Origin of the sequence: Mycolicibacterium phocaicum (assembly GCF_010731115.1) — a bacterium.
Lineage (GTDB): Bacteria > Actinomycetota > Actinomycetes > Mycobacteriales > Mycobacteriaceae > Mycobacterium > Mycobacterium phocaicum.
Window position 1 is genome coordinate 286,043 of the sequence record NZ_AP022616.1, and the last position, 115,343, is coordinate 401,385.

Genomic DNA, 115,343 nt, shown 5'->3' on the forward strand with positions numbered 1-115,343 from the left:
CATGGTTGCCACGCTACTTCTGGGAGGATTGCCCCGTGAAGACGACCTCACGCGAGGAATTCCAGGCGCTGGCCGCCGAGCACCGTGTCGTGCCGGTGACGCGCAAGGTGCTCGCCGACAGCGAGACGCCGTTGTCGGCCTACCGCAAGCTGGCGGCCAACCGTCCCGGCACGTTTCTGCTGGAATCGGCGGAGAACGGGCGATCCTGGTCGCGCTGGTCGTTCATCGGTGCGGGCGCCCCGTCGGCACTGACGGTCAAGGACGGCGAGGCGGTCTGGCTCGGCAGCACGCCGCAGGACGCACCCAGTGGCGGCGATCCGCTGCAGGCGGTGCGTGACACCCTGGCGCTGCTGCAGACGGCGCCGGTGCCGGGGCTGCCGCCGTTGTCGAGCGGGCTGGTGGGGTACTTCGCCTACGACATGGTGCGGCGCTTGGAACGGCTCCCTGAACTGGCGAAAGACGACCTCAAGCTGCCCGACATGGTGCTGCTGCTGGCCACCGATATGGCCGCCGTCGACCACCACGAGGGCACCATCACGCTCATCGCCAACGCGGTCAACTGGAACGGCACCGACGAGCGCGTCGACTGGGCCTACGACGATGCCGTCGCCCGCCTCGACGTCATGACCCGGGCGCTGGGGGAGCCGCTGTCGTCGAGCATCGCGACCTTCGACCGCCCGCAGCCGCAGCCCCGCCAGCAGCGCACGGTCGAGGAGTACACGGCCATCGTCGAGAAGCTGGTCGGCGACATCGAGGCCGGCGAGGCGTTCCAGGTCGTGCCCTCGCAGCGCTTCGAATTGGATACCCCAGCCGATCCTCTTGATGTCTACCGGGTGCTGCGGGTCACCAACCCCAGCCCGTACATGTACCTGCTCAATGTGCCCAATGCCGAAGGCGGCCTTGACTTCTCGGTCGTCGGATCCAGCCCGGAGGCGCTCGTCACGGTGAAGGACGGGGTGGCGACGACGCATCCGATCGCCGGCACCAGGTGGCGCGGCGCCACCGAAGAGGACGACATCCTCCTCGAAAAGGAACTCCTCGCCGACGACAAGGAGCGTTCCGAGCACCTCATGCTTGTCGACCTCGGGCGTAACGACCTGGGCCGTGTCTGCAAGCCCGGGACCGTGCGCGTCGAGGACTACAGCCATATCGAGCGCTACAGCCACGTCATGCACCTGGTCTCCACCGTCACCGGCCACCTCGCCGACGACAAGACCGCGCTGGACGCCGTCACCGCCTGCTTCCCGGCCGGGACGCTGTCCGGTGCGCCGAAGGTCCGGGCCATGGAGCTCATCGAAGAGGTCGAGCTGACGCGTCGTGGCCTGTACGGCGGCGTGCTCGGGTACCTCGACTTCGCCGGCAACGCCGATTTCGCCATCGCTATCCGCACCGCGCTGATGCGCGGCGGCACCGCCTACGTGCAGGCCGGTGGCGGCGTCGTGGCCGACTCCAACGGGCCGTACGAATACAACGAGTCGTCCAACAAGGCCAAGGCCGTCCTGGCGGCCATCGCGGCCGCCGAGACGCTGAGCGAGCCGTGAGGACCACGCGCACCGCTCAGGTGCTGCTGCTCGTCGCTGCCCTGATGCTGTGGGGCGCCTCCCGGCTGCCGTGGGTGGACGTGTCGTCGTTCGACGGGCTGGGCCAGCCGAAGACGACGACGCTGTCCGGAGCGGCCTGGTCGACGGCCCTCATCCCGCTGGCGTTGCTGGCCGGCGCTGCCGCGGTGGCGGCGCTGGCTGTGCGCGGCTGGGCGTTGCGGCTGCTGGCGCTGCTGGTCGCCGTCGCCAGTGCCGGGATGGGATATCTGGCCATCAGCCTCTGGGCGGTCACCGACGTCTCGGTCCGTGCGGCGGATATGGCGCAGATCGCGGTCATGTTTCTGGTGGGGACGCAGCGGCACTACTGGGGCGCCGGCGTGACGCTGGGGGCGGCGGTGTTGACGCTGGTCGGAGCCGTTTTGCTGATGCGTTCGGCCCGCCGCGGAGCCGCTGGGCCGGCCACCACCAAATACGCCGCGCCGGGTGCGCGTCGCGAGGCGGCACAGGACGAGACTGCCGACGGCATGTCCGAACGGATGATCTGGGATGCCATCGACGAAGGTCGCGATCCGACGCAGGTCGAGGGTCGTGACCCCACCCAGAACGACGGCGGGACCAAATGAGCGTGGCCCGGTGGCAGTCTGTGCCGCCTCGGCGACTACCCTTCGAGATGATCATCTGGCTTGCCGAACCGGCACGGAAGGACGACGACGCGTTATGACTTCGGGGACCGTGCTCGACTCCATCATCGAGGGAGTTCGCGCTGACGTTGCCGCCCGCGAAGCCGCGCTGAGTCTGACCGAGGTCAAGGAGCGGGCCAAGAAGGCGCCGACGGCCAAGGATGCACTCGCCGCGCTGCGTGAGCCGGGCATCGGCGTCATCGCCGAGGTCAAGCGGGCCAGCCCCAGCAAGGGTGCGTTGGCGCAGATCGACGATCCCGCCAAGCTGGCCAAGGCCTACGAGTCCGGCGGTGCCCGGGTGATCAGCGTGCTGACCGAGGAGCGTCGCTTCAACGGTTCGCTGGCCGACCTGGATGCCGTGCGTGCCGCGGTGTCGATTCCGGTGCTGCGCAAGGACTTCATCGTCACCCCGTACCAGATTCACGAGGCCCGGGCCCACGGCGCAGACATGCTACTGCTGATCGTCGCCGCGCTCGAGCAGTCCGTGCTCACCTCGATGATCGATCGGACCGAGTCGCTCGGGATGACCCCACTGGTCGAGGTGCACACCGAGGAAGAAGCGGACCGGGCCATCCAGGCCGGGGCCAAGGTCATCGGCGTCAACGCCCGCGACCTCAAGACCCTCGAGGTCGACCGCGACTGCTTCGGCCGCATCGCGCCCGGCCTGCCGAGCAACATCATCCGGATCGCCGAGTCGGGGGTGCGTGGCACCGCCGACCTGCTGGCCTACGCCGGTGCCGGCGCCGACGCCGTCCTGGTCGGCGAGGGCCTGGTGACAAGTGGCGATCCGCGGAGCGCCGTCGCCGACCTGGTAACTGCCGGCACGCACCCGTCCTGCCCGAAACCAGCCCGCTGAATTGCGGGCTCCTGCGCGAAGAAGCAGCCCGAGTTCTTATGTCTGATCGCACTGGTACCGAATTGCCGCGGATGAGCGCGGCGGTCGCCGAAGCCACAAGCCACGACCCCGACGCCAAGGGGCACTTCGGTGCCTACGGCGGCCGGCTGGTGCCCGAGGCTCTGATGGCCGTCATCGAGGAAGTCACCGCGGCCTACGACAAGGTCCGCACCGACCAGACGTTCCTCGACGAGCTCGACCGGCTGCAGCAGCACTACACCGGCCGGCCGTCGCCGCTGTACGAAGCGACGCGACTGTCCGAACATGCCGGCGGCGCGCGGCTGTTCCTCAAACGAGAAGACCTGAACCACACCGGTTCTCACAAGATCAACAACGTGCTCGGGCAGGCGCTGCTGGCCAAGCGCATGGGCAAGACCCGCGTCATCGCCGAGACCGGCGCCGGCCAGCACGGCGTCGCGACCGCGACGGCCTGCGCGCTGCTCGGCCTGGAGTGCGTCGTCTACATGGGTGCGGTCGACACCGCCCGGCAGGCGCTGAACGTGGCCCGGATGCGGCTGCTCGGTGGCACCGTGGTGTCGGTCGAGGCCGGTTCGGCGACCCTCAAGGACGCCATCAACGAAGCCTTCCGCGACTGGGTCACCAACGCGGACGACACCTACTACTGCTTCGGCACCGCGGCCGGACCGCACCCGTTCCCCGTCATGGTGCGCGACTTCCAGCGCGTCATCGGTTTGGAAGCGCGGGTCCAGATACAGCAGCAGGCCGGCCGGCTGCCCGACGCGGTCACGGCATGCGTCGGCGGCGGATCGAACGCCATCGGCGTCTTCCACGCCTTCATCGACGATCCGGGTGTGCGCCTGGTCGGTTTCGAAGCGGCCGGCGACGGTGTCGAAACCGGAAGGCACGCAGCGACTTTCACCGGAGGATCACCGGGTGCGTTCCAGGGCTCGTTCTCGTACCTGCTGCAGGACGAGGACGGCCAGACCATCGAATCGCATTCCATCTCAGCCGGTTTGGACTACCCGGGCGTCGGTCCGGAACATGCCTACCTCAAGGACGTCGGCCGCGCCGAGTACCGGCCGGTGACCGATACCGAGGCCATGGAAGCGTTCGGCCTGCTGTGCCGCACCGAGGGCATCATCCCGGCGATCGAATCGGCGCACGCCGTCGCGGGCGCGCTGAAACTCGGCAGCGAACTGGGGCCGGGTTCGGTGATCGTGGTGAACCTGTCCGGCCGCGGCGACAAGGACGTCGAGACCGCCGCGAAATGGTTCGGTCTACTGGACGGTGAGACTGGGGAAGCGTCATGAGCCGACTGGCTGGATTGTTCGAATCGTGCCGGGCCGAAGGGCGTTCGGCGCTGATCGGGTACCTGCCGACCGGCTACCCGGACGTGCAGACCTCGATCGACGCGATGGTCGCGATGACCGAATCCGGTTGCGACATCATCGAAGTCGGCGTTGCCTACTCCGATCCCGGAATGGACGGGCCGGTCATCGCGGCCGCCACCAACACCGCCCTGCAGGGCGGCGTGCGGGTCCGCGATGCGCTGCGGGCCGTCGAGGCGATCAGCAACGCGGGCGGCCACGCCGTCGTCATGACCTACTGGAACCCGGTGCTGCGCTGGGGCGTTGACGCTTTCGCGCGCGATCTGGCCGCGGCAGGCGGGCTCGGGCTCATCACCCCCGACCTGATCCCGGACGAAGCCGACGAGTGGTTCACCGTCTCCGACGCCCACAACCTCGATCGCATCTTCCTGGTGGCGCCGTCGTCCACTCCGGAGCGGCTGGCAACCACGGTGCAGGCGTCGCGCGGATTCGTCTATGCCGCATCGACCATGGGTGTGACGGGTGCGCGGGACGCGGTGTCGAACATGGCACCCGAGCTGGTGTCCCGGGTGCGGGCCGTGTCGGACATCCCGGTGGGTGTCGGCCTCGGCGTGCGCTCGCGCGAGCAGGCCGCTGAGATCGCGTCGTACGCCGACGGTGTCATCGTCGGCTCGGCGCTGGTATCCGCGCTCGGCGACGGGGGCATCCCCGCGGTACGAGCTTTGTCCGAAGAACTGGCCCACGGAGTGCGACAGAAAGTTTCCGCGTGACCACATCGTTGCTGGCATACATCCCGAGTCCGGCCCAGGGCGTCTGGCATTTGGGGCCAGTACCGATCCGGGCGTACGCGCTCTGCATCATCACCGGCATCATCGCCGCGCTGATCATCGGCGACCGGCGCTGGGTCGCGCGTGGTGGTGAGCCGGGCGTCATCTACGACATCGCGCTGTGGACGGTGCCGTTCGGTCTCATCGGTGGTCGCCTGTACCACCTGATGACCGACTGGCGCACCTACTTCGCCGAGGGGGGCGCCGGTATCGCCGGTGCCGTCCGCATCTGGGACGGCGGCCTGGGCATCTGGGGTGCGGTGGCACTCGGCGCGGTCGGCGCCTGGATCGGCTGCCGCCGGCACGGAATTCCCTTGCCCGCGTTCGGTGATGCCGTCGCGCCCGGGGTGATCCTGGCCCAGGCCATCGGCCGCCTCGGCAACTACTTCAACCAGGAGCTGTACGGCCGCCCCACCGATCTGCCGTGGGGCCTGCAGATCTTCCAGCGCAGCGACGGTTCCGGCGTGGTGAACCCGCACCTGCTCAACGGGGTTTCGACCGGGCAGGTCTACGAGGTCGTGCACCCGACGTTCCTCTACGAATTGCTGTGGAACCTCCTGGTTTTCTTCCTGCTGCTGTGGGCCGACCGTCGCTTCAGGCTGGGCCACGGCCGGCTGTTCGCGCTGTACGTCGCCGCCTACTGCGTCGGTCGCTTCGGCGTCGAGCTGATGCGCAGCGACACCGCGACGCTGATCGCCGGTATCCGGGTCAACTCGTTCACCTCGACCTTCGTCTTCATCGGCGCGGTGGTCTACATGATGGTGGCGCCGCGGGGCCGCGAAGATCCGGCGACGCTCGGTGGCCGGCAGGTCGACGACGCCGGCGACGTCCTCGATTTCGACACCGGAGTTGCCGTGAAGGTGCCCGCGGTCGTCGCCGCCGGTGCTGCTGCCACTGCCGCATCGGGCGGGGATGCCGACGTCGCCGACGAGGCCGACGCCGTCGAGACCCAATCCGACGAACCCGTGGCGCTGGCCGAACAGGCCGCCGATGCCGAGACGGCTGCCGACGAATCCGGCGGCGAGTCAGTCGATTCCGACGAGGTCGAGGAAGCAGACGAGTCCGACGCCGAAGCCGCAGACCTGGATGCCGACGAGGCCGAAGCCGTCGAGGTGGCCGAGGAGTCCGAGGGCACAACTGAGTCCGACGAAGCCGCTGAGGAGGCTGCCGCCGAGACGGACGTTGCCGACGGCGACGACAGCGCTGACGTCGAGGACGCCGCGGAGGCCGAAGAGTCTGCGGAGGCCGAAGAGTCTGCGGAGGCCGTGGATTCTGCGGAAGCGGCTGAAGAAGCTGCCGTCGAGACGGACGTCGCGGACGCCGACGACAGCGCTGACGTTGAGGACGCCGCGGAGGACGAGGAGTCCGCCGAGGCCGTGGATTCTGCGGAAGCCGCTGACGAGGCAGAAGAGGCCGAAGGGACAACGGAATCCGACGCTGACGAGGCCGCCGTCGAGACGGAGGTTGCGGACGCCGACGACAGCGCTGACGTTGAGGACGCCGTGGAGGACGAGGAGTCCGAGGCCGCCGAGGAACCCGAAGCCGAGGAGGCCGCGGAGGTCGAGGCTGTCGACGAGTCCGAAGAGGCAACGGATTCCGAGTCTGCGGAGGCTGAGTCCGAAGACGCCGAGGCCGAAGAGGCTGAGGCCGAGAACGCTGAGGCCGAAGACGCTGACGCCGAAGCCGCAGAAGACGATGCCGACGCTGAACCGGCTGAAGCACCCGCGCCGAAGGGCGACGCCACCGAAAGGGTTGAGCCCGTTGGGGTTCCCGTTTGGGAGCCGCCCGCCCCGCGTCGTCGTTGGTGGCGCCGACAGGGCTGAGTCTGGCCTACGAGGCCGCGAATGTGCGGGCAGACCACGGATCCCGCAAGGAGCACGCACTGCGCGCACGCTCGGCGGCCCTTGTCGTTGAGCCTGAATCCTGGGCGCTGAAGTGTGAGTGGCGCAGGCCGTGGTTGCAGGGTGAACGCGGTCGAGCGGGCCCTTGTCGTTGAGCCTGAATCCTGGGCGCAGAAGTGTGAGTGGCGCAGGCCGTGGTTGCAGCGTCGATGCATAGCGGGAAGCCCTCGTCGCTGACCCTGCACTGAGGGCGTGACACCAGGACCGTAGGCGCAGGGCCACCGCGGCCTCAGATTCCGCCCGCGGCAAAAGTGCGCACAAGCTGCACTTTCATGCGAACGGTGTGTTCCTCACTCGCCGGTCCTGATCGGTTGTGCGGTGGTTGGATGTCTCCTGTGGATGACATAGCCGACGGAGTGCAGTTGCAGCAGTCTCGGCAGGACCGCATCCTCAATGCGGCGCTGAACGTGTTTGCGCAGCGGGGCACGTCCGATGCGACGTTGCAGATGGTGGCCGATACCGCGGGTGTTTCAGTCGGGTTGGTGCAGCACCATTTCGGCACCAAGGACGGTTTGATCAAGGCCGTCGACGATGTGGCGATGAAACTCATCAGCTCGACCATGTTCGCCGCGCTGGAAAGTCCGGGGCCCGACTCCGTTGCCGCGATCGGCCGGGCGGTGCACGGCCTGCTCACCGACCACCTGGTGGTGATGGACTATCTGGGCCGGGCGGTGGCTTCTGAAACCCCAAGCGGTATCGCAATATTCGACGCTATGGCGCGGATCGGCATCGACCGGTGGCAACGCATGATCGACACCGGGGACGCCGCCGAGGGGCTCGACGCGGTCTGGGCCGGGCTGAATCCGTTGGTGCTGACTCTGGGCTCGGTCATCTTGCGCCGGCACCTCGACCGGCACCTGCCGGCGTCGTTCACCTCTGACCCCGAGTTGGCCAGGTGGGAAGAGTCCGTCAACGAGCTGATCCGGCACGGTCAGTTGCGCCAATAACTCCCGCTGCGTTTGCCCGAACCGTTACAATACGGCAATATTGTCGCTGATTCGCGGCGAACGTCGGTGTCGAGGGGTCACCGACGTTCGTGCGCCATCAGAGCCTCTTGAGCCGTCGGACGATCTGGTTGAACGGCTGGACCGAGGCAAGGCCTTTCCGCAGGTTGCGCCTCAAGAAGCTGAGGTTGGCCAGCACCACGTATCGGACGCCGCAGTCCCGCCATTCAGCCACCTGTTCGACGATTTCGTCCGGTGTGCCGTTCAGGCAGATGTCCCGCATCAGCGACGGCGGGACCGCGTCGATGAGAGAAAGCGCCGTTTCTTCGTCGATGCTGTGCGGCAGGAAGTCCTGCGCACCGGAGAAACCCGGCCCCAGGGGATGTTCGGCACCGTGGCGGCCGAACATCTCGTCGCTGGCGTTGAGGGCGAACGATTTGAGCACCTCTGTATCCAGTGCCGCGTCGACGTCGTCCCTGCTGCGGCCAGTCACCACGAACAGCATTACCGCAGGGAGGACGGCCTTGGGGTCGCGTCCGGCGTCGGACGCGGCGGTGCGAACGACTTCCAGCCGCTGGGCATAGTCTTTCGGCTGGTGCGGGAATGCCGGAAAGTAGGCGTCGCCGTAGCGCCCTGCGGCACGCAGCATGCGTGGACCGTGGGCCGCGATCCAGATCTCGGGCCACTTGCCTCGGTAGGGCGGCAGTTCGAAGACCGCGTTGCGCAACGGGAAGAAGGGCGAGTCGCGGTTGACCAGTTCGCCGCCCGAATCCCAGAGCGCGCGGATGGTGGCCATGGCCTCCTCGAAGCGCGCGACCGGTTTGGACCAGTCCACCCCGTAGGGCTCATTGCCTTCCCGTTCTCCGGGTCCGATGCCCAGGATTGCCCGCCCGCGGGTGAGCAGATGCAGCGTCGCCGCGGCCTGCGCGGTGACGGCAGGGTTCCGCCGACCGGTGTCGGTCACTGCCACACCGAGCCGCAGTCGGCCGACCCGATTGCGAGCGGCGATGTGCCCCAACATGGTCCACGGCTCCAAGCTGGCGTCGATCGTCGGGATCACCTTGGTGGCGCCGCAGTATTTCGGCTGCCACAACGAGCGCGGAAAGAGTTGGTTGAGGTGGTCGGGTACCCAGAACGAGTCGACGCCGGTGGCGACCGCGCCGAGGTAGTCGGCTCGGGTCAGGGCATCGACGGTCGGTCGGGCCGCCAGGAGGACGTCCGAAGTGCCGACGCGGAATCCGGTGTTGCGTGCCATGTGCTGCCCCTCGGAGTCGGTCCTTTCCACTGTCCGGTGCGAGGTCTCCCTGAGCATCAGCCGAACGGCGTAAATCGGCGATCGGCGTCGTCGCCGGGCATCATGGACGCATGACGTCAGCCGCCAGGGTCGCGCGTGTGGCGGGAGTAGCCGGCACCGGGGCCGTGGCGGTGGCGACTCTGACGTATATCGGCGTCGCCGACCCGCATCGCCCCGGATTCGGGTTTCCGCCGTGTCCGTTCAAGGCCCTCACCGGCTGGAACTGTCCACTGTGCGGCGGGCTGCGGATGACCCACGACGTCTTGCACGGTGACTTGTCAGCAGCCGTCGTCGACAACGTCTTCGCGCTCGTGGGGTTGCCGCTGCTGACCGTCTGGCTCGTGGTGTGCTGGAGACGGCGGCTGTCGGTGGCGCCGCCGTTGGTGACCGCACTGGTGGCGATGGTGTTGTGGACGGTGGTCCGCAATCTGCCGGGATTTCCGTTGGTGCCGACGTTCACGCAGTCCTAGCGCCGCTGAGCTGGGGACACCACGAGGCAACTCGCTGTTCGGCTGATGTTGAGATGCCGACAGCGCTCCCGGCAAGCCGTTATCTGAATCGATCCACTATGCTCATGCACCGTGAATAGGCGCGGAAAAATCGTCTGTACGCTCGGCCCGGCTACGTCTACCGACGCAACCGTGCTGGCGCTGGTCGAAGCTGGAATGGATGTGGCGCGGCTGAACTTCAGCCATGGTGCGCACGCCGATCATGAGACGGCGTACAAGCGCGTGCGAGCGGCGTCCGATGCCGCCGGCCGCGCGGTCGGCATTCTCGCCGACCTGCAGGGCCCCAAGATCCGGCTCGGTCGCTTCGCCGACGGCCCCACCGAGTGGCGCACCGGCGAAACGGTGCGGATCACCGTCGACGACTGCGACGGCAGCCACGACCGCGTGTCGACCACCTACAAGCAGCTGGCCGAAGACGCCCGCGCCGGTGACCGGCTGCTCGTCGACGACGGCAAGGTCGGCCTCGTGGTCGACAAGATCGACGGCAACGATGTCGTCTGCACCGTCACCGAGGGCGGCCCGGTCAGCAACAACAAGGGCCTGTCCCTGCCGGGGATGAACGTGTCCGTTCCGGCGTTGTCCGAGAAGGACATCGACGATCTGAAGTTCGCGCTGAAGCTCGGCGTAGACCTGATCGCGCTGTCGTTCGTCCGGTCACCGGCCGACATCGAACTCGTGCATGAGGTGATGGACGAGGTGGGCCGCCGGGTGCCGGTGATCGCCAAGCTGGAGAAGCCCGAAGCCGTCGACAACCTCGAGGCCATCGTGCTGGCCTTCGACGCGATCATGGTCGCCCGTGGTGACCTGGGCGTCGAGCTGCCGCTCGAGGAAGTGCCGCTGGTGCAGAAGCGCGCCATCCAGATGGCCAGGGAGAACGCCAAACCGGTCATCGTCGCCACCCAGATGCTGGAGTCGATGATCGAGAACTCCCGGCCCACCCGGGCCGAGGCCTCGGACGTCGCCAACGCGATTCTCGACGGCGCCGACGCCGTGATGCTCTCCGGTGAGACCTCGGTCGGCAAGTACGCGCTCGAGGCCGTGCGGACCATGGCTCGGATCGTGAAAGCTGTCGAGGCGAATTCCACCGACGCACCTCCGCTGACCCATGTGCCGCGCACCAAGCGTGGCGTCATCTCCTACGCGGCCCGTGACATCGGTGAGCGCCTGGATGCCAAGGCGCTGGTCGCCTTCACCCAGTCGGGCGACACTGTGCGCCGGCTGTCCCGCCTGCACACACCGCTGCCGCTGCTGGCGTTCACCGACCTGCCGGAGGTGCGCAGCCAGCTGGCGCTGACCTGGGGGACCGAGACGTTCATCGTCCCGCAGATGGACAGCACCGACGGCATGATCCAGGAGGTCGACAAGGCGCTGCTGGAGCTCGACCGCTACAAGCGCGGTGACCTGGTGGTCATCGTCGCGGGCGCGCCGCCGGGCACAGTAGGCTCGACCAACCTGATCCACGTGCACCGGATCGGGGAGGAAGACCACTGAGCCGGGGGTAGCGCGTGACGACTGCGGATTTCGAGGAACTGCTCAAGGTTCTCGACGTCACCCAGGTCGACGACGACACCTTCACCGGTGGTCATCCGAGCCGGAACCCGGTTCGCACCTTCGGTGGTCAGATGATGGCGCAGGCGTTCGTCGCCGCCAGCCGTACCGTGCCGCCCAAGCTGCCGCCGACGACGCTGTCGACGCACTTCATCGCCGGTGGCGACCCGGAGCGCGACCTCGAGTTCAAGGTGGTCCGGCTGCGCGACGAACGTCGCTTCGCGAACCGCCGCGTCGACGTCATGCAGGGCGACACGCTGTTGGCGACGGCGCTGGTGTCCCATCTGGCGGGTGGCCGCAGCCTCGAGCACTCGGTCAAGGCGCCGGTGGTGCCGGATCCGTTGTCGCTGCCCACGATCGACGACCTGCTGAAGGGCTACGAGGAGACCGTTCCGCTGTTCGTCGAGGCGCTCAAGCCCATCGAATGGCGCTACACCAATGACCCGGCCTGGGTGATGCGGGACAAGGGCGGCAAGCTCGACCACAACCGCGTGTGGCTCAAGACCATGGGCGCCATGCCCGACGACCCGGTGCTGCACGCCGCGGCGCTGGTCTACTCGTCGGACACGACGCTGCTGGACTCGATCATCACCACCCACGGGCTGTCATGGGGGCACGACCGGATTTTCGCGGTGACGATGAACCACACCGTGTGGTTTCACCGGCCCATCAAATTCGACGAGTGGGTGCTGTATTCGACGACGTCGCCGGTGGCCGCGGACTCCCGGGGTCTGGCATCCGGCCATTTCTTCGATCGCGCCGGTCAGGTGCTGGCGACGGTAACCCAGGAAGGCATCGTCAAACACTTTCCGGGCTAACGGTTTTGGGGTCGGCTCAGTCGACCTTTACGCCGAATTCCTTCTCGATACGGCCGCGGAAGTCCTGGACACAGGTGCTCTGTGCGTTCTGGTCCTGCCCGGCGCGCGTCATGCAGTCGGTGTAGTCGCTGAAACCGACCTGGCGGTAGAAGCCGATCACGACGAACACGAACACCACCGCGAGCACGGTCGCCAGCGCGCCGAGCACGATGCCCGCGCCGGCCACCACGCCGTTGTCGGCGAGTCCCTGCTTGACCCGGCCGCGGCCGAGGATGCCGCACGCGACGGCACCCAGCCCGAACAGCAGCCCCCCGATCACCGACCACGAGGTCAGCAGTCCCACGATGCCCAGAACCAGCGCGGCGGTCCCCATACCGTTGCGCGGAGTCGACGTGTACGCCCCGTACCCCTGGTCGGCGTACGGCGGTGGTGGCGGCGGCGGATACCCGCCACCGGGATACATGCTCATGACTGCGCAGGGTACCCGTCGTTGCTGGAATCGAGGTTCAGCACCGTGCAGGGCACGTCCGGTGGCAGCTGGTGCGTGGCCACGACCACCGCGCGGTCGGCGCCGAACATCGCGCCCGGAGTGAGGAGTTCGGCGAGCAAGCGGTGACTGTCCGCCGCGTCGAGGTGCTCGGTGGGTTCGTCGAGGAGCACGACGGGGAAGTCGGTCAGCAGCGCGCGAGCAAGCAGCAGTCGGCGCCGCTGGCCGGCGGAGACGGCGGCGGCCCCACCGGAGAGCAGGGTGGACAACCCGTCCGGCAGCGTCCCCAGCCAGGGGGCCAGGCCGACCCGTGTCAGGGCGGCGGTGAGTTCGCCGTCGGTGGCGTCGCCGCGGGCCACCAGCAGGTTGTCGCGCAGCGTGGTGTCGAACAGATGCGCATCCTCGGCGAAAAACCCTGCCGGTGAATCGGTTTCGTTGAAGCGGTCGGCGGTGGACAGCAGCAGGGTCGTCTTGCCCCGGCCACTGGCGCCCAGCACGGCGACCCGGTCTCCGGGTGCGACCTGTAGCGGCGGGACGGCCATCAGCGCCCGGTCGTCGGGGTGCTCGGCCAGCATTGCGGTGAGCCGCGCGATGGCGATGCGGGCCCGGGTCAACTGCACCGCCGCGCCCGGCAGCGCGCCGGTGGCCTCGAACGCCGACAGCGGCAGCAGCATGAGGATCGCCAATGTCGTGGGAGCGACGGTCGACGTGAGCGAGATGGCGGCGACGATCGCGGCGATGGCGCTCGCGCCGGTGGCCAGGATCGGCACCGCACCGGCCAGGGCAGCGGGCCGCGCGGCACGGTCGGCGGCGTCGCCCCAGCGGCGGTGGTCCGCGGTGGCCTGAGCGATGACACCGCCGAGGCGGCCGGCCACGGCCAGTTCGGCAGCATGGTCGAGCGCCAGCATGACGGCGGCGTCCCGGTCCGAATGGTGTACTGCCGCCAGGTTTTCGGTGGCTTCCGCGGCGCGCGCGGCCTGCCACGGCGCCCAGACTCCGGCGACCACCAGTCCGGCGGCAAGGGCGAGTGCGGCGGCGGGCGAGATGACGGCGATGACGATCACCGTGGCGGTCGACAGCACCGTCGCGACGGCGACGGGCAGCACCGACCGCACCAGGGTGTCGGCCAGGTCGTCGACGGAAGCGCCTGCGCGCGAGACCAATTCACCGCTGCTCAGCCGCAGCACCGTCGCCGGTGGCGCCGCGGACAGCCGCCGGTACAGCTCGGTGCGGGCCCGGCCGGCGGCGCGCAGCGCGACGTCGTGCGATGCCAGGCGCTCGCAATAGCCCAGCACCCCACGGGAGATGCCGAACAGCCGCACCGCCACCACCGCGACCGACAGCTCCAGGATCGGCGGTTGCTGCCAGGCCCGGGTGATCAGCCACGCCGACACCCCGGCCAGGGCGAGGGCGCTGCCGAGTGCCGCGGAACCGAGGAAGACGGCCAGCGCCAGGCGGGGGAGCCGGGGCCGGAGCAGGTCGATCGCGAATCTAACTGTGGACACGGGAAGCACCTCCCGCCCGGACGATCTCATCACCGATGGCCAGCACGGCGTCACGGTGTCCGACGACGATGACGGTCGCGCCGGCCGCGGCGCGGGCCCGGATCGCCTGGAGAACCCGGATCTCCAGCTCGGCATTCAGATGTGAGGTCGGTTCGTCGAGCAGCAGCACCGGGCTGGGCCGGCCGAGTACCCGCGCCAGTGCCAGGCGCTGCCGCTGGCCCAGCGACAGCCCGGAGCCGCCGCGCCCCAGCACGGTGTCGAGTCCGGCGGGCAGGGTGGCCAGCACCTCGTCGAATCCCGATGCGCGGCAGGCGCTGTCGAGGTCGGGGAGGGCGCCGAGCAATTCCAGGTTTTCCCGCACCGTCCCCGGGACGAGGACGGGCCGTTGCGGCAGCCAGCCGATCTGGTGCCACCAGTGCTGCCGGTCCAGCGCGTCGACGTCGCAGCGCTGTTCGTCGTCGCCGACCCGGACGCGGCCGGCATCGGGCGTCGTCAGCCCCAGAATCGCTTGCAGCGCGGTGCTTTTCCCGCTGCCGTTGGGGCCGGTCAGGACCGTCACCGAGCCGGGCGTGGCCCGCAGCGTCAGATTGTGCGGCGCCGGTCCGTCCCGGCCGTCGATGCTGATGTGCTCCAGGTCGATGGTCGGCCGCGCCCCGATCCGTGCGGTGCCTGGTTCCGGTTGCCCGGCGTCTTCCAGCAGCCGGTAGGCCTGCCCGAAGGCGACCTTGCCATCCTGCGCCGCATGGAATTCCACGCCGACACGGCGCAGTGGCCAGAACACCTCGGGCGCCAGCAGCAGCACCGTCAGCGCGACCGGCAGGGTGACCCCGCCGCTGACCAGTCGCAGACCGACGCCGACGGCGACCAGCGCCACCCCGAGCGTCGCCAGCAGTTCGAGGACGAGCGCCGACAGGAACGCGATGCGCAACGTGGCCAGGGCCGAATGCCGGTGTGCGTCAGACAGTTCGGTGATGCGCGGCGCGGCGCCCTCGGCGCGGCCCAGGGCCCGCAGCGTGGGGATACCCGCGATCAGGTCGAGCAGGCGCGACTGCAGCGTGGCCATGGCGGCCAGCGCGGCCGCGGACCGCTCGGTCGTCATGACACCGATCAGCACCATGAACAGTGGGATGAGCGGCAGCGCGATCAGCACGACGAGCGCGGATTTCACGTCGTACCAAGCGATCACGATGACGGCGGCCGGGGTCAGCAGCACGGACATCACGACGGCCGGCAGATATCGGGTGAAGTACGGTCGCAGCCCGTCGATTCCGCGGGTCAGCAGGATCGCGGCCTCGTCGTGCACCGCCTGCCGACGATGCGGCGGCAGCGCGGTGACGGCGGACAGCACCTGCGCGTCGAGGTCGGCGATCGTGGCGGTGGCGCCGTGCTGGCCGAGCCTGGCCTGCCACCACTGGGCGCCGGCGCGCAGCGACCAGAGTGCGGCAAGCGCCAACAGCTGAGGTATCCAGTGCGACAACGGCGCACGGGTCGTGATGAACCCGGCCACGACATGCGCGGTGAGCACCGCCGCGGCGAGCGTCGCGGCGGCGATGACGACGCCACTGCCGACCGTGGCCGCCAGGTGCCGCCGCAGACCGGCGGTCATGCGGGGGTTGGTCGACGATCGGGTCAGTGCGATCCGCCGTTTCGGGACAACCCGATGGAAGCCGGGATGTGTGCGGCCGAAATCCGTTGCCGGAAAACCCAGTACGTCCACCCCTGGTAGCAGATCACCAGCGGGGTGAGCAGCAGCGCGGCCCAGGTCATCACCTTGAGCGTGTACGGCGTCGACGACGCGTTGTGGATGGTCAGGCTCCACGCCGGATCGAGGGTCGAGGGAACGAGATTCGGGTACAGGCAGCTGAACAGGAGTGTGACCACGGCGGCGACGACGATGGCCGTCGCGGCGAACGCCCACCCGTCGGCGCGGCGCGTCCACACCAGCCGGACCGCCGAGAACTGGGCCACCACGGCGACGCCGAGTGCTGTCCAGGTGACGTCGTTGCCGTACGCCACCTGTGTCCAGATACCGAACACGGCGACGATCACGGTCACCGGAACGGTCAGGCGGGTGGCGAAGCGGCGCGCGGTGTCGTGCACGGCCCCTTCGGTTTTGAGGGTGACGAACACCGCACCGTGGAACGCGAAGAGACCGGCCGTGGCGATACCGCCGAGGAGGGAGTACGGGTTCAGCACGTCGCCGAACGACAGCTGAATCTGGTGGCGGGCGTCGACGGGGAGGCCGCGCAGGATGGAGGCGAAGGCCACGCCCCACAGCACGGCCGGCAGCCAGGAACCCATGGCGATGCCGATGTCGGCCCACCGGCGCCACTGCGGGTCGTCGATCTTGCCGCGCCATTCGATGGCGCAGACCCGCACGATCATGCCGACCAGGATCGCGAGCAGCGGCAGATAGAGGCCGGAGAACACCGTGGCGTACATCCCGGGGAACGCCGCGAACATCGCCGCGCCCGCGGTGATGATCCAGACCTCGTTGCCGTCCCACACCGGTCCGATGGTGTTGAGCGCGGCGCGGCGGTACTGCTCCGCGTCGCCCTCGTCACCGTCGGCGGCGCGGCCGAAGAACCCCATGAGCATGCCGACGCCGAAGTCGAACCCCTCCAGGACGAAGAAGCCCAGGAACAGCGCGGCCAGGATGACGAACCAGAGATGCTGAAGTGTCATGGCTGCCCCTTCCTAATACGCGAACGACAGTGGGGCGACGTCGTCGCTGCCGGGTGGGGTGGGCGGCGCCGGTTCGGCATCGTGTTCGAGCGGCCCTTCCAGCGTGTAGCGGCGGATCAACCAGAACCAGATGACCGCGAGCAGCGCATAGAGCGCGGTGAAGGTGATCAGCGAGATCCAGACCGTGCCCGCGCTGTGCGCCGACACGCCCTGCCGGATGGTCAGGTGCAGGTTCGGGTCGCCGGTCGGGTTGGTGGCGACCACCCAGGGCTGCCGGCCCATCTCGGTGAAGACCCAGCCCGCGCTGTTGGCGAGGAACGGCATGGGCAGTGTCACCAGGGCGAAGATGCTCAACCAGCGTTGCGTGGGGATGCGGCCCTTGCGGGTCAACCACAGCGTGGTGAGCGCGAAAAGCCCTGGGAATGCGAGCAATCCGATCATCATGCGGAACGACCAGTAGGTCACGAACAGGTTGGGCCGGTAGTCACCCGGACCGTACTTGGCTTCGTACGCCTTCTGCAGGTCCTGCACGCCCTCGAGCCGAACACCCTCGAACTTGCTCTCGGCGAGGAACGGCAGCACGTACGGCACCTCGATGACGTGCATGACGCTGTCGCAGTTGTTGTGGGTGCCGATGGTCAGCACCGAGAAATCCGGGTCGGTTTCGGTGTGGCACAACGATTCTGCCGACGCCATCTTCATGGGCTGCTGGACGAACATCAGCTTGCCCTGGGCGTCCCCGGTGAGCGTGAGCGAGGCGGCCGCGACCAAGGCGACGGAACAGCCCAGCAGGGCCGCGGGGCGGAACATGGTGCGCGATTCCTCGGTGTTGCCGCTGCGCACCATCCACCACGCGCTGATCGCCGCGACGAAGGTGGAGGCCGTCAGGATGGCGCCGCCGACCGTGTGCGTGAACGCCGCGATGCCGGTGTTGTTGGTCAGCAGCTCCCAGATGCTCGTCAGCTCAGCCCGGCCGGTCTCCGGGTTGTAGTGCGCGCCAACGGGATGCTGCATGAACGAGTTGGCCGAGATGATGAAGAACGCCGACGCGTTCACGCCGAACGCGACGATCCAGATACACGCCAGGTGCACCAGGCGGGGCAGCTTGGTCCAGCCGAAGATCCACAGCCCGATGAAGGTGGATTCGAAGAAGAACGCCGCGAGGCCCTCCAGGGCCAGCGGTGCGCCGAAGACGTCGCCGACGAATCGTGAGTACTCACTCCAGTTCATCCCGAACTGGAATTCCTGCACGATGCCCGTGGCCACGCCGAGAGCGAAGTTGATGAGGAACAGCTTGCCGAAGAACTTGGTCAGCCGGTACCAGGCCGGATTGCCCGTCACCACCCAGACGGTCTGCATGACGGCCAGCAGCGGCGCCAGGCCGATGGTCAGCGGGACCAGGATGAAGTGGTAGACGGTGGTGATCCCGAACTGCCACCTCGATACGTCCAGTGCGTCCATTGGGTGGGCCTTCCCCGAGCCGGAGGGATTCGTCTACGACTTACTGTAGTAGTTCATGTGGGCGACGGTCCACACCGAATTGTGTGGCCAGGCGCACACGTGCGCCCGGCCACACAGTTCAGCCTGCCGGCGTACTCAGACGTTGGTCGCCGCCCCGTTGATGGCCTTGTCAACGGCCTTGGCGCCCTTACGGATTCCGAACGCGGTGATCACTTCGGCGACACCGGTGACCACGAGCCAGATGCCCGTCACCAGCGCCAGCGTGCCGATCGACTCGATCGGCGAACCCAGCACCACGAAGCCGGCGATCAGACTGATGATGCCGAGGAAGATGTTCCAGCCGCGGCCGGGCAGGCCGGGATCGCTGATCGCCGACACCGTGGTGGCCACGCCGCGGAAGATGAAGCCGATGCCGATCCAGATGGCCAGCAGCAGTACGGCATCACCGATGTGGCGAAACGCGAGCACCGCGAGCACCAGGGACGCCGCGCCGCTGATGAAGGCCAGCACCCGACCACCGGCCGCGACGTGCAGGCTGAACGCGAATACCACTTGGCCGATGCCGGTGACGAGCAGATACGCACCGAAGAAGATGGCCGCCACCGCGACCGAGATACCGGGCTGAGCCAGCACGGCGGCGCCCAGGACCACGGAGATCAGGCCCGCGATGAGCTCGGCTTTCCACAGGTGCTGCAACAGACTTGGCGGAGTTGGGGTCGTCATTGACGCAGTCTCACATATTTGACGGAGGCTGCGCAGAATTCGGACAACCCGGTTTTTCGATGGTTCCAGATGTGGACAACGGGCGATTGGGCTGCTTGGGGACCAGCGTGCCGATAAGGTGCTCTCCAACGCAGCACGCTCACCGATGCGCGCTGACGGTGTGTCATGGCAGCTGTGGTCGGGGCAGAGTTGAGCACGAAGGAAGAGGCAACGTGTCAGATGTGAGTCAGGGCCGTCGGGGCACGGCGTGGCGCATCGCGGTGGTGGTGGCGGTAAGCAGCGCGTTGGCGCTGTCGGGTTGCACCAAGAACACCGAATCCAGTTCGCCCGCATCGAGTTCGTCGGCGGCTCCGGCCGCCAAGGTCGAGTCCATCGCGAACACGGTGCCGGAGGCCATCAAGTCCAGCGGCAAGCTGATCGTCGGCGTGAACATCCCGTACGCGCCCAACGAATACAAGGACCCCAGCGGCAAGGTTGTCGGATTCGACGTCGACCTGATGAACGCCATCGCCCAGACGCTCGGTCTGACCGTCGACTACCGCGAAGAGTCGGACTTCTCCAAGATCATCCCGGCGATCCAGGCCGGCACCTACAACGTCGGGATGTCGTCCTTCACCGACAGCAAGCAGCGTGAGCAGCAGGTCGATTTCGTCACCTACTTCTCGGCAGGCAGCCTGTGGGCGCAGCGTGCCGGTGACCATGTCGATCCCGCCAACGCCTGCGGCAAGAAGGTTGCTGTCGAGTCGACCACGGTGCAGGACACCGAGGAACTGCCCGCGAAGACCAAGGCGTGCACCGACGCCGGCAAGCCGCCCATCGACGTGGTGAAGTTCGACAACCAGGACCAGGCCGCCAACGCCGTCGTCGTCGGCCAGGCCGACGCCATGTCCGCGGACTCGCCCGTGACGCTGTGGGCGATCAAGCAGGCGGGCGGCAAGCTGGTGCAGGCGGGCGAGGTGTTCGATTCGGCGCCCTACGGCTGGCCGGTGAAAAAGGGCTCACCGCTGGCGCAGTCGCTGCTGCAGGCGCTGCAGCACCTGATCGACAACGGCACGTACAAGCAGATCGCCACCAACTGGGGCGTGCAGGCCGGAATGATCGACAAGCCGGTCGTCAATGGGGCCACCAGCTGACGTGACGAAAGCTGAGTCGGCGGCAGACCCGCACGGTCCAGCTGCCATCCACGCGGTACCGCTGCGGCATCCCTGGCGGTGGGTCGGAGCCATCGCGATCATCGTTGTTGCCGGGCTGTTCCTTTACGGCGCCGCGACCAATCCCGCCTACGGCTGGGACACCTATCTCAAGTACCTGCTCGACGAGCGGGTGGCCGAGGCAGCGTGGAACACCGTGCAGCTCACCATCTATGCGATGGCGATCGGCTTGGTGCTGGGCGTGGTCCTGGCCGTGATGCGGCTGTCACCGAACCCGGTGTTCCGTGCCGTCGCGTGGGGCTATCTGTGGATTTTCCGCGGTACTCCGGTGTACGTGCAGCTGGTGTTCTGGGGCCTGTTCCCGTCGATCTACCAGAACATCCAGATCGGGGTGCCGTTCGGTCCGTCGCTGTTCCACATCCAGCTGCAGGGTCTGTCTCTCGCGTTCGAGATGGCATTCATCGGCCTGGGCCTCAACGAAGCCGCCTATATGGCCGAGATCATCCGTGCCGGAATCATTTCCGTCCCCGAGGGGCAGACCGAAGCGTCGGTCGCCCTGGGCATGTCGTGGTGGATGACCATGCGGCGCACCGTTCTTCCGCAGGCGATGCGGGTCATCGTGCCACCCACCGGCAACGAGCTGATCAGCATGCTGAAAACCACGTCGCTGGTCACGGCCGTGCCGTACACGCTCGAGCTCTACACCCGCACCCGCGACATCTCGGCCGTGATCTTCCAGCCCATCCCGCTGCTGCTGGTCGCCGCCACCTGGTACCTCGTCATCACCAGCGTGCTGATGGTCGGCCAGTTCTACCTGGAGCGGTACTTCTCCCGGGGCGCGTCGCGCAAGCTGACGACCAAACAGCTCGAGGCCCTCGCCCTGGCGCAGATGGGCGACCACGGGGGTGTGCCCGCATGACCCCGATGGTGCGCGCCGAGCAGGTGTGCAAGAGCTTCGGTGCCCTTAACGTACTCAAGGGCGTCTCGCTGGAAGTCCAGCGGGGACAGGTCCTCGTGCTGGTCGGGCCCTCTGGGTCCGGCAAGTCGACGTTCCTGCGGTGCATCAACCACCTGGAGCAGGTCAGTGCCGGGCGGCTGTACGTCGATGAGGAGTTGGTCGGTTACCGCGAACGCGGCGGCAAGCTGCACGAACTCCCGCCCAAGGAGGCCGCCCGCCAGCGCCGCGACGTCGGCATGGTCTTTCAGCATTTCAATCTGTTCCCGCACCGGACCGCGCTGGAGAACATCGTCGAGGCGCCGGTGCACGTCAAGGGCGTCAAGCGTGATGCGGCGGTCAAGCGTGCGCGGGATCTGCTCGACCAGGTTGGGCTGTCCAGCAAAGCCGATGCGTATCCGGCCCAGCTGTCCGGAGGCCAGCAGCAGCGCGTGGCGATCGCCCGCGCGCTGGCGATGGAACCCAAACTGATGCTGTTCGACGAACCGACCTCGGCTCTGGACCCGGAACTGGTCGGCGACGTCCTCGCGGTCATGAAAAAGCTTGCCCAGCAGGGCATGACGATGATCGTGGTCACCCACGAGATGGGCTTCGCGCGCGAGGTGGCCGACGAGCTGGTGTTCATGGACGGCGGCGTGGTGGTCGAGCGCGGCGCCCCGCGTGAGGTGATGGCCGACCCGAAACATGAACGCACGAAGGCTTTTCTGTCCAAAGTGATGTAGTGGCTGTTCACCCCGCTTCGAAGCCGGAATCAGAACCGGACCCGGCCGCCCCGCTGTGGCGGGCGGCGCAGGGTTTCCGGCTGCTCAGCTGCCTGTACGCCTTGGGTTTTCAGCTCGCGGTCAATGACGATCTGCTGCACCCGGCCGTCACCTGGGCGCTGTTCGGGCTCCTCATCGCCTGGAGCGTGGTGTGTGCGGTGGCGTACCTGAAGGGCTTCGGACGGCGGCGCGCCTGGGTGCTGGCAGAGGTGCTCGCCGTCGTCCTGCTGGTGTTGTCGACCGATCTGGTGGCTTCTCCGGCGTGGATCGCCGGCAACCAGTCGTGGCCGACCACGTTGTGGGCCACCAACGCGACGTTGTCGGCGGCCATCCAGCTGGGTCCGCTGGCCGGCATGGGCGTCGGGCTGCTCGTGACGGCGACCGGCGCGGTGCTCAAGGGCTACTTCGACCCCAACCTCGGCAGACAGGCGACACTGGTCATCGAGTTGGCGGTGGGACTCGCCGTCGGGATGGCCGCGCAGACCGCCCGCCGTGCCCACGCGGAGTTGCAGCGCGCCATCCGGTTGGCGGCGGCGACCGCGGAGCGTGAGCGGCTGTCGCGGCAGGTGCACGACGGCGCCATCCAGGTGCTGGCGCTGGTGGCCCGGAAGGGCCGGGAAATCGGCGGTGAGACAACGGCACTCGCGCAGCTGGCGGGCGAGCAGGAACGAGCGCTGCGGCGGCTGGTCAGTTCCGGTCTGGACGAGGCGCCGGGTGGTCTGGTCGACATCGGGGAGATGCTCCGGGCCCGCGCGGGTGAGCGCGTCGCGGTCAGTGTGCCGCCGGACCCGGTGCTGCTCGACGCCGCCGTGGCGGGCGAACTCGATGCCGCGGTGGCCAATGTGCTGGGTAACACCGCCGCCCACGCGGGACAGGAGGCCCGGGCTTACGTCCTCGTCGAAGACCTCGGCGAGCAGGTCGTGGTGAGCGTCCGCGACGATGGGGTGGGCATTGCCGACGGACGGTTGGCGCAGGCGGCTGCGGAGGGGCATATGGGCGTGACGAAATCCATTGTGGGACGGCTGGAATCACTGGGCGGTGCGGCGGAGCTGACGACGTCGCCGGGCGCGGGCACCGAGTGGGAGCTGACGGTACCCCGGAAGGCAACCGGTGTCTGAGCCACAGCTGACGGTCATGGTGGTCGACGACCACCCGATCTGGCGGGACGCCGTCGCCCGTGACCTCGAGGACTCCGGCTTCACCGTGGTGGCCACCGCCGACGGCGTCGCCGCCGCGGGACGCCGGGCCGCGGTGGTGAAGCCGCAGGTGGTCGTGATGGACATGCGGCTGTCCGACGGCAGCGGTGTCGAGGCGACCACACAGGTGCTGGCGGTCTCGCCGGCGAGCCGGGTGCTGGTGTTGTCGGCGTCCGACGAGCGCGACGACGTGCTGGAGGCCGTAAAGGCCGGTGCCACCGGGTATCTGGTGAAGAGCGCGTCCAAGGCCGAGCTGGCCGACGCGGTGCGGGCGACGGGCGAGGGGCGTGCGGTGTTCACCCCGGGTCTGGCCGGGCTGGTGCTGGGGGAGCACCGGCGCATGGCCAAGACGCCGGGCGCGGACCCGGCCGCGGGCTTGACGGAGCGGGAGACGGAGATCCTCCGTTACGTGGCAAAAGGCCTGACCGCCAAGCAGATCGCCGAACGGCTGACCCTGAGTCACCGCACCGTGGAGAACCACGTGCAGGCGACGTTCCGCAAGCTGGAGGTGGCCAATCGGGTGGAAGCGGCGCGCTATGCCATCGAGCACGGGCTGGACTGAGCGCCGTCGGCGCGCGACGCGCCTGAGGTCCGCCCGACCAGGTACCAGGTGCGCATCAGGCCCTTGCCCTTGACGTCGATCTCGCCGCGCTCCTCGAATTGGTAGGCGTGCTGCAGGCGCTCATACACGTTGTGCGGCACCTGGATTCGCCCGGCCACGTCGGTGCTCTCCATTCGGGACGCGACGTTCACCGCGTCGCCCCAGACGTCGTAGAAGAACTTGCGTGACCCCACCACGCCGGCCACCACGGGGCCCGCGGCGATCCCGATGCGCACCGGCACTGGGCGACCCTTCGGATCGGTCAGTTCGCGGACTTCGTCGGCGAAGTCCAGGGCCAGGCAGGCCAGTGCCTCGAGATGATCGGCGCGGCCGTGCGGTATACCGCTGACGACCATGTAGGAGTCCCCGCTCGTCTTGACCTTCTCCAGGCCGTGCCGGTCGACGAGCGCGTCCAGGCCGGTGTAGAGCGTGTCCAGGAACTGGACCAGGTCGGCGGGCGTGGTGTCGCTGGCGCGTTGGGTGTAGCCGGCGATGTCGGCGAAAAGGATTGAGGCGTCGTCGAATTTGTCGGCGATCACCGTGTGCGCGGGATCCTTGAGGCGCTGTGCGATGGACTCCGGGAGGATGTTCGCCAGCAGCGTCTCGGACCGGAGGTACTCCGCCTGGATGGCGCGCTGGGCGATGGCGTTCTCGCGCAGGACGGACCAGACGGTCGCCATCACGATCAGGCAGCCGGACACCGCCGTGATGACGAACGACACCCGGCCTTCCATCTCGGTCTGCGCTCCGGTGTACGCCGGCACGGTGAATTCCAGGACGCTCGCGGTGACGATGCCGACGGCGGCGACGGCGGCCGCGAATCCCACGTGTTCGAGACCCACGATCAACAGCGTGATGGCGCCTGCCACGGCGAAATACAGCAGAATGCCGGAGCCCGTGCCGACATTGATGGTCACGACGGTGACCGAGGTGTAGGCGATGAGCACGAATGCCGCTGGCGCGACGAGTTCGCCGAAGCGGTAGAGCGCCGGGACGAGCAGGAACAGTGCGGCGCTGACGATGTTCACCGCACCGATCCACATCGTGTACGGGCCGGTGGACAACGCCTGGAAGGCGAAGAAGACGCTGAGCATCGCGCCGAGGCGGCTGGTGCGGGTCAGGATCCGGCGGCTGCGGGCGACGGTCGGGCTCAGGATGTCGGCGTCCGGGTGCAGGCACTCGCGGACGGTCGCGGTCGGTACACACACCGAACGGCGCACGGCGGCGACCAACTCGGCGCTGGCCGGGGTCGCGGTGCCACCGGCGAGGCGAGCGTCATCCATGATCGCCATGGACTAAAGGGTAGACGCGCACGGCCGCGTTTGGTGCCCGGCTGCGGATACTCCGCTGACGGCGAAACAGCGGGTCGCCGCGGTACCTCTGGTGAGGCCGTCCGGAGCGGTTGCGGGACCCCTAATGGCCAGTTGCTCTGGCCAATTAGAGGCGCTCGCTGAGTGGGATATTCGTTGGTACTGGGCGTCCCTTCGCCGCAGCCGAAAAGTACGTATGGCACGGATCAATATCAAAATTGCCAAATATTCTGCAGTTGCGTCGAATGGCGAGCTGGCGAGAATGGCAAGTGCTGTGAACTGCAGATATATGCGAAAAATACTTGTCTACTGCAATTATGCAAACCGATATTGATTAGCTACATACGTACATACCAGAAGTATTTAGGACACCTCCATATTTGCCTGAAACGCATGATCGGACTATTTCGATCAGATTTCGGATTTGCGCTCCTTTAATTGTTGTCGGAGCAGTAAATTAACTGCCACGCGTCGTCGCTGAGTGGCGACGACCAGGGCGGAAAGGGGACTGCGGTGAACCGTCTGGTCCGTGCTCTCATGCTGAGAGTCGTTGTCGTATTGATGCCGTTGGCAGTCATCTGCACCTACAGTCACGTCACCCCGACGCCGCCCCGGTCGGTCGCGGTCGACGTCATCCCCACCGCCGAGATCGATCCGGAGTCGTCGAGCATCGGCATCGCCGACTCGAGCCTCTATGGGCTGTCGCCGGCGGAGATCGACAAGACCTTGACCCAACTGCAGTCGATCGGGGTGCAGAACATCCGGGTCTTCGTCCCGTGGGCGTTGATCAAGATGACGGGTCCCAATGATCTGGCGAATGACGCCAACTGGACCCTCATGAACAACGTGATGGATGCCGCCCGCGCTCACAACATGGGCGTGCTGGCCGTCATCAGCCACACGCCCTTGTGGGCGGCGCCCAGTGGGACGATCCCGGGTGCGGGCGCGCCCGACCCGGCCGTCTACGCGGACTTCGTCAAGCAGGTGGCGACGCGGTACGGCGACGTGATCTCCGCGTACGAGGTCTGGAACGAGCCCAACAGCGCCAGCTTTTTCCAGCCGATGGATCCCGTCAAGTACACCGCGATCCTGAAGGCCGTCTACACCACGCTCAAAGGTGTCAACGGGACCGGAGGTGTCGACCCGACCTCCACCGTGATCGCGGGCGCGCTGGCGCCGTTGCAGGACTTCTTCGGTCTCACCTCGTCACCGCAGACCTTCCTGGCCGCGATGTATGCCGCTGGCGCCCAGGGCTTTTTCGACGCCATCTCGGTTCACCCGTACGAGTTCAATCAGGTGCTGAAGTTCTCGCAGGGCGCGTTGAACCCATTCGCGGCGCTGTACCAGGTGCAGCAGATGCGGGCGATCATGGTGCAGAACGGTGACAGCGACAAACTGATCTGGGCCACCGAGTACGGCTTCCAGACCGTGCTCGACCAACTCGGTGTCGTCGATCCGACCAGCAACCAGCTGCAGGCCGATTTCATCCAGGACTTCATCACCACCTGGCGGGCACTGACCTACACCGGCCCGTTGTTCATCTACACCACGCGCGACGGCGTGCCCGGCACGGACACCGGTTACGGCATCTTCCAGGCCGACTGGACGGCGAAGCTGGCCGTGAAGGTGATCTCGGACGCCATCGGTCTGCCACCCGTCATCGTCTCGCCGATCGTGGCCCTGGCCGAATTGATCCAGAAGGCGGTGGCCCAGTTCCAGAAGGCGTTCGCATCGTTCACCACGTCGCTGCAGACCGCGTTCGCCAATGCCGTCAAGGCGTTCCAGAGCCTGTTGTCGGGCATCTTCAAACCCGCTGCGGCGCAACCGACTACCACCGCGAGCCTGGCGCCTGCTGCCGCGTCGATCAGTTCGGACACTCTCTCGGAGGCCAACCGGGCCGCGACGGAACTGAAGTCTCAGGTGGGCGGCGCGAAGGACACTGCCGAGCATGTGAAGGCCGGCGACAAGTCGGAATCGGGCGACGTCAAGGTCGTTGACGCTGTTGAGCACGACGCCGCCGGTGCAGTCGATCCCAAGGCCGTGGAAACCAAGGTCGACGATCCCAAGGCCGAAGCTCCCAAGACCGAGGACCCCAAGGCCGAAACTCCCAAGGCTGAAACTCCCAAGGCCGAGCAGCCCAAGGCGGAGACGCCGAAGGAAGAGGCCCCGGCTGAAACTCCCAAGGCCGAGACCCCGAAGGCGGAGACCCCGAAGGCCGAGAACCCGAAGGCGGAGACGCCGCAGACCGATTCGCCTGCATCGACGGAGCCGAAGGCCGCGACCGAGTCCAAGAAGCCGGCCAAAGACGATGCGGCCCAGGACAAGTCGACCGATGGCAAGGCTGGTGACAAGGCGGGCACCAAGGGCAAGTCGGGCAAGAAGCCGGGCAAGACAAAGAAGCCGGCCCCCGCTGCCAGCGAACCGTCGAAGCCGACGGGGCGGTCCAACAGCGACACCGGTGGCAAGACCTCGGCGACGGACGGCAAGCCACAGCAGCACCAGGGCGCATAGCCCGGGTCTGAGCGAGGCCTCCCTGGCGTGTCAGGCGCCGGGGAGGCCGCGCAGTTTGTGCGGCTCAGACCGAGTAGATCGGGGCGCCGATGCCGGACATCGTCGCCCGGAGGCGGTGTGCGATATCCCGGTCCAGCGCAACGAGATTCGCGGCGAAGTGCCGGATGTCGGCGGAGTGGTCGTCGGCCATCGACTCGCGTGACTCGCGTTCGCGGGCCACGAACCGGTACCTGACCTCGGTCACCGACAGGTCTTCAGCGACCGCGAACTCATTGGTGCGTGCTTCGTCAATTGCGTTGAGCGCCAGTCGTTTGACGTCAGAGAGCGACGACGCGCCTGTGTGCGCGATACTGGCGGCGGCCCGCAGCGCGTCGGCCGATCCGCGGACCTTGACCAGATCACGCCAGGCGATGTCCTGCGCGTTCTCCGCTGCGCTGCCTTCCCACGTGGTGCCGCCGGGGCGCAGGGTGCCCTGCCAGACCTCGTGGAACGAGTTCTCCCACAGGTCGGCGGTCTTGTTCCATTGCGCGGCAGCGTCGACCAGGTGTTGCACATCCCAAGCGGTGATCTGCGCCAGCGTCGGCAATTCCAATTCGGCCATCATGACTATTCCGCCAGTGCTGCCGAGGCGGCGCTGTCGGAGTCGGTATAAGCGCGTCCGGCGGCGGTCAGTGTGGCGGCAACAGACCAGATCCGTTCGGCATGTGCGGCGGACGCCGCGTCAACGCGCGACTGGATCTCGGCGACGACATCCGCGGTGGACTGACCGGCGGGCAGCGGCGCACCGCTGATGGTGTGTGCCGACAGCGCCTGGGCATGCTGCTCGAGTTGGCCGGCAACGGCGAACAATCCATCCGCAGTGACTCGCAGTGCCCCCATGCCTGCAGTTTAGCGGCGAGCTTTGGTGCCCTCGGTGAGATTCGAACTCACACTGCACGGGTTTTGAATCCGTTTCCTCTGCCAGTTGGGATACGAGGGCGTTGCAACCCGTTGTTGGGTGGCGGTGTACCACCATAGTTGATGTGATTCTGGCGGCGACGGCGCGCCCCGAGGTCGCCTCAGCGGCCACCTCACGCGACAATGTTGTGATGACCGGTCCAACAACTGATGACGTCACACCGCGCCGTGTTCTCGTGGCCGAGGATGAAGCGCTCATCCGGCTGGACCTGGCGGAGATGCTCCGCGACGAGGGCTACGAGATCGTCGGCGAGGCCGGCGACGGCCAGGAGGCCGTTGAACTCGCCGAGCAGCTGAAGCCGGATCTCGTGATCATGGACGTGAAAATGCCACGCCGCGATGGCATCGACGCGGCCTCCGAGATTGCCGCCAAGCGCATCGCGCCCATCGTGATCCTGACCGCGTTTTCGCAGCGTGAGCTGGTCGAACGCGCCCGCGACGCCGGTGCCATGGCCTACCTGGTCAAGCCGTTCTCGATCACCGATCTGGTGCCGGCCATCGAGGTCGCGGTCAGCCGGTTCGGCGAGCTGACGGCGTTGGAGAAGGAAGTCCTGTCGCTGTCGGACCGCTTGGAGACCCGCAAGCTCGTCGAGCGCGCCAAGGGCATCCTGCAGACCAAGCAGGGTATGACCGAACCCGAGGCGTTCAAGTGGATTCAGCGGGCCGCCATGGACCGGCGCACCACCATGAAGCGGGTGGCCGAAGTGGTCGTCGAGACGCTGGATCCGCCGGCCGCGGAAACGACGGAGCCGTCAGCCGACTGAGTCTCGGGATGCCGCGGCGTTAACTCTGTGTTTCGGGCCGCAGCATTTGCACAGGTCCGATAAAGACAACGTCGGCGAGCATCGCTCAACAGCGCGTATCGCCGCGCCGTGTTGGTTACTGTCTACGCGAAGTACCGGATGTCGGCCCCACCTGCGAAGAGTGCAGGCCGCGTCCGGTGCCACGTAACCATGACCCGGAGGTGAAGCGTGCGCAGTCGCGTAGCTCGTAATGCTCTTGCAGTCGGCAGTGCCGGTCTGATCGTGTTCGGTCTGGCGGGATGCAGCCAGTCTGATCCGAAGCAGAGCGGCGCGGCCGGCTCGAATCTCAAGATCGTCGAACAGGTCCAGATCGACGAGAACGGCGGCGAGGTCAAGGGCGCCACGGGCGCGACGCCGGCCGATCCCGCCGGCGACGGCAAGGCCACCTGCCCGCCGGTTTCCATCGCCATGGCGGGCGCGCTGAACGGTCCCGATGCCGCACTGGGCATCAACATCAAGGACGGCGTGCAGCTGGCCATCGACAAGCACAACGCGGCCAACCCGGGTTGCCAGGTGACGCTCAAGACCTTCGACACCGAAGGCGACCCCCAGAAGGCGACGGCCATCGCGCCTCAGATCGTCGATGACAAGTTCACCATCGGTCTGGTCGGCCCGGCGTTCTCGGGCGAGACGAAGGCCACCGGCACGGTCTTCGACCAGGCCGGCCTGGTCGCGGCCACCGCGTCGGCCACCAACGTGACGCTGAGTGAGAACGGCTGGAAGACCTTCTTCCGTGGCCTGGCCAATGACGGTGTGCAGGGTCCGTCGGTCGCGAACTACCTGAAGAACACCCTCAAGTACAAGAAGGTCTGCGTCGTCGACGACAGCACCGACTACGGCTTGGGCCTGGCCACCGCGGTGCGTACCACGCTGGGACCGGTCGCGGACTCGGCGTGCAACATCTCGGTCAAGAAGGGCGACAAGGACTTCTCGGCCGCCGTCACCCAGATCAAGGGCGCCGCACCGGACGCGATCTTCTACAGCGGGTACTACGCCGAGGCCGCGACGTTCGCTCAGCAGCTCAAGGACGGCGGCGTGACCGCGACGTTCGCCAGCGCCGACGGCACGAAGGACCCCGAGTTCGTCAAGCAGGGCGGCGAGGCCACCAAGGGCGCCATCCTGTCGTGCCCGTGCGGACCGGCGAGTAAGCAGTTCGCCGAGGAGTACACCAAGAAGTTCGGCCAGGAGCCCGGCACCTACAGCACCGAGGGCTACGACCTGGGCACCATCCTGGTCAAGGGCATCGACTCGGGCGCCGTCACCCGGCCCGCACTGCTGGACTTCGTGACCAAGTACGAAGGTCAGGGCGTGGCGCGCAAGTACCAGTGGAACAACAAGGGTGAGCTGACCACCAACCTCATCTGGATCTACAAGGTCCAGTAGGAACCTGCAGGCGACGACGCGTCCGGACCCAGTGCCGGGCGCGTCGTCGTTCCTGGACTCTCACCACCGCGATAACCGAGGAGCCGCCACCCGATGACATCCGACTGCGTCGGCCACTACGTGTGCACCGCGGCCAACATCAATTTCAACGTCGACAACCTGGTGAACGGGTTCTGGCAGTTGACGATTGACGGGTTGTCGTGGGGCGCCATCTATGCCCTCGTCGCCGTCGGCTACACCTTGGTGTTCGGCGTGCTGCGACTCATCAACTTCGCGCACTCGGAAATCTTCATGCTCGGCATGTTCGGCGCCTACTTCGCGCTGGAGGTCATTCTCGGCTTCAAGCCCAGCGGAAATGCCTACAACCTCGGCGTCGGGTTGACGATCTTCTACCTGGGCGTCGCCATGGTGGTCGCGATGCTGGTCTCCGGCGCCGCGGCCGTCGGCCTGGAGGTGGTGGCCTACCGCCCACTGCGCCGCCGCAATGCGCGCGGGCTGACATTCCTCATCACCGCCATCGGCATGTCGTTCGTCCTGCAGGAATTCGTGCACTTCGTGCTCCCGAAAATCCTCAAGGGTTTCGGCGGCAGCAATGCGCAACAGCCGATCATCCTGGTGCAACCCAAAACTCAGTTCACGCTCTTCAGTGCGAACATCTCGAACGTCACCATCGTCATCGTCGTGGCGGCCATCGTGCTGGCGCTGCTGACCGACATCGCGCTCAACCGCACCAAGTTCGGCCGCGGCATCCGCGCCGTCGCGCAGGATCCGACGACCGCCACCCTCATGGGCGTCTCCCGGGAGCGCATCATCATGACGACGTTCCTCATCGGTGGCCTGCTCGCGGGCGCCGCCGCGCTGCTCTACACCCTGAAGGTGCCGCAGGGCATCATCTACTCGGGCGGATTCCTGTTGGGAATCAAGGCATTCTCGGCCGCGGTGCTCGGCGGCATCGGCAACCTGCGGGGCGCGCTCCTCGGTGGCTTGATCCTCGGCATCATGGAGAACTACGGCCAGGCGTTCTTCGGCACGCAATGGCGCGACGTGGTGGCTTTCGTCCTCCTCGTGCTGGTGCTGCTGATCCGTCCCACCGGGATACTCGGTGAAAGTCTCGGGAAGGCGCGAGCATGAGCGGGCAGCATTCGAACGAGGGCCGGGCCCGGTACCTGCTGGCACCCGGTGACCAGATACGCCAGTGGTGGGATCAGCAGAGCCGGCCCGCCAAATGGATCTTCGGCGTCCTCTTGTTCACGGCGGTGGCGATGCTGCCGCTGCACACCCCGTCGTTCCTCAACACGCCAGGCATCAGCTTCGGTGGCACCATGGCGCAGTTCGCGATGGTGGCGATCATCGCGATCGGCCTCAATGTCGTTGTGGGACAAGCTGGATTGCTCGACCTCGGCTATGTCGGGTTCTACGCCGTCGGCGCCTATACCGTCGCGCTGCTGACCAGCCCGGACAGCCCATGGAACCAGGTCGGGGTCGACGGATTCCTCGACAAGGACTGGGCCTGGCTGGCCTGCGTACCCCTGGCCATGGCGGTCACCGCCATGGCCGGCCTGGTGCTGGGCATCCCGACGCTGCGGTTGCGCGGCGACTACCTCGCGATCGTCACGCTGGGATTCGGCGAGATCATCCGGCTGCTCGCCGACAACCTCTCCGACCTGACCAACGGTGCCCGCGGCCTCAACCAGATCGCCTACCCGCGGCTGGGGGAGACCGACAAACTCCCTACGGGCGTGTTCTCCAGCGGCAACTCCGCCGGCAGCGCCAACTACGGCACGTGGTGGTTCTGGCTGGGCCTGGTGCTGATGGTCGCCATCCTGCTGCTCGTCGGCAACCTGGAACGCAGCCGTGTCGGGCGGGCGTGGGTCGCCATCCGCGAGGACGAGGACGCCGCGGAAGTCATGGGCGTCAACACCTTCAAGTTCAAGCTGTGGGCGTTCGTCATCGGCGCGGGCATCGGCGGCCTGTCGGGCGCGCTGTATGCCGGCCAGGTGCAGTACGTCGCACCGCCCACCTTCAACATCATCAACTCGATGCTGTTCCTGTGCGCGGTGGTCCTCGGCGGGCAGGGCAACAAGCTCGGCGTGATCGTCGGTGCGTTCATCATCGTGTACCTGCCCAACCGGCTGCTCGGCGTGCATGTGCTCGGCATCAACCTCGGTGACCTCAAGTACCTGTTCTTCGGCCTGGCGCTGGTGGTGCTGATGATCTTCCGGCCACAGGGTCTGTTCCCGGTACGCCAGCAGCTGCTGACCTACGGCAAGTCGGCGCGAGCGTTGTTGCGCAATGCGGACGAATCGAAGGCGGCGGCATGACCGAACCCGTAGAGCCCGCACCCGACGAGGAACTCGCCGCCCTGCATCGAGACGTCCAGGTCGCCGAGGGTGAGAAGTTGTTGGCCACAACCGATCTCACCGTCAAGTTCGGGGGACTCACCGCACTCGATTCGGTGACGTTCGATATCCGGCGCGGCGAGATTCTCGGCCTCATCGGCCCCAACGGCGCCGGCAAGACCACGTGCTTCAACGCGATCACCGGCGTGTACCGGCCGTCGTCCGGATCGGTGATGTTCGACGGCGCGCCGCTCGGCAAGATCAAGCGCCACGAGATCACCCGGCGCGGCATCGCGCGCACCTTCCAGAACATCCGGCTGTGGGGTGAGATGACGGCGCTGGAGAACGTCGTCGTCGGCACTGACGCCCGGCACAAGACGTCGGTGCCCGGCGCGCTGGTGCGCACCGCGCGGCACCGCCGCGAGGAACGCGACGCCATCGAACGTGCCGCGGCGCTGCTGCAATTCGTGGGCATCGCACACCGCGGCGAAGAGAAGGCGCGGAACCTGTCGTACGGGGACCAGCGCCGGCTGGAGATCGCCCGTGCCCTGGCCACCGAGCCGAAACTGCTGTGTCTGGACGAGCCGGCGGCCGGCTTCAACCCGAGCGAGAAGTCCGCACTCATCGAACTGATCCACGCGATCCGCGAGGACGGCTACACCGTGCTGCTGATCGAACACGACATGCGACTGGTCATGGGCGTCACCGACCGCATCGTGGTGCTGGAGTTCGGCCGCAAGATCGCCGAAGGCCTGCCGGCCGAGATTCGCGAGGACCCCAAGGTCATCGCCGCTTACCTGGGGGTGCCCGATGACGAGCTCTGAATCCGCCGACCTCGACCCGCGGCCGGTGCTGCTGGAGGTCCGCGACGCCGTCGTCCACTACGGCAGAATTCAAGCGCTGCACGGTGTTTCGCTGGTCGTGCGGGAGGGTGAACTCGTCACCCTGCTCGGCTCCAACGGCGCCGGCAAGACCACCATGATGCGGGCCATCTCCGGACTGAGGCCGCTCACGTCGGGTTCGGTATGGTTCGACGGCGCGGACGTCTCGAAGATGAAAGCGCATCGCCGCGTGACCGCGGGCCTGATCCAGGCGCCCGAGGGCCGCGGCATCTTCCCGGGCATGACCATCGTCGAGAACCTCGAAATGGGCTGCTACGGACGCAAATTCGAGTCCAAGCACGACCACGATGAGCGTCTCGACTGGGTGCTGACGACGTTCCCGCGGCTGGCCGAACGGCGGACGCAGGCCGGCGGCACGCTGTCCGGTGGTGAGCAACAGATGCTGGCGATCGGTCGCGCGCTGATGGCCCGGCCCAAGGTGCTGCTGCTCGACGAGCCGTCGATGGGCCTGGCGCCCATGGTCATCTCGCAGATTTTCCGGATCATCTCCGAGATCAACTCTCAGGGCACCACGGTGCTACTGGTCGAGCAGAATGCGCAGCAGGCGCTGAGCCGGTCCGACCGGGCCTACATCCTGGAGACCGGCGCCGTCACCCGCAGCGGTAATGCCCGCGACCTGCTGAAGGACGACAGTATCCGGGCCGCCTACCTCGGCGTCGCCTGAGCTGTCCTTCCGCCGAACATGAGCTTGTGTTCGAAGAACCCGCGAAATTTCGGACGTAAGCTCATGTTCGGCGCAACTGAGCGTCGATTCGGTTGACGATGTCGTCGTCGATCGTCACCAGACGGACGTCGTCGACCTTGGTGGAGGCTGACGAGACTGTTTCAGCGGCAATCATGATCGCGTCGTGCAGCGGCCACCCGTAGATACCCGCGCTGATCAACGGGAAGGCCACGCTCAGCGCGCCGAGCTCGTCGGCGACCTCCAGTGAACGCCGGTAGCAGGACCGCAACAACTCCGGATCGCGTTGGCCCGCGCGGTGATTCGGCCCGACGGTGTGGATCACCCAGCGGGCCGGGAGATTGCCGGCGGTGGTCCAGCCGGCATCGCCGGTCGCCAGGCCGTGCGGGAAGCGCGCGACGCAGTCCTGCAGCACCGCCGGGCCGCCCGCCCGGTGGACGGCGCCGTCCACACCGCCGCCACCGCGCATCGCATTGTTGGCGGCGTTGACGATGGCGTCGACGTTCTGCTGCGTGATGTCGCCGAGGACGGCGGTGATACGTGGCATGACTGCAGTATCGGCGCTATTCGCCGATCCGAAACCGCTTGATCCGCGCCGCCGCGCCGGACACCAACTCGACCCGTGACTTGGGCACCTCGAAATGCTGGGCAAGCACCCGGATCACCGCGGTGTTGGCCTTGCCGTCGACTGCCTGTTCGCGGACGTACACGACCAGCGTGCCGTCGTCGTCGGTCTCGACGAGGGGCCCTTTGCGGCTGCCCGGCTTGACCCGGACCGAAATCATCACTGGCCCAGCGTGCAGAAAATCCCGGGGAATCGGAAATTCCCCGGGATTTTCTTCACGTTCAGCGGATCGGAAACTAGCGCGCGACGATCACCGACGAACCGTGCCCGAAGAGGCCCTGGTTCGCGGTCACGCCCACCCGGGCACCTTCGACCTGGCGTCCGGTGGCCTGACCCTTGAGCTGCCAGGTGAGCTCACACACCTGCGCAATGGCCTGGGCCGGGATGGCCTCGCCGAAGCACGCCAGACCACCCGAGGGGTTGACCGGGACGCGACCACCAATGGTGGTGGCACCAGAGCGCAGGAGCTGCTCGCCTTCACCCTTGGCGCACAGGCCCAGGTGCTCGTACCAGTCGAGCTCCAGCGCGGTCGACAGGTCGTAGACCTCCGCGAGGTTGACGTCGTCGGGACCGATGCCGGCCTCGGCGTACGCGGCATCGAGGATCTGATCCTTGAACACCCGTTCCGGTCCGGCGATGGCCGCGGTGGAATCCGTTGCGATGTCCGGCAATTCGGGCAGGTGCTGCGGGTACTGCGGCGTGACGGTGCTGATGGCCCGCACCGACGGCACACCGTCGAGCGAGCCGAGATGCTTGCGTGCGAAGTCGGCGCTGGCCACGATCAGCGCGGCGGCGCCGTCCGAGGTGGCGCAGATGTCCAGCTGCCGCAGCGGGTCGGAGACGACCGGGCTGGCCAGCACGTCCTCGACCGAAGCCTCCTTGTGGTAGCGGGCATTCGGGTTGTTCAGGCCGTGCTTGGAGTTCTTCACCTTGATCTGGGCGAAGTCTTCGGAGGTGGCGCCGTACAGGTCCATGCGGCGGCGGGCCAGCAGGGCGAAGTACACCGGATTCATGGCGCCAAGCAGGTGGAAGCGCTGCCAGTCGGGGTCGTTCTTGCGCTCGCCGCCGACCGGGGCGAAGGCACCCTTGGGCGTGGTGTCGGCGCCGATGACCAGCGCGACGTCGCAGAAGCCGGCCAGGATGTGGGCGCGGGCGCTCTGCAGGGCCTGCGAACCGCTGGCGCACGCGGCGTAGGACGAGGACACCGGCACGCCGTTCCAGCCCAGCTTCTGGGCGAACGTCGACCCGGCGATGAAGCCGGGGTAGCCGTTGCGGATGGTGTCGGCACCGGCGACCAACTGGATCTGACGCCAGTCGAGGCCGGCCTCGGCCAGCGCGGCCCGGGCGGCGACGACGCCGTACTCGGTGAAGTCGCGGCCCCACTTGCCCCACGGGTGCATGCCCGCACCGAGGATGTACAGCGGCTCAGGCGTGCTCACTTCGCAATCTCCCAGGCATAGGTGGTGCGCTCGACACCGTCGGCATCGGTGTACAGCGGCATGGTGGTCAGTTCCATCTCCATGCCGACCTTGAGGTCCGCGGCGAGTGTGCCCTCGACGACCTTGCCCAGCACGATGAGGCCCTCGGCCTCCAGCTGGACAGCGGCGATGGCGAACGGCTCGAACGGGTCGGCCGCCGGGTACGGCGCCGGCGGGGGATAGCGGTTCTCGGTGTAGCTCCACACCGTGCCGCGGCGCGACAACGCGACGGGCTCGAGCACGTCGCTGTCACACGCCGGGCTGGGGCAGTTGTTGGCGCGAGGCGGGAAAACGTAGGTCCCGCACTGCGGGCACTTGGCCCCGATCAGGTGTGGCGCACCGTTTTCGTCGGTGTCCCACCAACCTTCAATTGCCGGCTGACTACCGGCTTCCGTCACTCCTGGCACGAGCTCAGCGTAGCTGCCAATAGCCCTGAAACTGAAACGTGTTGCAGTTTTATCCCGGCAGCCGGGAAAACCCATTGAAGTGTACGGAACGGTTTCGTACACTTCTGCCATGGTTCGAGGGATGGCGCGGGAACAGGCGGTGCTCGCAGCGACGGCCGAGTTGCTCGTCGAACGGGGCTACGCGGCATTGACCACCGATGCGGTGGCCGTGCGGGCGGGTGCCAGCAAGGCGACCATCTATCGCCGCTGGCCCAACAAGGCTCAGCTCGTCCGGGCCACGCTCGACGCCGCGGACGCCGCCCGGAACGCATCGATGCCGGATACCGGGGCGCTGCGCAGCGACCTGTTCGCCGTGATGGACGCCGTCGCAACGGATGTCGCCGACCCGTTGACGCGGGTCACGGCCGAACTCGCGACGCTCATGCGGCACGACGACCAACTCGCCGAGGCCCTCCGTCAACACCTCGACAAAGAGGAGCTGTCGCCGTTCCACGACGCGCTCCAGCGCGCCATCGCGCGGGGTGACATCGACGCCGACGCCGACGTCGAGCTGATCCACGACGTGGCCGAGGCAATGATCCTGCGGCAGATGCATCTCGACCGCCCCGTCGACACGGACTTCAGTACGCGACTCATCGACAACGTGCTGCTGCCCCTGCTGGGCGGTGCCCGATGAGCGTGGTGGTCGCGGGCGCGGGACCGACCGGACTGACCCTCGCCATCGAGCTGGCTCGCCGCGGTGTGCCGGTGCGCGTGCTGGACCGGGCTCAGACGTTGTTTCCCGGCTCGCGTGGCAAGGGACTGCAACCGCGCACCCTCGAGGTGTTCGACGATCTGGGCGTCATCGGTGCGGTGCTGGCGGCGGGCGAGCCGTTTCCACCCATGCGGCTGTACCGCGGCGCCGAGGTGGTCTGGACCAAGCCGATCTACGAGCTCTTGGGCCTGCCCGAACTCGCGGCCACGCCGGCCGTGCCGTATCCGTTCACGTGGCTGATCCCGCAGTGGCGGACCGACCAGATTCTGGCGGCACGTTTCGTCGAACTCGGGGGCGTCATCGAATTCGGCACCGAGGTAACAGGTTTCGCGCAGGACGACGACGGCGTGACCGTGCAGACCGACCACGGTCCCGTCCGCGCCGATTACCTCGTCGGGGCCGACGGCGGTCGCAGCACGGTGCGCAAGGTGTCCGGCGTCGAATTCCTCGGCGGGGCGCTGACCGAGGAACGCATCATCGTGGGTGACGTCCGGGCCAGCGGGCTCGACGGCCGGTGCTGTCACCTGCTGACCCGTGACGGTGACCAGGCCACGCGGTTCTCGCTGTGGAATCTGGCGGGTACCGAGCACTTCCAGCTGGTGGTGACGATGGCGCCGGGCGCGGACCCGCCCGCACTGACCCTGGGCGGGATGCAGGAACTGCTTGAACAGCGCTCCGGGCGCCGCGACGTGGAGCTGTCGGACCTGCGGTGGATTTCGGAGTACCGCGTGAATCTGCTGATGGCGCAACGGTTCCGGATGGGCCGGGTGCTGCTGGCCGGCGACGCCGCCCACGTCCATTCGCCGGCCGGGGGACAGGGCGTCAACACGGGCGTGCAGGACGCCTACAACCTCGGCTGGAAACTGGCTGCCGTGCTCGCGGGCGCACCCGATGAACTGCTGGACAGCTACGCCGCCGAACGGATGCCGGTCGCGGCCAACGTGCTTCAGCTCAGTGGTGCGCTGCACCGTCAGGGCTTCGCCGCGACCGGACCGGCGCCGTCCGCCATTCATCAGCTGGACATCAGTTACCGGGGCGGGCCCCTTGCGGGTGAGGTACGCGGGCCGGGCGTGCTCCAGTCCGGCGACCGCGCACCTGACGGCCTGTTGCCCGACGGTCGCCGGCTGTTCGACGTCTTCCGCGGACCGCACTGGACGTTGCTCGAATTCGGCAGAGCTGCAGTAGATTTCGGCGTTCCACGAGTGCGCCTGAGCCCCGGACCGGATTACGACGTGCCGGCCGGCTCCTACGTCTTGGTCCGGCCCGACGGCCACATCGCGGCGATCACGGATCAGCCGGAAGCGATCCGCGAACAGCTGCGTCGCTTCGATCCGGTGCGGGCGGGCAGCCCGTCATGACCGGGTGCTCGTCGCGGTCTCGGTCCGGTACCGGGTGGTGACCCGCGCCAGATCCGCCGGCGCCCGCGATGCCCCCGCGACGTGCATCTCGCGGTTGGCGGCGATGACATCGGCGGTCTCGGCGCGCCGGGCCTGTTCGTAGCTCGGGAGCCCGGCGAAGCCGTGGGCCGCCAGTTCGTCGGCGAGCACCCGCGCGTCCACGATCGACTGTGACGCACCGTTGGCCCCGACGGGGTACATCGGGTGCGCGGCGTCGCCGAGCAGCGTCACCAGACCTGCGCCCCAGTGTGGCAGCGGGTCCTTGTCGACCATGGGGTAACTGAACAGCGCCGGGCTGTGGCCGATCAGCGCGTTCATGTCGAGCCAGTCGAGATCCCAGTCGGCGACGTGCGGCAGGACATCGTCGGCGGTCGCGGGTGCGTTCCACCTGGCGTCGCCGTCCACCGGGCCGGGCGGCCCGGTGGGCACCTGCAGCACCCAGTTCACCTGACCGCCGCCGATGGGATACGCGATGAGGTCAACCCCGTTGTCGGCCTTGATGATTGCCATCGTGTGCCCGTCGAGGAACGGCGTGATGTCACTGGCCCCGCGGTACATGGTGATACCGGACGAGAGCAAGGGATCGGGGCCGGGATGCAGCGCCGCGCGCACGACGGAGTTGATGCCGTCGGCGCCGACGAGGGCCGAGCCCGCGACCGGGCCGGCCGCGGTGTCCACGACGACACCGTCGGCGCGCTGCCGGAATCCGGTGACGCCGCAGCCGGTGCGGACCGCGTCGGCGCCGAGACGTGCCCGCACCGCGTCGAGCAGCATCATCTGCAGCCGCCCGCGGTGCACCGACAGCTGCGGGTGGGCGTCGCCTGCAGCCAGTCCACGGGGTTCGGTGAACAACAGCTCGTCGCGATGGGTGTAGAAGCGGATCGCTGACGGGGCCACGGCCATGGCGGTCAACGCGTCACCGAGGCCGAGCTCGGTGAGTTCGCGGACGGCGTGCGGCAGCAGATTGATTCCAACGCCCAACGGCTGCAGGTCATTTGCGCGTTCCAGCACGAGTGCGTCGAAACCGCGCGTATGCAGGGTCAAGGCTGTGGTGAGTCCGCCGATACCGCCGCCGGCGATGAGTACTGGTGTCATGACTCCAGCCTCGGTGCGGCACAACCATAAGTCCAATATCGATGTACTCCACAAACTATAATCAAAGCTTATGGAACTACGGCAGTTCGAGTACTTCGTCGCCGTCGCCGAGGAAGCCAACTTCACCCGCGCCGCTGAGCGCATCCACGTCGCGCAACCCGCGGTCAGCGCCCAGATCGCCCGGCTGGAGGGCGAACTGGGCGAGCCGCTGTTCGACCGCGCCCGGCGCGAGGTTCGGTTGACGGCCGCGGGACAGGCGGTGCTGCCGCACGCGCGGGCGGCCCTCGCGGCGGTGGCCGATGCGCGCACCGCGGTGGCCGAATTGAGCGACCTCGTGCGCGGCTCCGTGACCATCGGCACGGTCACCGCGCATGACGTCGACATGCCGAGCCTGCTGGCCCGGTTCCATGAGGCCCATCCACACGTCGACATCACCCTCGGCACCGCCAATTCGGACGCGTTGATCGAGGGGATACGCACCGGGCAGCTGGACGCCGCCATCGTGTCGGTCGGCGCCGCGCTGCCGTCGGGGCTCGCTGCCGTCGTCGTGACCGATCAGCCGATCGTGGCCGCCGTCGCCCTCGACGACCCGTGGCATACGCGGCGGGCCCTCCGGTTGGCGGAGCTGGCCGGGCGTGCCGTCATCGCGCTGCCCGTCGGCACCGGCATCCGGCACCAGTTCGACGGCGCGTGCGCCGCCGTCGGCGTCGACGTGCACGTCGCCTTCGAGGCGAGCACACCGCAGGCGCTGGCCGACCTCGCCGCGCGGGGGCTGGGGGTCGCCGTGTTGCCGCAAGCGATGGTGCGGTCGCGTAGTGATCTGCACTTGATCAAGCTGACGCCGGCACTGCGGGGGCGGCTGGTGTTCGCGTGGCGGGCCGGTGGGCCGATGAGCCCGGCGGCCCGGGAGTTGGTGAACATGGCGCGGCGGTTACTGGCTGTCGGTGGGGCTGAATAGAGTTAGAGCCGTGAGCCCCACCGCAACGGACGCCCCGCCCACCACCAAGCCCACATTGATGCTGCTGGACGGCAATTCACTGGCGTTCCGAGCGTTCTACGCGCTGCCCGCCGAGAACTTCAAGACGCAGGGCGGGCTGACCACCAACGCGGTGTACGGCTTCACCGCCATGCTCATCAATCTGCTGCGCGATGAGAAGCCGACGCACGTCGCGGCGGCCTTCGACGTGTCCCGCCAGACGTTCCGCAAAGAGAAGTACCCGGAGTACAAGGAGGGGCGGGCCGCCACGCCCGACGAGTTCCGGGGCCAGATCGACATCACCAAAGAGGTGCTGGGGGCGCTCGGCATCACGGTGCTGGCCGAAGACGGCTTCGAGGCCGACGACCTGATCGCCACGCTGGCCACGCAGGCTGAGGCGGAGGATTTCCGGGTGCTGGTCGTCACCGGCGACCGCGACTCGCTGCAGCTCGTCACCGACGACGTGACGGTGCTCTACCCGAAGAAGGGCGTCAGCGACCTGCACCGCTTCACCCCCGACGCCGTGGTGGAGAAGTACGGCCTCACCCCGACGCAGTACCCGGACTTCGCGGCCCTGCGCGGCGACCCGAGCGACAACCTGCCCGGTATCCCCGGTGTGGGGGAGAAGACCGCGTCCAAATGGATCAACCAGTACGGCTCGCTACAGGCGCTGGTCGACCATGTCGATGAGGTCAAAGGCAAGGTCGGCGACTCGCTGCGGGCCAACCTCTCCAGCGTCATCCTCAACCGTGAGCTGACGGACCTGGTCAGGAACGTGCCGTTGGCACACACCCCGGAGGCCTTGCGGGTGCAGCCGTGGGACCGCGACCGCATCCACCAGCTGTTCGACGACCTGGAGTTCCGGGTTCTGCGGGACCGGCTGTTCGACACCCTGTCGCCCGTGGAGCCCGAGGTCGAGCTCGGCTTCGACGTCCGTGGCGGACTGCTCGAGCCGGGCACCCTGGCGGCCTGGCTCGCCGAGCACAGCAACGGCAGCCGCTTCGGCATGGCCGTCGCGGGCACGCACAAGGCCTTCGACGCCGACGCGACCGCGGTGGCGATCGTGTCGGCCAGCGGCGAAGGCGTCTACATCGACACCGCGCGGCTGGACGCCGAGGATGAAGCGGCGCTGGCGTCGTGGTTGGCCGATCCGGGCCCGCCGAAGGCGCTGCACGAGGCGAAGCTGGCGTGGCACGACCTGCTCGGCCGCGGCTGGCCGCTCGCCGGTGTCACTTCCGACACGGCACTGGCGGCGTATCTGGTCCGTCCGGGGCAGCGCAGCTTCGCCCTCGACGACCTGTCGGTGCGGTACCTGGGCCGCGAGCTACGGGCGGAAACCAAAGAGGAGCAACAGCTTTCGCTGCTCGACGACCCCGATGAGGTCGACGACGCCGCGGTCCAGGCGCTGATCGTGCGTGCCGCGGCGGTCGGCGATCTGGCCGACGCGCTCGACGTGGAACTCGCCAAGATCGACTCGCTGGCGCTGCTCGGGCAGATGGAGCTTCCGGTACAGCGCGCCCTCGCCGAGATGGAGAACGCCGGCATCGCCGTCGACATCGAACTGCTCGGCCGGCTGCAGAGCCAGTTCTCCGACCAGATTCGCGACGCCGCCGAGGCGGCCTACGCGGCGATCGGTGAGCAGATCAACCTGGGCTCGCCCAAGCAGCTGCAGGTGGTGCTGTTCGACAAGCTCGAGATGCCGAAGACCAAGCGCACCAAGACCGGCTACACCACGGATGCCGATGCGCTGCAATCACTTCTGGACAAGACGGGCCACCCGTTCCTGCAGCATCTGCTGGCGCATCGTGACGCGACCCGGCTCAAGGTCACCGTCGACGGACTGCTGAACGCGGTCGCGTCCGACGGCCGCATCCACACCACCTTCAACCAGACCATCGCCGCCACCGGTCGCTTGTCGTCGACCGAGCCGAACCTGCAGAACATCCCGATCCGCACCGAAGCGGGCCGGCAGATCCGTGAGGCGTTCGTCGTCGGCAAGGGCTTCACCGAGCTCATGACCGCCGACTACAGCCAGATCGAGATGCGCATCATGGCGCACCTGTCGGGCGATGCAGGCCTCATCGAAGCCTTCAACACCGGCGAGGACCTGCACACCTTCGTCGCGTCGCGGGCCTTCGGCGTGCCGAGCGAAGAGGTGACCGCGGAACTGCGCCGCCGGGTCAAGGCCATGTCATACGGCCTGGCCTACGGGTTGTCGGCGTATGGCCTGGCCTCGCAGCTGAAGATCTCGACCGAAGAAGCCAAGCAGCAGATGGACCAGTACTTCGACCGGTTCGGCGGGGTACGCGACTACCTGCACTCGGTGGTCGAACAGGCCCGCAAGGACGGCTACACCTCGACGGTGCTGGGGCGCCGGCGCTACCTGCCGGAACTCGACAGCAGCAACCGCAACGTCCGCGAGGCGGCCGAGCGGGCCGCGCTCAACGCGCCCATCCAGGGCAGTGCCGCCGACATCATCAAGGTCGCGATGACCAACGTCGACCGCGCGATGGAGGACGCCGGGCTGAAGTCACGCATCCTGCTTCAGGTGCACGACGAATTGCTGTTCGAGGTGGCCGAGGGCGAGCGGGATGCGCTCGAGACCTTGGTGCGTGAGCAGATGGGCAGCGCCTACCCGCTGGACGTGCCGCTCGAGGTGTCGGTCGGATACGGCCCGAGTTGGGACGCCGCCGCCCACTAGGGCTAGGCGTCGGCCGCCAACCCGATCCCGAGCGCAACGAGGATCGCGCCCATGGCGCGTTCGATGCGCTGACGAACGTGGGTGCGGCTCAAGATGTTCCGCGCCCGGTCGGCCGCCAGGACGACACCGACGCACCACGAGGTGTCGATGACGAGTTGGATGGCGGCGAGCACCAGCAGCGTCGGCAGCACGGGGCCGCCGGCCGGCAGGAACTGGGGGAGCACCACGATCCCGAAGGCCGCGGCCTTCGGGTTGGCGGCGATCGACACGAGTGCGGCACGGAACGCCGCGCCCGGGGTGCGGCCGCGCAGCGGCATGGTCACGGCCATGTCGGTGGGGTGTTTCGCACTGCGCCAGGCGCTGATGCCCAGCCAGATCAGGATCGCGGCGCCGACGACGTGCAGCGCCAGCGACAGCCAGTGATTGGCCGCCAGCAGGATTGACAGCCCGCCGCCGCCGGCCAGCGTCCACCCGCAGACGCCGATCTCATTGCCGACGACGGCCGCCAGACCGGCCTTGCGGCCGTCGCGCACCGAGCGGTGCAGGAACAGTGCCGTCGCCGGTCCGGGCAGCGCGGCCAGGATCACCGACGCGACCAGGAAGGCCGGCAGGACGTCGAGAAGGTGCGCGAGCATGCCGGTCACACCGCCCGGTAGTTGGTCAGCCACTGCAGCACCGGCGCCTGCGCCCGTGTGGCGGTCAGCCAGTAGGCCTCCTCGGCATGCCGCTGATAGGTCCGCTGGTCGGCCAGGCCCCGGTCGATGCGGTCCCGGACGAATGCCAACTCGACGACTTGCACGGCGAATTCCTTCACCGATTTACCGGCCGGCGCGCCGCCGATCCGCGTCGCCGTCGCGATCGCCGCCTTGCGGGTCCGCATCGATCCGAGCCACGTCGCCTCGTTGGGGGTGATCAGGCCGGAGGCGATGAGTCCGGGCAGCTTCTCGGCGACCACCCGCTGCTCGCGGCGGCGCCCCAGCACGCCCGTGACGATGGCGAGGGCGAAGATCGGCACCATCCAGAACAGGTAGACCGCGAAGTAGGCGCCGGCGCCGACGACGGTCGACCCGTTCCACAACATGTGCATGACCACCGCGGCGACGTAGCCGAGTCCGATGTAGAGCACCTTGGCGCCGGCGCTGCGATGCTGCAGCGCGAGGTACACGCCGATGCCGGTCATGCTGGTGAACAGCGGATGCGCGAAGGGGCCCATGATCAGCCGCAGCGCGGCGGTGAGCAGGGAGTGCGCGATGGTCTCGCCCATGGCGATGTAGAAGATGTTCTCCAGCCACGCGAAGCCCGCGGCGACGAAACCGGCGTAGACGAGGCAGTCCGTCAGCGAATTGAGCTCGTTGCGGCGCCGGCCGGTCATCATCAGCAGCAGGAACGCGCCCTTGGCGGCCTCTTCGATCACCGGTGCGCCGATGGCCATCGCCGCGAAACCGTCCTTGCCGAGCAGCGGCGTCGACATGGTTTCCAGGACCACCGAGATGACGACGCTGATGGAGGAACCCCAGATGAACGCGAAGATCAGCAGCCGCGGTGGCTCGGGCTCCCAGCGGTCGAACCACAGGTAGGTCAGCAGCACCACCGCAGTCGCGATGCTGGCCAGCACGAATCCGATGGTCATGCCGATCGGGTTGGTCAGCGTGGTCAGGATCAGGACGCAGCCGATCAGCACACCCAGGCCGATGATCACGCCGAGGGGCGCGCCGACCTTGCGGATTCGCCGCGGCATGGGCGCCAGATACGGATATGGCGGCGGCACGGGCGACGGAGCGGGATACACGACACGAAGACTATCGGCGGAACGGCATTCCCCTGCAGTGGAGCAGACCGCGTTTGGCCTGCGTCTACGGGTCTAGTACCCTCGACAAGTACCTGTGTCCACATGGGCTACGGGTGCGCGTGAGACGTCAGGCGGCAACGCCTCGACGCATCACGAGAAACACCAACCATTTTGTCCCTACGATTCAACCTGTCCGGAGCATCCCACCACATGCCAAGTCCCTCCATCACCTCGCCGCAAGTAGCCATCAACGACATTGGCTCGGCCGAGGACTTTCTCGCCGCTATCGACAAGACCATCAAGTACTTCAACGATGGCGACATCGTCGAAGGGACCATCGTCAAGGTGGACCGTGACGAGGTCCTGCTCGACATCGGCTACAAGACCGAAGGTGTCATTCCTTCTCGCGAACTTTCCATCAAGCACGACGTCGACCCCAACGAGGTCGTTTCCGTGGGCGATGAGGTCGAAGCCCTCGTTCTCACCAAGGAGGACAAGGAAGGCCGCCTGATCCTCTCCAAGAAGCGGGCTCAGTACGAGCGCGCCTGGGGCACCATCGAGGAGCTCAAGGAGAAGGACGAGGCCGTCAAGGGCACCGTCATCGAGGTCGTCAAGGGCGGCCTGATCCTCGACATCGGCCTGCGCGGCTTCCTGCCCGCATCGCTCGTCGAGATGCGCCGTGTCCGCGATCTGCAGCCGTACATCGGCAAGGAGATCGAGGCCAAGATCATCGAGCTCGACAAGAACCGCAACAACGTGGTGCTGTCGCGTCGCGCGTGGCTCGAGCAGACCCAGTCCGAGGTCCGCAGCGAGTTCCTCAACCAGCTCACCAAGGGCGCCATCCGCAAGGGTGTCGTGTCCTCGATCGTCAACTTCGGCGCGTTCGTCGACTTGGGCGGCGTAGACGGCCTGGTGCACGTCTCGGAGCTGTCCTGGAAGCACATCGATCACCCGTCCGAGGTGGTTCAGGTGGGCGACGAGGTCACCGTCGAGGTGCTGGACGTCGACATGGACCGCGAGCGGGTTTCGCTGTCGCTCAAGGCGACTCAGGAAGACCCGTGGCGCCACTTCGCCCGTACCCACGCGATCGGTCAGATCGTCCCGGGCAAGGTCACCAAGCTGGTTCCATTCGGTGCGTTCGTCCGCGTCGAAGAGGGCATCGAGGGCCTGGTGCACATCTCGGAGCTGTCCGAGCGCCACGTCGAGGTCCCGGACCAGGTGGTCCAGGTCGGCGACGACGCGATGGTCAAGGTCATCGACATCGACCTCGAGCGTCGCCGCATCTCGCTGAGCCTCAAGCAGGCCAACGAGGACTACACCGAGGAGTTCGACCCGTCGAAGTACGGCATGGCCGACAGCTACGACGAGCAGGGCAACTACATCTTCCCCGAGGGCTTCGACGCCGACAGCAACGAATGGCTGGAAGGCTTCGAGAAGCAGCGTGACGAGTGGGAGGCCCGGTACGCCGAGGCCGAGCGTCGCCACAAGATGCACACCGCCCAGATGGAGAAGTTCGCCGCGGCCGACGCCGAGGCAGCTGCCCGTCCGGCGACCAGCGGTTCCTCGCGTTCCGAGGAGTCGACCGGTGGCACCCTGGCCAGCGACGCCCAGCTGGCGGCGCTGCGCGAGAAGCTCGCCGGCAACGCCTAAGTAGCAACACAGAAGAACTCCCCGGCTCTCACCGAGCCGGGGAGTTCTTTTTTGTCGACACGTGCGTGTGTATCTATTTGACAATAATTTTCATCAACGGCTTGGCTGGGCGGCGTGCTCAAATTCTTCGCCGTTCTGCTCCTGACGGCTGTCGTCGCCGGGTGTTCCGGCCCCGCCGAGAACGCCGCTCCGGTGGAACAGTCCGCGCGCACCCCGCGGCTGGCCCTGAGCTATGACGGCGGGGTGCTGGTGCTCGACGCCAAGACACTCAAACCAGCCGGCGACGTCCCGCTCGAAGGCTTCCTGCGACTGAATTCCGCCGCGGACGGCCGGCATGTGCTGGTGTCGCAAGCCGGCGGGTTCGCGGTCCTCGATCTCGGCACCTGGACCGACGACCACGGCGACCACGGGCATCACTACACCGCCACCCCGCGGTCGACGGGTATGCGATTCAGCGGCGCCGAGCCCGGCCACGCCGTCGCCCATGACGGCAAGCTCACCCTCTTCTTCGACGGCACCGGCGCGGTGGACATCGTCGACCCGCACGCACTGCTCGCCGGCAAGGCCGAGGTGGCTTCGCATTTCGCGGTTCCCGCCCATCATGGCGTCGCCGTCGCTCGCGGCGACGGGTCGGTGGTCGTGAGCCGCGGCGACGAGCATGCGCGGACCGGTCTGGAAATCCGCGACGCCGCGGGCAGGCCGATCGCGATCAACGACGACTGTCCCGGTCTGCACGGCGAGGCCGCGGCCGCCGACGGTGTGCTGACGTTCGGCTGCCAGAACGGCATACTCATCGTCCGCGGCAACACCATTGAGAAGACTGCCAGCGCGGACCCGTACGGGCGGATCGGCAATCAGGCGGGAAGTGCCGAGTCGCCGGTTGTGCTCGGCGACTACAAGACCGAAGCCGGCGCAAAACTCGAACGCCCCCAACGGTTTACCTTCACCGACACGCAGACCGGCCGGATCACGGTGGTACCGCTCGATGCCAGCTATAGCTTCCGGTCGCTGGATCGCGGGCCGCGCGGTGAGGCGGTCATTCTGGGCACCGACGGCGCACTGCACGTATTCGATGCGAAGACCGCCCGGCGTATTGCGCACATCGGCGTCATCGCGCCGTGGCATGAGCCGGAGGACTGGCACGAGCCGATGCCGAATCTGCATGTACAAGATGGCGTTGCCTACGTCAGCGATCCGCAGATCCGGCGGCTGGTGGCTGTCGACCTGGCCGGCGGTGCGGCCGTCGCGGAAACCACGTTGGAGCGGGCGGTCATCGAGATGACCGGAGTCCGCGGCTGAGGTGAGCGGGGCACCTGACACACTGAAGCCGTGCTTCGTATCGGACTGAGCGGCGGCATCGGCGCCGGAAAATCCACTGTGTCATCGACCTTTGCAGCCGAAGGCGGCATCGTCGTCGACGGTGACGTGATCGCCCGCGAGGTGGTGGAGCCCGGCACCGAGGGGCTGGCCGCCCTGGTGGCGGCCTTCGGCGAGGACATCCTGCTGCCCGACGGTTCGCTCAACCGGCCGGCGCTGGCCGCGGTGGCGTTCAGCGACGACGAGAAGCGCAAGACCCTCAACGGCATCGTGCACCCGCTGGTCGGCAAACGCCGTGCCGAGCTCATCGACGCCGCGCCGGTGGGTTCGGTTGTGGTGGAAGATATTCCGCTGCTCGTCGAGTCGCAGATGGCGCCGCTGTTCCCGTTGGTCGTCATGGTGCACGCCGACGAGGACGTGCGGGTCGCGCGGCTGGTCGAGCACCGCGGCTTCTCGGAGGCGGACGCCCGCGCCCGGATCGCGGCGCAGGCGACCGTTGAACAGCGACAGGCCGTCGCGGACGTCTGGCTGGACAACCACGGCAGCGCCGACGAACTGGCCGCCGCGGCCCGCGAACTGTGGGAGCAGCGCATCGTCCCGTTCGCGCGCAATGTGCAGGCCGGCGTGCCGGTCAGTGTGGCGCCGGCCGTCGTGTCGTACGACGAGACGTGGCCCGAGCAGGCCCGCCGCATCGTGGCCCGGCTGAACACCGCGTGCGGCCACCGGGCGGTGCGGGTCGACCACATCGGGTCGACGGCGGTGCCGGGCCTGGACGCCAAGGACGTCATCGACATCCAGGTGACGGTGAAGTCGCTCGACGTGGCCGACGAGCTCACCGATCTGCTGCTGGCCGCCGGCTACCCCCGGGTCGCGGACATCACCGAAGACGTGGCCCACACCGACGACAAGACGTTGTGGCAGAAGCGCTTTCACGCGTCCGCCGATCCCGGCCGGCCGACCAACGTGCACCTCCGGGTCGACGGCTCGCCGGGTCAGCAGTTCGCCCTGCTGTTCCCGGTGTGGCTCGCCGCCAACCCCGACGAGCGGGTCGAGTACCTGGCGCTCAAGCACGATGCGATCGCTGCCGCGCCGGCCACCAGCGGCGAGTACGCCGACGCCAAGGAGCCCTGGCTCGCCGGTGCGTACCGACGGGCCTGGGCCTGGGCGGACGAAACCGGTTGGCGCCCTTAGTGTGCGACCGGAGTCGCGGGCGCGGCCGGGGTGGCCGGGGTGCCCGGTAGCTCAGCGCTGTACTGCTGGCTGGGATCGAAGTCGGTCACCGAACCGCAGCTGAGCACGCCATAACCGGGGTCCTGGCGCTGCGGCGTCAGGCGCGGGGCGACGAACTGGTCGGCCTGGGCGACGATCTCGTCGTCGACCAGGATCTCGCAGTGCAGGCTGGCCGAGTACGGCCATTGGATCGACACCTGCATGCCGGCGTTCGCCGCGTTGTTCAGCACGGCCGAGGCTTCGAACGATTCGCCGGGGAGCAACGAGGGCGTCGCCGAATTGAGCTGCGTATCGGTGAGGCGGTAGGTGATCAGCGTCCCGCGGGACACCCCGTCGATCCGGGCCCGGTAGGTGACGTTGTGCGGTCCCGCGCTGGGCGGTGCGCTGTCTCCGGCCGGAACCGCCGGCGGTGCGGGCGGTGCGGGCGGGGCCGGGGGAGCCGGGTCGGCAGCTGCCGTCGTCGCGAGAAACAGGGAGGCGCTCGTGGCCACTGCGGTGGCGCACGCCAGCGATGCCGCGGCCAGTCGTCCGCGCCCGATCGATGTCATGGTTGTTGACATTACCCGTCGCGCCAGGTCAGTGACATACCGAGACTGGCTAGCCAATTGTTCAGCTGGTAATTGTGCTGAGCCAGCCCTTCGATGGCGGCCGTCGCCGTCGTGATGGCGCGTTCACCGTCGTCGGTGCTCAGGAGGTGGTGCCGCACCGCGTCGAGAAGCTCGTCGACATCCTCCAGCTCGACACTCTTGCCCGACCGGACGACCAGGTCCAGGTAGTGGTCCTCGGACGTCCAGGCCTGCTCGCCGGCGGTGAACCGGCCGACATCGAGATAGAAGTCCTGGTCGCGTTCATGTCCCGGGTTGAAATGGAAGACGCTGGCCCGTAGGCCGATCGACGGCAGCAGCCAGGACTCCAGGTAGTGGAACTGCGGGCGGCCGGGGGTGGGACGGGCCATGTACAGGCCCCACGGCTCGAGGCGGTACACGTCGACGGCCCGCACGATGCCTTTGGGATCGGTGTTCGTGCGGGCGGCCAGGTCGAACGTCTCGTGCTTGGGTGCGTGGATGGCGCCAGCGTACGCGCTCGTCCGGCGACCGGCAGCGCCTGATGCTCCTATTGGTGTCAAGCAGCTTGGAGCCATGATCTGTATTGATCAGCCAGGGCGTCGTCGCGTTGTAGTCCGCGTTCGATGCGGGAGATGACGGTGGGCCAGACGCCGAAGTGGTTCGCAGCGGCGGTGACGGTGATGTTTTTGGATTGCCGGGCTGGCCGTAGGTCGTTGTATTCAGGTACTGCGATCTGGCGGGTCAGGAGTTTGAAGACTTCGCGGGCGATGGCCCGTTTGAGTTTGCGCAGGATCTCCATTTTGTTGTGGCCCTTGGCGAGCTGTCGTTGCACGTAGTCCTTGGTCGACTGGTGACTGGACATGCGCACCAGGGCGATGCGGTGCAGCGCGTTGTTGGCGGCGCGGTCACCGCCGCGCGATAGGCGGTGCCGGTTGGTCTTACCCGAGGACGCCGGCACTGGCGCGGTGCCGCACAGAGCGGCGAACGCGGCTTCACTGTGCAGCCGGTGCGGGTTGGCTCCGGCGGTGATCAATAGCTGGGCGGCGGTGTCCGGGCCGACACCGTAGGCAGCGCGCAGGCCGGGGTTGGCCTTGGCGACAAGGGCATCGATCTGCGTTTGCAGGGTTTCGGCTTGGGTTTCGAGGAATTGCACGCGTTGGGCGAGCATCTTGGCCGCGGTGAGCAGCGACTGTGCCCACGTGTCGGCCACAGTGTCGGGGCGGCAGCGGGCGATGGCCTCGATCAACTTCAATGTTGTTAAGCCACGGTACTTTTCACGCACCGCATCCGGCGCCGATATCAGCATGGCTTTGATCTGGTTGATCACCGCGGTGCGGTGCTTGACCGCCGAACGACGAGCGATGTGCAGGGCACGCAATCCGGTGGTGGCATCGTCTTTGGGGGTGGCCAGGCCCTCGCCGGCCAACACGGTGCGGGCGGCGCTGTACGCGTCGAGCGGGTCGGATTTTCCTTTGAGTCGGCGGGTGGACTTGACCGCTCTCGTCACCTCCACCACCTCGATCCCCGCGGCGGTTAAGGCCCGGGTGAACCCGGCGCCGTAGCTGGCGGTGCCTTCCACACCGATGCGCACAATGTGGCCCAGTGTCATGAGGAATGCGATCGCCGCGGCGTACCCGGCGCCGGTGGTGGGGAACTCCTTGTCGCCGAGGGTGGCGCCGGTCGTGGTGATCGCGGCGACGTGGATGGTGTCGAGGTGGGTGTCCGCACCGGCGACGATGAGCGCAGATTCTGTCAAGATGATGGTGTCCCTTCTGACCAGCGTTGGGCGGGGCACACACCGGCCAGGGCGGGCAGACAAGACATTGATGAGGAACGGCCAGGCTCCTGATTAAGTCATGTCCGTCCTGTCCGGTGTGAACAAGACGCGCACCACACGGGCCGGGCAAATCAGGTTAAAGACAACCCAGTAGGGCGTCAGTCAGTGCCAGAGCCACGACCCGCGCGGTAACGCTCTTCCATCATCAATGTCGGTGCCCGCCTCTACCCTGGTACTCATGGCCTTCGCGACCGAATACCCCGTCCTCGCGCACTCGGAATACCGGCCGGTCGACGCCATGGTGCGGGCCGGCGGGCGCTTCGAAGTGGTCAGTCAGTACGAACCGGCGGGTGACCAGCCGGCAGCCATCGACGAACTCGAGCGCCGGATCTCCGCCGGCGAGCGCGACGTGGTGCTGCTCGGTGCCACCGGCACCGGCAAGTCCGCGACCACCGCCTGGCTCATCGAGCGGCTGCAGCGCCCCACCCTGGTGATGGCGCCCAACAAGACGCTGGCCGCCCAGCTCGCCAACGAGCTGCGGGAGATGTTGCCGCACAACGCCGTCGAGTACTTCGTCTCGTACTACGACTACTACCAGCCCGAGGCGTACATCGCCCAGACCGACACCTACATCGAGAAGGACAGCTCGATCAACGACGACGTCGAGCGGCTGCGGCACTCGGCGACGTCGAGCCTGCTGTCACGCCGCGACGTCGTGGTGGTGGCCTCGGTGTCCTGCATCTACGGCCTGGGTACCCCGCAGTCGTACATGGACCGCTCCGTCGAGCTCAAGGTCGGCGACGACGTGCCGCGCGACGGGCTGCTGCGCCTGCTGGTCGACATCCAGTACAACCGCAACGACGTGGCGTTCACCCGCGGCTCGTTCCGGGTGCGCGGCGACACCGTCGAGATCATCCCGTCCTACGAGGAACTGGCGGTGCGCATCGAGTTCTTCGGTGACGAGGTCGAGGCGCTCTACTACCTGCACCCGCTGACCGGCGACGTGGTGCGCAAGGTCGACTCGTTGCGCATCTTCCCGGCCACCCACTATGTGGCGGGTCCCGAGCGCATGGCCATGGCCATCTCGACCATCGAGCAGGAGCTGGAGGAGCGGCTCGCCCAGCTGGAAGGCCAGGGCAAGCTGCTGGAGGCGCAGCGGCTGCGGATGCGCACCAACTACGACGTCGAGATGATGAAGCAGGTCGGGTTCTGCTCGGGCATCGAGAACTACTCGCGGCACATCGACGGCCGTGCCGCCGGTTCGGCACCGGCGACGCTGCTGGACTACTTCCCCGAGGACTTCCTGCTGGTCATCGACGAATCCCACGTGACGGTGCCGCAGATCGGCGCCATGTACGAGGGCGACATGTCCCGCAAGCGCAACCTCGTCGACTTCGGGTTCCGGTTGCCGTCGGCAGTCGACAACCGGCCGCTGACCTGGGAGGAGTTCGCCGACCGCATCGGTCAGACGGTCTACCTGTCGGCGACGCCCGGTTCCTACGAGATGGCGCAGTCCGGCGGCGAGTTCGTCGAGCAGGTCATCCGGCCCACGGGCCTGGTCGACCCCCAGATCGTCGTCAAACCGACCAAGGGCCAGATCGACGACCTCATCGGGGAAATCCGCAAACGCACCGAGCGCGACGAGCGCGTGCTGGTCACCACGCTGACCAAGAAGATGGCCGAGGACCTCACCGACTATCTGCTGGAAACCGGCATCAGGGTGCGCTACCTGCACTCCGAGGTCGACACGCTGCGCCGCGTGGAGCTGCTACGCCAGTTGCGGCTCGGTGACTACGACGTCCTGGTCGGCATCAACCTGCTGCGTGAGGGCCTGGACCTGCCCGAGGTGTCGCTGGTCGCGATCCTCGATGCGGACAAAGAGGGTTTCCTGCGCTCGACCCGCAGCCTCATCCAGACCATCGGCCGCGCGGCGCGCAACGTGTCCGGCGAGGTGCACATGTACGCCGACAAGATCACCGACTCCATGCAGGCGGCCATCGAGGAGACCGAGCGTCGCCGCGCCAAGCAGATCGCCTACAACGAGGAGAATGGGATCGACCCGCAGCCGCTGCGGAAGAAGATCGCCGACATCCTCGACCAGGTGTACCGCGAGGCCGCTGATACGGAGGATGCCACCGAGTCCGTTCCGGTTGGCGGTTCGGGCCGCAATGCCTCCCGCGGTCGCCGGGCCCAGGGCGAGCCGGGGCGCGCGGTCAGCGCCGGCATCGTCGAGGGCCGCGACACGGCGAACATGCCGCGTGCCGAGTTGGCGGACCTGATCAAGGACCTCACCGCGCAGATGATGAACGCGGCCCGGGACCTGCAGTTCGAGCTCGCCGCCCGCATTCGTGACGAAGTGGCCGACCTGAAGAAGGAACTGCGCGGGATGGATGCGGCCGGGCTGAAATGAGCGCTCCTTGACCTCAACCGCGGTTGAGCCCCTAGCGTCGCGGACGTGACTGACATGCGCGCCGAAACCGTGACGATCGGCAGCTGGCGGGAACTGCTCGGTCCCAAGTACCTGGGTGCGTCGACGGTGCTGGCCGGCGGTGTGGCGCTGTACGCGACCAACGAGTTCTTGACCATCAGCCTGCTGCCCAGTGCCGTCAACGATATCGGCGGCGGGCGGCTGTACGCGTGGGTCACGACGGTGTATCTGGTCGCGTCGGTGATGGCGGCAACGACGGTCAGCGGCATGGTGGCCCGGTTCGGCCCGCGGCGTTCATATCTGTTGGGGTTCAGCGTTTTCGCGCTCGGCAGCGTCATGTGCGCGCTGGCGCCGACCATGGAGGTGATGCTCGCCGGCCGCGTGGTGCAGGGCGCCGCCGGTGGCACGCTGGCCGGCCTGGGTTATGCCGTGATCAATACGGCTCTGCCGCAGTCGCTTTGGCCAAAGGCGTCGGCTTTGGTGTCGGCGATGTGGGGTGTCGGGACGCTGCTCGGCCCGTCGTCCGGCGGCTTGTTCGCGCAATTGGGCGTGTGGCGCTGGGCGTTCGGCGCGCTCGCGATCCTCACCGTCGCGGTGATGGTGCTGGTGCCGTTGAGCCTGCCGGGCAGGTCCGCTGATCGTGAACGCGAGCCGTTCCGGATTCCGCTGTGGTCGTTGGTGATTCTCGGCGTCGCGGCCATGGCGATCAGCGTCGCGGGCATCCAGCGCAGCGTGCCGTTGATGGCGGTGCTCCTGGCTGCCGGCGTGGCGCTGGTCGGAATCTTCATCGCCGTGGATCGCCGGATGCCGGTGAGCGTGCTGCCGCAGACCGCCTACGGGCCCGGCCCGTTCAAGTGGATCTATGTGACCTTGGGCGTATTGATGGCGGCCACCATGGCAGACATGTACGTGCCGCTGTACGGGCAGCGGCTGGCCGGTCTGGTGCCGTTGGCGGCGGGTTTTCTCGCGGTGGCGCTGAGCGTGGGCTGGACGGTGAGTGAGATCGTCAGTGCCTCGGTCACCACACCCGGCCGGACCGTGCGCATCGTGGCGGCGGCGCCGCTGGTGATGGCGATCGGGCTGGCCGTCGCGGCGCTGAGTCAGGTCGATGGGGCGTCGCCGGCGGTGGTCGCGGTCTGGGCGTTGTCGCTTCTGGTCACCGGTACCGGAGTCGGCATGGCGTGGCCCCACCTGTCGGTGTGGGCGATGGGCCGGGTCGACGATCCCGCGCAGGGCACGGTGGCCGCGGCGGCGATCAACACGGTGCAGCTGATCTGCGGGGCGGTCGGCGCCGGGCTGGCCGGCATCGTCGTCAACACGGTCGATCGGCCCGATGCCGTAGGGGCCAGTTGGTTGTTCGCCGTCTTCGCCGGCATCGCGGCGCTCGGTGGCGTGGCGTCGTTCCGGGCCGGTAAGGGCGTGGGTTAGAAGCGTTTGACGGCTTCGCTCGAGGCGTCGGTACAGTCGGCTTCGTGTCAATCCTCGCCAGGCCCGTTGTTGCCGATGCTGTCGCACGGCTGTTCTCGTCGACAATCAATCCGGCGCCGAAACCGGGCGTTCGATTTCCTGAAATCCCCGGCAACACAACGTCGGTGGTGATTCCGACCCGGCACGGCGATACGGCGGCAACGGTGTACTGGCCCGAGCCGAGTGACGGTGCGGCGGGCGTCTACGTGAACGTCCATGGTGGTGGCTTCGTCGTCGGCCACCGGGAACAGGACGATCCGTGGTGTCGTTTTCTTGCTGCGCACGCGAATGTGGTTGTGGTGAACCCGGATTACGTGCTGGCGCCGGGACACCGGTTTCCGGCCCCCGTCGAGCAGGTGTACGACGTTCTCGTCTGGGCGTCGGCTGCCGAACGCGAATGGGACGGCAGGAAGCTCTGCGTCGGAGGTCAGAGCGCCGGCGGCAGTCTGTCGGCGGCTGCGGCTCGGCTTGCCTTGGAACAGGGCGGGCCCGAGATCAAGCTACAGATGTTGCACTATGCGCCACTGGATTTGGTGACGGCGAGCAGCGACAAGCACTCGCCGCTGGGCGCCAAGGCCATCATGCGGCCGTGGATGAGCGAGGTCTTCGACACCGCATACATCCCGGACCCCGTGCAGCGCCGCGATCGGCTGGCCTCGCCGGCATGGGGCAACAACGCCGACGGCATCGGCGGCATCGCCCCCGCGTTGATCGTCACCGCTGAGTACGACCGGCTACGCGATGAAGCATGGCGGTATGCCCAGAAGCTGGACGCCGTCGGTGCACTGGCGGAGTACCACGAGGTGCCCGGCGTCGACCACGGCTACAACATCATGAGTAGCGCGACGGACGTCACGCGCGGCGTGTACGAGCTGATCGCCGGACACGTCAGCCGGGCGATCGGTTAATCGGGGTCTTCCTGCAGTTGGCGGATACCCGCCACGCCATCGATCAGAGCCAGCACAGACGCGGCCCGTAGGACGCCGGCGCCGCCGAGCGTCAGCTGCACCCCGACATGGCCCGGCGGTGCGCCGAGCGGTTCTCCGGGCGGATCGGTTTCGAGGTCGGTGATCTGCCAATCGCGCCGGCCACACGCCTGCAACACATCTCGTAGGACGCCGCGGTCGTCGGCGTAGGTGATGTGCAGGCGGACCGACCCGCCCAGCCGCGAAGCCAGCCGTCGTGCCAGCGGCATGAAGCCCACGATGATCAGCAGGTGCATCGCGGTCATCACCGACGCGAGCAGCAACAGTCCGGCGCCGGCCGCCATGCCGATCGCCGCCGACTCCCACACCGACGCTGCGGTGGTCAGTCCGTGCACCGAGCCCCGGCGCACGATGATGATGCCGGCACCGAGGAAGCCGATGCCCGAGACGATCTGGGCCGCGACACGTGATGGGTCGACCACGACGAGGCCGGGAGTCAGCACGTCGCCGAACCCGTACTTGCTGACCAGCATGATCAGTGCGGCCGCGGTACCGACGATGGTCTGCGTGCGTAGGCCGGCACTCTTGCCCTGGATTTCGCGTTCGAGTCCGATCAGTGCGGTCAGGCCGAACGCGACCACGAGTTCGATGATCTGCCGCGAGCCCTGCCCGGGCCCGCCGAAAAAGGCGGGATCTGCCAGCCACTCCATGAGGGACAAACTAACGCGCGCCGATGACTTTTGGCGGCAGTCGGAGTCTGTCTTTGTATAGGCCGTATGAGAGGAGTGATGCCATGTCAGCGCAACCAGCCGCCTATCCCGATGTCGTCACGCGGGAGGAATGGATCGGGGCTCGCACGAAGCTACTGGCCCGGGAGCGGGAGGCGACGCATCTGCGTGACGCCGTCAACGCCGAGCGCCGTCGACTCCCGATGGTGAAGATCGAGAAGGACTACGTCTTCGACGGACCCGACGGCGCCGTCAGCCTGCTGGATATGTTCGAGGGCCGCCGCCAGCTCTACATCCATCACTTCATGTGGATCGACGCAATCGATGCCGGCTGCCCGAGTTGTACCGCCGCTGCCGACCTGACCTTCACCGAAGGGGATCGAAAGCTGTTGCACGGCAAGGACGTCACGTTCGCATGCGTGTCGCGGGCGCCGTACGAGAGCATCGCCCGGTACCGCGACCAGCACGGCTGGACGTTCCCGTGGTACTCGTCGCGCGACGGTGACTTCACCTACGACTTCCACGTGACACTCGACCCGGCGCGAGCGCCGATCGAATACAACTACAAGTCCCTCGATGAGCTGCATGCCGACGGCTGGACCGATGACGACCTGCGCGGAGACTGGCCCGGCGCAAGCGTTTTCCTGCGCCGCGGCGACGAGGTGTTCCACACGTATTCGGCATACGCGCGCGGCCTCGACCATTTGGCGGTCGGATATCCGTTCCTGGACCTGACCCCGTATGGCCGTCAGGAACCGTGGGAGGACTCACCGCCCGGCTGGCCGCAGGGCGGCCCAGCCGTCGGTCGGCCGGTTGGTGATTGCTGCGAGGGGTAGTAATCACCGCGATCTCAACCCTGGGCGCGTGGCGGCTCGGCTGGCACTGTGGCCATCAGTGCGGGTGTGGCTGAGTGGCTAGGCACCGGCCTGCAAAGCCGTTCACACGGGTTCGAATCCCGTCACTCGCTCCACTACACGGAAGCTCGGCAGGTGTCACCACCTGCCGAGCTTCTATTTTGGCGGGTGTTCCTCGGAGATGAGTTTGCGTGCGACCTCATACAAGGGAATGTTCAATTCCTGCGACAGCTTCGTCAGCATCGTGAAGGCCGCACCCGCGGGGACGCTGAACCGTTCCATGAGGATGCCCTTGGCCTGGCCGATGATGTCCCGCGACGCCAACGCACTTTGGAGTTCGTCGCCGCGGCGTGCGTTGGCGAGCCCGATAGCGGCGTGAGCGGCCAGCGTCAGGGCGGTCTCCTCGACGTCATGGGTGAAGACGTTGGCCTCTTCGGAGTACAGGTTGAGCGTCCCGAGCTCGTTTTCGTTGGTGTACAGCTGAATGGACAAACTCGAGCGCACCGGCGTCTGCGTGAGCAACGCGGCCACGAAGGCCGGCCAGCGTGTTTCGGCCGCGTAGTCCGAGACCCGCACGGTGTACAGGTTCCAGATCGACTCCAGGCAGGGTCCTTCGCCAAGTTCGTCCTGCAACCTGTCGAGGGCTCTGGGAATCTCGCCGGTGGCCGCGACCGACTCCACTGTTCGCCGGCGACGATTGACAACCAGCGTCACGCCACCATGGGTGACCTTGGGTAGCAGCTGGGTGGCTGTCTCGGTGACTTCGAGCAACAGCCGCTCGGTATCAAGGTCCATGACCTGCTGACTCTGCAAGGTGCGCGCCAACCGCGCTAATTCGGACGAAATTCCGCCTGCGACTTCAGCTTCGGCTTCCATGACACCGCCTCCAAGTCCTGTGCCGGTTCAGCGTCAAAATCAACTGCGCTCAACAAGGTCCTGACGTGCAGTGTAGCTACCAGTAACAGGGGTACGCTCCCGCTAGCGATGGAGGAGGCAAGGTTGTCTGCATTCTTCCGCGCGAGGTGGTCAGCGGTGGCAACTTCGGTGTTGAGAAGCCAGCATGGAGCCGCTGATCCCCGTTTTGGCCCTTGGCGTCGGCGGGCGTCTTGAACCTGCGCGGATACCCCTGATAGTCCGGCATTTTCAGGGGCGTTCACGCATGGTCAGAGTGGCGGTGGGATGTCTTGTTGCTCTGCGGGTTCGGCGGCCGCTGCGGTTTGTGCGGCTTCTCGTTCTTCGCGTTCTTTGCGTTGGCGGGCGAACGCTTCCCGGGCGGCCTCTTGTGCGTCGATGTCGGCTTGGTTGAGGGCGCGCTCGTAGGCGATCTGCTGGGCCTGATCTTGCGCGCGGGTGCGGCGCCGGATCGGCATCATGATGTCCCGGCCGGGAGCCGTGGTGGTGTCCAGATCGCCGGCATCTGGTGGCGGATTGGGCAGCGGTGTGTCGGTGATGGTGCGGGGGAACAGGATTCGGCTTTCGGGCACGCTGATGTAGGTGTGGCCAGTGGGTGCGGTCCACACGATGGTGCCGTCGGGTTGTTGACGGTCCTGCCACCCGTCCGGGCCGCCGTAGAACGTTTTCAGTAGGTGGTGTTTGCGGCATTTGGGGTTCAGGTTGCCCGGATGGGTGGGCCCGGCCGGCCACGGCACCGTGTGGTCGATATCGGAGGCGGTGGCCGGGTGATCGCAGCCCGGGAACATGCACGTCATCGCCCGCATCCGCACGAACTCATCCATCGCGGCCGACGGCCGGTACCGCGGCACCTCATCCAAATCGGCGGCGGAAGCGACCGAACGGACCTTCGCGCCCCGGGCCACCAGATCCGCCAACACTGTCGGCGGCACCACACCGCCGCCGAGGACATAACCGACCGGTGTGCGCACCGGAGCCGGAGGCTTGACGGCAGTGGCCACCGAAGGTGACGAGACCGGTGCCGGGCATGACTCTGGTGCCGGGCCGGCCGTTTGCGTGGGTGCGGTCTCGCTTGCCGGGTCGGCCGCAGCAGGCGCCACCGTTTCGGCGGGCCGCGAATCGGCCACCGGCGCCGGCTCGGACATCGGCGTGGGCGTCGGCGCCGTGTCGTTCGCCGGCTCGGCTGCTGGCGCAGGTTCAGGTGCGACGACCGGCTCGGGCGCGGCCTGGGGCTCGGACGTGAAGACCGGCTCCGGCGCAGACCGGGCCGGCGTGGGCACCAGCGGCGCGGCCGGGTCCCCACTGAGCAGCGGATCCGCCACCGGCGCCGGCAGCCCATTGGTCAGCACATGAATCATCACCGCCGCGGCCCGGGCATCGGGCCCGGCGGCCGGGCAGTCGGGATTGCCGCATTGGCAGGCCAGCCGATCCCCGCGGGCCGCCAGGACTCCCAGGGCGTCGGCGCGGCGCTGCCCGAAGGTGCGCGGATCCTGGTCGCACACTTGCCGGGCCATCTCGGTCAACACCCGATCCAGCAGTTCGGCATCGGTGGCCAGGAGTGCGCCCCAGATGGAGGCCACCCCGGTCTCGTCGTCCGGTTTGCCGACCCCGACGCCACGGCGGCGGGCTGCTGAGCGGACTTTCAGGACTGCGGCCGGGTCGAACTTCTGCACCCAGCCGTCGATCTTCTTCTCGATCTTCTTGCGGGACAACCCCGCCCACTCACACAGCGCTCCCGCGAGCGCGGCGTCGATCACAGCCAGGGTGTTGGCGTCCTCCACCAGGCGGGTGCGCCAGCAGATCGCCCCGGCCGTCCGCGCTGACACCCCGCCGTCGGCGAACACCGCCGCCACCCGAGGTAGCCGGAACCGCAACGCCACCGCGATCGACAACTGCCCCGATGCCTCGCGCTTCCCGAGACCGAGGGCGGCTCCGACTTCGGCGACCGCGGCGTCCCAGCCATCGCAGGCCCACCACTGCCGGCCATCCTGGTCATCGACCCGCAGAGCCACCAGGTCCGCGATGGCTCGGAACTTCCCGCACTCGGCGACGTTCGACACCCGCGCGAAATGGATCATCAAGTCGACCACGCCGGCATCGTGGACCGGCACACCGCCGGCCCCAATACCAGAATGTTCGAACATGTGTTCGAGTCTACCCACCCTTCTGCGGCACCGCAACAGAATTCGCGGAACCTGTGGATAACTCGCAGAGGGCGCCGATGGGCGTCTGAACCCCTCGGGCAAGATGCCTCAGGTGACGTACAGTTCGCCGACTCTGTCTGATCTCGTGAGCACGCTGCTGGTGGATCAGACCGATGACCACCACTTCGTGGCCACTCAGCTCGACAATCCCAGCCACCACATCGTCGGCGGTCATCTCGCCGGTCAGGTGCTGGTGGCCGCGAGTCGGACCGCGCCGGGACGCAGCGCGCACAGCCTGCACGTCTACTACCTGCGTGCCGGTGATGCCCGTAAGCCGGTCGAGGTCCAGGTCGACGCCGCACGTGACGGCGGCACGCTCGCGACGCGCCGCATCACCGCCCGCCAGGACGGCGAGATCCTGCTCGAGGCGCTGGCGTCGTTCAGTACCCCGGTCGACGCGCTCGACTATCAGGCAACCATTCCTGATGTGCCAGAACCGCTTTCGGTACCGACCATGGCCGAGCAGCTTGCCGACTACGCCGACGAATCGGGCGGCTTCTGGGTTCGCGACCAGCCGTTCGAGCTTCGGTACATCGATCCGCACCCGCGGCTGGCCAAGGATTCGCCGGCTTCGGCGCCGCATCTGCGCATGTGGTGGCGCCCCACCGACACCATCCCCGACGACCCGGCCCTGCACGCCGGTCTGCTGACGTACCTGACCGGCACCACCATGCTGGAGGCGGCGATGATCCCGCGGGGCGCGCTGCCGGCCCACACCTTCTCGGCGCTGATCGACCACGCGCTGTGGTTTCACCGGCCGGTGGATCTGAGTGATTGGGTGTTGTCCGACCAGACCTCGCCGAGCGGCATCGGGGGTCGTGGATTGGCCAGCGGGACGATGTACAACCGCGCCGGGCAATTGGTGTGCGTTGCCACGCAGGAGTTGTATTTCGGTCGTGGCTAACGATCTCGGGTCGGAAGCGTTCCACCTCACGGGACGAAACACCCACTCGTTTGGTCACTATCGGCAAGCCTCCTGCGGCGGCTGCCGCTAACATCGGTGCCGGTAAAGCACATTTTTCACGGTGTCCCCGGCGAACTTGTGTGGTGAAACCGCACCAATGGCCACGATTGAGCGGCTACTGTCTGCGGGGATGCCGGACAGAACGCCGGATACACAAACCTGCATAACGGGAGGCCATTGATGAGCGGCTACCAGACCGTGGTCGTCGGTACGGACGGATCGGATTCGTCACTGCGCGCTGTGGAGCGCGCTGCCCAGATCGCCGCGGGGGCCAATGCGAAGTTGGTCGTGGCAACCGCCTATTTCCCGCACGCCGATGATCAGCGTGCGGCCGATGTCCTGAAGGACGAGGGCTACAAGGTCCACGGCGACGCGCCGATCTACGCGATCCTGCGTGAGGCACGCGACCGTGCCGAGGCGGCAGGCGCCACCCAGGTGGAAGAGAAGGCTATCGTCGGCGCTCCCGTCGACGCGCTCGTCGACCTGGCCGAGAATTCCAACGCCGACCTGCTGGTCGTCGGCAACGTCGGTCTGAGCACCATCGCCGGCCGCCTGCTGGGCTCGGTGCCCGCCAACGTGGCCCGGCGCGCCAAGGTCGACGTGCTGATCGTCCACACTTCGTAAGGTTCGTATCTTCCTGAGGCCCTCGGCATACTGCCGGGGGCCTCAGTTTTTTCGTGCCCGTAAAGTTCGGGCCATGGCTCGAAGAAGTCTCGTCCGCGCGTCATGGGTGACGTTGTCATTGGCCGCCACACTGATCGCCGGCTGCGCGGGCCAGAACCAGCCCGCCGCACCTGCGACGACATCCGCGATCGCGTCGGAGACCGAATCGACGATCCCGTCCGTCGCCCCTCCTGACCCCAACGTGGCCGGCAACCCGGCGGTGACTGCCGCGCGAGCGAGCGTGGTGCGTGTTCACGGCGTCGCCCACAGCTGCCGAAAGCGGTTGGAGGGCACCGGATTTGTGGTGGGACCGAAGCGCGTGATGACGACGGCGCACGGCGTCGCAGGGACCGACGAGGTGTCGGTCGAGGTCGACGGGACCAAGTACAACGGCCAGGTGGTGTCGTTCGACCCGAACATGGACATCTCGATTCTCGCGATCCCGGACCTGCCGACGGCTCCGTTGATGTTCTCCGAAGCGCCTGCCGTCAGCGGTGCCGACGCGGCCGCACTCGGGTTCCCGCACGGGGGTGCGTACGAAGCGAAACCGGTGCGGGTCCGCGAGGTCATCAAGCTCCAGGGGCCGGACATCTTCCGCACCGGCACGGTGACCCGAGAGGTGTACGCCCTCAGAGGTGGTGTGCAGCAAGGGAATTCCGGCGGCCCGATCGTCGACCTGGACGGTCGGGTGCGCGGTGTCGTCTTCGGGGCGGCCCAGGACGACCCCGACACCAGTTTCGCGTTGACCGCGAAGGAAGTAGGACCGCAGCTGGCGCTGGTCGGCAACACCCAACAGGTGCCGACGGGTCAGTGCGTGGGCTGACGGGCCGACCGGCTACCAGCCGCGCGCCCGCCACTCCTCCAGGTGTGGCCGTTCGGTGCCGAGTGTGGTGTCGTCACCGTGGCCGGGGTAGATGACCGTCGAATCGGGGTAGACGTCGAATACCTTGCGGGTGACATCGCCGAGCAGTCGCTCGAAGTCGCCTTCCTGCCAGGTCTTGCCGACGCCACCGGGAAACAGGCAGTCACCGGTGAAGAGGTGGGTGACCTCACCGTCGGCGCCGCGCAGCGCCAGCGCCACTGAACCCTCGGTGTGACCCTGCAGGTGGATGACGTCGAACGTCAGGTCGCCGACCGTGATGGTGTCGCCGTCGGCGAGGATCCGGTCGGGCTTCACGGGCAGCGGCTCGGCGTCCAGCGCGTGCGCTGCGGTGGGCGCACCTGTGGCCTCGGCCACTTGTTGACCGTCTCTCTGGATGGCTATCACGGGGTGGCCATTCGTCATTGATCTTGCCGATGTGATCGGTGGCGTGGCCCGCCGGCTTGATCTTGGTCGTGTGCACCATCAGTGTGATGAGGAACTGATGGGTCGCGCGGCACCCCGCTGAAGTCTTGGCGGGCTCGCAGGGTGCCGCGCTGTAGTGCACGGAGGCACCGATGGTGACGGTAGAGGCTGATCTGGTCTGCGTCGAGTCCCGGTTGGCGGCGGGGCTGATCAGATGCCCGGCGTGCTCACAGGGCGTGCTGGGTGGTTGGGGATTCGCCCGCAGTCGCCGCGTGGTGGGTCTGGCCGGTGCGGTTCGGCCACGGCGGGCGCGATGCCGATCGTGTCTGGTGACGCACGTGTTGTTGCCGGTCACGGTGCTGCTGCGCAGAGCGTATGCAGCCGAACAGATTTGGATGGCATTGGCTGCTCGCGCACAGGGGGTTGGGCATCGCCGGATCGCTGCTCGACTCAACGTGCCGGCGACCACGGTGCGGGCTGGCTGCGCCGGGCCGGCGGCCGACTGGAGGCGATCCGGGCGTGGTTCATTCAGATGGCGGTGCTCATCGGGATCGACGTGACGATCCCCGAGGGCAAGGCTGCGGCTGGGGTGAGGTGGTGGCCGCGGTCGATGCCGCGGCGGTGGCGATCGGGCAGCGGTTCGGGCCGGCCGGGTTGGTGGGCGCGGTGACGCCGGTACAGGTGATGGTCGCGGTCAGCGGCGGCCAACTGCTAGCACCGGGCTGGCCGACGACGCGGCAGACGCCGTTCGCAACACCAGTTGCCCCTGATGCGCCACGTGGGAATCGGTGATCCTCGCGAAGGCACCTGCCCGACAAATGGTTTCGGGTCGGGCCATCGAATGTGTGAGGAGAAACGGTGTCGTTGGAAGAACACAAGCGTCGCGAGCGGGTCCAGGCGATCGGCTTGTTCCGGTATCAGCTGATCTGCCCCGCCCTGGAGGCCGGGTTGTCGACCAAACAGCGTGGCCGACTGGTCCGCGAGATCGCGCAGCGCACCCATGTCGACCCGTTCGGCACCCGGGTGCAGATCGCACGACCGACCCTGGACCGCTGGATCCGGCGTTACCGGGCCGGCGGGTTCGAAGCCCTGGTGCCCGAGCCGCGCCGGCTGGCCACCCGCACCGACGTCGGGGTGCTGGAGCTGGCCGCCTCGTTGAAGCGGGAGAATCCGTCACGCACCACCGCCCAGGTGGCCCGCATCCTGCGCACCGCCACCGGCTGGGCGCCCTCGGAATCGACCCTGCTGCGCCATTTCCATCGCTGCGAGCTGATGGGCCCGGCCGCCGGTGGCGCCAGGGAGGTGTTCGGCCGGTTCGAAGCCGCCGACCCCAACGAACTGTGGGTCGGCGACGCTCTGCACGGTCCGCGGGTCGGTGACCGCAAGACCTACCTGTTCGCCTTCCTCGACGACCATTCTCGGTTGGTGGTCGGTCACCGGTTCGGGTTCGCCGAGGACACCGTGCGTCTGGCGGCCGCGCTCAAACCCGCGCTGGCCGCCCGCGGCGTGCCAGCCTCGATTTATGTCGACAATGGTTCGGCGTTCGTCGATGCCTGGCTGCTGCGGGCGTGCGCGAAACTCGGTATCCGACTGGTACATTCGGCGCCCGGGCGCCCGCAGGGACGGGGCAAGATTGAACGGTTCTTCCGCACCGTGCGTGGGCAGTTCCTCGTTGAGGTCACCGACACCACCACCGAGGACCTCGCCGCCGCCGGGGTCGACCACACCGGTGCGCTGTTGGAGCTCAACCGGCTGTTCATGGCCTGGGTCGAGACCGAATACCACCGCCGCACCCATACCGAGACCGGGCAATCCCCACTGGAGCGCTGGGACACCGGCTGGGACCGCCTTGGTCACACTCCGGAGTTGCCGACGGCGGCGGATCTGACCGAGGCGTTCTTGTGGTCGGAATTTCGGGTGGTGACCAAGACCGCCACCGTCTCCCTGCATTCCAACACCTACCAGGTCGACCCGCCCTGGCCGGGCGCCGCGTGGAGCTGGTGTTCTCCCCGTTCGACCTGCAGACCGTCGAGGTCCGCCACCGCGACCAGAGTTTCGGTGCCGCGACACCGCACACCATCAGCCGCCATGCCCACCCGAAAGCCCGACCCGAGACCGTCGAGACCCCGCCGGCAACGACGGGGATCGATTACCTGGCGTTGACCGCTGCCGCCCATCACGAGCAGCTGCGTGAGGATGAACGTATCGGCTATCACGCCCTCTACGGAACCGACTCCGACGGCGACCAGGTCGCCGCTCAGCTCTCGATCACGACCTCGCTCCCACCGAGGACGAGTTCGAGGACGGGGTGTCGGCGTGAGTATTCAACGGTTGCAATCACATTGGGGCTTCACACGGATGCCGTTCGGGCGGGATCTGGCGCCGTCGATGCTGCACCGCCACCCCGGCCACAGCGAAGCGATCGCCCGCATCGGCTGGTGTGTGGACCAATGCGCCATCGGCGTCATCACCGGCGAAGTCGGCGCTGGCAAAACCGTCGCGATCCGCGCGGCAGCCGCCTCCTTGGATCCGGCGCGGCACGTAATCATCTACCTCGCCAACCCCACCATCGGGGTGCGCGGCATGCTCACCCACATCGTGGCCACCCTCGGCACACCCGGCGTTTCACACCGCCCGGCTGGCTCCCCAAGCCGCAGACGCCTTGGCCGCCGAGCACGCTGAACGTGGCCGCAACCCGTGTTAGTCGTCGATGAAGCCCACCTGCTCGACAACCATCAACTCGAAGCGATCCGGCTGCTGACCAACCACGACATGGACAGTGGTTCACCGTTCGCCGTGGTCCTGGTCGGGCAACCCACCCTGCGGCACCGACTGCGTCTGGGTGTTCTGGCCGCGTTGGATCAGCGCATCGCCGTGCGCTACACCCTGCCCGGCATGACAGCGGCCGACACCGCCGACTACATCGGGCATCACACCAAGATCGCCGGCCGCTCCGATGCGCTGTTCGCCGACGACGCGATGACCCTGATCCACAACGCCTCCCGTGGACATCCGCGTGCGGTCAACAATCTCGCCCTGCACGCGCTCACGGCCGCGTTCGCCGCCGGGCACTCCATCGTCGGGGAGAAAGCCGCCCGCATCGCCATCAGCGAAACAGCAACCGACTGAACCCGATCCGCTTCACCACGGCGACGACCACGTCACCGCGACGAGGATCCCGTCACCGAGATCACAAACGCCCCGCTCGCCACAGTCGAGCGGGGCGTTCTCATCAGTGCATCGTCATCAACACCGATGACGCCGACATCGTCATCTTCAACGACGGCCAACACCACTTCCGCCAGGGCCTGCCAGTGGTCGAAGTGCTGATGGCTGGTGACGATGAGTTCGACGTCCGGCGCCTGCGATCTGATCAGCTCGACGAGCGCCGGACCGTCGTTCGCGGCGTCGATGAGCAGGGTTTTTCCGGTCGCGGAACACGTGATGAGGTACGCGTTGTTGTCCATGGGTCCGACCGATGCCTTGACGATCGTCGCGGCGGGAAGGGTGCGACGTGCCGCGGTACCCGCATCGACGTGGCCGGTGTACGTGTCATTGACGACTGTCATGACGCCACCGTATCCGGACTTGATGCTCCTATTTCTGTTAATAGTCAAGCGGCGTGGTTGAGCTGGGTGTTTAACCATTGGCGGTAGGTAGCGGCGAGGGTGTCGTCGCGTTTGAGGCCGCGTTCGAGGCGGGAGATGTCGTTGGGCCATACGCCGAAGTGGTCGGCGACGGCGGTGAGAGTGATGTTTGTGGCTCGACGAGCCGGGCGGAGGTCGCTGTAGTCGTCGATCGGGCTGGGTGCGGTGAGGTGTTTGAACATCTCGCGGGCGATAGCGCGTTTGAGCATCCGCAGGATCTCTTTTTTGGACCGGCCGGCGGCGGTCTGGCGGGTGACGTAGTCGCGGGTGCGTTGGTCGTGGGCCATGCGGACCAGGGCGATGCGGTACAGGGCGTTGTTGGCGGCGCGGTCGCCGCCGCGGGAGAGTCGGTGGCGGCTGGTTTTCCCGGACGAGGCCGGGATGGGAGCGACACCGGTGAGCATCGCAAAGGAGGCTTCGCTGCGGAGCCGTTGGGGGTTGGTGCCGGCGGTGATGATCAGTTGAGCGGCGGTGTCCGGGCCGACGCCGTAGGCGGCCCGGAGTGCAGGATTGAATGCAGCAGTGAGGGTGTCGAGCTCAGCAGTGATTTCGTCGGCCTGATCTTGCAGGAAGGTGACGCGGCGGGCCAGTGTTTTGCAGGCCGTCAGTACTGAGACCGTGACGGGATCGTTGTGTGTAGCGGGTCGGCATCTGGACAGCGCGGCCACGAGCGTCAGCGTGGTGGTGTAGCCGCGGTAGCGCTCGCGTATCTCGGCGGGAGCGGTGACGAGGAGGTCCTTGATCTGCTGGATGGCTGCGGTGCGGGCTTTGACGGCGCCGCGACGGGCGGTCAGCAGGGCTTTGAGTGCATTGGTGTGGGGGTCTTTGGGGACGGCTGGGCTGTTGCTGGCCAGCGCGGCGCGGGCGGCACTGTAGGCATCGAGCGGGTCGGATTTTCCTTGCCTGCGCCTGGCTGCCCGGTCGGGTCGGTTGACTTCAACGACGTGAATAGCGTTGGCCTGCAATGCTTGTGTGAGTCCGGCGCCGTAGCTGCTGGTGCCCTCGACTCCTGCGGTCACGATGTCACCAAAGCTGCGGGCCCAGCAGATCGCGGCCCAGTAGCCGGTGGGGTTGGTGCGGAATTCGGCGTCGCCGAGCGGTTGGCCGGTGTCGGTGATGGCGGCGACGTGGATGGTGTCCAGATGGGTGTCGGCGCCGATGACGACTCGGCGTGGGGATGTCACGATGGTGGTGTCCTCTCCGTAGTAATGAACCGTGCGGGTGGGTGACAACCCTGCGGGGCGGGCAGACAAGACATTGATGAGGAACGGCCAGGCTCCTGATTAGGTCATGTCCGCCCCGCTGGGCTCTCGGGGCAACGCTTGCTCGCGCGTCGCTGGTGAGACAGATCAAGTCGAAGACAACCCAGCAGGGCGTCAGTCGGTGGGAGGGTCATCACCAGCGGCGAACGAGCAAGGTCATCCTCGCCCGAACGGGTTGAACACAATCAATGTCGGTGGGGACACATAGCATGGCGCTGTGGTGTCTGGATTGCCCAGACCGGTGAAGGGATACGTGTGTCAGACCGTCTGATCGTCAAAGGTGCGCGCGAGCACAACCTGCGGGGAATCGACCTTGACCTGCCCAGAGACTCGCTGATCGTGTTCACGGGCCTGTCGGGTTCGGGTAAGAGCTCGCTGGCGTTCGACACCATCTTCGCCGAGGGGCAGCGCCGCTATGTCGAGTCGCTGTCGGCGTACGCCCGTCAGTTCCTGGGCCAGATGGACAAGCCGGACGTGGACTTCATCGAGGGCCTGTCGCCCGCGGTGTCCATCGACCAGAAGTCGACCAACCGGAACCCGCGCTCGACCGTCGGCACCATCACCGAGGTCTACGACTACCTGCGTCTGCTGTACGCGCGTGCCGGCACGCCGCACTGCCCGGTGTGTGGTGAGCGCATCGCGCGGCAGACGCCGCAGCAGATCGTGGACCAGGTGCTCGCCATGGACGAGGGCATCCGGTTCCAGGTGCTCGCGCCCGTGGTCCGCACCCGCAAGGGTGAGTTCGTCGACCTCTTCGACAAGCTCAACGGCCAGGGCTACAGCCGCGTCCGGGTCGACGGCGTCGTGCACTCGCTGACCGATCCGCCGAAGCTCAAGAAGCAGGAGAAGCACGACATCGAGGTGGTCGTCGACCGCCTGACCGTCAAGGCCAGCGCCAAGCAGCGGCTGACCGATTCGGTCGAGACCGCGCTGGGCCTCGCCGACGGCATCGTCGTCCTCGAGTTCGTCGACCGCGACGACAACCACCCGCAGCGCGAGCAGCGCTTCTCCGAGAAGCTGGCCTGCCCCAACGCGCACCCGCTGGCCGTCGACGACCTCGAGCCGCGGTCGTTCTCGTTCAACTCGCCCTACGGCGCCTGCCCGGAGTGCACCGGTCTGGGCATCAAGAAGGAAGTCGACCCCGAGCTCGTCGTACCGGACCCGGAGCTGACGCTCGCCGAGGGCGCGGTGGCGCCGTGGTCCATGGGCCACAACTCCGACTACTTCACCCGCATGATGGCCGGGCTCGGTGAGGAGCTGGGCTTCGACATCGACACCCCGTGGAAGAAGCTTCCGGCCAAGGCGCGCAAGGCCATTCTGGAAGGTTCCGACCACCAGGTGCACGTCCGGTACAAGAACCGCTACGGCCGCACGCGCTCGTACTATGCCGACTTCGAAGGCGTGCTGGCGTTCCTGCAGCGCCGCATGGAGCAGACCGAATCCGAGCAGATGAAGGAACGCTACGAGGGCTTCATGCGGGACATCCCGTGTCCCGAGTGCGCCGGTACCCGACTCAAGCCGGAGATTCTGGCGGTCACCCTGTCCGCGGATGACGACGCGAAATCCATTGCGCAGGTGTGTGATCTGTCCATCTCGGACTGCTCGACGTTCCTCAACGCGCTGACCCTCGGGCCGCGCGAGCAAGCCATCGCCGGCCAGGTGCTCAAAGAGGTGCAGTCGCGGCTGGGCTTCCTGCTCGACGTCGGCCTCGACTACCTGACACTGTCGCGGGCCGCGGGCACGCTGTCCGGCGGTGAGGCACAGCGCATCCGGCTGGCCACCCAGATCGGTTCGGGTCTGGTCGGTGTCCTCTACGTGCTCGACGAGCCGTCCATCGGCTTGCACCAGCGTGACAACCGCCGGCTCATCGACACCCTGGTCCGGCTGCGCGACCTCGGCAACACGCTGATCGTCGTCGAGCACGACCTCGACACCATCGCGCACGCCGACTGGGTCGTCGACATCGGTCCCGCGGCCGGTGAGCACGGCGGCCAGATCGTGCACAGCGGCACCTACAAGGACCTGCTGAAGAACACGAAATCGCTTACCGGCGCCTATCTTTCGGGGCGGGAGGAGATCGAGGTCCCGGCCATCCGCCGACCTGTCGATCGGAAGCGGCAGATCACGGTCGTCGGGGCACGCGAGCACAACCTCAAAGAGGTCGACGTCGCGTTCCCGCTCGGCGTGCTGACGTCGGTCACGGGGGTCTCGGGTTCGGGCAAGTCGACGCTGGTCAACGACATCCTCGCGACCGTCATGGCCAACAAGCTCAACGGCGCCCGCCAGGTGCCGGGCCGGCACACCCGGATCAACGGTCTCGACCAGTTGGACAAGCTGGTGCGGGTCGACCAGTCACCGATCGGCCGCACGCCGCGGTCCAACCCGGCGACCTACACCGGGGTGTTCGACAAGATCCGGACGCTGTTCGCGGCCACAACCGAGGCCAAGGTCCGCGGCTACCAGCCCGGCCGGTTCTCCTTCAACGTGAAAGGTGGCCGCTGTGAGGCGTGTTCGGGTGACGGCACCATCAAGATCGAGATGAACTTCCTGCCCGACGTGTACGTCCCGTGCGAGGTGTGCCAGGGCGCCCGGTACAACCGGGAGACCCTGGAGGTGCACTACAAGGGCAAGACCATCTCCGAGGTCCTCGACATGCCCATCGAAGAGGCCACCGAGTTCTTCGAGCCCATCAGCTCCATCCACCGGTACCTCAAGACGCTCGTCGACGTCGGTCTGGGCTACGTGCGGCTGGGCCAGCCCGCCCCGACGCTGTCCGGTGGTGAGGCGCAGCGTGTGAAGCTGGCCGCCGAGCTGCAGAAGCGGTCGACCGGGCGCACCGTCTACATCCTCGACGAGCCGACCACCGGCCTGCACTTCGAGGACATCCGCAAGCTGCTCAAGGTGATCAATGGTCTGGTCGACAAGGGCAACACCGTCATTGTCATCGAGCACAACCTCGACGTGATCAAGACCTCGGACTGGATCGTGGACATGGGCCCGGAGGGTGGCGCGGGCGGCGGCACCGTCGTGGTGTCCGGTACCCCGGAAGACGTCGCGGCGACGCCGGACAGCTACACGGGGCAGTTCCTCGCCGAGCTGTTGCCCGCCGTCGTGCCGGATCCGCCGAAGACCAAGCGGCGCAAGGTGAGTGCCTAGCGGGACAGGGCGACGCTCAGCGGTGACGGAAAGCGGGGCTTGACGCGCACGCCGTCGAGCCAGTCCGTCAGGTCGGAAGCCTTGCGTTGCAGCACTTTCCGCGCCGACGCCCCGACGTCTTCGACGTACTCCAGCTGCACCCGGCCGTCGGCGTCCTGACCCCAGGCGCCGACGACGCGGCCGTCCCACCACACCGTGGGGCCGGCATTGCCGGAACGGTCGAACAACTGGCCCGCGTGCGGGCCGAGGTACCAGGACCGGGCCTGCCACCCCATGACGGTGGGGTCCAGCCCGGGCAGCAGTGCGCCCCACGGCGGAATAGGGGGAGTGGCGTCGAGATCGTCGGGCAGGACATACCCGGACTCGTCGCAGCCCTCCAGCGCCACTGCGGCGGCCTCGATGGCGTGCAGCCCCTCGCGGGCCCATGACAGGGTCTGGCCGAACCACCATTTGATATCGGCGGCGGTGGCCGGGCCGAAGGTGCGCAGCCAGGCAGTCAGCACTGCCGCGCGGGCTGCGTCGGCCGGAAGGGCAGCGTCCGGTTCCGGTAGCCAGTGCGACGCCGACGCCCACAGCGGCCGCGATGTCGTCCACGTGCCGTCGTTGGGGCCGCGCAGGATGTGCCCCTGTGCGGACAGCACGGTCATCACACGCGGCGCGACGGGAGTGCTTCCGCCCCAGGTCTTTCCGGGGGCCGGATCCCAGCTGCCCGCCAGCTCTGGCAGTGCGGCCCGGAGCGCGGCGGTGCCCGCCACCAAACCTGCTTCCAGGTGCCCACGTACCGCAGCCGCGGCACGCTCCAGCCACGCCTCGCCGTCGGCCGCGATACCGGACTTCTCGACATCGCCGATGAGCCGTTTGCGCTCCGTGGCGGCCACACGATCGCTGGCCGCGGCCTGGACCGCGGGCAGGTCGGCGGTGTGCACCACCCACAGCGTCCGGCGCATGGCCATGTGCTTGATCAGATGCCTGTCCTGGTACAGCGCGGCATCGAGATCGGTGACAGTGAAACCGGGTAGCCGGGCCCACAGTGACAGGTAGGGGGTGGCGGGATCGGTGCCGTGCAGGCCGACCAGCGCCCGGGTCACCTCGGCGGGACTCGCCGCCGCAGTGCTCAGGAAATGACGTTGCGCCAAGCGATTACGGCGCTCGGCGATGGTGAAGGTGCGCAAGTCAGTCGTCGTGCATCGAGCGACGGATCTGCTCGAGGCGTTCGGCGGCAGCCTTCTGGCGTGCTTCGTACTGTTCCTCGACCGATCGGCCCTCCGCGGTTTCCGCGGCCAGCTCGGCCGAGCCGATCGCGGTACCGTACCGGTTCTCGATCTTCTCGCGTACCGACTCGAACGTCGGGACGCCGTCGGGGGTGTAGCCGGGATCGACGGGCGGAGACACCGGCACCGGCGTAGGCGCCGGATCCAACGGCACGATCTCGGCGTCGATGGGCTCGTTTTCGGCCATGGCTTCACCGTACCGCGCTGGAAACTTGGGATCGGTAGCCGCGGCGCCCGCGTGTACTTACCGCACGACGACGCCACTGGGGCGTCGGACTGAGGAAGGAAAGCTCCCGCACATGAAGACCAATGGCATGAACATCAAGCGCACTCTGGCCGCCGGTGTCGGCTTGCTGGCCGTGGGCGCCACCCTGATCGGCTGCTCGAGTGACAAAGAGGCAGGCCCGAAGGCGACCGGCCCGGGTTCGGTGACGGGTGGCGGCAACACCGTCGTCAAGGTCGAGGGCCAGGACCTGGCCGGCCTGGACCTGAAGTCGGTGACCTGCGTGAAGCAGGGCGGCAGCATCAACATTGCCAGCGCACCCATCGGCGGTGGCGCACAGGGTCTCGGCGTCGTCATGACCGACGCCTCGCCGCCGAAGGTGCAGTCCCTGGGCCTGGTGGTCGACGGCAACGCGCTCGCGGTGTCGGAGATGGGCGGCATGAAGACGGGCTCGGCCGACGTCAAGGTCGACGGCAGCACCTACACCATCACCGGCCAGGCCGCCGGTGCCGACATGAAGAACCCCATGGCGGGAATGATCTCGAAGAACTTCGAGATCAAGGTGTCCTGCGGCTGACATGCCCGCCAGGAGAAGGACGGCGGGTGCAGCCAATGCGCCCGCCGTCCGACTTATGATGCGGCCGTGTCGATCACCGGCGAACTCGCCCGCGCCCGCGCGCTGATGTTCGCCGCCGACGAGCCGACAGCCAAAGAACTGCTGCTGTCGCTGATGCCCGCCATCGAAGCGGCCGACCGCGATGACCAGATGCTCGAGGTCTTCGCGCAGCTCGGCGAGATCTATCTGATCCGCAGTGCCCTTGACGGAGTGCGTGAATGTATCCGGCGCATCGATGACTGCCTCGACATCTACGCATCGATCCTGGCCGGCCGCGCGCCGGCCGAGATCGTGGCGCAGATGACCATGACGCCGGAGGACGCGGACCACATGCTCAGCCGGTACGCCCGCCGGGCCACCTTTCTGCGGACCGGCCTGGCCGCCGCCATCGGAGACCATGAAGGCGCGGCGCAGTCCCTGACCGCGCTGGACGGCCCGTCGCCGCACGCCGATCTGGCGGACGAGCACACCTATCTTCTGACCCACGCCCGGATCCTGTGCGCGCTCGCGTTGTGCGACGACGATCTGCACGTCCGCGCGGTGCCGCTGTGGAACGCGGTGCTGGCCACGATCGCGACACCCGCCGACGACCCGCAGCGCGAATATCTCTGGCTGACCGGTGCACTCGGCTACGCGCGGTTCTGCATCGAGACCGGCAAGGTCGACGAGGCCCTGCCGTGGCTGCGCCGCGCGGAGGCCCGCGCACAGGCTCGCGGCTGGGAATTTGCCACCGCCCGAGCGCAATTGGAGCGGGCGGCGGTGAGCTGGCTGGCCGGCGACCAGCAGGGTACCGAGGCGCTGGTCACCGCCGCGTATCCAGAGATCGCCCGGCAGGCGCGGGCTCACGAGGTGTCGCGCTGCTGGCTGTACTTCGGGCTGACCCGGCTCGCCGCCGGTGCACTGCAGGCCGCCGATGAATGCTGGGGACACGCCGAACGGCACTGGCGTGAGCTCGGCAAGCCCCTGCACGTGCACCGCATCTTGTTGCAGCGCAGCTGGATAGCCATCTTCCGGGGCCGATACGACGAGGCCCGCGCAGTGCTCGATCAGGCCCGGGCGTGCCTGGATTCCTCGCCGCGCAGCAGCTGGCTGCAGTATGCGCGGTTGGATGACCAACTCGGTACCGTCTGGCGCGCGGAGGGACTTGCGGACCTCGGCTTCGACGCCGCGGGTAATCCCGCCGACACGTGGGCGCAAGCCGAAGCCCGGTACCGCGGCGGGCTCGGGACGTGGTCCGCAGAACCCGGTACCGACCAATACCGTTCCGGCATGGACAAATTGGCCGCCGCCGCCGACCTGAAGTTGCCCGCAGCGCTGGCCGTCGACTCGGTGCGGTACTCGATCACCGACGTGGACGCGCGGGCCCGCTGGGCCGCGGGGGTGTCCGCACCGATGCTGGCCGGAGCGTTCGCCGTGGCCTGGGAATCGCAGGATCCGGCGCTGGTGAGCGAATTGATCGAATATCACAGCGCCCGAGGCGCGTTCAGCGTGGACGCGGCGGCGGGTGCGGCCATGGAGTGGGCCTCGGCCACGACGGCGGCCGCGCAGGTTCTCGACGTGGACGAACTCGCCTCGGTCGCGTCCGGCCCGGTTGCGGTCGGCGCTGCCGGCCTCATCCGGCTCGGCCCGCTGCCGCCGCTGCGGATGGAGCCCGACGGCGAGCCCGTGCTGGCGCGCTATCGCGAGCTGGCCCGGTTGCGCTACGGCCGCGCGGTCATCGCGGACCAGGAGGCGTGGTCGACATGCCCGTGACCGAGGACACCACAACCATGTTGGTGCTGCGCTTCGCCGACATCGGGATCGGCACGTACGTCAGCCTGCGGGTTGTCGGCTCGCCCGAGCGGCTGGTCACCTGGATGCTGGCCGAGGACGTTCTTCTCGCGGTGACCTCCGCGCTGGCTGAAGCACTACCGGATCCGCTTGAGGGTGAACAACTTCCCGAGGCTCTGACCCGGTCCTTGGCGACCGGCCCGTTCGCCGCGGCGGTACGCGAGCGCGAACTCGCCCGGCTCCTCGGGGCCCTGCTCCCCGACGAAGCGTGGGATCTGCTGCGGCAGTGCACCGGCGACCCGGAGCTGCCGGTGCTCTTCGTGTCGCCGAGTGCCCGCCTGAGCCGGGTGCCGTGGGGACTGCTCGCGCAGCCCAGTGGCGCTGACGACCAACGCCTGATCGAGCTCGCCGACCTGCTGCTGGCGGTGCCGGCGAACATCGCGAACGCGTCCCGCAGACAATCGCCACCGGTCGGCGGACCGCCGCTTCTGCTGCTGGACCCGAAAGTGCCCGGCCAGCGGCCGGATTCAGCGCTCGGCTCGGTGCTGGGCCGGCCATCGCCGGACACGGTGCTGGCCCGGCACTTCGGCGAGCGGCCCGCACTGCCGGCGGTCACCGCTCCGGTGGAGCTCTTCCGCCGGGCCGACGCCGACCGGCACTGGCTGGCCACCCAACTGGCGCAGCAGCCGTCACGGCTGGTGTACGTCGGGCATTCCAGTGCCGCCCACGACCGCGACGGATCGGCAGAGCAGGCGGCCCTGCATCTGGCCGAGCCCGAGCCGCTGACCGCCGCCGACATCATGGTGATGGGCCTGGAGATCCCGCCCCGCGTGGCGCTCCTGGCCTGCGCATCCGGTGCCGACTACCGGTTCGATGAGGCCACCGGTCTGGTCGCGGCGATGATTCTCGGTGGCGCACAGGTGGTTACCGCGACCCTCTGGTCCCTGCCGACAGCTGCCGGATACCGGACGGCCACTGGCGCCGACGCAGATCCCATGGCGGAGGCGATCATGGCCGTCGACACCGCGCACGAGGCGACGACACCGGCCCGGGCCGTGAATCGCTGGCAGCGAGACTGCCTGCAGCGCTGGCGAACCGGAGATGCGACACTCAGCCCCGTGTACTGGGCAGCGGTGATGACGTTCACGGTCGACGGGGCGCGCTGATGACTACTGCGCCGCAGCCACGTCGCGCCGTCATCGATGCCGCGTGGCGGGAGATCGGGCCGGGTCTCGAACTGCTGAGCAGCCCCGACGGCGGCCCGTTGAGCCGCGCGGTCAAGCGCATCATCGATCCGCTGGTGCTTCGGCTGCGCGCACACCCCGAATACTCGGCGCCCGTCGTTGCCGCCGACATCGCCGACGAGATGCGTCAGGTGATCGTCGATCACGCCGCTCAGTTGCGCGCTGCGGCCCAGTGGTTCGCGCTGTTGAAGGCGCAGCGCCGGCGCGACCGGATCACCACCGGCAACGCCCAGGAGCTCTACTTCCCGGTGTGTTTCGAGTTGGCCGCGACCAGAGGCCAACCGGGACAGGGTGATTCAGGCGTCGTCGTGGCAGCACTGCGCGACGTGCACGGCGATCGGGATCGCACCGCGGTCGAGCGGCTGCACGAGTACCTCGCCGACCCGGCTGTGCTGGAGACGCTGTCGCGTCAGCTCGATGCGGGCTGGGACGACGTCAGGTCGGGCGACGCACCGTGCGAGCCGTTCCTCGCCGGGCTCACGACGGTCCTCGGGCCGTCCGGCGGCCACAACGCCGATGCTGCGCGCCAACGGGTCTGGACCGCATTGATCGGTGACGCCACCCCGTACAACTTCGGCGCCCGGATGCGCGACGCCGCGGCCGCCGCGCCGTGGTCGGTCGATCAGATCGGGTTGTGCGCTGCCGCACCGCAATCGAAGCCGGCGGTCACCGGCGCCCGCGCGGCAGAACGTCCCCTCGACCGCAGCATCGTCGACCGGGTCCGGGCGACGCTGCGTCGTGCCCTCGACCGCGACGAGCTGCCAGACCTGCCGACTCTGTGCGCCGAGGAGGCGGACCGCGCGGCGTCGCCGTGGGGGCTCCTGGCCGAGGACAACCAGGCTGCCCTGGTCGCCGGCATCGAGGTCGGGGTGGACCTGGCGCCGCTCGAGGTGAATCATCGGACGCGGTACCACCTTTCGGGCCAGATCCAGGCGCGGCTCCGCAAAGAGGCGTACGTGCTGCACGCCCGCCGGTATCTGATCGACGGCGGCCCGGTCCACCCGCGGCAGCAGCAGGTGGTGGACGACCTGGCGGCGTTCGTGCGTCCCTACGTCTCGCGGCTGTGGGCACGACTGCACGGGCGTGACGTCTGGCAGGAATCCTGCGACGACGCGGGCGAGGTGCGGGGCCTGCTGGACGGGGTCGCCCGTTCGGTGAGCCTCGATCATCGCCAGCGCATCAAGGCAATGCTGGAATTGGAGGCGGCAGGATGAAACTCACTGTCGAGTCCGGATTGTGGGCCTTGGGCTCCGAGGTCGCGCCACCACCCGAGGTGGCGGTACTCGAGGTCAGCGGCGCGGTCCTCGCGTGGACGATCCACGACCCGGCGCAGGCGGTTCGCATCACGTTCACGGATCTGCCCGCGGCCGACTGGTTGTGGCGGCTGGTCGGGGAGGCCGGGCACGTCGCGGTGGTCACCGCCGCCGAGACTGCCGACGTCGTGCCGCTGCCCGAACCCCTTGCCGCCCTTCGCCGCCTGGCCGTCGGGCACTGGCTACGGCGGTGGTGGCCGGCCAGTGCCCGTGACGGCATCGGCCCGCTGGACGCCGCCGTGCTGGACGCCGAGGTGGCGCTCGCGACGGCGGCGCTGCAGGACTATTTCTCCGAGGACACCCTGGATTCGGATATCGCCGGGCTGCTGGCACCGCATCGAGAGGCGCTGGCGAGGACAACCGGCTCCGGGGATCCCCGGATTCTCGACCTCGTTCGCAGCTGCGTCGGCCTCGCCGACGAATCCGGGCTGGGGGGCTGGTCGGAAGTCCTTGCGGGCCAGGGGCCGCCGCGACAGGACGACTATGCGCTCGCCGCCGGCCAACCCGGCGCCGGCGACGATGGTGCCATCGCGGACGGCGTCGCCTCCGTCTCGTGGACCGCGGTGCCACCGCGGACATTCGATGCGGCCGAAAGCACCATCGACTGGTCCGTGCGGGCGCGCGACGGTGCGGTGGTCGCCGACATCCGCGTCGCCACGATCGGTCCCGCGGACGGAATCCCGGTGCGCCTGGACTCCGGTTCGATCACCGGCGGCGGCACCCTCGACATCGACGGAAACGCCACCCTGCCGCTGCCGGCCACCGAAACCCAAGCGTGGGGCCATGATTGGACGGACACCACCGTGACGGTGGGTGCCGCGGCCGGCGAGACGGAAGCGGTTCGGGACCGCGTCCGGCGCTACGTGCGGGCCCGGCTCGCGGCGCCCGGCCCCGATGCGTTCCTCGCCGAGATCCTTGCCGCCGAAGCCGACTACTAGGTCACCGGCGCGCGGCCTCGACCGGCATGGCCGGCGTCGTCGCACCGGGCAACGGCAGCCGCGGCACGTCCGGTGTCCCGAGCTGACCGGCCAGCCACGGCAGCGCCACGCTGAACGCCTGCGCGGCGAACGGCCAGTCGTGCTTGCCCGGTCGTTCGACCACCGCGCACCGGATGCCACGGGTGCTGCCGACGCCGCACAGCGAATGTGCCGCAACCGTCTGCGCGGGCAGCGGGCTGCGGGAGAGCTCAGGTCCATTGATGTCGAACCAGGCCGCGATGTCGTCGTAGGTGCGACGGGACATCACCGTCATCGGGTCCCAGTCGGCGTATTTGGCGGTGCTGCCACCGAACAGTCGCTGAACGGTCTGCGGCCGGTCACCGGCGTTCGGCGCGATGTCCCCGGCGATGTCCTGGAACGCGCTGAACAGATCCGGATGCATCACGGTCAGATCCACCGCGCAGGTTCCGCCCATTGACCAGCCGACGATGCCGCGGTGGCGACGGTCGGTACTCACGCCGTAGTTGGCGGTCATGAAGGGCAGCACGTCCTTGATCAGGTGGTCGGCGGAATTGCCGCGAGGCCCGTTGACGCACTCGGTGTCGTTGTTGAAGGACCCGCCGGGATCGACGAACACCAGCACCGGGGCGTTGCCGTGATGGGCGGCGGCGAAGTCGTCGACCGTCTTGATCGCGTTGCCGGCCCGCAGCCAGTCGGCGGGTGTGTTGAATTCGCCGCCGATCATCATCACCATCGGCAGCCGTGGCGGTGGGTTGCTGGCGAACCACGCCGGCGGCAGGTACACGTATTCGTCACGGTGATTGAATCCCGATGCGGCCGAGCCGGTTTGGACCTCGACGACACTGCCCTTGCTCGGTATCTGCCGGGCCTTCTGCATGGCGACCACGGTCTCGGGCCGCGTCTGGTTGGGCAGCGGCGCCGAGTTGGCCTGTTCCCACGCGGTATCGAGATTGGGGAAGTACCCGACCCAGCTGTTGAGGGTCAGCCCGGTGGACAGCACGCACAGCGGCACGGACAGCACGGACAGCCCGCGGCGCCACCAGCGCGTGGCGTGCCAGCCGACGATCAGCAGCACCACGGCGGCGCCGGTGACCGCGGTCCAGATCCACAGCCGGGCCGGCGCCGGATCGTCAGACCAGCCCTGAGATGCCATGACCCAGCGCGCGGCGGCGGTCACGAGTACGCCGGACACGGCGGCAACCGGCAGCCAGAGGGTGCGCCACCGCTGGTTGCGCCAGCCGACCGCGAGGATCAGCACCGCCGCCGCGAGGGCCTGGACGGTGAAGGGCAGCCAGCCGTGCGTCAACGAAACATGTTGCTCGCCATAGAGCCCGGCGTTCGTCGCCCCGATCGTCACGACGCCAGCGTGCAGGGCGAAGCTGGGAGGCTCCTGTGTTCACCGAGGCTTCGCGAGCGGGAACGGCAGGGTCTCGCGGATGCTGCGGCCGGTGATCAGCATGACGACGCGGTCGACACCCATACCGAGGCCGCCGGTCGGCGGCATCGCGTATTCCATGGCCTGCAGGAAGTCCTCGTCGAGCTCCATGGCCTCGGGATCGCCGCCGGAGGCCAACAGCGACTGTTCCTCGAGCCGCCGGCGCTGTTCCACCGGGTCGGTCAGCTCGCTGTACGCGGTGCCGAGCTCGACACCCCAGGCCACCAGGTCCCACCGTTCGGCAACGCCCGGGATACTGCGGTGCGGGCGGGTCAGCGGCGACACGGAGGTGGGGAAGTCCTTGTAGAACGTCGGTGCCTCGGTGCGGTCTTCGACGAGGTGTTCGTAGAGCTCCAGCACGATCGCCCCGGCGTCCCAGTGGGTCCGGTACGGGATCGTCGCGCCGTCGCACAGCTTGCGCAGCGTCGCCACGTCGGTCTCCGGGGTGACGTGCTCGCCCAGTGCCTCGGACACCGCGTCGTGCACCGTCTTGACGGGCCAGACGCCCGAGATGTCAACGGGCGTAAGGCTTCCGTCGGGCCCCGGGCGCATGACCACCTGGGCGCCGTTGGCCGCGGCCGCGGCGTTCTGGATGATCTCGCGGCAGCCGTCGATCCAGACGTTGTAGTCCGCGTGCGCCTGGTATGCCTCCAGCAGGGTGAACTCGGGGTTGTGGCTGAAGTCCACGCCCTCGTTGCGGAACGCGCGCCCCAGCTCGAAGACGCGCTCGACGCCACCCACGCACAGGCGCTTCAGGTACAGCTCGGGCGCGATGCGCAGGTACAGGTCCAGGTCGTAGGCGTTGATGTGGGTCTCGAACGGCCGGGCGTTCGCGCCGCCGTGAATCTGCTGCAGGATCGGGGTCTCGACCTCCAGGAAACCCTTGCCCACCAAGGTTTCCCGGATGGCGTGCAGCACCCGGCTGCGCGCGGTGATCAACTCCCGTGACTCGGTGTTGATGGCCAGGTCCAGGTACCGGGTGCGGACACGGGCCTCGGGGTCGGTCAGGCCCTTCCACTTGTCGGGCAGCGGGCGCAGGCACTTGCCGATCAGGCGCCAGCTGTGCACCAGCACCGACACCGTCCCATTGCGGCTGGCGCCCATCACGCCCGAGACCTCGATCAGGTCACCGAGGTCGATGGCACCGGTGAACTCGGCCACGGTGCTGCCGGTCAGGAGCGAATTATCCAGCAGCAGTTGGACTTCGCCGGACCAGTCACGCAGCTGCGCGAACAGCACGCCGCCGTAGTCACGCAGCCGCAGGACACGTCCGGCCACGCAGACCGCGGTGTCGGCGGTTGACTGCACCGCCTCGGCGACCGTGTGGCTGGGCGCCTGCCCGACGGGGTAGGCGTCGACGCCGCCCGCCTGCAACGCCTGCAGCTTGGCCATCCGGACCCGCACCTGGTCGGGCAGGCGGCGAGCGTCGGCGGTGTCGGCGGCCCCGGCCGCGAGATCGGCCACATCGGGTGCGCTGCCGTCGGCGTGCAACCGCCCCGAATCGATCAGATTTTTGGGGGCCGCGGTGTGGTGGCCGGTGTGGGGTTGCTCGTCGCGCCGGGAGAACGGCAGCACCAGGAAGCCCTCGGCGATGACCGAGGCGACGCCGACGCGCGGGATCAGCCGCGCGTCTTCGTAGCAGGCGTAGCGCGGCACCCACTCGGGCAGGTACTTCATGTTGGAGCGGTACAGCGTCTCCAGCTGCCACCAGCGCGAGAAGAAGATCAGCAACGCACGCCACAGTCGCAGGATCGGCCCGGCGCCCAGCTGCGAACCCTGCTCGAAAGCCGAGCGGAACATCGCGAAGTTCAGCGAAATCCGGGTGACGCCAATCTCTTCCGAACGCTGGCACAGCTCGCTCACCATCAGTTCGATGGTGCCGTTGGGGGATGCGGGGGAGCGGCGCATGAGGTCAAGGGACACCCCGTTGTTGCCCCACGGCACCAGCGAGAGCATCGCGACGACCTGGCCGTCACCCTGCACGGCCTCCACCAGCAGGCAGTCGCCGTCGGCGGCGTCGCCGAGACGTCCCAGCGCCATCGAGAAGCCGCGCTCGGTCTCGGTGTCGCGCCAGGCGTCGGCATGCGTGATGACCTGAGCCATCTCGTCGGCGCTGATGTCGCGGTGCCGGCGCATCCGCACCGTCAGCCCGGCCCGGCGGGCGCGGGTGACGGCCTGGCGGACGGCCCGCATGTCGGGGCCCGACAGCCGGAAGTTCTGCGGATGCAGGATGGCTTCGTCACCGAGTTGCAGGGCATTCAGGCCGCCCTGGCGATAAGCCTCGGCGCCCGTCGAACTGGCGCCCATGACGCCCGGTGCCCAGCCGTAGGTCTGGCACAGGGCCAACCATGCGTCGATGGCCGCCGGCCAGGCCCGCGGATCGCCGACGGGGTCACCGCTGGCCAGGCAGACGCCCACCTCGACGCGGTAGGTAATGGCTGCGCGGCCGTTGGGCGCGAAGACCACGGCCTTGTCGCGGCGGGTGGCGAAGTAACCCAGCGAGTCGTTTTTGCCCCACAGTTCGAGCAGGCCGCGGATCGCGGATTCGTCCTCCCCGGTGAGCGCATTCTCGGCGCGCTGGGACTGGAACAACACGATCGCCGCCACCATCAACGCCGCCGCGCCGAACAGGCCGAACAGCGCGTTGAGGAACGCATGCGGATGCCCGCCCTCGAACGCTTCCTTGCCGACCGCGGCGAAACCGCTGACCCGGTTCACGGCGTAGGCCAGCCGGTAATCGGGGTCCAGCGGGGGCCGGCCGGGGAACATCTCCAGCAGGCCCCAGGCCGCCAGGATGCCGACGGCCATGCCGGCCACCAGCGTGAGGGCCGCTTTGAGCAGTGCGCCGCGGCGAACCTTGGCCCAGAACTGGTTTCGTGACAGCAGCAGCACGACGATGACGCCGATGTGGAACACCAGGCCCAGTGCCTCGCCGAAGTCCTCCACGAAGGTCAGGTCGCCGTCCGGGAAGTTGTCGGACAGCAGGCCGTAGACGTTCCAGCCGATGTGGCCGACCATGTAGATCAGCAGGATCCACCAGGCGATCCGCTTACGTGCCGCGAGTGCCGCGGCCAGCAGGACCAACACGAACGACCAGGCGAAGCTGGTGTCCGGGAAGTTGAACAGGTAGTCGTTGACGAACTCGCGGGGGATGTGGATCATCCACCGGATCAGCGGCGACAGACTGGCGAACAGCGACAGGGTCGCGACGACACCGACGGTCCAGCCGGCGGCGGCCGGAACCCACCCCAATGTCGTCGGGCGCTGCTGCGATCTGCTCGGCGTCAACGTCATGAGTTCGGACAATATGCGGTGAAACCTGGAAGTGTCTGCACAGCCCCTGAGCTACCAGACCGGGCCGGTGTACTTCTCGCCCGGACCCTGCCCGGGCTCGTCCGGCGCGACGCTCGCCTCGCGGAACGCCAGCTGCAGGCTCTTGAGTCCGTCCCGGACCGGGCCGGCGTGCAGTCCCAGATACTCGGCCGAGGCCTGAACCAGGCCGGCCAGCGCGGTGATGAGACGACGGGCCTCGTCGAGGTCGCGGTGCGGGCTCTCGTCGGGATCGGCGTCGGCCAGGCCGAGCTTCTCGGCGGCCGCGCTCATGAGCATGACGGCGGCGCGGGTGATCACCTCGACGGCGGGGATCTCTGCGAGCTCGCGCACCTGGTCACTGGTTAGGTTCGGGTCGGTCATGACTGCTAGAGTGTCATGCGCGACCGTCCTGGCTTACGTCAGGACAGCAAGTGGAGTCCCACTCCCACCGTCGGCCTAGCGGCTTGACGGTCCGGTCACAGGCACATTGTGCCTGTTCTGCGTTGTGCGCAGGCGGCGTGAGCCGTGATCGGTCGGCATTGGGCCCTGCTATATGCAGGGCTTTTCTGTTCATGCGAACAGATGGCTGAGCCGGGTGTGTGACCTCTACTGAACAAGTAATGGAACAACCCGGGAGGCCCCATCAGCACTGAGACACGCGTCAACGAGCGCATTCGCGTACCTGAAGTTCGGTTGATCGGACCGAACGGCGAGCAGGTAGGGATCGTGCGCATCGAAGATGCCCTCCGCGTCGCCCAGGACGCCGATCTCGACCTTGTCGAAGTTGCGCCAGGCGCAAAGCCGCCGGTCTGCAAGATCATGGACTACGGCAAGTTCAAGTACGAGACGGCTCAGAAAGCACGTGAGTCTCGCAAGAACCAGCAGCAGACCGTCGTCAAGGAACAGAAGCTGCGTCCCAAGATCGACGACCACGACTACGAGACCAAGAAGGGTCACGTCGTCCGCTTCCTCGAAGCAGGGTCGAAGGTCAAGGTGACCATCATGTTCCGCGGACGTGAGCAGTCGCGGCCCGAACTGGGCTACCGACTCCTGCAGCGGCTGGGCGCCGACGTCGCCGAATACGGCTTCATCGAGACGTCCGCCAAGCAGGACGGCCGCAACATGACGATGGTGCTGGCTCCGCACCGCGGCGCGAAGACTCGCGCCAAGGCGGCGCACGACGCCGACGCGCCGGCCGGACGGCCGGCCCCCGCGGCACCTGAATCTGACGCAACCGCGTAACAGCAGTCGCGATCACTCGCAGCGGCCTCCAGCCGCCGCGAGCGACCGCATGGAAAGAAACTGAGGACACATGCCCAAGGCCAAGACCCACAGTGGCGCATCGAAGCGGTTCCGCAAGACCGGAACCGGCAAGATCGTGCGCCAGAAGGCCAACCGCCGCCACCTGATGGAGCACAAGGCCACCAAGCGCACCCGTCGTCTCGACGGTCGCGCCGTGGTTGCTGCCAACGACACCGCGCGTGTCGCCAAGATGCTGGCCGGCTAGTACCGCCCGCTCCCCTGAACATCGAAGATAGGAACAACTCATGGCACGCGTGAAGCGCGCACTGAACGCTCAGAAGAAGCGGCGCACAGTACTGAAGGCCTCGAAGGGTTACCGCGGGCAGCGCTCGCGGCTCTACCGCAAGGCCAAGGAGCAGCAGCTCCATTCGTTGACCTACGCCTACCGCGACCGTCGTGCCCGCAAGGGTGACTTCCGCAAGCTGTGGATCACGCGTATCAACGCTGCGGCCCGCGAGAACGGCGTCACCTACAACCGCCTGATCCAGGGCCTGAAGCTGGCCGGCGTCGAGGTCGACCGCAAGAATCTGTCGGAGATCGCGATCAGCGATCCCGCCGCGTTCACCGCGCTGGTCGAGGTGGCCAAGGCCGCTCTGCCTGCCGACGTCAACGCTCCGTCCGGAGAGGCTGCCTGAGTCTGACTACAGACTCAGCGCTCACCGAGCGATCTGCCCGGGTGGTCGCTGCGGCCAAGCTGCAGCGCCACGTCGGGCGCAAACGCGCCGGGCGCTTCCTTGCCGAGGGACCCAACCTCGTCGAGGCGGCGCTTCGGCGCGGACTTGTTTCTGAGGTCTTCGCGACTGCCGCCGCGCTGGAACGCTTCGGCGCACTTTTGGACGGTGCCCCGGTCTCGGAAATCACCGAGAAGGCCGCAAAGGCGTTGTCGGAGACCGTGACGCCCGTCGGGCTCATCGCGGTGTGCGCGCTGCCCGATGCGTCGCTGGAGACAGTGCTGGCCGCGGAGCCACGGTTGCTTGCGGTGCCGGTCGGCATGTCGGAGCCCGGCAACGCCGGCACCCTGATCCGCATCGCCGACGCCATGGGCGCCGACGCCGTGGTGTTCGCCGGGCACAGCGTAGACCCGTACAACGGCAAGTGCCTGCGGTCCTCGGCGGGCAGCATCTTCTCGCTGCCGGTGGTGGTGGATCCCGATGCGGCCGCGGTGGTTTCGGCGATTCGGGACAGCGGCATCGAAGTGCTCGCGACCGCGCTGGACGCCTCGGTCGACATCCGCGCCGCCGATCTGTCGGCGCGTACCGCGTGGCTTTTCGGGCCCGAGGCGCACGGCCTGCCCGACGAGGTCATGGCGCTGGCATCGCAGCGGGTGCACATCCCGATGCGGGGGAGCGCCGAGAGCCTCAACGTGGCAGCCGCAGCGTCGATCTGCCTGTACGAGAGCTCCCGGGCCCACTCCTGATCCGGTTCAGGCCAGCAGCCCCTTGGCGACGTGCGTGATCTGCACCTCGTTGCTGCCGGCGTAGATCATCAGCGACTTGGCGTCACGCGCCAATTGCTCGACGCGGTACTCGGTCATGTAGCCGTTGCCACCGAACAACTGGATGGCATCCATCGCGACGTCGGTGGCGGCCTGCGAGCAGTACCACTTCATCGCCGACGCCTCTGCCAGCGGTATCTGGCGGCCGGCCTGGCCCGACTCGATGACGCGGAACAGCATGTTGCGCACGTTCATTCGCGCCACCTCCATGCTGGCCAGCTTGAGCTGGATCAGCTGGAACTGCCCGATCTCCTTACCCCACAGCGTGCGGGTCTTGGCGTAGTCGATACACAGCCGCAGGCATTCCTCGATGATGCCCAGCGACATGGACACCACGCCGACGCGTTCGGCCGAGAAGCTCGACCGGGCGCTGTCGCGGCCGTCGCCGGCCTTGTTTTCCTCGGTCTCGCCCAGCAGCCGGTCCCGGCCCAGCCGGACGTTGTTGAAGAACAGCTCGCCGGTGCGCGAGGAGTGAATACCCATCTTGCGGAACGGCTTCGACTGGACGAAGCCCTCCATGCCGCGGTCCAGCACGAAGGTCAGCACCTTGCGGTCGCGCTTGTCGGCCCCGTCGCCCTCGTCCAGCTTGGCGTAGACGACCACGACGTCGGCGTCGGGTCCGTTGGTGATGAACGTCTTCTGCCCGTTGAGGATGTAGTCGTCGCCGTCGCGCACGACATACGACTTCATGCCGCCGAATGCGTCTGAGCCCGAGTCGGGTTCGGTGATGGCCCAGGCGCCGACCTTCTCGTACGTCACCAGGCCGGGCAGCCAGCGTTCCTGCTGGGCCAGGGTGCCGCGGCTCTGGATGGTGGGCACCGTCAGGCCCAGGCTGACGCCCACGCCCGTCACCAGACCCGAACTGACGCGGCACAATTCACTGATCAGTACCATGCCCATGCCGGCCTGGTCCGGTCCGCCGCCGAACATCCCACCGGATGCCCGGGGTTTGCCGTCCGAGGCTTCACCGGACCGCAGCCGGGACAGCCGCCGCTCCAGCGACTCCTTGGCCATTACATCGATTCCGAAGGTGGCGAACAGCTTTCGGATGATCGGATACGGCTCCATGTCGCCGCCCTCGAGTTCGTCGAGGTGCGGGCGGATCTCCTTGTCCACGAACTCGCGAACGGCGTCGCGCACGGCAATATCGACGTCGGACCAATCAAGCATGTATTCAGGCAGCCTTTCCGGACACTGAGCGGCCCGCGCGCGGACGCAGACCGGCCAACGAGAACGTGGTGTGCACCAGTGACCCGGCGCGTTCCATCAACGATTTGTGACGTGGCACATAATGCATCGGCAGGCCCCAGCGGTCTTTCGGCGGGGCCATGAATCCCGGCGCCTCGACCAGCGGCGCGTCGGCCGGCACGCGCCCGGCGGCCCGGCGGTAGGCGGCCAATGCTCTTGGGTGCAAACGGATTTCGTCGGGGACGGCGAGGAACGCCAGTTCGACGGCCTTGCCCAGTAGCCGCAGCACCACCTCATCGCCGGGCGTCCAGCGCATGCCGGCCCGCTCCCGGACCGCGGGGTCGAACACCCCTGCCGCGACCCAGCGCTGCCCGGCCACGAATGGCTTGAACATCTGGTCCCACACCGGGGTGGGCATCAGGACGAACCACGGCTTCGGAATTCGGATGGTGAAGATGTCGAGTGTGGCCCGATTGATCTCCAGTTCCTCGGAACACTTGTGTTCCCAATAGGTTTGGAAGTCCTCCCAGGTCTCCGGGACCGGCCGCATGCTCATGCCGTACATCCGGTACCACTGCACGTGCTCGTCGAACAGCTGGCGCTTCTCGGCTTCGGTCAGCCCGCCGCAGAAGTACTCGGCGGTCTTGAGGATCAGCATGAAGAACGTCGCGTGCGCCCAGTAGAAGGTCTCCGGGTTCAGCGCGTGATAGCGGCGGCCGTCGTGGTCGACGCCCTTGATGGTCTCGTGATACCCGCGGATCTGGGCACCGGTGTCGGCGGCGCGGTCGCCGTCGTAGACCACGCCCATGATCGGGTACACCGAGCGCGCGACCCGCTGCAACGGTTCCCGTAGCAGGATCGAGTGATCCTCCACGCCGGCGCCCAGCTCGGGATACATGTTCTGGATCGCGCCGATCCACACGCCGAGGATGCCGGTGCGCAGATCGCCGAAATACTTCCAGGTCAGCGATTCCGGGCCGAGCGGCTCGGCGGCGGGTGTCGTCCGTGGGGTCATGCTGGCCTCGCTCAACGTTGATACCGAGGGTTCTGTGTCGTCACGATAATCGTGACAACGCATGTTGTCCACGATTTGGTGCCGGTGTCGCAGTGACCGTTACAGAGCGTCCATCGGGCCGCCACAAGTCGGTGACCAGCCAGTTTTCCGACGCGCGGCCGTCGTCGTTGCCGGTGTCGCGGACCGCCACCTAGGGTGGCGTCGTGGAAGTCGAATCGTTCGAAGAACGATCCGACGGTGTCGGAGAGATCGGCCCAGCCTCACACGCTGAGCCAGGATCAAGTGGACCGTTGGGGTGGTTGCAGAACACCAATCACAGTCCGGCTGTCATCGGATTCATCCGACGGGCGCGCCGTGCACTGCCGGGTGATCCGGAATTCGGTGACCCGTTGTCGGTCGCCGGCGTCGGTGGGCCCAGCGCGGCCGCTCGCGCCGCCGATCGGCTGCTGCCACGCGGTGGGGCCTCTCACGAGGTGAGCCTCGCGGGGCTGCAGGTGTGGCAGGCCCTCACCGAGAGGGTGTCCGGACGCCCGGCGAACCCCGAGGTGACCATCGTCTTCACCGATCTCGTCGGCTTCTCCAAGTGGTCGCTGAGTGTCGGCGACGAGACCACGCTGCGGCTGTTGCGTCGGGTGGCTCAGGTCTTCGAGCCGCCGCTGCTGGAATCGGGCGGCCACATCGTCAAGCGCATGGGCGACGGGTCCATGGCGGTGTTCAGTAATCCGGTCACCGCGCTGCGATCGGTAATCCGCGCGCTCGACGCGCTCAAAGAAGTCGAGATCGACGGGTATCACCCCAAGATGCGCGCCGGCATCCACACCGGGCGGCCGCAGCGCATCGGGTCGGACCTGCTCGGCGTCGATGTCAACATCGCGGCGCGCGTCATGGAGCGGGCCACCAAGGGCGGCCTGATCATCTCGCAGTCGACGCTCGACCGGATCGACCAGCAGTACCTCGATGCTCTGGGCGTGACTCCCAAGAAGGTGCGCAAGCAACTGTTCGCGGCGAAGGCGTCGGGTGTGCCCGAGGATCTGTCGATGTACTGGATCAGGCCGCGCAAGGACGCCGGAACCGAACCCGACGACGGGGAGCTCGCTGAGGCCTAGGGTCGGCCCGGTGCGGCGCCTGGCCCGCGTTCCGGTCACCGTCGTCTACGCCGCGCTCCTGCTCGTCGTCACGGTGGCCCTGGCGGCGCTCGGCCCGGCGGCGCACGACCGGGTGGTCGGGTACGCCAGTACCAATTTGCACAATCTCGGCGCAGGCCGGGTCGACACGCTGTTCGCCAGTGCGCTCATCGCCGACGACGGCCGGTTCTTCCTGTGGCTGCCTGGGCTCATCTGCCTGCTCGCCGTCGCCGAACTGGTCTGGCGCAGTCGCCGCCTGCTGTCGGTGTTCCTCGTCGGCCATATCGGAACGACCCTCGTCGTCGCGGCCGGGTTGGTGGCCGCCGTCGAGTTGGGGTGGTTGCCGTGGTCGATCAGCCGGGTTGCCGATGTCGGGGTCAGCTACGGGGTGTTGACGGTGGTCGGAGCGCTGACCGCGGTCGTGCCCGCCCGCCTGAGAGCGGCGTGGCTCGGGTGGTGGCTGGCCGGTTCGGTCGCTGTTCTCGCGGTCGGTGACGACTTCACCGAAGTCGGTCACGTGGTCGCTCTTGCGCTGGGTCTGGTGCTCTCGCCGCGCCTGGATGCGCCGGTGCGCTGGACGCCGGTGCAGGGCGTCCTGTTCGGGGTGGGCGCGTGCTTCGGCTACGCCGTACTGGTCCACACACCGGAGCTGGCGGTGGCCGGGGTGCCTGCGAGTGCGGTGGGCGCGGCGCTCGTCGCTATGATCTCCGGGTGGCTGAGCAGGGTGAAGAACTATCGGAAGCAGCATTGACCGCGGCGGTCGACGCCGCCCGTCTCGCCTTCGAACAGGCCGCTGACCTCGACGCCCTGGCGCGCGCCAAGACCGAGCACCTCGGGGACAAAGCGCCCATCGCGCTGGCCCGTCAGGCATTGGGCACCCTGGCCAAGGAAGACCGGGCCGACGCCGGCAAGCGCGTCAACGTCGCCCGCAGCGCCGCACAGCAGGCGTACGACGACCGCATCGTGGTGCTGCGTGCCGAACGCGACGCCGCCGCGTTGGTGGCAGAGCGCATCGACGTGACGTTGCCGACCACCCGGCAGCCCATCGGGGCCCGGCATCCGATCACGATCCTGGCCGAGAACGTCGCCGACACCTTCGTCGCGATGGGCTGGGAGCTGGCCGAAGGCCCTGAGGTCGAGACCGAGCAGTTCAACTTCGACGCGCTGAACTTCCCGCCGGACCATCCCGCGCGCAGCGAGCAGGACACCTTCCACATCGCGCCCGAAGGGTCACGGCAGGTGCTGCGCACCCACACGTCGCCGGTGCAGATCCGCGCGCTGCTGGACCGCGAACTGCCGGTCTACATCGTGTCGATCGGCCGCACCTTCCGCACCGACGAGCTCGACGCCACCCACACCCCGGTGTTCCACCAGGTCGAGGGACTGGCGGTCGACAAGGGCCTGACCATGGCCAACTTGCGCGGCACCCTGGATGCCCTGGCGCGCGCCCAGTTCGGCCCCGAGGGGCGCACCCGGTTCCGTCCGCACTTCTTCCCGTTCACCGAGCCGTCGGCAGAGGTCGACGTCTGGTTCCCGGACAAGAAGGGCGGCCCCGGCTGGGTGGAATGGGGCGGCTGCGGCATGGTCAACCCGAATGTGTTGCGCGCCTGTGGCATTGACCCCGACGAGTACTCCGGATTTGCCTTCGGCATGGGATTGGAGCGAACCCTGCAGTTCCGCAACGGAATTCCCGACATGCGCGACATGGTGGAGGGCGACGTGCGCTTCTCCCTGCCGTTCGGGGTGGGTGCCTGATGCGTATTCCTTACAGCTGGCTGCGGGAAGCCGTCCAGGCCGGAGCTCCGGGCTGGGACGTGTCTGCCGCGGAACTGGAAGAGGCCTTCATCCGGATCGGCCACGAGGTCGAGGACGTCATCGCCGCCGGGCCGGTCACCGGTCCGCTGACGGTCGGTCGCGTCGTCGATATCGAGGAACTGACCGAGTTCAAGAAGCCCATCCGGGCCTGCAAGGTCGACGTCGGTGAAGAGCAGCCGCGCGACATCGTCTGCGGGGCACGCAACTTCGCCGTCGGCGACCTCGTCGTGGCGGCCCTGCCCGGCACCGTGCTGCCCGGCGAGTTCAAGATCGCGACCCGCAAGACCTATGGCCGCGTGTCCGACGGCATGATCTGCTCGGCCGCCGAATTGAACTTCGGTTCCGACCATTCCGGCATCATCGTGCTGCCGCCGGGCACCGCCGAGCCGGGCGCATCGGGCGCCGAGGTACTGGGCCTGGACGACGTGGTGTTCGACCTCGCCATCACCCCGGACCGGGGCTACTGCCTGTCCATCCGCGGCATGGCGCGCGAGATCGCCTGCGCTTTCGACCTGGATTTCGTCGACCCCGCCGACGTGCCGCCCCTGCCCGCCGAGGGCGAGGCCTGGCCGTTGACGGTCCAGCCCGGCACCGGCGTGCAGCGTTTCGGGCTGCGCCCGGTCGTCGGCATCGACCCGACGGCGGTGTCGCCGTGGTGGCTGCAGCGGCGCCTGCTGCTGTCCGGTATCCGCGCCATCTCGCCGGCCGTCGACGTCACCAACTACGTGATGCTCGAACTCGGTCACCCGATGCACGCCCACGATCGCAAGCTGATCACCGGCGGGTTCGACGTGCGTTTCGCCAACCCGGGGGAGACCGTCGTCACCCTCGATGACGTCGAGCGCAAACTGGATCCGGGCGACGTGCTGATCGTCGACGACGTAGCCACTGCCGCCATCGGCGGCGTGATGGGCGCCGGCACCACCGAGGTCCGCGACACCACCACCGACGTGCTGCTCGAAGCGGCGGTCTGGGATCCGGCCGCCGTGTCGCGCACGCAGCGCCGCCTGCATCTCGTGAGCGAGGCCAGCCGTCGCTACGAGCGCAGCGTCGACCCGGCGATTTCCCGTGCCGCACTGGACCGTTGTGCCGCCCTGCTGGCCGAAATCGCCGGTGGCACCGTCGAACCCACCCTCACGGATTGGCGTGCCGAGCACACCGCACCGGACTGGTCGCAGCCTGCGGTGACCATCGCCGTCGACCTGCCCGACCGCATCGCCGGCGTCAGCTACCCCGACGGCACCACGGCGCGTCGCCTCAAGCAGATCGGCGCGCACGTCACAGTGGCCGGCGCGACCGCCACCGTCGTGCCGCCGAGCTGGCGGCCCGATATGAAGCAGCCCGCCGACCTGGTCGAGGAGGTGCTGCGGCTCGAAGGACTCGACGGCATCCCGTCGGTGCTCCCGCAGGCTCCCGCCGGTCGTGGCCTGACGGCGGCACAGCAGCGTCGTCGTGCCATCGGTAAGTCGTTGGCGCTGAACGGTTTCGTCGAGGTGCTGCCGACGCCGTTCCTGCCTGCCGGCGTGCTGGACGCCTGGGACCTGCCGGCCGACGACTCGCGGCGCGCCACCATCTCGGTGCTCAACCCGCTCGAGGCCGACCGGCCCGCACTGGCCACCACGCTGCTGCCGGGCCTGCTGGAAGCGTTGGTGCGCAACGTGTCTCGCGGTGCAGCCGATGTCGCACTGTTCGGTATCGAGCAGGTCGTCCAGGCGACCCCGAACACCAAGGCTGTTGCGGCCATCCCGGTCGACCGGCGCCCGACCGACGCCGAGTTGGCCGAGATCGACCAAGCGCTGCCGTATCAGCCGCTGCATGTCGCCGCGGTGCTCACCGGCCTGCGCGAGCCGGCCGGCCCCTGGGGTCCGGGTCGCGCGGTCGAGGCCACCGATGCCCTGGAGACCGTGCAGATCATCGCCCGGGCCTGCGGCGTCGAGCTGACGCTGCGCGCGGCGCAGGAACTGCCGTGGCATCCGGGCCGCTGCGCCGAGGTGCTGGTGGGTGACACCGTGGTCGGCTACGCCGGCCAGCTGCACCCGGCCGTCATCGAGCGCACCGGTCTGCCGAAGGGCACATGTGCCGTCGAGCTGAACCTGGACGCCATCCCGGTCATCGAGCGCGCCATCGTGCCGTCGGTGTCGCCGTATCCGGCGGTGTTCCAGGACGTCAGCCTGATCGTCGCGGACGACGTGGCGGCCCAGGCCGTGGTCGACGTCGTCCTCGAGGGCGCCGGCGGCCTCCTCGAGGACGCGCGGCTGTTCGACGTCTACACCGGCCCGCAGATCGGTGAGGGTCGCAAGTCCCTGACCCTGGCCCTGCGGTTCCGGGCGCCCGACCGGACATTGACCGAGGACGAGGCCAGCGCGGCCCGTGACGCCGCCGTGGCCCTGGCCACCGAGCGTCTCGGCGCCGAGCACCGGCGCTAGTTGGAATCACCGCGAGCGGGCGTGTTTGTACGCAGACCCGCCGCCTGCGACGTGCATTTTGGGGCCGCTCGCCGGAGCTGCGTGCGCATCGTAGGCATCTGTCAGATCATTGTTGTTGGCCCAACACGGTGTGCAGTTGATTGCGGTTGGTGATGCCGAGCTTGGGGAACATCTTGTAAAGGTGGGCCGCAACGGTTCGGTGTGAAACGTAGATGCGGTCGGCGATCTCCCTGTTGGTCAGCCCTGCGGCGGCCAACTGAGCGATCTGAAGTTCTTGGGAGGTCAGGTCGGAAGCCGGGCCCTGACGAGGAGTCCCGGCAGGGGTGGCCACGCCTGCCGCACGCAGCTCGGCGGCGGCCCGATCGACGAACGGCGCCGCGCCGGCGGCGTCGAATACGGCCAGCGCCGACGACAGATGGGTGCGCGCCTCGGTGATCCGGCGCTGTCTGCGCAGCCATTGCCCATATGCCAGATGCGTTCGGGCCGTTTCGAGTTCGGCATTCGCATCTTCTCCAGCGACCAGCGCTGCCAGGAAATGGTCCTGTGCCTCGCCATCGTTCTGTGCGAGGAGCGCGTGGGCGCGATGCGCGAGCATCAACTCGAGGCCCGCCCCCAGCTGCCGAGCCTGATCTTCGATGTCGGCAAGCAGCGGCCGCACCAGTTCGGCGCCGTCGCAGCCGGCAGCAGCCTCGGCGAGATCGGCGACGGCCCACCGCCGGGAGGTCCTGTGCCCGGTCATTTTGAGCAGGTGCCCCAATGCTTCGGCCGGGTCGCCGGTGCACAGCGCCAATAGTCCCGCTGCCCAGTGCGCGTCGTCATGCCACACGATCGCCGGATCGGCTGCCAGCAGTCGACGCGCGGTGGCAACAGTCTCATGGGCCTGGTCGAAGCGGCCCTGCCAGACTTGCACGCGGGCCAGGGTGGCCGCCGCCGACGCCGCGGTCATCGGCAGGTTGATGTCCTGCGCCAGCCGCAGCGCATTCTCGGCGGCGATGGCCGCGGCCTGGATATGGCCCTCTTGCAACAGCAGATGCGATGCGCCGCGCTGACTTTCGCATTCGTCGGCGGCTGACCCGGAGGCCCTGGACCGGCTCTGCACCCGGTTCCAGCACTGCAGTGCGTGCGTGCGGTCGGCGACCGCCTCGGCGGCGAACCCGAGCGCCATCAACAGCAGCGTATCGTCGGCCACCTCGTCTATCAGCCGGGACAGGCGGGTGCGCAGGCCTTGACCCGCGCCGGTGTCGTCCACCAACGCCAACGCCATGCACACCGCGGGATCGTCCGCGCCGTTTTCGAGGTGGCCGAGGGCCGCGACGATATCGCGACGGGGTTCCTCGGCAAGGCCGTGCATGCGGCACTCGATGGCTGCAGCCCACAGCAACCGGCGCTGTGCGGCGTCGCCGTCCTTGAACTTGCCGGCGAGCGCCACCAGTTCGGTAGCCGACTGGCCCGATACCGCCGCGGTGGCATTGAGGACAAATCGGGTGATGGCCAATTGCTCTGTGCTGCAATACTTGGCACCCAGATTCTCGGCTTCGCCGAGAATGCTGATGGCCTCGGCGGTCAGTCCGGCGCTCCGGGCGATCTCGGCTGCTTCGGTCAACCGGCGCACCCGGGCAGGCGGGTCCGGGGACAGCACGGCAGCCCGGCGCAGGGCTGCGGCGGATTCCGCGCCCGCACCGCGCGCACGGGCGTACCGCGCAGCGCCTTCCAGGTCCTTGGCAACCTGCTCATCGGTGCCGAATGTGGCTGCCGCGCGGTGCCATGCCGCACGGACCAGGTCCACGGTCGCGTCGGCGAGTGCCCGGTGGACGACGGTCCTGGTCGACAGCGGGGCCGCGCCGTAGACCGTTGACCGGATCAACGGATGGCGGACGTGAATCCGGTCGCCGACCGCCTTGATGAGGCCCGCACGCTCCAGCGGGGCCATTTCATCGGTGAGTACCAGGCCCAGAAGACCAGCTGCGACGTCGATGTCACGCAGCTGGCCATCACTGGCCGAGATCATCAGCAGCAGCAGGCGGCCGTTGTCGGTCAGCCCGTCGAGCTGGGACAGGAAAGCCCGCTCGACGCGGCGGGTCGTGGGCAGCGGCTCACCGGAGAAGGTAGCGCTGCTGCCGCGCTCGCTCAGGGCGCCGGACAGTTCGATGACTGCCAGCGGGTTGCCGCCTGCCTGCTCGAGCACCCGTTGCTGGAGCAGGGCGTCTGCGTGCTGGGCGGTGGTGCTCAACAGTTGACGGGCATGTTCGGGAGCCAAGGGACCCAATGACAATCGAGGCAGACCGTCCAGATATGCGGTGGCGCCATCGAGCCCCGTACGTTCGGCGCACAACATCATCAGCGGTGCATTACTGAGCCGGCGCGCCACGAACGCCAGAACCTCCAGCGAAGACTGGTCCAGCCACTGGACGTCATCGATGATCAGGACGATTCGGCGTCGGCTCGCCGATTCTTCGAGGAGTCCGAGTACCGCCAGGCTGACCATCAGCCGATCTGGCGTTGGGCCTTCGGCCAGGCCAAAAGCGGTCAGCAGGGCCGTGCGCTGGCGGGGTGGTAATGCCGGGGTGTGGTCGAGCACCGGGTGGATGAGTTCGTGGATGCCGGCGAAACCCACTTCGCTCTGGCTCTGCAGGCCCGAACAGCCCAGCCTGCTGTAGCCGTTGGCCACCGCCCAGTCTGCGATCGCCGATAGCAACGTGGACTTGCCGATACCGGCCTCACCGTCGACGACAAGCGCTGCGCCACTTGTAGAGATCGCGGCGAGCGTGTCGGTGACGCTCGACAACTCGGTTGACCGACCGATTATCACCGTTGCCAAGCTAGCAGCCTGAATTGGCATTGCCAACCCAGGTATGGTGTGAGGATGCGCACCGACCCGTGGTCCGACGACGCCTGCCCGATAGCCCGCACGATGGCGGTGCTGGGGCAGCGGTGGGCCATCCTGATCGTCCGCGAGGCATTGCTGGGGCGGTCCCGGTTCTCCGAATTCCGCGAGCAGCTCGGGGTGGCCTCCGATGTACTCAGCGCGCGGCTGGCCGAGTTGGTGGCCGCCGGCATCCTGGAGGTCGAGGATTATCGGGAGCCCGGCGAGCGCACGCGCAGTCGCTACGTGCTCACCGACGCCGGACATGATCTGGTGACAGTGCTCGCCGCGATGGGGCAGTGGGGTCGCAAACACCGGGTCACCAACAAGCGCAGCGGCTACCGGTTCATCGAGAAATCCACCGGCGAGCATGCACTGGTGGTCTTCCGTCGGCACGACGGCATCGCTGTACCTACCCGTGACGTGACACTCATCGACTCGCTCAACTCCGAATGAAGTCCAGCAGATCGCGATTCAGCTGCTGCTGATAGTCGCCGTGAATACCGTGGGGGGCGCCCGGATACACCCGTAGGGTGCCGTACCGCACCAGCTCGATCGATTTCGACGCCGCATCGTGGATCGGGACGATCTGATCGTCGTCGCCGTGGGCGATCAGGATCGGCGCTTCGAGGGCCCGCAGATCCGCGGTCAGGTCGGTTTCCGAGAACGCCTTGACGCAGTCGTACGCCGATGCGAGTCCCGCCTGCATGCCTTGGAGCCAGAAATGGTCGATCAGTCCCTGGGAGACGGTGGCACCGTCTCGGTTGAAACCGTAGAACGCCACCGCGAGTTCCCGCCAGTACCCGGATCGGTTGTCCAGTACGCGGGCCCGGATGTCGTCGAACACCGACAGTGGTGTGCCTTCGGGGTTTTCTGCTGATGCCACCATCACCGGTGGCACCGCGCCGACCGTGATCACCTTGCGCACCCGACCGGCGCCGTGGCGTGCCGCGTACCGCACCACCTCGCCACCTCCGGTGGAATGCCCCACAACGACGACGTCGGACAATCGGAGTCCGTTGATCAGCGCCGCCAGGTCTGCGGCGTAGGTGTCCATATCGTTGCCAGACCACGTCTGCTCGGACCGGCCGTGCCCCCGACGGTCGTGGGCGATGGCACGGAAACCGTTGTCGGCGAGGAGTTTCAGCTCCACATCCCACGCGTCGGCGCTGAGCGGCCAGCCATGACTGAAGACCACCGCCGGCCCGGCTCCCCAGTCCTTGTAGTACAGCTGCGCCCCGTCGGAGCCCTCGATGAATGGCATGGGTGCCAGTCTGGCCTCAGCTGTCAGACGCGGCCATCAGTCAAACGACCATCGCGACACGCGGGCCCTCGTCCGCATACCCCTAGTCAATTGACGGATACCGGGGAGCCGGGCCGAGAACGCAGGCTGGTGACAACGACGACAGCAGGGAGACACCACATGACGGAAGCCTCCACCGCGGTGGGCGCTGCGCACGCCGCCAACCTGGACATCGAGGTCGACGGTGAACGGTTCGCCTACCGGCGCTTCGGTGGTCCTTCGGCCACGGTGCCGCCACTGGTGCTGCTTCAGCATTTTCGCGGCAATCTCGATTACTGGGACCCAGCATTCCTGGACGTGCTCGCGGCCGACCGTGAGGTGATCACCGTCGACCTGCGCGGCGTCGGAGGCTCCACTGGCACCACACCCGACAACATCGCGGACATGGCGCGCGACGCCCTCCGGTTCATCGACGCGCTCGGCCTGAAATCCGTTGATCTGCTCGGTTTTTCGCTCGGCGGTCACATTGCCCAGGAGATCGCGCTGGTGCGTCCGCGATTGCCGCGCCGGCTGGTGCTCGCCGGCACGGCGCCGCAGGGTGCTCCCGATCTGCACAGGTGGTCCGAGGACGTCTACGCCTACGCCTGTGCCGACGAGATCACCGCCGAAGGATTCATCGCGCTCTTCTTTTCCGGCTCCGAGAAGAGCGTCCAACGCGGTTGGGAGTACCTGGCGCGCACCCACGCTCGAGACACCGACCGTGACGCCGAAACCACTCTGGCCTGTCGTGACGCGCAGTACCAGGCGCTGATGACTTGGGGCATACCGGAATCGTCGAAGCTGGAACGGCTTTCGGCCATCACGCAACCGACGCTTGTCGCCAACGGCGACAACGACACCATGATGTCGACCAAGAACAGTTACTTGTTGGCCGAGAGGATCCGTGGCGCCCAACTTCGCGTCTATCCCGATGCAGACCACGGATTCCTCGACCAGTATCCGGTCGAGTTCGGCCAGCACGTCCGCCAATTCCTCGGCCGCTAAGGAGAATTCATGACCGACCTGCTCACCTCTGTGCTGAATGCCTACGGCGGCGTCGACCGCTGGCGCGAACTGTCATCGGTCACCGCGCGCAAACGGTTCGGCGGCGCCATCTGGGACATCAAGGCCGTACCCGGCATCGTCGACGACGGTGAGATCACGGTTTGGATCAAAGACCAACGCACCTCGCTGTCGCCTTTCACCGCGCCCGATTTGAAGACCGCCTACACGCCGCAACGGGTCGGTATCGAGACAACAGCCGGGGACATCGTCGAGATGCTCGACGATCCCAGAGCGTCGTTCGCCGGGCATACTCTCGAAACACCTTGGAGCACATTGCAATTGGCGTACTTCACCGGGTACGCCATGTGGACCTACACGGCCGAGCCGTTCAATCTCACCTTTCCCGGTGTGCGTACCGCAGAGGGCGAATCCTGGACCGAGGACGGCCAGCAATGGCGCACCCTGCACGTCGACTACCCCGACACGATCGCCACCCACAGTCCCCACCAGATCCTGTACATCGATTCCGACGGACTGATTCGACGTCGCGACTACCAGGTCGACATTGCCGGGGGATCCCCGGGCGCTCACTACGTTTCGGATTTCGATGAGATTGGCGGTCTGGTCATCCCACGCACCCGGATGATCTACGTCCGCGACGCCGACAACCACCCGATACCGGAGCAACTCGTGGTGTCCATCGAACTGACCGATGTCACCGTCAACTGAAGGGAATGCCCATGACATATTTGTCCGATCAAGCTGAGGATCGCTTCGTCGGGGGCCCTGACGGCGAACGTTTCCACTACCGCCGATTCGGGAGGACCGGCGGAGTCCCGTTGGTGCTGTGCATGCGCCTGCGCGGCACGGTCGACCACTGGGATCCACAACTGCTCGACGCGCTGGCCGCCGAACGCGAGGTGATCGTCTTCGACAATCGTGGGACCAGCCTCTCCAGCGGCGACGCGCCGACCACCATCGACGGCCTTGCCGACGGTGCCATCGCGTTCATCCGGGCGCTCGGACTGACCCAGGTCGACGTGCTCGGCTGGTCGCTGGGCGGCATTGTCGCCCAAGGTATTGCATTGCGTGCGCCGGAACTGGTGCGTCGACTGGTTGTCGCGGGTAGCACGCCGGCAGGCGTGCCGGACCAGCCGGCCCCGGGGCCCCGGGTCGGGGAGATTCTCGGCCACCCCGTCAACGACGATGAGGACTACCTGTACCTGTTCTTCCCGGAAACCGATCAGGGTCGTGCCGCCGGACTGGCTTCATTGCGGCGCTTGGACACTCGGTTGGTGCAGTCCCAGGCCGCGGTGCAGGGGGACACCTATCGGGCACAGTTGGGTGCCATCGCCGCATTCGGTGGTTACTACCGGCGGCTGGCGGAGCTGAAGCTGCCGGTGCTGGTCGTCAACGGTGCCCATGACGTGATGATCAATTCCTATGCGACCTACGCGATGTCGCAGCAACTGCCGGATGCCAAGGTGGTGCTCTACAGCGACGCCGGCCACGGATTCCTGTTCCAGCACATCGCGGATTTCGCGCACGACGTCAACCGGTTCCTGGGATGAGCGCCATGAGAGCTGTCAGCCAGGACGAACTCGGCGGGCCCGAGGTGCTACACGTGGTCGAGATCGACCGTCCTACACCAGGAATTGGGCAGATTCTGGTCCGGGTGCACGCCGCCGGTGTGAACCCGGTTGACGGGATGAACCGTCAGAGCGGGGTACTCGTCGGGGCGACACCGTTCGTCCTGGGCTGGGATGTGTCCGGCACTGTCGAAGCCGTGGGTTTCGGCGTCACCCTCTACCGGCCCGGTGACGAGGTGTTCGGCCTGTTGCCATTCCCTCTGGGGCACGGCGCCTATGCCGACTATGTCGTCGCTCCGACTCGGGTGTTCGTGCCGAAACCGGCGAACCTCGACCATGTTCAGGCCGCCGCGTTGCCGCTGGCCGGGTTGACGGCCTACCAGGCACTGGTGGACACCGCCGGCATCGGCGACGGCACCCGGGTGCTGATCACCGCCCCGGCCGGCGGGGTGGGACATCTGGCGGTGCAGATCGCCAAGGCATTCGGCGCGTATGTCATCGGACTGGCGTCACCCGATAACGTCGAGATAGTGACCGGCCTCGGCGCCGACGAGGTGATCGACTACACCACAACCGATTTCGCGACGGTGCTCAGCGATGTGGATGTGGTGTTCGACCTCGTTGGTAACGACTATCAGAGCAAGGCGCTGCAGGTGCTCAAACCCGGCGGCACGCTGGTCTCGTCGCTGCCGCAGTCTCTGCCGGAGGTCGTCGCCGACGCTGTCGCGCGAGGTATCCGGCCGGCCGGACTGTTCGTCGAGGCCGACCGGCTGGGCATGACTGCGCTGGCAGAGCTTGCCGGCCGCGGGGCGCTGGTCCCGACGATCGCGGCCACCTTCCCGCTGGAACAGGTCGGGCAGGCGCAGTCCTACCGCGTCAGGACCGGCAAGGTGGTGTTGACCCTGTGATGGCGAACGAAGCTGGAACCGACGTCGTGGAGAGCACGGCGATCGAAGCCGATCTGCTCGTCATCGGTTTCGGTAAGGGTGGCAAGACGCTGGCCGGTGACGTTGGCCGGACAGGCCAACGGGTGGTCCTGGTCGAGCAGGCGGCGCAGATGTTCGGCGGCACCTGCATCAACACCGGTTGCGTGCCGACGAAGTCGATGGTCCATCAGGGCGAGAAGAACGCCGCGACAAACCTCCCGGGTGAACTGGCTTATGCCGCAGCGGTTGCCGCAACGGAGCGGTTGACCGCGGGGCTTCGTGCGGCCAACCTCGCTGCACTGGAAAGTATTCCGTCGGTCACGGTGCTGATCGGCACCGCCATGTTCGTAGATGCCAACACGGTGCAGGTCAGTTGTGATGCAGGTGCCGTGACGGTGAGCGCTCGTCAGATCGTCATCGGAACCGGGGCGCGCGCCGGCACCGCGGAAATACCCGGCCTGGCTGCTTGTCCGGTGGCCGTCACCAACGTCGAGCTGTTGCATCAGGCGGCTCGCCCGGAACGCCTCGTCGTTCTCGGTGGTGGATTCATCGGCCTCGAATTCGCGTCGATGTATGCCGCGTTCGGCTGCTCGGTCACGGTCCTCGAGAGGAATCCGGCAGTGCTCGCAAGCGAGGAGCCTGAGATCGCGGACATGGCGCGTTCACTGCTGGCCGCGCGCGGCGTAGATATCCAAACCGGCGCCGATGTCGTCGACGTGCAGACGATCCTCCGTCCCGGAGCCGCGCCGATGGCTCGTGTTCGGTACCTGAGCGATGGACGACCGGTCAGTGTCGACGCAGACTCTGTTCTCGTCGCGCTCGGGCGCATCCCGAACACGGCTGCATTGCGCCTCGACCGGGCGGGAGTCAAGACGACCGACAGGGGTGCAGTCGTCGTCGACGACTACCGTCGCACCACCGTGCCGCACATCTTCGCCGTCGGAGATGTCACCGGCGGACCCCAATTCACCTATCTCTCACTCGATGACTACCGCATCGTCGCCGACCAGCTATCCGGGGTCGATGAACCTCGGCGGGCGTCGCAGCGAACGGCAGTACCTACGTGTCTCTTCCTCACCCCGCCGCTGGCCCGGGTGGGATTGACCGAGTCGCAGGCGCGCAGTGCGGGTCACGACGTCCTCGTCGCCGCAAGTCCGGTCGCAAATCTCGCAACCGTGGCCCGTGCACGTATCGTCGAACAGACCGAAGGAATGATGAAGGTCGTCGTCGAAGCCACCACCGGCAAGATTCTCGGCGCCACACTGTGGTGTCATGACGCCCACGAAGTGATCAACATCGTCGCACTGGCGATGCGGCACGGTATCACCGCGCGTGCACTGCGCGACGAGATCTACACGCACCCTTCGATGTCGGAGTGCTTCAACCAGCTACTGGGACTATTGGCCTGAGCGCATTGCCCGGTGCGGGCGGTGCCCGCGCAACCACGCGAGGCACCGCCGCTACCGACTACCCGGCGTCGGTCATCGTCAGGACCACCCGAAAGCGCGCTTCATTGCGCATCATCCGGTCGTAACCGGCGGCCGCATCCCGCAGCGGCATCGGTTCAACCCACGGCCGAATGCCATGCAGGGCAGCGAATTCCAGGGTGTCTTCGGTATCCGCTGCGGTACCGGCAGGATGCCCATGAATGGTGCCTGAGGCGTTGATCAGTTGTAGCGGAGTGATGTCGAGTGGTTCGGCGAGCACGGCAAGCGTGAGTACCTCACCGTGTGGCGCGAGGCCGTCGCCCGCAACGCTGATCGCGGTCCGATTGGTGGCCGTCGCCGCCACCACCCGCGCGCCACCGAGCTTGCGCAGTTCGGCGGCCACGTCGGCGGCGGTCGAATCGATGTAATGGTGAGCGCCCAATTGATAAGCCATATCGGCCTTTCCGGCGCCGCGTGCGATGGCCACGGTCCGGAATCCCATGCGTGCGGCGAACTGCACGCCCAGGTGACCCAGTCCGCCGATGCCCAAGACGGCGACCACGTCGCCTGGGCGTGCACCACTGTGGCGCAGCGAATTGAACATCGTCACTCCGGCGCACGCGAGTGGTGCGGCTTCGACGGCGGTGAGGGCGTCGGGGATCCGTGCCAGTCCGGACTGGTGCACGAGCAGCATCTCGGCATAGCCGCCCGGAAACCCGGCCCCGGTCACCTTCGAGCGCGTGCAGTGCACAAAATCACCGCGGCGACAGCGGGAACAGCTCCCGCAGTAATACCCGAACCAGCCGACCGCGACGCGGTCGCCGATCTGCCAGTCGAGCACTCCGGGCCCGACCGCCACGATGTGACCGGCGACCTCATGACCGGGCGTCACCGGAAAAACCGTGCCGGGCAGGTGGCCCGCGGCGATCTGAGAGTCCGAATGGCACACGCCGCAGGCTTCGACGCGGACCAACACCTCGCCGTCGCCGGGTTCGTGCACCGGCCGGTCCGTGAGTGTGATTGCACCACCGGGTTCGGTGACCTCGACGCTGCGGTATGTGGCGACCATGAATGTGACTCCTTTTGCGACAGAAACGGATCAGGCGGGGGTGGCGACGTCGAGCACCACGCGGAACCGGGCGCGGCCGGACATCATCCGGTCATACGCACGGGGTGCTTCGGTGAAAGGCATGGGCTCCACGAGCGGCGCGATCTGGTGCGTGAGGCTGAACGCCAGGTTGTCTTCGTTGTCGATCGCAGAACCGGTCAGACTGCCGAGGATGCTGCGGCCCCCGAAGATCAGGTCGGATGTGTGAACAGGCAGCGGCTCGGGGGATGCCCCGACAACGACCAAACGTCCGCGGGGCCGCAGTCCGGCGACCAACCCTGCCATCGACGGTCCGCTCGACGCCGTCGCGATGACGGCGGCGGCACCGCCGAGTGCGTTGAGCGCCGATGCGACATGTTCGGTTGAGCTGTCGATGAAATGGTCGGCGCCCAATGTCTTTGCCAGCTCCTCCTTCCCGGTGCCGCGTGCGACGGCGACGACCTGGAATCCCATCTTCTTTGCGTACTGGATGCCGAGATGGCCGAGCCCGCCGATGCCTTGGATCGCCACCAAGCTGTTCAGCGGTGGCCCAGCGGCGCGTATCGCGTTGAACACCGTGACACCCGCGCAGAGCAGCGGGGCTGCGGTGAGCGCGTCGAAACCGTCTGGGACACGGACCAATCCGGTGGACCGGGCGTACATGATCTCGGCATAGCCGCCGTCTGTGGTGGTACCCGGCTGTGGTTGATCACTGCAGTTGACGAAGTCTCCGCGGCGGCAGAAGTCGCACTGCCCGCACTGCCCGCCGAGAAACCCCACTCCGACGCGGTCACCGGCCTGCCAGCGTGGATCGACGCCGGTGCCGACAGCGTCGATGATGCCGATCACCTCATGTCCCGGCACCACAGGTTCCTGCGGGTCGGTTCGCTGCCCCTCCACGGCGAGCACGTCGCTGTGGCACACCCCGCAGGCCAACACGCGGATGCGGACCTGCCCATGGTCCGGCTCCCGAAGTTCCCGTTCCACGAGGGTGAATTGCCGCTGTCCGGTCACCTGATACGCCCGATATGCCGTCACCACATCAGGACATCAACCCGGACCGAATCGCGGTATCCGCACGGTGACCGTCGTTTGGCGTGCGGCGGGCGTGACGGTCTTCCAAGTGATCTGGCCAGGTTGGCAAGGGTTGTCGGCCGCGGCCGGCAGTCAGATTACTTATGCCGCGTTTCGCGATGCACGGAGAGAATCACCGGCATGAACGAATTGTCGAGCGCCGAATTGGCATTGGCCGCGATTCTCCCGGTGCTGGCCGCCGCCGTCGGCGAGAGTGTGCGATTGCCGACGCCCTGCCCGGGATTCGATGTGGCCGCGCTGGCGGATCATCTGGCGGGAACTGTGACAATGGTGGGCGAGGCGGCCGGAGCGCAGGTTTTCGTCACGCAGAACGCGGGCATCGGGACACGCATCTCGCAGACCACGAATTCGGTGATCGACGCCTGGCGCGCTCGGGGCACGGAAGGCGACGCGATGTTCGCCGGCAGGGTCATGCCCGCGCACCTGGCGTTGGGAGTGCTGTCGGTCGAGTTGGTGGTGCACGGTTGGGACTTCGCGCAGGCACTGGCACGCCCGCTGGCTGTCGCCGCCGCACACGCCGACTTCGTCCTCTCGCTTGCACAGCGCATCATCACCCCGGACAGTCGGCGTACTGCGGGGTTCGACCCTCAGGTACCGGTAACCACTGATGCCGAGGCTCTTGATCGCTTGGTCGCTTTTACCGGGCGTCATCCGCGACAACACGTTGCGTGACTCCAGAAGGCGCAGTAATTGGTTTGCAAGTTGATGCATAACCATGCAGAATCGGTTCATGACTTCTGTGGCGGTGGCCGGCGCCAGTGGGTATGCCGGCGGCGAGATTCTGCGGCTTCTACTGGGCCACCCGGCCTACGCCGACGGTCGCCTCACCATCGGTGCGCTGACTGCCGCGGGCAATGCCGGCACCACGGTCGGTGACCATCACCCGCACCTGCTGCCCATCGCGCAGCAGGTGCTGCAGCCCACCGAGGTCGACGTTCTCGCCGGGCACGACGTCGTGTTTCTGGGTCTGCCGCACGGACATTCGGCCGCGCTCGCGCAGCAACTGGGCCCCGACACCCTGATCGTCGACTGCGGAGCCGACTTCCGGCTCACCGACGCCGCCGCGTGGGAGAAGTTCTACGGCTCCGAGCACGCCGGCAGCTGGCCCTACGGCCTGCCCGAGCTGCCCGGCGGCCGCGACAAGCTCGTCGGCACCAAACGCATTGCGGTACCGGGCTGCTACCCGACCTCGGCGTTGCTGGCGCTGGTGCCGGCCGTCGCTGCCGGCCTCGTCGAGCCCAACGTCACCGTGGTGGCGGTCAGCGGCACCTCGGGCGCCGGAAAGTCGGGCAAGGTCGATCTGTCGGCCGCCGAGGTCATCGGCTCGGCCCGGGCCTACAACGTCGGCGGCGCGCACCGGCACACTCCGGAGATCGCGCAGGGCCTGCGGGCTGTCACCGACAAGGACGTGACCGTGTCGTTCACCCCGGTGCTGATCCCGACGTCCCGCGGCATCCTTGCAACCTGCACCGCGCGCACCACGGCGTCCGTCGAAGACATTCGGGACGCCTACGAAAAGGCTTACGCCAGTGAGCCGTTCATCCACCTGCTGCCGGAAGGGCAGCTGCCCAAGACCGGTTCGGTCGTCGGCAGCAACGCCGCGCAGATCGCCATCGCGGTCGACGAGGATGCCAAGACCCTCGTCGCCCTGTGCGCCATCGACAACCTGACCAAGGGCACCGGCGGGGCGGCAGTACAGTCCATGAACATCGCGCTCGGCTGGCCGGAAACCGAAGGACTATCCACCGTGGGAGTAGCACCGTGACCGACACCCCGTCCCTGCACCGCAACCAGGGCGTCACCGCGCCGGAAGGTTTCCGGGCAGCCGGAATCGCCGCCGGCATCAAGGCTTCCGGGAAACCCGACCTGGCCCTGGTGTTCAATGAGGGCCCCGACCTGTCGGCCGCCGGGGTGTTCACCCGCAACAAGGTGCGGGCCGCTCCGGTGCAGTGGAGCGAGCAGGTACTCAAGAGCGGTCGGTTGCGGACCGTGATCCTGAATTCCGGTGGCGCCAACGCCTGTACCGGTCCGGGTGGTTTTCAGGACACCCATCAGACCGCCGAGGCCGTCGCCGCCGCGTTGAGCGACTGGGGCACCGAAACCGGGGCGATCGAAGTCGCGGTGTGTTCGACGGGGTTGATCGGCGACCGACTCCCGATGGACAAGGTGCTCGCCGGTGTCACCGAGATCGTGCACGAGATGGCCGGTGGGCTGTCCGGCGGCGACGAGGCCGCGCGGGCCATCATGACCACCGACACCGTGCCGAAACAGGTTGCGCTGCATCACCCGGGCAAGTGGACCGTCGGTGCCATGGCCAAGGGCGCCGGGATGATGGCGCCGTCGCTGGCGACCATGCTGGTGGTCATCACCACCGACGCCGTCGCGGACGCCGAGGCTCTCCAACTGGCGCTGAAGAACGCCGCCGGGAAGACCTTCGACCGGCTCGACATCGACGGCAGCTGCTCCACGAACGACACCGTGCTGCTGCTGTCGTCCGGCGCCAGCGAAATCCGGCCCAGCCAAAGTGAATTGGACGAGGCCGTCCTCGCCGTCTGTGACGACCTGTGCGCGCAACTGCAGGCCGACGCCGAAGGTGTCACCAAGCGCATCGCGATCACCGTCAAGGGCGCAGCCACCGAAGATGACGCCCTCGTGGGCGCCCGGGCGCTCGCGCGCGACAGCCTCGTGAAGACCGCGCTGTTCGGGTCCGACCCCAACTGGGGCCGGGTCCTGGCCGCCATCGGCATCGCGCCCATCGAACTCGTGGCCGACCGGATCAGTGTGTCGTTCAACGGATCCGCCGTGTGCATCGACGGCGCCGGTGCACCGGGTGCCCGCGACGTCGACCTGTCCGGCAAGGACATCGACGTCATCGTCGATCTGCAGATCGGCGAGCACGAGGCGACCATCCGGACCACCGACCTGTCGCACGCCTACGTCGAAGAGAACTCGGCGTACAGCTCATGAATACAGATGGACTCACCGCCGGGCCACTTTCTACCAAGGTCAAGGCCGCGGTCCTCGCCGAGGCCCTGCCGTGGCTCAAGCAACTGCACGGCAAGATCGTCGTGGTCAAATACGGTGGCAACGCCATGACCGACGACACCCTCAAGGCGGCCTTCGCCGCCGACATGGCGTTCCTGCGGAACTGTGGCATCCAGCCGGTGGTCGTGCACGGCGGCGGCCCGCAGATCAGCGCGATGCTGAAACGCCTTGGTATCGAAGGCGATTTCAAGGGTGGCTTCCGGGTCACGACGCCCGAGGTCCTCGAGATCGCGCGGATGGTGCTGTTCGGCCAGGTCGGTCGCGAACTGGTCGGGCTGATCAATGCCCACGGCCCGTACGCGGTCGGCATCACGGGCGAGGACGCGCACCTGTTCACCGCGGTGCGGCGCAACGTCACGGTCGACGGGGTGCCCACCGACATCGGCCTGGTCGGCGACGTCGAGCACGTCAACGCCGACGCCATTCTGGATCTCATTGCTGCAGGCCGGATTCCGGTGGTGTCCACCATCGCTCCCGACGCGGACGGCGTGGTGCACAACATCAACGCCGACACCGCCGCGGCCGCAGTGGCCGAAGCGCTCGGCGCCGAGAAGCTGCTGATGCTCACCGATGTCGAGGGTCTTTATACCGACTGGCCGGACCGCAACTCGCTGGTCACCGAAATCGACACTGCTGCACTGGCGCAGCTGTTGCCGAAGCTCGAATCCGGCATGGTGCCCAAGATCGAGGCGTGCCTGCGGGCGGTGCAGAACGGCGTCCCGAGCGCGCACGTCATCGACGGCCGTGTCGAACACTGCGTCCTGGTCGAGTTGTTCACCGACGAGGGCACCGGAACCAAGGTGGTTGCACCCGCATGAGCGAAACCGAAGCACTGCAAGCCCGTTGGCAGGCGGTGATGACGAACAACTACGGCACGCCGCCCGTCGCTCTCGTCAGCGGCGACGGTGCCGTGGTCACCGACGCCGACGGCAAGAGCTACGTCGACTTCCTGGCCGGCATCGCGGTCAACGTGCTGGGCCACCGGCACCCCGCGGTGATCGAGGCCGTCACCACCCAGCTGAACACGCTGGGGCACACCTCGAATCTGTACGTCACAGAACCGGGGGTCGCACTGGCCGAAGCCCTCGTCGCGCAGTTGGGTGCCCCGGCCCGGGTGTTCTTCTGCAACTCCGGCGCCGAAGCCAACGAAGCCGCGTTCAAGATCACGAGGCTCACCGGACGTACCAAAATCGTTGCGGCGCAAGGAGCCTTCCATGGCCGCACCATGGGGTCGCTGGCGCTGACGGGCCAGCCCGGCAAGCAGGAGCCGTTCCTGCCGCTGCCCGGTGATGTCACGCACGTGCCGTACGGCGACGCTGAGGCCCTCGCAGCCGCCGTCACCGACGCGACCGCCGCGGTGTTCCTCGAACCGATCATGGGCGAGGGCGGCGTCGTCACCCCGCCCGCCGGCTACCTGGCCAAGGCGCGCGAGCTCACCACGAAACACGGTGCGCTACTGGTGCTCGACGAGGTGCAGACCGGCATCGGCCGGACCGGCGCCTTCTATGCCCACCAGCACGACGGCATCACGCCCGACGTCGTCACGCTGGCCAAGGGCCTCGGCGGCGGCCTGCCCATCGGCGCCTGCATCGCCATCGGTCCGGCAGCCGATCTACTGCAGCCGGGCATGCACGGCAGCACCTTCGGCGGTAACCCGGTGTGCACCGCCGCGGGCCTGGCGGTCGTCAAGACCCTCGCCGACGACGACCTGGTGCACCGGGCAGACGCCGCAGGCAAGACACTGGCGCACGGCATCGAGGCGCTGGGCCACCCGCTGGTCGACCACGTCCGGGGCCGCGGGCTCCTGCTCGGTGTCGTGCTGACCGCGCCGCAGGCCAAGGCCGTCGAAAACGCCGCGCGCACAGCCGCGACGACTGGATCATGCGCGCCAGTTCCGACCGGATCCGTTGAACGCCTTGAACGACTCGCGAGCAGGTCCTGCAAGCGCGTGTTGCTGATGCTGCTGACCAGGACTGGGCCTGGTTGAGCAGGTCCACGATGTCCTGGCCGACCGCGGTCCGGTCGACACCGATGGTGGCGCCGTTCTTCAGCATGTTCTTCGAGGTCGGCCGGCGGCACCAGATCGATGTACTGCTCACCGATCGCAGACACGCTCTGACCGTGGCCGTGACATTGTCCGGCACCGGGCTGTCGGTGTTCAGCCGCATCTGAGCCGTTACGCCGGTGTCGGTCAGACCGACGTTCATGACCCGGCCGATCGTCACGCCCCGATAGGTGACGTTGGCGTTCTGGCAGATGCCGCCGCCGACGACGAACTTGGCGTCCACGTTGTAGGCCCCAGGCCGACTGCTGCGGCAGGTGCAGGTAGGACGTCGTGATCAGGGCGAGGCAGATGACGGTGACGACACCGAAGATCGCCAGCTGGAAACGCGCAAGACGGGTCAACAACATTACGGCTTCACCCCTCCATGTTGCGTCGCTGTGCCGGGCGGAACCTTGAACGGATCAGCGGCCTGTCCGGACAGGTTGGCCAGTGCGCCCAACAGGAAGTCCGGCGGGTTGATCACTTCGTCCAGGTGCCTCATGTTCGGGTCGAGACCCCCCGAGGTCGCAAAGAAGGTCTCACCGAGGCGGCGCAGCGTCAGGTCGAACGTCACGTACACGTTCAGGTAGTCACCGCGCACCGCGTTCTTGAAGTACTGTTGGAGAACGGGAACGTCGCCAGCAGATCCTGGTCGTGGATGAAGTCGTCGGCGTTGTCGTTGAGCGCTTTGATGACCGGAAAGAGGTCCCGAAGTCGGCCGCGAAGTCATCCTTGGTCGCGGCCATGACCTGGCACCGACGACCGCGAGCTTCCGCAGCGCGGTAAACGCATCCACGATGTTCTTGCGGTTGTCGTTGAGGACTCTGATCGCCCCGGCAGGGTGTCGAGCGTGCGGCCCAGGCCGTCCTTGCTCTGGCCAGGATCGAGGCGAAGCGGTTCAGCCCATCCATGGCCCCGATGATGTCGGTGGTCTGCTTTGTCCAGGGACTGGGTGAGCTCGGCCAGTGGGATGAAGTCGACGAACTGCCCGGCCCGCGACGGCGGCATAGGCCTCATCGGTGATGTCCTGCAGCGCACCGAGATTGCCTTTGTTCACCACCAGGCCCAGCGACGACAACACCTCTTCGGTGGTCGGGTACCGGCGGTGTGGGCCAGCGGAATCTCTGAGCCCTGCTTGAGCCATTCCTTGCGGCGCTTCCTCGACGGGTTCCGACAGCTGCACGTGCTGCGAGCCCAGCAGCGAGGTCTGGAGACCTTCGCCCGCGCGTTCGCCGGCAGCTTCACATCGCCGTTGATCGACAGTTTCACCGCGGCATAGAACGTGCCGTCAGGACGCTGGACCGCGTCCAGGCCCGACACGCTGCCGACGGTGACGTCGTTGACCATCACCGGCGAGTTCTGCGGCAACGTCGCGACGTCGGGCAACTGCACCGTGATGGTGTAGGAGCCGGCGCTGCCCTGGGTACCGGCATGTCCAGCGAGTTCAGGCCACCGAACTGGCAACCGGCGAGCACCACGGCACTCGACCCGATTGCCAGGACCTTCACAACCGCCCTCATCAGTTGCCACCTCCAGCTTCAGCGGGCAGCGGAGCACCCACGGGCGCGGCGGGCGCCGGGCGGGGCCGGCAGCGGACCCGAACCAGCGGCGCCGGGCCCGGTCCCACCGGCGGCGTGGCCGGCGAAATCTGGCCCGGGACGGCCGGCGGCGGCAGGATCAGGTCGCTGAGCGTCCCGTCCGGCTGGACCTTCGGCGGGATGACGCCGGGTGCGGCATTCCACTGCAGGTACGGCACCGGAGTCTGCGCCTTGGCCTCGGTCTGCGGGTGTCGTAGATGATTTTTGTTGTACGCCGTGATGCTGTTGATCGGGTGGAACAGCACCGGCGGGTAGTTCATCGCGATCCGGCGCAGCACGGGAGCCATGCGCGCTGACCGTCCGCGCGCTTGTAGTTGTCCGGCGAGGCCTGACGTCGAAGTTGCCGCCGCACAGGAACTGCACCGGGTTCGCGAAGTTCGGCAGTGACAGCAGACCGTCCAGGGAACCCTGCGCCGGGTTGTAGATGTTGTAGAAGTTGGCCAGACCGTTCGGTGTGATATGCAGAACCTGCTCGATGTTGTCGCTGTTGTCGGTCAGCATCTGCGTGAACTCGGCCAGCTTGCCGACCTGATCGATCAGGGCCGTGTTGTTGTCTTTCAGCAGGCCCTTGACGTCGACCAGGGCCTGGTTCAGAGCGCCGAGGGTCTGGTCCAATCCGGCCGAGCTCTCGGCCAGCACCTGAGAGACAGAAGCCACGTGGTCGGTGAACTGCACGATCTGCTCGTTGCTGTTCGACAGCGCGTTGACCAAGATTTGCAGGTTCTTGATGGTGCCGAACAAGTCGCCACGCGAATCACCAAGGCGCCCAGCGGTTTGCGACAGTTCGCGCAAGGCACTGCGGAACGAGTCGCCGTTGCCGTCCAGGGTGTCGGCGGCCTGGTTAATGAAGGCGAGCGGCCCTGGCGCACCGTCCTGCGGACCGAGCTGCGCGCTGAGCTGGGTCAGCTGCTTCTTCACGTCGTCCCACTCGACCGGGACACCGGTCTCAGCGGCACCTCGGCGCCGTCGGCCAGCACCGCGCCACCGCTGTAGGCCGGGGTGAACTGCACGAACCGAGCGGCCACCAGGTTCGGCGAGATGATGATCGCCCGGGCATCGACTGGGATTCACGCCGTCCTGCACCGTGATGCTGACCTTGACCGAATTCGGCTGCGGCTCAACCGAATCGATGGTGCCCACCGGCACCCCGAGCACCCGCACATCGTCACCGGCGTACAGGCCGACGGCGGCGTTGGTGAAGTAGGCGACCACCTTGGCCGCCCGCGGCGGCATAGCAGGTGGCACCGCCGGCGACGAGCGCCACCAGTGCGACCACTAGGGCGATAATCGCGCCGCGCGACTTCAGGTTCTTCATCATGGCGACTTCGGCCTCACGACGATCCGTTCAGGTGACGATCTCGGTGGCCGGTTGCGTGCCGGCCGGTCCCGCAACGACCAGGTGGCCACGCTGTTCCGCATGTGGCTGCGCGACGCCAGACGTGGCGGCCGCGCTGGCCGGCCAGGCCGAGGCGCACCCGACGGCGATCATGCCCGGCAAGACGCACCTGCAGTCGGCGCAGCCCGTGCTGTTGGCCCACCACCTGCTCGCGCACGCGCACCCGCTGCTGCGCGACGCCGACCGGCTGCTGGATCTGGACAAGCGGGCGGCGGTGTCGCCTTACGGATCCGGTGCGCTCGCCGGTAGCTCGCTGGGCCTGAACCCCGATGCCATCGCCGCGGATCTGGGATTCCATGCGGCTGCGGACAATTCGATCGACGCCACGTCCGCGCGCGACTTCGCCGCCGAGGCGGCGTTCGTCTTCGCGATGATCGCAGTGGATCTGTCCCGGCTGTCGGAGGACATCATCCTCTGGAGCACAACGGAATTCGGCTACGTCAAGCTGCACGACTCCTGGTCGACCGGCAGCTCGATCATGCCGCAGAAGAAGAATCCCGACATCGCCGAACTGGCGCGCGGCAAGTCCGGCCGCCTCATCGGCAACCTCGCCGGTCTGCTG

The 115,343-nt window shown here is 67.6% G+C and carries 98 protein-coding genes, 2 tRNA genes and 9 pseudogenes (2 of these 109 running past the window's edge); 67 read left to right on the plus strand and 42 right to left on the minus strand.

Features of this window, described 5'->3' with window-relative positions; translation table 11 throughout:
- Positions 1-3 carry the 5' end (the start) of a peroxiredoxin gene (locus G6N46_RS01385; RefSeq protein ID WP_064859553.1) on the minus strand. 453 nt of this gene lie to the left of the window's left edge, so the window shows 3 of its 456 coding nt (coding positions 1-3); the start codon lies at positions 1-3; its stop codon lies off the left edge, out of view.
- Between the two features lie 32 nt (positions 4-35).
- Between G6N46_RS01385 and G6N46_RS01390 the strand changes: the two genes are divergently transcribed.
- The 7 genes from G6N46_RS01390 to G6N46_RS01420 all read left to right on the plus strand — a co-directional run bounded on the left by G6N46_RS01390 (position 36) and on the right by G6N46_RS01420 (position 8,080).
- Positions 36-1,541 carry an anthranilate synthase component I gene (locus G6N46_RS01390; RefSeq protein ID WP_138249725.1) on the plus strand — a complete coding sequence of 502 codons (1,506 nt, stop codon included), beginning with the start codon at positions 36-38 and terminating at the stop codon, positions 1,539-1,541.
- Complete coding sequence (locus G6N46_RS01395; RefSeq protein ID WP_138249724.1) at positions 1,538-2,164, plus strand: TIGR02234 family membrane protein; 627 nt, start codon at positions 1,538-1,540, stop codon at positions 2,162-2,164. Before G6N46_RS01390 ends, G6N46_RS01395 begins: the two co-directional genes overlap by 4 nt.
- Positions 2,165-2,258: 94 nt before the next feature.
- Entirely contained in the window at positions 2,259-3,077 is an 819-nt protein-coding gene (trpC, locus tag G6N46_RS01400; protein WP_060999609.1) for an indole-3-glycerol phosphate synthase TrpC, read from the plus strand.
- Between the two features lie 38 nt (positions 3,078-3,115).
- On the plus strand, positions 3,116-4,387 hold the full coding sequence (gene trpB, locus G6N46_RS01405) for a tryptophan synthase subunit beta (RefSeq protein WP_138249723.1): 1,272 nt from the start codon (positions 3,116-3,118) through the stop codon (positions 4,385-4,387).
- Positions 4,384-5,175: a tryptophan synthase subunit alpha gene (gene trpA / locus G6N46_RS01410; RefSeq protein WP_138249722.1), complete on the plus strand. Its 792-nt coding sequence runs from the start codon at positions 4,384-4,386 to the stop codon at positions 5,173-5,175. The genes trpB and trpA overlap by 4 nt, the downstream gene beginning before the upstream one ends.
- A complete protein-coding gene (lgt, locus tag G6N46_RS01415) occupies positions 5,172-7,055 on the plus strand; it encodes a prolipoprotein diacylglyceryl transferase (protein ID WP_138249721.1) in 1,884 nt (627 codons plus the stop codon). The genes trpA and lgt overlap by 4 nt, the downstream gene beginning before the upstream one ends.
- A gap of 404 nt (positions 7,056-7,459) precedes the next feature.
- On the plus strand, positions 7,460-8,080 hold the full coding sequence (locus G6N46_RS01420; protein WP_064859558.1) for a TetR/AcrR family transcriptional regulator: 621 nt from the start codon (positions 7,460-7,462) through the stop codon (positions 8,078-8,080).
- 97 nt (positions 8,081-8,177) lie between these two features.
- Here G6N46_RS01420 and G6N46_RS01425 read toward each other — a convergent pair whose 3' ends face one another.
- Positions 8,178-9,332, minus strand: coding sequence for an LLM class flavin-dependent oxidoreductase (locus G6N46_RS01425; RefSeq protein WP_138249720.1), 1,155 nt, complete (start codon positions 9,330-9,332; stop codon positions 8,178-8,180).
- A gap of 110 nt (positions 9,333-9,442) precedes the next feature.
- Here G6N46_RS01425 and G6N46_RS01430 point away from each other — a divergent pair, with 110 nt between their 5' ends.
- The 3 genes from G6N46_RS01430 (at position 9,443) to G6N46_RS01440 (ending at position 12,246) form a co-directional block, all read left to right on the plus strand.
- On the plus strand, positions 9,443-9,841 hold the full coding sequence (locus tag G6N46_RS01430) for a DUF2752 domain-containing protein (RefSeq protein WP_061007347.1): 399 nt from the start codon (positions 9,443-9,445) through the stop codon (positions 9,839-9,841).
- A 111-nt stretch (positions 9,842-9,952) separates the two neighbouring features.
- On the plus strand, positions 9,953-11,371 hold the full coding sequence (pyk, locus tag G6N46_RS01435) for a pyruvate kinase (protein ID WP_061007346.1): 1,419 nt from the start codon (positions 9,953-9,955) through the stop codon (positions 11,369-11,371).
- A 14-nt stretch (positions 11,372-11,385) separates the two neighbouring features.
- Entirely contained in the window at positions 11,386-12,246 is an 861-nt protein-coding gene (locus G6N46_RS01440) for an acyl-CoA thioesterase II (protein WP_020103249.1), read from the plus strand.
- A gap of 16 nt (positions 12,247-12,262) precedes the next feature.
- On the opposite strand, the gene G6N46_RS01445 is transcribed toward G6N46_RS01440, so the two are convergent.
- The 6 genes from G6N46_RS01445 to G6N46_RS01470 form a co-directional block, all read right to left on the minus strand.
- Positions 12,263-12,715 (minus strand): DUF4190 domain-containing protein, encoded by a 453-nt coding sequence (locus G6N46_RS01445; RefSeq protein ID WP_133427728.1) that lies wholly within the window; start codon positions 12,713-12,715, stop codon positions 12,263-12,265.
- Positions 12,712-14,268, minus strand: coding sequence for an ATP-binding cassette domain-containing protein (locus G6N46_RS01450; RefSeq protein WP_138249719.1), 1,557 nt, complete (start codon positions 14,266-14,268; stop codon positions 12,712-12,714). The genes G6N46_RS01445 and G6N46_RS01450 overlap by 4 nt, the downstream gene beginning before the upstream one ends.
- Positions 14,225-15,832: a thiol reductant ABC exporter subunit CydD gene (gene cydD / locus G6N46_RS01455; RefSeq protein WP_167526448.1), complete on the minus strand. Its 1,608-nt coding sequence runs from the start codon at positions 15,830-15,832 to the stop codon at positions 14,225-14,227. Before cydD ends, G6N46_RS01450 begins: the two co-directional genes overlap by 44 nt.
- A gap of 35 nt (positions 15,833-15,867) precedes the next feature.
- Positions 15,868-16,923, minus strand: coding sequence for a cytochrome d ubiquinol oxidase subunit II (gene cydB, locus G6N46_RS01460; protein ID WP_138249717.1), 1,056 nt, complete (start codon positions 16,921-16,923; stop codon positions 15,868-15,870).
- 12 nt (positions 16,924-16,935) lie between these two features.
- Complete coding sequence (locus tag G6N46_RS01465; protein ID WP_061006292.1) at positions 16,936-18,384, minus strand: cytochrome ubiquinol oxidase subunit I; 1,449 nt, start codon at positions 18,382-18,384, stop codon at positions 16,936-16,938.
- 135 nt (positions 18,385-18,519) lie between these two features.
- Positions 18,520-19,125: an HdeD family acid-resistance protein gene (locus tag G6N46_RS01470; RefSeq protein ID WP_064860637.1), complete on the minus strand. Its 606-nt coding sequence runs from the start codon at positions 19,123-19,125 to the stop codon at positions 18,520-18,522.
- 203 nt (positions 19,126-19,328) lie between these two features.
- On the opposite strand from G6N46_RS01470, the gene G6N46_RS01475 reads away from it, so the two are divergent.
- Genes G6N46_RS01475 through G6N46_RS01495 form a run of 5 tightly spaced genes read left to right on the plus strand, consistent with a single transcriptional unit; the run spans position 19,329 to position 23,732 of the window.
- Positions 19,329-20,240, plus strand: coding sequence for an ABC transporter substrate-binding protein (locus tag G6N46_RS01475; protein ID WP_138249762.1), 912 nt, complete (start codon positions 19,329-19,331; stop codon positions 20,238-20,240).
- Complete coding sequence (locus G6N46_RS01480) at positions 20,224-21,177, plus strand: amino acid ABC transporter permease (protein WP_061006294.1); 954 nt, start codon at positions 20,224-20,226, stop codon at positions 21,175-21,177. Before G6N46_RS01475 ends, G6N46_RS01480 begins: the two co-directional genes overlap by 17 nt.
- Positions 21,178-21,182: 5 nt before the next feature.
- Positions 21,183-21,935, plus strand: a complete 753-nt coding sequence (locus tag G6N46_RS01485) for an amino acid ABC transporter ATP-binding protein (protein WP_174814008.1) — start codon at positions 21,183-21,185, stop codon at positions 21,933-21,935.
- On the plus strand, positions 21,935-23,092 hold the full coding sequence (macS, locus tag G6N46_RS01490; protein ID WP_064860631.1) for a MacS family sensor histidine kinase: 1,158 nt from the start codon (positions 21,935-21,937) through the stop codon (positions 23,090-23,092). Before G6N46_RS01485 ends, macS begins: the two co-directional genes overlap by 1 nt.
- Before the next feature lie 16 nt (positions 23,093-23,108).
- Complete coding sequence (locus G6N46_RS01495; protein ID WP_082934892.1) at positions 23,109-23,732, plus strand: response regulator; 624 nt, start codon at positions 23,109-23,111, stop codon at positions 23,730-23,732.
- Here the strand turns inward: G6N46_RS01495 and G6N46_RS01500 are convergent.
- On the minus strand, positions 23,705-25,063 hold the full coding sequence (locus G6N46_RS01500; RefSeq protein ID WP_138249716.1) for an adenylate/guanylate cyclase domain-containing protein: 1,359 nt from the start codon (positions 25,061-25,063) through the stop codon (positions 23,705-23,707). The two genes, G6N46_RS01495 and G6N46_RS01500, sit on opposite strands and share 28 nt — an antisense overlap.
- Positions 25,064-25,642: 579 nt before the next feature.
- Between G6N46_RS01500 and G6N46_RS01505 the strand changes: the two genes are divergently transcribed.
- Positions 25,643-27,592 (plus strand): cellulase family glycosylhydrolase, encoded by a 1,950-nt coding sequence (locus tag G6N46_RS01505; protein ID WP_163692536.1) that lies wholly within the window; start codon positions 25,643-25,645, stop codon positions 27,590-27,592.
- Between the two features lie 64 nt (positions 27,593-27,656).
- Here G6N46_RS01505 and G6N46_RS01510 read toward each other — a convergent pair whose 3' ends face one another.
- From G6N46_RS01510 to G6N46_RS01520, 3 genes are all read right to left on the minus strand, one after another.
- On the minus strand, positions 27,657-28,196 hold the full coding sequence (locus G6N46_RS01510) for a hypothetical protein (RefSeq protein WP_135357896.1): 540 nt from the start codon (positions 28,194-28,196) through the stop codon (positions 27,657-27,659).
- A gap of 2 nt (positions 28,197-28,198) precedes the next feature.
- Positions 28,199-28,471 carry a hypothetical protein gene (locus G6N46_RS01515; protein WP_138249714.1) on the minus strand — a complete coding sequence of 91 codons (273 nt, stop codon included), beginning with the start codon at positions 28,469-28,471 and terminating at the stop codon, positions 28,199-28,201.
- Positions 28,472-28,494: 23 nt separating this feature from the next.
- A tRNA-Leu gene (locus G6N46_RS01520) sits at positions 28,495-28,571 on the minus strand.
- A gap of 109 nt (positions 28,572-28,680) precedes the next feature.
- On the opposite strand from G6N46_RS01520, the gene G6N46_RS01525 reads away from it, so the two are divergent.
- The 6 genes from G6N46_RS01525 to G6N46_RS01550 all read left to right on the plus strand — a co-directional run bounded on the left by G6N46_RS01525 (position 28,681) and on the right by G6N46_RS01550 (position 34,640).
- Entirely contained in the window at positions 28,681-29,313 is a 633-nt protein-coding gene (locus G6N46_RS01525; protein ID WP_138249713.1) for a two-component system response regulator PdtaR, read from the plus strand.
- 207 nt (positions 29,314-29,520) lie between these two features.
- Entirely contained in the window at positions 29,521-30,735 is a 1,215-nt protein-coding gene (locus tag G6N46_RS01530) for a branched-chain amino acid ABC transporter substrate-binding protein (RefSeq protein WP_138249712.1), read from the plus strand.
- A 93-nt stretch (positions 30,736-30,828) separates the two neighbouring features.
- Positions 30,829-31,866, plus strand: a complete 1,038-nt coding sequence (locus G6N46_RS01535; RefSeq protein WP_061006303.1) for a branched-chain amino acid ABC transporter permease — start codon at positions 30,829-30,831, stop codon at positions 31,864-31,866.
- Positions 31,863-33,056: a branched-chain amino acid ABC transporter permease gene (locus tag G6N46_RS01540; protein ID WP_138249711.1), complete on the plus strand. Its 1,194-nt coding sequence runs from the start codon at positions 31,863-31,865 to the stop codon at positions 33,054-33,056. The genes G6N46_RS01535 and G6N46_RS01540 overlap by 4 nt, the downstream gene beginning before the upstream one ends.
- Positions 33,053-33,898: an ABC transporter ATP-binding protein gene (locus tag G6N46_RS01545; RefSeq protein WP_138249710.1), complete on the plus strand. Its 846-nt coding sequence runs from the start codon at positions 33,053-33,055 to the stop codon at positions 33,896-33,898. The genes G6N46_RS01540 and G6N46_RS01545 overlap by 4 nt, the downstream gene beginning before the upstream one ends.
- The gene (locus G6N46_RS01550) at positions 33,885-34,640 is read left to right on the plus strand and encodes an ABC transporter ATP-binding protein (RefSeq protein ID WP_138249709.1); all 756 of its coding nucleotides are present in this window, start codon (positions 33,885-33,887) and stop codon (positions 34,638-34,640) included. The genes G6N46_RS01545 and G6N46_RS01550 overlap by 14 nt, the downstream gene beginning before the upstream one ends.
- Positions 34,641-34,701: 61 nt before the next feature.
- On the opposite strand, the gene G6N46_RS01555 is transcribed toward G6N46_RS01550, so the two are convergent.
- The 4 genes from G6N46_RS01555 to G6N46_RS01570 form a co-directional block, all read right to left on the minus strand.
- A complete protein-coding gene (locus tag G6N46_RS01555; RefSeq protein ID WP_138249708.1) occupies positions 34,702-35,205 on the minus strand; it encodes an O-acetyl-ADP-ribose deacetylase in 504 nt (167 codons plus the stop codon).
- A gap of 16 nt (positions 35,206-35,221) precedes the next feature.
- Positions 35,222-35,443, minus strand: coding sequence for a DUF167 domain-containing protein (locus G6N46_RS01560; protein WP_138249761.1), 222 nt, complete (start codon positions 35,441-35,443; stop codon positions 35,222-35,224).
- 76 nt (positions 35,444-35,519) lie between these two features.
- The gene (locus G6N46_RS01565; RefSeq protein ID WP_020103273.1) at positions 35,520-36,722 is read right to left on the minus strand and encodes a lipid-transfer protein; all 1,203 of its coding nucleotides are present in this window, start codon (positions 36,720-36,722) and stop codon (positions 35,520-35,522) included.
- Positions 36,719-37,168: a Zn-ribbon domain-containing OB-fold protein gene (locus G6N46_RS01570; protein ID WP_061006309.1), complete on the minus strand. Its 450-nt coding sequence runs from the start codon at positions 37,166-37,168 to the stop codon at positions 36,719-36,721. Before G6N46_RS01570 ends, G6N46_RS01565 begins: the two co-directional genes overlap by 4 nt.
- A gap of 109 nt (positions 37,169-37,277) precedes the next feature.
- Here G6N46_RS01570 and G6N46_RS01575 point away from each other — a divergent pair, with 109 nt between their 5' ends.
- Positions 37,278-37,844, plus strand: coding sequence for a TetR/AcrR family transcriptional regulator (locus G6N46_RS01575; RefSeq protein ID WP_133427717.1), 567 nt, complete (start codon positions 37,278-37,280; stop codon positions 37,842-37,844).
- On the plus strand, positions 37,841-39,280 hold the full coding sequence (locus G6N46_RS01580) for an FAD-dependent monooxygenase (RefSeq protein WP_133427716.1): 1,440 nt from the start codon (positions 37,841-37,843) through the stop codon (positions 39,278-39,280). Before G6N46_RS01575 ends, G6N46_RS01580 begins: the two co-directional genes overlap by 4 nt.
- On the opposite strand, the gene G6N46_RS01585 is transcribed toward G6N46_RS01580, so the two are convergent.
- Complete coding sequence (locus G6N46_RS01585; RefSeq protein WP_133427715.1) at positions 39,275-40,414, minus strand: FAD-dependent monooxygenase; 1,140 nt, start codon at positions 40,412-40,414, stop codon at positions 39,275-39,277. The genes G6N46_RS01580 and G6N46_RS01585 overlap by 6 nt on opposite strands.
- A 70-nt stretch (positions 40,415-40,484) precedes the next feature.
- On the opposite strand from G6N46_RS01585, the gene G6N46_RS01590 reads away from it, so the two are divergent.
- Both G6N46_RS01590 and polA read left to right on the plus strand, forming a co-directional pair.
- Entirely contained in the window at positions 40,485-41,372 is an 888-nt protein-coding gene (locus tag G6N46_RS01590) for a LysR family transcriptional regulator (RefSeq protein ID WP_133427714.1), read from the plus strand.
- A gap of 58 nt (positions 41,373-41,430) precedes the next feature.
- On the plus strand, positions 41,431-44,091 hold the full coding sequence (gene polA, locus G6N46_RS01595; RefSeq protein WP_163693098.1) for a DNA polymerase I: 2,661 nt from the start codon (positions 41,431-41,433) through the stop codon (positions 44,089-44,091).
- A 2-nt stretch (positions 44,092-44,093) separates the two neighbouring features.
- On the opposite strand, the gene G6N46_RS01600 is transcribed toward polA, so the two are convergent.
- Complete coding sequence (locus G6N46_RS01600) at positions 44,094-44,726, minus strand: LysE family translocator (RefSeq protein ID WP_133427713.1); 633 nt, start codon at positions 44,724-44,726, stop codon at positions 44,094-44,096.
- Between the two features lie 5 nt (positions 44,727-44,731).
- Complete coding sequence (locus G6N46_RS01605) at positions 44,732-45,829, minus strand: PrsW family intramembrane metalloprotease (RefSeq protein WP_138249760.1); 1,098 nt, start codon at positions 45,827-45,829, stop codon at positions 44,732-44,734.
- Between the two features lie 261 nt (positions 45,830-46,090).
- On the opposite strand from G6N46_RS01605, the gene rpsA reads away from it, so the two are divergent.
- The 3 genes from rpsA to coaE all read left to right on the plus strand — a co-directional run bounded on the left by rpsA (position 46,091) and on the right by coaE (position 50,038).
- Positions 46,091-47,530, plus strand: a complete 1,440-nt coding sequence (gene rpsA, locus G6N46_RS01610) for a 30S ribosomal protein S1 (protein ID WP_061006315.1) — start codon at positions 46,091-46,093, stop codon at positions 47,528-47,530.
- Between the two features lie 114 nt (positions 47,531-47,644).
- Positions 47,645-48,829: a hypothetical protein gene (locus G6N46_RS01615; RefSeq protein WP_406802417.1), complete on the plus strand. Its 1,185-nt coding sequence runs from the start codon at positions 47,645-47,647 to the stop codon at positions 48,827-48,829.
- Between the two features lie 30 nt (positions 48,830-48,859).
- Positions 48,860-50,038 (plus strand): dephospho-CoA kinase, encoded by a 1,179-nt coding sequence (gene coaE, locus G6N46_RS01620; RefSeq protein ID WP_138249707.1) that lies wholly within the window; start codon positions 48,860-48,862, stop codon positions 50,036-50,038.
- Here coaE and G6N46_RS01625 read toward each other — a convergent pair.
- From G6N46_RS01625 to G6N46_RS01635, 3 genes are read right to left on the minus strand one after another with little or no spacing between them, the layout of a single operon-like run.
- A complete protein-coding gene (locus G6N46_RS01625; RefSeq protein ID WP_138249706.1) occupies positions 50,035-50,625 on the minus strand; it encodes a hypothetical protein in 591 nt (196 codons plus the stop codon). The two genes, coaE and G6N46_RS01625, sit on opposite strands and share 4 nt — an antisense overlap.
- Positions 50,626-50,636: 11 nt before the next feature.
- The gene (locus tag G6N46_RS01630; RefSeq protein ID WP_133427710.1) at positions 50,637-51,143 is read right to left on the minus strand and encodes a ribonuclease FAU-1 family protein; all 507 of its coding nucleotides are present in this window, start codon (positions 51,141-51,143) and stop codon (positions 50,637-50,639) included.
- A 56-nt stretch (positions 51,144-51,199) separates the two neighbouring features.
- Positions 51,200-52,399, minus strand: a complete 1,200-nt coding sequence (locus G6N46_RS01635; protein WP_133426027.1) for an IS110 family RNA-guided transposase — start codon at positions 52,397-52,399, stop codon at positions 51,200-51,202.
- A gap of 259 nt (positions 52,400-52,658) precedes the next feature.
- Between G6N46_RS01635 and uvrB the strand changes: the two genes are divergently transcribed.
- Genes uvrB through G6N46_RS01650 form a run of 3 tightly spaced genes read left to right on the plus strand, consistent with a single transcriptional unit; the run spans position 52,659 to position 57,223 of the window.
- Positions 52,659-54,830: an excinuclease ABC subunit UvrB gene (gene uvrB / locus G6N46_RS01640; RefSeq protein ID WP_138249705.1), complete on the plus strand. Its 2,172-nt coding sequence runs from the start codon at positions 52,659-52,661 to the stop codon at positions 54,828-54,830.
- A gap of 45 nt (positions 54,831-54,875) precedes the next feature.
- Entirely contained in the window at positions 54,876-56,276 is a 1,401-nt protein-coding gene (locus tag G6N46_RS01645) for an MFS transporter (protein ID WP_407665071.1), read from the plus strand.
- A gap of 44 nt (positions 56,277-56,320) precedes the next feature.
- Positions 56,321-57,223 carry an alpha/beta hydrolase gene (locus tag G6N46_RS01650; protein ID WP_138249704.1) on the plus strand — a complete coding sequence of 301 codons (903 nt, stop codon included), beginning with the start codon at positions 56,321-56,323 and terminating at the stop codon, positions 57,221-57,223.
- On the opposite strand, the gene G6N46_RS01655 is transcribed toward G6N46_RS01650, so the two are convergent.
- On the minus strand, positions 57,220-57,951 hold the full coding sequence (locus G6N46_RS01655) for an MgtC/SapB family protein (RefSeq protein WP_061006759.1): 732 nt from the start codon (positions 57,949-57,951) through the stop codon (positions 57,220-57,222). The two genes, G6N46_RS01650 and G6N46_RS01655, sit on opposite strands and share 4 nt — an antisense overlap.
- Before the next feature lie 83 nt (positions 57,952-58,034).
- Here G6N46_RS01655 and G6N46_RS01660 point away from each other — a divergent pair, with 83 nt between their 5' ends.
- The gene (locus G6N46_RS01660) at positions 58,035-58,805 is read left to right on the plus strand and encodes a DUF899 domain-containing protein (RefSeq protein WP_138249703.1); all 771 of its coding nucleotides are present in this window, start codon (positions 58,035-58,037) and stop codon (positions 58,803-58,805) included.
- A 60-nt stretch (positions 58,806-58,865) separates the two neighbouring features.
- Positions 58,866-58,939 (plus strand) — tRNA-Cys (locus tag G6N46_RS01665).
- 40 nt (positions 58,940-58,979) lie between these two features.
- Here the strand turns inward: G6N46_RS01665 and G6N46_RS01670 are convergent.
- A complete protein-coding gene (locus G6N46_RS01670) occupies positions 58,980-59,699 on the minus strand; it encodes a GAF and ANTAR domain-containing protein (RefSeq protein WP_234880698.1) in 720 nt (239 codons plus the stop codon).
- 287 nt (positions 59,700-59,986) lie between these two features.
- Positions 59,987-61,879: an HNH endonuclease signature motif containing protein gene (locus G6N46_RS01675; protein WP_138249701.1), complete on the minus strand. Its 1,893-nt coding sequence runs from the start codon at positions 61,877-61,879 to the stop codon at positions 59,987-59,989.
- Positions 61,880-61,982: 103 nt separating this feature from the next.
- Here G6N46_RS01675 and G6N46_RS01680 point away from each other — a divergent pair, with 103 nt between their 5' ends.
- The 3 genes from G6N46_RS01680 (at position 61,983) to G6N46_RS01690 (ending at position 64,389) form a co-directional block, all read left to right on the plus strand.
- Complete coding sequence (locus tag G6N46_RS01680) at positions 61,983-62,843, plus strand: acyl-CoA thioesterase (protein WP_133428190.1); 861 nt, start codon at positions 61,983-61,985, stop codon at positions 62,841-62,843.
- Positions 62,844-63,083: 240 nt separating this feature from the next.
- A complete protein-coding gene (locus G6N46_RS01685) occupies positions 63,084-63,527 on the plus strand; it encodes a universal stress protein (protein ID WP_020103294.1) in 444 nt (147 codons plus the stop codon).
- 73 nt (positions 63,528-63,600) lie between these two features.
- Entirely contained in the window at positions 63,601-64,389 is a 789-nt protein-coding gene (locus G6N46_RS01690) for a MarP family serine protease (protein WP_234880697.1), read from the plus strand.
- Positions 64,390-64,401: 12 nt separating this feature from the next.
- Here the strand turns inward: G6N46_RS01690 and G6N46_RS01695 are convergent.
- A pseudogene (locus G6N46_RS01695) lies at positions 64,402-64,809 on the minus strand (MBL fold metallo-hydrolase); the annotation flags it as partial.
- A 194-nt stretch (positions 64,810-65,003) separates the two neighbouring features.
- On the opposite strand from G6N46_RS01695, the pseudogene G6N46_RS28500 reads away from it, so the two are divergent.
- The 3 pseudogenes from G6N46_RS28500 to G6N46_RS01710 all read left to right on the plus strand — a co-directional run bounded on the left by G6N46_RS28500 (position 65,004) and on the right by G6N46_RS01710 (position 67,980).
- A pseudogene (locus G6N46_RS28500) lies at positions 65,004-65,643 on the plus strand (helix-turn-helix domain-containing protein).
- Between the two features lie 66 nt (positions 65,644-65,709).
- Positions 65,710-67,121: pseudogene (locus tag G6N46_RS01705) on the plus strand (DDE-type integrase/transposase/recombinase); the annotation flags it as partial.
- A 118-nt stretch (positions 67,122-67,239) separates the two neighbouring features.
- Positions 67,240-67,980 (plus strand): annotated as a pseudogene (locus G6N46_RS01710) (ExeA family protein).
- A gap of 155 nt (positions 67,981-68,135) precedes the next feature.
- Here G6N46_RS01710 and G6N46_RS01715 read toward each other — a convergent pair.
- Both G6N46_RS01715 and G6N46_RS01720 read right to left on the minus strand, forming a co-directional pair.
- Positions 68,136-68,420 (minus strand): annotated as a pseudogene (locus G6N46_RS01715) (MBL fold metallo-hydrolase); the annotation flags it as partial.
- A 44-nt stretch (positions 68,421-68,464) separates the two neighbouring features.
- Complete coding sequence (locus G6N46_RS01720; RefSeq protein ID WP_064859362.1) at positions 68,465-69,682, minus strand: IS110 family RNA-guided transposase; 1,218 nt, start codon at positions 69,680-69,682, stop codon at positions 68,465-68,467.
- 333 nt (positions 69,683-70,015) lie between these two features.
- On the opposite strand from G6N46_RS01720, the gene uvrA reads away from it, so the two are divergent.
- Positions 70,016-72,916 carry an excinuclease ABC subunit UvrA gene (gene uvrA, locus G6N46_RS01725; protein WP_138249695.1) on the plus strand — a complete coding sequence of 967 codons (2,901 nt, stop codon included), beginning with the start codon at positions 70,016-70,018 and terminating at the stop codon, positions 72,914-72,916.
- Here the strand turns inward: uvrA and G6N46_RS01730 are convergent.
- Complete coding sequence (locus G6N46_RS01730; RefSeq protein WP_138249694.1) at positions 72,913-74,088, minus strand: winged helix DNA-binding domain-containing protein; 1,176 nt, start codon at positions 74,086-74,088, stop codon at positions 72,913-72,915. The two genes, uvrA and G6N46_RS01730, sit on opposite strands and share 4 nt — an antisense overlap.
- A 1-nt stretch (position 74,089) precedes the next feature.
- Positions 74,090-74,374: a hypothetical protein gene (locus tag G6N46_RS01735; RefSeq protein WP_234880695.1), complete on the minus strand. Its 285-nt coding sequence runs from the start codon at positions 74,372-74,374 to the stop codon at positions 74,090-74,092.
- Positions 74,375-74,501: 127 nt separating this feature from the next.
- On the opposite strand from G6N46_RS01735, the gene G6N46_RS01740 reads away from it, so the two are divergent.
- The 5 genes from G6N46_RS01740 to G6N46_RS01760 all read left to right on the plus strand — a co-directional run bounded on the left by G6N46_RS01740 (position 74,502) and on the right by G6N46_RS01760 (position 80,291).
- The gene (locus G6N46_RS01740; RefSeq protein WP_061004575.1) at positions 74,502-74,987 is read left to right on the plus strand and encodes a lipoprotein LpqH; all 486 of its coding nucleotides are present in this window, start codon (positions 74,502-74,504) and stop codon (positions 74,985-74,987) included.
- Between the two features lie 66 nt (positions 74,988-75,053).
- Entirely contained in the window at positions 75,054-76,778 is a 1,725-nt protein-coding gene (locus tag G6N46_RS01745; RefSeq protein WP_138249693.1) for a hypothetical protein, read from the plus strand.
- Positions 76,769-77,962, plus strand: coding sequence for a CHAT domain-containing protein (locus G6N46_RS01750; protein WP_234880694.1), 1,194 nt, complete (start codon positions 76,769-76,771; stop codon positions 77,960-77,962). Before G6N46_RS01745 ends, G6N46_RS01750 begins: the two co-directional genes overlap by 10 nt.
- Positions 77,962-79,254 carry a hypothetical protein gene (locus G6N46_RS01755; protein WP_138249692.1) on the plus strand — a complete coding sequence of 431 codons (1,293 nt, stop codon included), beginning with the start codon at positions 77,962-77,964 and terminating at the stop codon, positions 79,252-79,254. Before G6N46_RS01750 ends, G6N46_RS01755 begins: the two co-directional genes overlap by 1 nt.
- The gene (locus G6N46_RS01760) at positions 79,251-80,291 is read left to right on the plus strand and encodes a hypothetical protein (RefSeq protein ID WP_138249691.1); all 1,041 of its coding nucleotides are present in this window, start codon (positions 79,251-79,253) and stop codon (positions 80,289-80,291) included. Before G6N46_RS01755 ends, G6N46_RS01760 begins: the two co-directional genes overlap by 4 nt.
- 1 nt (position 80,292) lies before the next feature.
- On the opposite strand, the gene G6N46_RS01765 is transcribed toward G6N46_RS01760, so the two are convergent.
- Genes G6N46_RS01765 through G6N46_RS01775 form a run of 3 tightly spaced genes read right to left on the minus strand, consistent with a single transcriptional unit; the run spans position 80,293 to position 85,440 of the window.
- Positions 80,293-81,669 carry an alpha/beta hydrolase gene (locus G6N46_RS01765; protein WP_138249690.1) on the minus strand — a complete coding sequence of 459 codons (1,377 nt, stop codon included), beginning with the start codon at positions 81,667-81,669 and terminating at the stop codon, positions 80,293-80,295.
- A 39-nt stretch (positions 81,670-81,708) separates the two neighbouring features.
- Positions 81,709-85,041, minus strand: coding sequence for a bifunctional lysylphosphatidylglycerol synthetase/lysine--tRNA ligase LysX (gene lysX / locus G6N46_RS01770; protein ID WP_138249689.1), 3,333 nt, complete (start codon positions 85,039-85,041; stop codon positions 81,709-81,711).
- Between the two features lie 51 nt (positions 85,042-85,092).
- The gene (locus G6N46_RS01775) at positions 85,093-85,440 is read right to left on the minus strand and encodes a DUF1844 domain-containing protein (RefSeq protein WP_061003551.1); all 348 of its coding nucleotides are present in this window, start codon (positions 85,438-85,440) and stop codon (positions 85,093-85,095) included.
- Positions 85,441-85,701: 261 nt separating this feature from the next.
- On the opposite strand from G6N46_RS01775, the gene infC reads away from it, so the two are divergent.
- The 4 genes from infC (at position 85,702) to G6N46_RS01795 (ending at position 87,778) form a co-directional block, all read left to right on the plus strand.
- Complete coding sequence (gene infC, locus G6N46_RS01780) at positions 85,702-86,301, plus strand: translation initiation factor IF-3 (RefSeq protein WP_082762265.1); 600 nt, start codon at positions 85,702-85,704, stop codon at positions 86,299-86,301.
- A 70-nt stretch (positions 86,302-86,371) separates the two neighbouring features.
- On the plus strand, positions 86,372-86,566 hold the full coding sequence (gene rpmI, locus G6N46_RS01785) for a 50S ribosomal protein L35 (protein ID WP_020103309.1): 195 nt from the start codon (positions 86,372-86,374) through the stop codon (positions 86,564-86,566).
- Between the two features lie 40 nt (positions 86,567-86,606).
- Positions 86,607-86,996 carry a 50S ribosomal protein L20 gene (gene rplT, locus G6N46_RS01790; RefSeq protein WP_029121325.1) on the plus strand — a complete coding sequence of 130 codons (390 nt, stop codon included), beginning with the start codon at positions 86,607-86,609 and terminating at the stop codon, positions 86,994-86,996.
- A 41-nt stretch (positions 86,997-87,037) separates the two neighbouring features.
- Complete coding sequence (locus tag G6N46_RS01795) at positions 87,038-87,778, plus strand: TrmH family RNA methyltransferase (protein ID WP_138249688.1); 741 nt, start codon at positions 87,038-87,040, stop codon at positions 87,776-87,778.
- A 6-nt stretch (positions 87,779-87,784) separates the two neighbouring features.
- Here G6N46_RS01795 and G6N46_RS01800 read toward each other — a convergent pair whose 3' ends face one another.
- A complete protein-coding gene (locus tag G6N46_RS01800; protein WP_138249687.1) occupies positions 87,785-89,026 on the minus strand; it encodes an acyl-CoA dehydrogenase family protein in 1,242 nt (413 codons plus the stop codon).
- A 4-nt stretch (positions 89,027-89,030) separates the two neighbouring features.
- Entirely contained in the window at positions 89,031-90,059 is a 1,029-nt protein-coding gene (locus G6N46_RS01805) for an oxygenase MpaB family protein (protein ID WP_138249686.1), read from the minus strand.
- Positions 90,060-90,262: 203 nt separating this feature from the next.
- On the opposite strand from G6N46_RS01805, the gene G6N46_RS01810 reads away from it, so the two are divergent.
- From G6N46_RS01810 to pheT, 4 genes are read left to right on the plus strand one after another with little or no spacing between them, the layout of a single operon-like run.
- Entirely contained in the window at positions 90,263-91,165 is a 903-nt protein-coding gene (locus G6N46_RS01810; RefSeq protein WP_138249685.1) for an adenylate/guanylate cyclase domain-containing protein, read from the plus strand.
- 10 nt (positions 91,166-91,175) lie between these two features.
- Positions 91,176-91,934, plus strand: a complete 759-nt coding sequence (locus G6N46_RS01815) for a rhomboid-like protein (RefSeq protein ID WP_138249684.1) — start codon at positions 91,176-91,178, stop codon at positions 91,932-91,934.
- On the plus strand, positions 91,895-92,938 hold the full coding sequence (gene pheS / locus G6N46_RS01820; RefSeq protein WP_138249683.1) for a phenylalanine--tRNA ligase subunit alpha: 1,044 nt from the start codon (positions 91,895-91,897) through the stop codon (positions 92,936-92,938). Before G6N46_RS01815 ends, pheS begins: the two co-directional genes overlap by 40 nt.
- Positions 92,938-95,424 (plus strand): phenylalanine--tRNA ligase subunit beta, encoded by a 2,487-nt coding sequence (pheT, locus tag G6N46_RS01825; protein ID WP_138249682.1) that lies wholly within the window; start codon positions 92,938-92,940, stop codon positions 95,422-95,424. Before pheS ends, pheT begins: the two co-directional genes overlap by 1 nt.
- 106 nt (positions 95,425-95,530) lie before the next feature.
- Here pheT and G6N46_RS01830 read toward each other — a convergent pair whose 3' ends face one another.
- Positions 95,531-98,233, minus strand: a complete 2,703-nt coding sequence (locus tag G6N46_RS01830) for an ATP-binding protein (protein WP_234880693.1) — start codon at positions 98,231-98,233, stop codon at positions 95,531-95,533.
- A 54-nt stretch (positions 98,234-98,287) separates the two neighbouring features.
- Between G6N46_RS01830 and G6N46_RS01835 the strand changes: the two genes are divergently transcribed.
- Positions 98,288-98,743 carry a winged helix-turn-helix transcriptional regulator gene (locus G6N46_RS01835; protein WP_064857967.1) on the plus strand — a complete coding sequence of 152 codons (456 nt, stop codon included), beginning with the start codon at positions 98,288-98,290 and terminating at the stop codon, positions 98,741-98,743.
- On the opposite strand, the gene G6N46_RS01840 is transcribed toward G6N46_RS01835, so the two are convergent.
- Complete coding sequence (locus G6N46_RS01840; RefSeq protein WP_064857966.1) at positions 98,730-99,551, minus strand: alpha/beta fold hydrolase; 822 nt, start codon at positions 99,549-99,551, stop codon at positions 98,730-98,732. The genes G6N46_RS01835 and G6N46_RS01840 overlap by 14 nt on opposite strands.
- A gap of 159 nt (positions 99,552-99,710) precedes the next feature.
- Here G6N46_RS01840 and G6N46_RS01845 point away from each other — a divergent pair, with 159 nt between their 5' ends.
- The 5 genes from G6N46_RS01845 to G6N46_RS01865 are packed head-to-tail and all read left to right on the plus strand — an operon-like array spanning position 99,711 to position 104,498.
- Positions 99,711-100,574: an alpha/beta fold hydrolase gene (locus G6N46_RS01845; protein ID WP_064857965.1), complete on the plus strand. Its 864-nt coding sequence runs from the start codon at positions 99,711-99,713 to the stop codon at positions 100,572-100,574.
- Between the two features lie 9 nt (positions 100,575-100,583).
- Positions 100,584-101,303, plus strand: a complete 720-nt coding sequence (locus G6N46_RS01850; protein ID WP_138249681.1) for a hypothetical protein — start codon at positions 100,584-100,586, stop codon at positions 101,301-101,303.
- A gap of 11 nt (positions 101,304-101,314) precedes the next feature.
- Positions 101,315-102,145 carry an alpha/beta fold hydrolase gene (locus G6N46_RS01855; RefSeq protein WP_064857982.1) on the plus strand — a complete coding sequence of 277 codons (831 nt, stop codon included), beginning with the start codon at positions 101,315-101,317 and terminating at the stop codon, positions 102,143-102,145.
- Positions 102,146-102,150: 5 nt separating this feature from the next.
- Positions 102,151-103,071: an NADP-dependent oxidoreductase gene (locus G6N46_RS01860; protein ID WP_064857981.1), complete on the plus strand. Its 921-nt coding sequence runs from the start codon at positions 102,151-102,153 to the stop codon at positions 103,069-103,071.
- On the plus strand, positions 103,071-104,498 hold the full coding sequence (locus G6N46_RS01865; protein WP_138249680.1) for a dihydrolipoyl dehydrogenase family protein: 1,428 nt from the start codon (positions 103,071-103,073) through the stop codon (positions 104,496-104,498). The genes G6N46_RS01860 and G6N46_RS01865 overlap by 1 nt, the downstream gene beginning before the upstream one ends.
- 58 nt (positions 104,499-104,556) lie before the next feature.
- On the opposite strand, the gene G6N46_RS01870 is transcribed toward G6N46_RS01865, so the two are convergent.
- Together G6N46_RS01870 and G6N46_RS01875 are read right to left on the minus strand one after the other, a co-directional pair.
- On the minus strand, positions 104,557-105,585 hold the full coding sequence (locus tag G6N46_RS01870) for an alcohol dehydrogenase (protein ID WP_064857962.1): 1,029 nt from the start codon (positions 105,583-105,585) through the stop codon (positions 104,557-104,559).
- A 30-nt stretch (positions 105,586-105,615) separates the two neighbouring features.
- Positions 105,616-106,644, minus strand: coding sequence for a zinc-binding dehydrogenase (locus tag G6N46_RS01875; protein ID WP_064857961.1), 1,029 nt, complete (start codon positions 106,642-106,644; stop codon positions 105,616-105,618).
- A gap of 174 nt (positions 106,645-106,818) precedes the next feature.
- Here G6N46_RS01875 and G6N46_RS01880 point away from each other — a divergent pair, with 174 nt between their 5' ends.
- From G6N46_RS01880 to G6N46_RS28505, 6 genes are read left to right on the plus strand one after another with little or no spacing between them, the layout of a single operon-like run.
- Positions 106,819-107,370: a TIGR03086 family metal-binding protein gene (locus G6N46_RS01880; protein WP_138249679.1), complete on the plus strand. Its 552-nt coding sequence runs from the start codon at positions 106,819-106,821 to the stop codon at positions 107,368-107,370.
- A gap of 58 nt (positions 107,371-107,428) precedes the next feature.
- A complete protein-coding gene (gene argC / locus G6N46_RS01885; protein ID WP_138249678.1) occupies positions 107,429-108,463 on the plus strand; it encodes an N-acetyl-gamma-glutamyl-phosphate reductase in 1,035 nt (344 codons plus the stop codon).
- Positions 108,460-109,665, plus strand: coding sequence for a bifunctional glutamate N-acetyltransferase/amino-acid acetyltransferase ArgJ (argJ, locus tag G6N46_RS01890; RefSeq protein ID WP_174814009.1), 1,206 nt, complete (start codon positions 108,460-108,462; stop codon positions 109,663-109,665). Before argC ends, argJ begins: the two co-directional genes overlap by 4 nt.
- Positions 109,662-110,561: an acetylglutamate kinase gene (argB, locus tag G6N46_RS01895; RefSeq protein ID WP_138249677.1), complete on the plus strand. Its 900-nt coding sequence runs from the start codon at positions 109,662-109,664 to the stop codon at positions 110,559-110,561. The genes argJ and argB overlap by 4 nt, the downstream gene beginning before the upstream one ends.
- A complete protein-coding gene (locus tag G6N46_RS01900; RefSeq protein WP_235688618.1) occupies positions 110,558-111,730 on the plus strand; it encodes an acetylornithine transaminase in 1,173 nt (390 codons plus the stop codon). The genes argB and G6N46_RS01900 overlap by 4 nt, the downstream gene beginning before the upstream one ends.
- 11 nt (positions 111,731-111,741) lie before the next feature.
- A complete protein-coding gene (locus G6N46_RS28505) occupies positions 111,742-111,915 on the plus strand; it encodes a hypothetical protein (protein WP_235688619.1) in 174 nt (57 codons plus the stop codon).
- Between the two features lie 2 nt (positions 111,916-111,917).
- On the opposite strand, the pseudogene G6N46_RS28510 reads toward G6N46_RS28505, so the two are convergent.
- The 3 pseudogenes from G6N46_RS28510 to G6N46_RS01915 all read right to left on the minus strand — a co-directional run.
- A pseudogene (locus tag G6N46_RS28510) lies at positions 111,918-112,031 on the minus strand (MlaD family protein); the annotation flags it as partial.
- A 123-nt stretch (positions 112,032-112,154) separates the two neighbouring features.
- A pseudogene (locus tag G6N46_RS01910) lies at positions 112,155-113,307 on the minus strand (MCE family protein).
- Positions 113,307-114,703, minus strand: a pseudogene (locus G6N46_RS01915) (MCE family protein). Before G6N46_RS01915 ends, G6N46_RS01910 begins: the two co-directional pseudogenes overlap by 1 nt.
- Positions 114,704-114,727: 24 nt before the next feature.
- Between G6N46_RS01915 and argH the strand changes: the two are divergent.
- Positions 114,728-115,343: pseudogene (argH, locus tag G6N46_RS01920) on the plus strand (argininosuccinate lyase) (its annotated part continues 474 nt past the right edge of the window); the annotation flags it as partial.

Bases quoted from the DNA above. Each gene is read 5' to 3' on its own strand.
- G6N46_RS01560 (WP_138249761.1), bottom strand. From the start codon at position 35,443: ATGATTTCGGTCCGGGTCAAGCCGGGCAGCCGCAAAGGGCCCCTCGTC.
- G6N46_RS01515 (WP_138249714.1), bottom strand. From the start codon at position 28,471: ATGGGGGCACTGCGAGTCACTGCGGATGGATTGTTCGCCGTTGCCGGC.
- G6N46_RS01575 (WP_133427717.1), top strand. From the start codon at position 37,278: ATGGTTCGAGGGATGGCGCGGGAACAGGCGGTGCTCGCAGCGACGGCC.
- lysX (WP_138249689.1), bottom strand. From the start codon at position 85,041: ATGACGTTGACGCCGAGCAGATCGCAGCAGCGCCCGACGACATTGGGG.
- G6N46_RS01735 (WP_234880695.1), bottom strand. From the start codon at position 74,374: ATGGCCGAAAACGAGCCCATCGACGCCGAGATCGTGCCGTTGGATCCG.
- G6N46_RS01750 (WP_234880694.1), top strand. From the start codon at position 76,769: ATGCCCGTGACCGAGGACACCACAACCATGTTGGTGCTGCGCTTCGCC.
- G6N46_RS01430 (WP_061007347.1), top strand. From the start codon at position 9,443: ATGACGTCAGCCGCCAGGGTCGCGCGTGTGGCGGGAGTAGCCGGCACC.
- G6N46_RS01485 (WP_174814008.1), top strand. From the start codon at position 21,183: ATGGTGCGCGCCGAGCAGGTGTGCAAGAGCTTCGGTGCCCTTAACGTA.
- G6N46_RS01540 (WP_138249711.1), top strand. From the start codon at position 31,863: ATGAGCGGGCAGCATTCGAACGAGGGCCGGGCCCGGTACCTGCTGGCA.
- G6N46_RS01600 (WP_133427713.1), bottom strand. From the start codon at position 44,726: ATGCTCGCGCACCTTCTCGACGTCCTGCCGGCCTTCCTGGTCGCGTCG.
- G6N46_RS01590 (WP_133427714.1), top strand. From the start codon at position 40,485: ATGGAACTACGGCAGTTCGAGTACTTCGTCGCCGTCGCCGAGGAAGCC.
- G6N46_RS01835 (WP_064857967.1), top strand. From the start codon at position 98,288: ATGCGCACCGACCCGTGGTCCGACGACGCCTGCCCGATAGCCCGCACG.
- G6N46_RS01480 (WP_061006294.1), top strand. From the start codon at position 20,224: ATGGGGCCACCAGCTGACGTGACGAAAGCTGAGTCGGCGGCAGACCCG.
- G6N46_RS01855 (WP_064857982.1), top strand. From the start codon at position 101,315: ATGACATATTTGTCCGATCAAGCTGAGGATCGCTTCGTCGGGGGCCCT.
- G6N46_RS01840 (WP_064857966.1), bottom strand. From the start codon at position 99,551: ATGCCATTCATCGAGGGCTCCGACGGGGCGCAGCTGTACTACAAGGAC.
- G6N46_RS01660 (WP_138249703.1), top strand. From the start codon at position 58,035: ATGTCAGCGCAACCAGCCGCCTATCCCGATGTCGTCACGCGGGAGGAA.
- G6N46_RS01535 (WP_061006303.1), top strand. From the start codon at position 30,829: ATGACATCCGACTGCGTCGGCCACTACGTGTGCACCGCGGCCAACATC.
- cydB (WP_138249717.1), bottom strand. From the start codon at position 16,923: ATGACACTTCAGCATCTCTGGTTCGTCATCCTGGCCGCGCTGTTCCTG.
- G6N46_RS01675 (WP_138249701.1), bottom strand. From the start codon at position 61,879: ATGTTCGAACATTCTGGTATTGGGGCCGGCGGTGTGCCGGTCCACGAT.
- pheT (WP_138249682.1), top strand. From the start codon at position 92,938: ATGCGTATTCCTTACAGCTGGCTGCGGGAAGCCGTCCAGGCCGGAGCT.
- uvrB (WP_138249705.1), top strand. From the start codon at position 52,659: ATGGCCTTCGCGACCGAATACCCCGTCCTCGCGCACTCGGAATACCGG.
- G6N46_RS01555 (WP_138249708.1), bottom strand. From the start codon at position 35,205: ATGCCACGTATCACCGCCGTCCTCGGCGACATCACGCAGCAGAACGTC.
- G6N46_RS01880 (WP_138249679.1), top strand. From the start codon at position 106,819: ATGAACGAATTGTCGAGCGCCGAATTGGCATTGGCCGCGATTCTCCCG.
- G6N46_RS01525 (WP_138249713.1), top strand. From the start codon at position 28,681: ATGACCGGTCCAACAACTGATGACGTCACACCGCGCCGTGTTCTCGTG.
- G6N46_RS01655 (WP_061006759.1), bottom strand. From the start codon at position 57,951: ATGGAGTGGCTGGCAGATCCCGCCTTTTTCGGCGGGCCCGGGCAGGGC.
- G6N46_RS01680 (WP_133428190.1), top strand. From the start codon at position 61,983: ATGCCTCAGGTGACGTACAGTTCGCCGACTCTGTCTGATCTCGTGAGC.
- trpA (WP_138249722.1), top strand. From the start codon at position 4,384: ATGAGCCGACTGGCTGGATTGTTCGAATCGTGCCGGGCCGAAGGGCGT.
- G6N46_RS01495 (WP_082934892.1), top strand. From the start codon at position 23,109: ATGGTGGTCGACGACCACCCGATCTGGCGGGACGCCGTCGCCCGTGAC.
- G6N46_RS01670 (WP_234880698.1), bottom strand. From the start codon at position 59,699: ATGGAAGCCGAAGCTGAAGTCGCAGGCGGAATTTCGTCCGAATTAGCG.
- G6N46_RS01900 (WP_235688618.1), top strand. From the start codon at position 110,558: ATGAGCGAAACCGAAGCACTGCAAGCCCGTTGGCAGGCGGTGATGACG.
- G6N46_RS01775 (WP_061003551.1), bottom strand. From the start codon at position 85,440: ATGACCGACCCGAACCTAACCAGTGACCAGGTGCGCGAGCTCGCAGAG.
- trpC (WP_060999609.1), top strand. From the start codon at position 2,259: ATGACTTCGGGGACCGTGCTCGACTCCATCATCGAGGGAGTTCGCGCT.
- G6N46_RS01850 (WP_138249681.1), top strand. From the start codon at position 100,584: ATGACCGACCTGCTCACCTCTGTGCTGAATGCCTACGGCGGCGTCGAC.
- G6N46_RS01685 (WP_020103294.1), top strand. From the start codon at position 63,084: ATGAGCGGCTACCAGACCGTGGTCGTCGGTACGGACGGATCGGATTCG.
- rpmI (WP_020103309.1), top strand. From the start codon at position 86,372: ATGCCCAAGGCCAAGACCCACAGTGGCGCATCGAAGCGGTTCCGCAAG.
- G6N46_RS01605 (WP_138249760.1), bottom strand. From the start codon at position 45,829: ATGCCGCGGCGAATCCGCAAGGTCGGCGCGCCCCTCGGCGTGATCATC.
- G6N46_RS01445 (WP_133427728.1), bottom strand. From the start codon at position 12,715: ATGAGCATGTATCCCGGTGGCGGGTATCCGCCGCCGCCACCACCGCCG.
- G6N46_RS01860 (WP_064857981.1), top strand. From the start codon at position 102,151: ATGAGAGCTGTCAGCCAGGACGAACTCGGCGGGCCCGAGGTGCTACAC.
- G6N46_RS01500 (WP_138249716.1), bottom strand. From the start codon at position 25,063: ATGGCGATCATGGATGACGCTCGCCTCGCCGGTGGCACCGCGACCCCG.
- G6N46_RS01755 (WP_138249692.1), top strand. From the start codon at position 77,962: ATGACTACTGCGCCGCAGCCACGTCGCGCCGTCATCGATGCCGCGTGG.
- polA (WP_163693098.1), top strand. From the start codon at position 41,431: ATGCTGCTGGACGGCAATTCACTGGCGTTCCGAGCGTTCTACGCGCTG.
- G6N46_RS01510 (WP_135357896.1), bottom strand. From the start codon at position 28,196: ATGATGGCCGAATTGGAATTGCCGACGCTGGCGCAGATCACCGCTTGG.
- G6N46_RS01580 (WP_133427716.1), top strand. From the start codon at position 37,841: ATGAGCGTGGTGGTCGCGGGCGCGGGACCGACCGGACTGACCCTCGCC.
- G6N46_RS01845 (WP_064857965.1), top strand. From the start codon at position 99,711: ATGACGGAAGCCTCCACCGCGGTGGGCGCTGCGCACGCCGCCAACCTG.
- rpsA (WP_061006315.1), top strand. From the start codon at position 46,091: ATGCCAAGTCCCTCCATCACCTCGCCGCAAGTAGCCATCAACGACATT.
- trpB (WP_138249723.1), top strand. From the start codon at position 3,116: ATGTCTGATCGCACTGGTACCGAATTGCCGCGGATGAGCGCGGCGGTC.
- G6N46_RS01760 (WP_138249691.1), top strand. From the start codon at position 79,251: ATGAAACTCACTGTCGAGTCCGGATTGTGGGCCTTGGGCTCCGAGGTC.
- G6N46_RS01690 (WP_234880697.1), top strand. From the start codon at position 63,601: ATGGCTCGAAGAAGTCTCGTCCGCGCGTCATGGGTGACGTTGTCATTG.
- G6N46_RS01550 (WP_138249709.1), top strand. From the start codon at position 33,885: ATGACGAGCTCTGAATCCGCCGACCTCGACCCGCGGCCGGTGCTGCTG.
- rplT (WP_029121325.1), top strand. From the start codon at position 86,607: ATGGCACGCGTGAAGCGCGCACTGAACGCTCAGAAGAAGCGGCGCACA.
- G6N46_RS01545 (WP_138249710.1), top strand. From the start codon at position 33,053: ATGACCGAACCCGTAGAGCCCGCACCCGACGAGGAACTCGCCGCCCTG.
- argC (WP_138249678.1), top strand. From the start codon at position 107,429: ATGACTTCTGTGGCGGTGGCCGGCGCCAGTGGGTATGCCGGCGGCGAG.
- G6N46_RS28505 (WP_235688619.1), top strand. From the start codon at position 111,742: ATGTCCTGGCCGACCGCGGTCCGGTCGACACCGATGGTGGCGCCGTTC.
- argB (WP_138249677.1), top strand. From the start codon at position 109,662: ATGAATACAGATGGACTCACCGCCGGGCCACTTTCTACCAAGGTCAAG.
- G6N46_RS01740 (WP_061004575.1), top strand. From the start codon at position 74,502: ATGAACATCAAGCGCACTCTGGCCGCCGGTGTCGGCTTGCTGGCCGTG.
- G6N46_RS01870 (WP_064857962.1), bottom strand. From the start codon at position 105,585: ATGGTCGCCACATACCGCAGCGTCGAGGTCACCGAACCCGGTGGTGCA.
- G6N46_RS01425 (WP_138249720.1), bottom strand. From the start codon at position 9,332: ATGGCACGCAACACCGGATTCCGCGTCGGCACTTCGGACGTCCTCCTG.
- G6N46_RS01420 (WP_064859558.1), top strand. From the start codon at position 7,460: ATGTCTCCTGTGGATGACATAGCCGACGGAGTGCAGTTGCAGCAGTCT.
- G6N46_RS01585 (WP_133427715.1), bottom strand. From the start codon at position 40,414: ATGACACCAGTACTCATCGCCGGCGGCGGTATCGGCGGACTCACCACA.
- G6N46_RS01800 (WP_138249687.1), bottom strand. From the start codon at position 89,026: ATGCTTGATTGGTCCGACGTCGATATTGCCGTGCGCGACGCCGTTCGC.
- G6N46_RS01625 (WP_138249706.1), bottom strand. From the start codon at position 50,625: ATGACATCGATCGGGCGCGGACGACTGGCCGCGGCATCGCTGGCGTGC.
- G6N46_RS01450 (WP_138249719.1), bottom strand. From the start codon at position 14,268: ATGAGATCGTCCGGGCGGGAGGTGCTTCCCGTGTCCACAGTTAGATTC.
- G6N46_RS01505 (WP_163692536.1), top strand. From the start codon at position 25,643: ATGCCGTTGGCAGTCATCTGCACCTACAGTCACGTCACCCCGACGCCG.
- G6N46_RS01465 (WP_061006292.1), bottom strand. From the start codon at position 18,384: ATGGACGCACTGGACGTATCGAGGTGGCAGTTCGGGATCACCACCGTC.
- G6N46_RS01865 (WP_138249680.1), top strand. From the start codon at position 103,071: ATGGCGAACGAAGCTGGAACCGACGTCGTGGAGAGCACGGCGATCGAA.
- G6N46_RS01805 (WP_138249686.1), bottom strand. From the start codon at position 90,059: ATGACCCCACGGACGACACCCGCCGCCGAGCCGCTCGGCCCGGAATCG.